This window comes from Rummeliibacillus sp. POC4, from assembly GCF_003576525.1.
Taxonomy (GTDB): domain Bacteria; phylum Bacillota; class Bacilli; order Bacillales_A; family Planococcaceae; genus Rummeliibacillus.
This window is the reverse complement of sequence record NZ_QWUA01000002.1, coordinates 1-93,326: the sequence shown is the minus strand read 5'-3', so window position 1 is coordinate 93,326 and position 93,326 is coordinate 1. Positions and strand designations below refer to the sequence as shown.

General features: G+C 36.1%; 83 protein-coding genes. 9 read left to right on the top strand and 74 right to left on the bottom strand.

Going from position 1 to position 93,326, the window contains the following annotated elements; all coding sequences use genetic code 11:
• Window positions 1-788: 788 nt before the first annotated feature.
• Window positions 789-1,958, bottom strand: coding sequence for a CDP-glycerol glycerophosphotransferase family protein (locus tag D1606_RS00930; RefSeq protein ID WP_119414146.1), 1,170 nt, complete (start codon window positions 1,956-1,958; stop codon window positions 789-791).
• Between the two features lie 421 nt (window positions 1,959-2,379).
• Between D1606_RS00930 and D1606_RS00925 the strand changes: the two genes are divergently transcribed.
• Window positions 2,380-5,976 (top strand): CDP-glycerol glycerophosphotransferase family protein, encoded by a 3,597-nt coding sequence (locus tag D1606_RS00925; protein WP_119414139.1) that lies wholly within the window; start codon window positions 2,380-2,382, stop codon window positions 5,974-5,976.
• 166 nt (window positions 5,977-6,142) lie between these two features.
• Here D1606_RS00925 and galE read toward each other — a convergent pair whose 3' ends face one another.
• Window positions 6,143-7,162, bottom strand: coding sequence for a UDP-glucose 4-epimerase GalE (gene galE / locus D1606_RS00920; protein ID WP_233547993.1), 1,020 nt, complete (start codon window positions 7,160-7,162; stop codon window positions 6,143-6,145).
• 106 nt (window positions 7,163-7,268) lie between these two features.
• Complete coding sequence (locus D1606_RS00915; protein WP_158582298.1) at window positions 7,269-9,401, bottom strand: bifunctional glycosyltransferase/CDP-glycerol:glycerophosphate glycerophosphotransferase; 2,133 nt, start codon at window positions 9,399-9,401, stop codon at window positions 7,269-7,271.
• 378 nt (window positions 9,402-9,779) lie between these two features.
• On the opposite strand from D1606_RS00915, the gene D1606_RS00910 reads away from it, so the two are divergent.
• Both D1606_RS00910 and tagD read left to right on the top strand, forming a co-directional pair.
• Window positions 9,780-10,940, top strand: coding sequence for a CDP-glycerol glycerophosphotransferase family protein (locus tag D1606_RS00910; protein WP_119414136.1), 1,161 nt, complete (start codon window positions 9,780-9,782; stop codon window positions 10,938-10,940).
• A 77-nt stretch (window positions 10,941-11,017) separates the two neighbouring features.
• On the top strand, window positions 11,018-11,407 hold the full coding sequence (gene tagD / locus D1606_RS00905; RefSeq protein WP_119414135.1) for a glycerol-3-phosphate cytidylyltransferase: 390 nt from the start codon (window positions 11,018-11,020) through the stop codon (window positions 11,405-11,407).
• A gap of 104 nt (window positions 11,408-11,511) precedes the next feature.
• On the opposite strand, the gene D1606_RS00900 is transcribed toward tagD, so the two are convergent.
• The 7 genes from D1606_RS00900 to D1606_RS00870 all read right to left on the bottom strand — a co-directional run bounded on the left by D1606_RS00900 (window position 11,512) and on the right by D1606_RS00870 (window position 19,885).
• Window positions 11,512-12,909: a polysaccharide pyruvyl transferase family protein gene (locus D1606_RS00900; protein WP_119414134.1), complete on the bottom strand. Its 1,398-nt coding sequence runs from the start codon at window positions 12,907-12,909 to the stop codon at window positions 11,512-11,514.
• Between the two features lie 15 nt (window positions 12,910-12,924).
• Window positions 12,925-14,193, bottom strand: a complete 1,269-nt coding sequence (locus D1606_RS00895; protein WP_233547992.1) for a CDP-glycerol glycerophosphotransferase family protein — start codon at window positions 14,191-14,193, stop codon at window positions 12,925-12,927.
• A 189-nt stretch (window positions 14,194-14,382) separates the two neighbouring features.
• Window positions 14,383-15,474 carry a glycosyltransferase family 2 protein gene (locus tag D1606_RS00890; RefSeq protein WP_119414133.1) on the bottom strand — a complete coding sequence of 364 codons (1,092 nt, stop codon included), beginning with the start codon at window positions 15,472-15,474 and terminating at the stop codon, window positions 14,383-14,385.
• Between the two features lie 161 nt (window positions 15,475-15,635).
• On the bottom strand, window positions 15,636-16,796 hold the full coding sequence (locus D1606_RS00885; RefSeq protein ID WP_119414132.1) for an aminotransferase class I/II-fold pyridoxal phosphate-dependent enzyme: 1,161 nt from the start codon (window positions 16,794-16,796) through the stop codon (window positions 15,636-15,638).
• A gap of 196 nt (window positions 16,797-16,992) precedes the next feature.
• Window positions 16,993-18,147 carry a CDP-glycerol glycerophosphotransferase family protein gene (locus D1606_RS00880; protein WP_119414131.1) on the bottom strand — a complete coding sequence of 385 codons (1,155 nt, stop codon included), beginning with the start codon at window positions 18,145-18,147 and terminating at the stop codon, window positions 16,993-16,995.
• A 2-nt stretch (window positions 18,148-18,149) separates the two neighbouring features.
• A complete protein-coding gene (locus D1606_RS00875) occupies window positions 18,150-19,175 on the bottom strand; it encodes a ribitol-5-phosphate dehydrogenase (protein ID WP_119414130.1) in 1,026 nt (341 codons plus the stop codon).
• On the bottom strand, window positions 19,172-19,885 hold the full coding sequence (locus D1606_RS00870; RefSeq protein WP_119414129.1) for an IspD/TarI family cytidylyltransferase: 714 nt from the start codon (window positions 19,883-19,885) through the stop codon (window positions 19,172-19,174). Before D1606_RS00870 ends, D1606_RS00875 begins: the two co-directional genes overlap by 4 nt.
• A gap of 556 nt (window positions 19,886-20,441) precedes the next feature.
• Here D1606_RS00870 and sda point away from each other — a divergent pair.
• Window positions 20,442-20,654, top strand: a complete 213-nt coding sequence (gene sda / locus D1606_RS19265; protein ID WP_119414128.1) for a sporulation histidine kinase inhibitor Sda — start codon at window positions 20,442-20,444, stop codon at window positions 20,652-20,654.
• Window positions 20,655-20,811: 157 nt separating this feature from the next.
• A complete protein-coding gene (locus D1606_RS00860) occupies window positions 20,812-21,492 on the top strand; it encodes a hypothetical protein (RefSeq protein WP_119414127.1) in 681 nt (226 codons plus the stop codon).
• Between the two features lie 34 nt (window positions 21,493-21,526).
• On the opposite strand, the gene D1606_RS00855 is transcribed toward D1606_RS00860, so the two are convergent.
• The 4 genes from D1606_RS00855 to D1606_RS00840 all read right to left on the bottom strand — a co-directional run bounded on the left by D1606_RS00855 (window position 21,527) and on the right by D1606_RS00840 (window position 29,521).
• Window positions 21,527-22,234 (bottom strand): YqjF family protein, encoded by a 708-nt coding sequence (locus D1606_RS00855; RefSeq protein ID WP_119414126.1) that lies wholly within the window; start codon window positions 22,232-22,234, stop codon window positions 21,527-21,529.
• A gap of 288 nt (window positions 22,235-22,522) precedes the next feature.
• A complete protein-coding gene (locus D1606_RS00850; protein WP_119414125.1) occupies window positions 22,523-23,278 on the bottom strand; it encodes a hypothetical protein in 756 nt (251 codons plus the stop codon).
• 205 nt (window positions 23,279-23,483) lie between these two features.
• Window positions 23,484-27,902 carry a S8 family peptidase gene (locus tag D1606_RS00845; RefSeq protein ID WP_199670628.1) on the bottom strand — a complete coding sequence of 1,473 codons (4,419 nt, stop codon included), beginning with the start codon at window positions 27,900-27,902 and terminating at the stop codon, window positions 23,484-23,486.
• 1,154 nt (window positions 27,903-29,056) lie between these two features.
• Window positions 29,057-29,521, bottom strand: a complete 465-nt coding sequence (locus D1606_RS00840; RefSeq protein WP_119414123.1) for an IDEAL domain-containing protein — start codon at window positions 29,519-29,521, stop codon at window positions 29,057-29,059.
• Between the two features lie 221 nt (window positions 29,522-29,742).
• Here D1606_RS00840 and D1606_RS00835 point away from each other — a divergent pair, with 221 nt between their 5' ends.
• Together D1606_RS00835 and D1606_RS00830 are read left to right on the top strand one after the other, a co-directional pair.
• Window positions 29,743-31,314 carry a hypothetical protein gene (locus D1606_RS00835; protein WP_119414122.1) on the top strand — a complete coding sequence of 524 codons (1,572 nt, stop codon included), beginning with the start codon at window positions 29,743-29,745 and terminating at the stop codon, window positions 31,312-31,314.
• Complete coding sequence (locus D1606_RS00830; protein WP_199670626.1) at window positions 31,311-34,085, top strand: DEAD/DEAH box helicase; 2,775 nt, start codon at window positions 31,311-31,313, stop codon at window positions 34,083-34,085. The genes D1606_RS00835 and D1606_RS00830 overlap by 4 nt, the downstream gene beginning before the upstream one ends.
• 432 nt (window positions 34,086-34,517) lie before the next feature.
• Here D1606_RS00830 and D1606_RS00825 read toward each other — a convergent pair whose 3' ends face one another.
• Complete coding sequence (locus D1606_RS00825; RefSeq protein ID WP_119414121.1) at window positions 34,518-34,970, bottom strand: single-stranded DNA-binding protein; 453 nt, start codon at window positions 34,968-34,970, stop codon at window positions 34,518-34,520.
• A 250-nt stretch (window positions 34,971-35,220) separates the two neighbouring features.
• Here D1606_RS00825 and D1606_RS00820 point away from each other — a divergent pair, with 250 nt between their 5' ends.
• Window positions 35,221-35,667 carry a YwpF family protein gene (locus D1606_RS00820; protein ID WP_119414120.1) on the top strand — a complete coding sequence of 149 codons (447 nt, stop codon included), beginning with the start codon at window positions 35,221-35,223 and terminating at the stop codon, window positions 35,665-35,667.
• A gap of 38 nt (window positions 35,668-35,705) precedes the next feature.
• Here the strand turns inward: D1606_RS00820 and D1606_RS00815 are convergent, their stop codons facing one another.
• The 42 genes from D1606_RS00815 to D1606_RS00615 all read right to left on the bottom strand — a co-directional run bounded on the left by D1606_RS00815 (window position 35,706) and on the right by D1606_RS00615 (window position 72,677).
• Window positions 35,706-36,017, bottom strand: coding sequence for a hypothetical protein (locus D1606_RS00815; protein WP_119414119.1), 312 nt, complete (start codon window positions 36,015-36,017; stop codon window positions 35,706-35,708).
• 209 nt (window positions 36,018-36,226) lie between these two features.
• The gene (gene fabZ, locus D1606_RS00810) at window positions 36,227-36,670 is read right to left on the bottom strand and encodes a 3-hydroxyacyl-ACP dehydratase FabZ (protein ID WP_119414118.1); all 444 of its coding nucleotides are present in this window, start codon (window positions 36,668-36,670) and stop codon (window positions 36,227-36,229) included.
• A gap of 20 nt (window positions 36,671-36,690) precedes the next feature.
• Complete coding sequence (locus tag D1606_RS00805; RefSeq protein WP_119414117.1) at window positions 36,691-36,987, bottom strand: DNA-directed RNA polymerase subunit beta; 297 nt, start codon at window positions 36,985-36,987, stop codon at window positions 36,691-36,693.
• A 27-nt stretch (window positions 36,988-37,014) separates the two neighbouring features.
• Window positions 37,015-37,854 (bottom strand): flagellar hook-basal body protein, encoded by an 840-nt coding sequence (locus D1606_RS00800; protein ID WP_119414116.1) that lies wholly within the window; start codon window positions 37,852-37,854, stop codon window positions 37,015-37,017.
• Window positions 37,855-37,926: 72 nt separating this feature from the next.
• Window positions 37,927-38,766 carry a flagellar hook-basal body protein gene (locus D1606_RS00795; RefSeq protein ID WP_119414115.1) on the bottom strand — a complete coding sequence of 280 codons (840 nt, stop codon included), beginning with the start codon at window positions 38,764-38,766 and terminating at the stop codon, window positions 37,927-37,929.
• Between the two features lie 50 nt (window positions 38,767-38,816).
• On the bottom strand, window positions 38,817-39,818 hold the full coding sequence (mreB, locus tag D1606_RS00790) for a rod shape-determining protein (RefSeq protein ID WP_119414114.1): 1,002 nt from the start codon (window positions 39,816-39,818) through the stop codon (window positions 38,817-38,819).
• 224 nt (window positions 39,819-40,042) lie between these two features.
• On the bottom strand, window positions 40,043-40,324 hold the full coding sequence (locus tag D1606_RS00785) for a sporulation transcriptional regulator SpoIIID (RefSeq protein WP_119414113.1): 282 nt from the start codon (window positions 40,322-40,324) through the stop codon (window positions 40,043-40,045).
• Window positions 40,325-40,407: 83 nt separating this feature from the next.
• A complete protein-coding gene (locus tag D1606_RS00780; RefSeq protein ID WP_119414112.1) occupies window positions 40,408-41,067 on the bottom strand; it encodes a M23 family metallopeptidase in 660 nt (219 codons plus the stop codon).
• Between the two features lie 10 nt (window positions 41,068-41,077).
• A complete protein-coding gene (gene spoIID / locus D1606_RS00775) occupies window positions 41,078-42,091 on the bottom strand; it encodes a stage II sporulation protein D (protein ID WP_119414111.1) in 1,014 nt (337 codons plus the stop codon).
• A gap of 118 nt (window positions 42,092-42,209) precedes the next feature.
• Window positions 42,210-43,508 (bottom strand): UDP-N-acetylglucosamine 1-carboxyvinyltransferase, encoded by a 1,299-nt coding sequence (gene murA / locus D1606_RS00770; RefSeq protein WP_119414110.1) that lies wholly within the window; start codon window positions 43,506-43,508, stop codon window positions 42,210-42,212.
• A 443-nt stretch (window positions 43,509-43,951) separates the two neighbouring features.
• On the bottom strand, window positions 43,952-44,197 hold the full coding sequence (locus tag D1606_RS00765) for a DUF1146 family protein (protein ID WP_119414109.1): 246 nt from the start codon (window positions 44,195-44,197) through the stop codon (window positions 43,952-43,954).
• 73 nt (window positions 44,198-44,270) lie between these two features.
• Window positions 44,271-44,675 (bottom strand): F0F1 ATP synthase subunit epsilon, encoded by a 405-nt coding sequence (locus D1606_RS00760; RefSeq protein ID WP_119414108.1) that lies wholly within the window; start codon window positions 44,673-44,675, stop codon window positions 44,271-44,273.
• A 24-nt stretch (window positions 44,676-44,699) separates the two neighbouring features.
• Entirely contained in the window at window positions 44,700-46,115 is a 1,416-nt protein-coding gene (atpD, locus tag D1606_RS00755; RefSeq protein ID WP_119414107.1) for a F0F1 ATP synthase subunit beta, read from the bottom strand.
• 50 nt (window positions 46,116-46,165) lie between these two features.
• On the bottom strand, window positions 46,166-47,026 hold the full coding sequence (gene atpG, locus D1606_RS00750; protein ID WP_119414106.1) for an ATP synthase F1 subunit gamma: 861 nt from the start codon (window positions 47,024-47,026) through the stop codon (window positions 46,166-46,168).
• 51 nt (window positions 47,027-47,077) lie between these two features.
• The gene (gene atpA, locus D1606_RS00745) at window positions 47,078-48,598 is read right to left on the bottom strand and encodes a F0F1 ATP synthase subunit alpha (RefSeq protein WP_119414105.1); all 1,521 of its coding nucleotides are present in this window, start codon (window positions 48,596-48,598) and stop codon (window positions 47,078-47,080) included.
• 28 nt (window positions 48,599-48,626) lie between these two features.
• Entirely contained in the window at window positions 48,627-49,163 is a 537-nt protein-coding gene (locus tag D1606_RS00740; protein WP_119414104.1) for a F0F1 ATP synthase subunit delta, read from the bottom strand.
• Window positions 49,160-49,684: a F0F1 ATP synthase subunit B gene (atpF, locus tag D1606_RS00735; protein ID WP_119414103.1), complete on the bottom strand. Its 525-nt coding sequence runs from the start codon at window positions 49,682-49,684 to the stop codon at window positions 49,160-49,162. Before atpF ends, D1606_RS00740 begins: the two co-directional genes overlap by 4 nt.
• A gap of 168 nt (window positions 49,685-49,852) precedes the next feature.
• Window positions 49,853-50,065, bottom strand: a complete 213-nt coding sequence (gene atpE / locus D1606_RS00730; protein WP_066791746.1) for a F0F1 ATP synthase subunit C — start codon at window positions 50,063-50,065, stop codon at window positions 49,853-49,855.
• Window positions 50,066-50,147: 82 nt separating this feature from the next.
• The gene (atpB, locus tag D1606_RS00725) at window positions 50,148-50,861 is read right to left on the bottom strand and encodes a F0F1 ATP synthase subunit A (protein ID WP_119414102.1); all 714 of its coding nucleotides are present in this window, start codon (window positions 50,859-50,861) and stop codon (window positions 50,148-50,150) included.
• Window positions 50,862-50,889: 28 nt separating this feature from the next.
• Entirely contained in the window at window positions 50,890-51,261 is a 372-nt protein-coding gene (locus tag D1606_RS00720) for an ATP synthase subunit I (protein WP_119414101.1), read from the bottom strand.
• A gap of 492 nt (window positions 51,262-51,753) precedes the next feature.
• On the bottom strand, window positions 51,754-52,878 hold the full coding sequence (gene wecB / locus D1606_RS00715; protein WP_119414100.1) for a non-hydrolyzing UDP-N-acetylglucosamine 2-epimerase: 1,125 nt from the start codon (window positions 52,876-52,878) through the stop codon (window positions 51,754-51,756).
• A gap of 24 nt (window positions 52,879-52,902) precedes the next feature.
• The gene (gene upp / locus D1606_RS00710; protein ID WP_119414099.1) at window positions 52,903-53,532 is read right to left on the bottom strand and encodes a uracil phosphoribosyltransferase; all 630 of its coding nucleotides are present in this window, start codon (window positions 53,530-53,532) and stop codon (window positions 52,903-52,905) included.
• Between the two features lie 75 nt (window positions 53,533-53,607).
• A complete protein-coding gene (locus tag D1606_RS00705) occupies window positions 53,608-55,770 on the bottom strand; it encodes an EAL domain-containing protein (RefSeq protein WP_119414098.1) in 2,163 nt (720 codons plus the stop codon).
• Window positions 55,771-55,867: 97 nt separating this feature from the next.
• Window positions 55,868-57,130, bottom strand: a complete 1,263-nt coding sequence (glyA, locus tag D1606_RS00700) for a serine hydroxymethyltransferase (RefSeq protein WP_119414097.1) — start codon at window positions 57,128-57,130, stop codon at window positions 55,868-55,870.
• A gap of 21 nt (window positions 57,131-57,151) precedes the next feature.
• Complete coding sequence (locus D1606_RS00695; RefSeq protein WP_119414096.1) at window positions 57,152-57,700, bottom strand: TIGR01440 family protein; 549 nt, start codon at window positions 57,698-57,700, stop codon at window positions 57,152-57,154.
• Window positions 57,701-57,721: 21 nt separating this feature from the next.
• Window positions 57,722-58,168 carry a ribose 5-phosphate isomerase B gene (gene rpiB / locus D1606_RS00690; RefSeq protein WP_119414095.1) on the bottom strand — a complete coding sequence of 149 codons (447 nt, stop codon included), beginning with the start codon at window positions 58,166-58,168 and terminating at the stop codon, window positions 57,722-57,724.
• A gap of 419 nt (window positions 58,169-58,587) precedes the next feature.
• Complete coding sequence (locus tag D1606_RS00685) at window positions 58,588-59,880, bottom strand: methyl-accepting chemotaxis protein (RefSeq protein WP_119414094.1); 1,293 nt, start codon at window positions 59,878-59,880, stop codon at window positions 58,588-58,590.
• Window positions 59,881-59,882: 2 nt separating this feature from the next.
• Entirely contained in the window at window positions 59,883-60,323 is a 441-nt protein-coding gene (locus D1606_RS00680) for a low molecular weight protein arginine phosphatase (protein WP_119414093.1), read from the bottom strand.
• 53 nt (window positions 60,324-60,376) lie between these two features.
• On the bottom strand, window positions 60,377-60,874 hold the full coding sequence (locus D1606_RS00675) for a manganese efflux pump (RefSeq protein WP_119414092.1): 498 nt from the start codon (window positions 60,872-60,874) through the stop codon (window positions 60,377-60,379).
• Window positions 60,875-61,104: 230 nt separating this feature from the next.
• Window positions 61,105-61,275, bottom strand: a complete 171-nt coding sequence (locus tag D1606_RS18650; protein ID WP_158582297.1) for a hypothetical protein — start codon at window positions 61,273-61,275, stop codon at window positions 61,105-61,107.
• A gap of 115 nt (window positions 61,276-61,390) precedes the next feature.
• A complete protein-coding gene (locus D1606_RS00670; RefSeq protein ID WP_119414091.1) occupies window positions 61,391-62,419 on the bottom strand; it encodes an L-threonylcarbamoyladenylate synthase in 1,029 nt (342 codons plus the stop codon).
• A 101-nt stretch (window positions 62,420-62,520) separates the two neighbouring features.
• Window positions 62,521-63,126 carry a stage II sporulation protein R gene (locus D1606_RS00665; RefSeq protein WP_158582296.1) on the bottom strand — a complete coding sequence of 202 codons (606 nt, stop codon included), beginning with the start codon at window positions 63,124-63,126 and terminating at the stop codon, window positions 62,521-62,523.
• Between the two features lie 44 nt (window positions 63,127-63,170).
• Window positions 63,171-64,037 carry a peptide chain release factor N(5)-glutamine methyltransferase gene (prmC, locus tag D1606_RS00660; protein WP_119414089.1) on the bottom strand — a complete coding sequence of 289 codons (867 nt, stop codon included), beginning with the start codon at window positions 64,035-64,037 and terminating at the stop codon, window positions 63,171-63,173.
• Complete coding sequence (gene prfA / locus D1606_RS00655; RefSeq protein WP_119414088.1) at window positions 64,021-65,100, bottom strand: peptide chain release factor 1; 1,080 nt, start codon at window positions 65,098-65,100, stop codon at window positions 64,021-64,023. Before prfA ends, prmC begins: the two co-directional genes overlap by 17 nt.
• Before the next feature lie 517 nt (window positions 65,101-65,617).
• Window positions 65,618-66,214 carry a thymidine kinase gene (locus D1606_RS00650; RefSeq protein ID WP_119414087.1) on the bottom strand — a complete coding sequence of 199 codons (597 nt, stop codon included), beginning with the start codon at window positions 66,212-66,214 and terminating at the stop codon, window positions 65,618-65,620.
• 195 nt (window positions 66,215-66,409) lie between these two features.
• Complete coding sequence (rpmE, locus tag D1606_RS00645; protein WP_119414086.1) at window positions 66,410-66,610, bottom strand: 50S ribosomal protein L31; 201 nt, start codon at window positions 66,608-66,610, stop codon at window positions 66,410-66,412.
• A 187-nt stretch (window positions 66,611-66,797) separates the two neighbouring features.
• Window positions 66,798-68,081, bottom strand: a complete 1,284-nt coding sequence (rho, locus tag D1606_RS00640; RefSeq protein ID WP_119414143.1) for a transcription termination factor Rho — start codon at window positions 68,079-68,081, stop codon at window positions 66,798-66,800.
• Window positions 68,082-68,213: 132 nt separating this feature from the next.
• Window positions 68,214-69,182 carry a class II fructose-bisphosphatase gene (gene glpX, locus D1606_RS00635; protein WP_119414085.1) on the bottom strand — a complete coding sequence of 323 codons (969 nt, stop codon included), beginning with the start codon at window positions 69,180-69,182 and terminating at the stop codon, window positions 68,214-68,216.
• 147 nt (window positions 69,183-69,329) lie between these two features.
• The gene (locus tag D1606_RS00630; RefSeq protein ID WP_119414084.1) at window positions 69,330-70,616 is read right to left on the bottom strand and encodes a UDP-N-acetylglucosamine 1-carboxyvinyltransferase; all 1,287 of its coding nucleotides are present in this window, start codon (window positions 70,614-70,616) and stop codon (window positions 69,330-69,332) included.
• Between the two features lie 15 nt (window positions 70,617-70,631).
• A complete protein-coding gene (gene fsa / locus D1606_RS00625) occupies window positions 70,632-71,279 on the bottom strand; it encodes a fructose-6-phosphate aldolase (RefSeq protein ID WP_119414083.1) in 648 nt (215 codons plus the stop codon).
• A gap of 89 nt (window positions 71,280-71,368) precedes the next feature.
• The gene (locus D1606_RS00620; protein ID WP_119414082.1) at window positions 71,369-72,223 is read right to left on the bottom strand and encodes a class II fructose-bisphosphate aldolase; all 855 of its coding nucleotides are present in this window, start codon (window positions 72,221-72,223) and stop codon (window positions 71,369-71,371) included.
• A gap of 94 nt (window positions 72,224-72,317) precedes the next feature.
• Window positions 72,318-72,677, bottom strand: a complete 360-nt coding sequence (locus D1606_RS00615; RefSeq protein WP_119414081.1) for a response regulator — start codon at window positions 72,675-72,677, stop codon at window positions 72,318-72,320.
• A gap of 139 nt (window positions 72,678-72,816) precedes the next feature.
• On the opposite strand from D1606_RS00615, the gene D1606_RS00610 reads away from it, so the two are divergent.
• On the top strand, window positions 72,817-73,335 hold the full coding sequence (locus D1606_RS00610; RefSeq protein WP_119414080.1) for a DUF2529 family protein: 519 nt from the start codon (window positions 72,817-72,819) through the stop codon (window positions 73,333-73,335).
• 158 nt (window positions 73,336-73,493) lie between these two features.
• Here D1606_RS00610 and D1606_RS00605 read toward each other — a convergent pair whose 3' ends face one another.
• From D1606_RS00605 to D1606_RS00525, 17 genes are all read right to left on the bottom strand, one after another.
• The gene (locus tag D1606_RS00605) at window positions 73,494-75,086 is read right to left on the bottom strand and encodes a CTP synthase (RefSeq protein WP_119414079.1); all 1,593 of its coding nucleotides are present in this window, start codon (window positions 75,084-75,086) and stop codon (window positions 73,494-73,496) included.
• Window positions 75,087-75,256: 170 nt separating this feature from the next.
• On the bottom strand, window positions 75,257-75,820 hold the full coding sequence (rpoE, locus tag D1606_RS00600) for a DNA-directed RNA polymerase subunit delta (RefSeq protein ID WP_119414078.1): 564 nt from the start codon (window positions 75,818-75,820) through the stop codon (window positions 75,257-75,259).
• An 806-nt stretch (window positions 75,821-76,626) separates the two neighbouring features.
• Window positions 76,627-79,878 carry a fused isobutyryl-CoA mutase/GTPase IcmF gene (gene icmF / locus D1606_RS00595; protein ID WP_119414077.1) on the bottom strand — a complete coding sequence of 1,084 codons (3,252 nt, stop codon included), beginning with the start codon at window positions 79,876-79,878 and terminating at the stop codon, window positions 76,627-76,629.
• A 141-nt stretch (window positions 79,879-80,019) separates the two neighbouring features.
• On the bottom strand, window positions 80,020-80,646 hold the full coding sequence (locus D1606_RS00590) for a TetR/AcrR family transcriptional regulator (RefSeq protein WP_119414076.1): 627 nt from the start codon (window positions 80,644-80,646) through the stop codon (window positions 80,020-80,022).
• Between the two features lie 2 nt (window positions 80,647-80,648).
• Complete coding sequence (locus D1606_RS00585; RefSeq protein WP_119414075.1) at window positions 80,649-81,785, bottom strand: acyl-CoA dehydrogenase; 1,137 nt, start codon at window positions 81,783-81,785, stop codon at window positions 80,649-80,651.
• A 78-nt stretch (window positions 81,786-81,863) separates the two neighbouring features.
• A complete protein-coding gene (locus tag D1606_RS00580; protein ID WP_119414074.1) occupies window positions 81,864-82,994 on the bottom strand; it encodes an acyl-CoA dehydrogenase in 1,131 nt (376 codons plus the stop codon).
• 133 nt (window positions 82,995-83,127) lie between these two features.
• Window positions 83,128-83,988, bottom strand: a complete 861-nt coding sequence (locus D1606_RS00575; protein WP_119414073.1) for a 3-hydroxybutyryl-CoA dehydrogenase — start codon at window positions 83,986-83,988, stop codon at window positions 83,128-83,130.
• On the bottom strand, window positions 83,985-85,193 hold the full coding sequence (locus D1606_RS00570; protein ID WP_119414072.1) for an acetyl-CoA C-acetyltransferase: 1,209 nt from the start codon (window positions 85,191-85,193) through the stop codon (window positions 83,985-83,987). The genes D1606_RS00575 and D1606_RS00570 overlap by 4 nt, the downstream gene beginning before the upstream one ends.
• A gap of 198 nt (window positions 85,194-85,391) precedes the next feature.
• A complete protein-coding gene (locus D1606_RS00565; RefSeq protein ID WP_119414071.1) occupies window positions 85,392-87,539 on the bottom strand; it encodes a (Fe-S)-binding protein in 2,148 nt (715 codons plus the stop codon).
• 308 nt (window positions 87,540-87,847) lie between these two features.
• Entirely contained in the window at window positions 87,848-88,411 is a 564-nt protein-coding gene (locus D1606_RS00560; protein WP_119414070.1) for a GNAT family N-acetyltransferase, read from the bottom strand.
• 674 nt (window positions 88,412-89,085) lie between these two features.
• Window positions 89,086-89,763, bottom strand: coding sequence for an alpha-ribazole-5-phosphate synthase (locus D1606_RS00555; protein WP_119414069.1), 678 nt, complete (start codon window positions 89,761-89,763; stop codon window positions 89,086-89,088).
• Window positions 89,764-89,816: 53 nt separating this feature from the next.
• Entirely contained in the window at window positions 89,817-90,410 is a 594-nt protein-coding gene (locus D1606_RS00550) for a cob(I)yrinic acid a,c-diamide adenosyltransferase (protein WP_119414068.1), read from the bottom strand.
• Window positions 90,411-90,504: 94 nt separating this feature from the next.
• A complete protein-coding gene (locus D1606_RS00545; protein ID WP_119414142.1) occupies window positions 90,505-90,903 on the bottom strand; it encodes a bifunctional adenosylcobinamide kinase/adenosylcobinamide-phosphate guanylyltransferase in 399 nt (132 codons plus the stop codon).
• Window positions 90,855-91,454, bottom strand: a complete 600-nt coding sequence (locus tag D1606_RS00540; RefSeq protein ID WP_119414067.1) for a histidine phosphatase family protein — start codon at window positions 91,452-91,454, stop codon at window positions 90,855-90,857. Before D1606_RS00540 ends, D1606_RS00545 begins: the two co-directional genes overlap by 49 nt.
• Window positions 91,427-92,200, bottom strand: coding sequence for an adenosylcobinamide-GDP ribazoletransferase (gene cobS, locus D1606_RS00535; protein WP_119414066.1), 774 nt, complete (start codon window positions 92,198-92,200; stop codon window positions 91,427-91,429). Before cobS ends, D1606_RS00540 begins: the two co-directional genes overlap by 28 nt.
• Before the next feature lie 14 nt (window positions 92,201-92,214).
• On the bottom strand, window positions 92,215-92,793 hold the full coding sequence (locus tag D1606_RS00530) for a bifunctional adenosylcobinamide kinase/adenosylcobinamide-phosphate guanylyltransferase (RefSeq protein WP_119414065.1): 579 nt from the start codon (window positions 92,791-92,793) through the stop codon (window positions 92,215-92,217).
• On the bottom strand, window positions 92,775-93,326 hold a 552-nt coding region (locus D1606_RS00525), incomplete at its 5' end, for an aminotransferase class I/II-fold pyridoxal phosphate-dependent enzyme (protein ID WP_119414064.1). The genes D1606_RS00525 and D1606_RS00530, both read right to left, overlap by 19 nt.

Genomic DNA, 93,326 nt, shown 5'->3' with positions numbered 1-93,326 from the left:
TTCAATTTCTTTTTGCGTGGATTGGGTTCGGGGTGCGTGGATTACTCTCCCTGTTGCGTGGATTAAACCCGGTTTTTCGTGGATTGGAGATGATGGCTTGCTTCTGATCACTCAAGGACATTGGGCGCGGTTGGGGTGCTTTGGTTAAGCATAATTTTTTGCCGCGGATGATGGGGTATTCGGGGAGTTTGCTCTGGAACTTAAATTGTACGGAACGTGGATTCAATTTCTTTTTGCGTGGATTGGAACCCGAGTTGTGTGGATTACTCTTCCTGTTGCGTGGATTGAATCCCGAGTTGCGTGGATTAAACCCGGTTTTTCGTGGATTGGAGATGAAGGCTTTTTTCTGATTACTCAAGGGCATTGGGCGCGGTTGGGGTGCTTTGGTGGGGCAAAGTTTTTTTCCCGGGGATGATGGGTGTATTTTTGGCTGGCTTTTGGGAGTTTTCTTGATCGGGGAGCTTTGCGTGGAACTTAAATTGTTCGAAGAGTGAATTAGGGAAGTTTGCTTTCGTGGGCCTTAAATTGTACACATCGTGGATTCAATTTCTTTTTGCGTGGATTGGAACCCGAGTTGTGTGGATTACTCTTCCTGTTGCGTGGATTGAATCCCGAGTTGCGTGGATTAAACCCGGTTTTCCGTGGATTGAAGATGAAGGCTTGTTTCTGATTACCCAAGGGCATTTATCGCGGTTGGGGTGCTTGGTTGGGCATAATTTTTTTGTCGCGGACAATGGGGTATTTGGATAAAAAAATCCCTACCGTTTTGCCGGTAGGGCGTTAAACTGTTATTTTTTGAATACTTGATTTACTACACGTTCTGTGGCTTTGCCGTCTTCCCATACGCAGAATTTTTCGTTGAAGCGGTCGAATTGTTCTTGTGAGTAGTGGCCATCTTTTAGGGCACGCCCGATTTCTTCGAATAGGTCTGCTTCGTTTTGAACGATTTTGCCTGGTGCATCTGCTTCGATGTCGATGTAGAAACCGCGTAGTCGATCTCGGTAGTCTTCTAAATCGTACATGTAGAAGATGATTGGGCGATTTAGGATCGCATAGTCAAAGAATACGGATGAGTAATCCGTGATTAATAGGTCACTGATAAGATATAAGTCTGCGATATCATAGTAATTTGAAACATCTTTGATGAAATCACCGTATTGGGTGAAATCGAAGTTTTCGGATACTAGATAGTGCATGCGAGCTAGTAATACAAAATCGTCTCCATATTGTTCTTTCAATTTTTGAATATCAAATTGGAATTTAAATTTATATTTTCCTCGTTCAAAGAATTGGTCATCACGCCATGTTGGTGCGTAAAGAACAATTTTCTTGTTATCTGGAATGTTCAATGATTTGCGGATTTCCGCAATTTTTGCTGGATCTTCATTTTGTAGTGCATCGTTACGTGGGTAACCCGAATCGATCATTGGTCCATTGAAATGGAATGCACGAGCAAGAATTTCATGTGTATATGGGTTTGGTGCTACAAGATAGCTCCAGTTTTTAGATTCTGCTTTAATATTCTTGCGGTAATTTTTTGTTTTTGTACCAGGCATATGAACTTCTTCGATATCTGTACCTAGTTTTTTAAGTGGTGTACCATGCCAAGTTTGAACATATGTGGTGTCTTTTGGACGTGTCATCCATTTTGGGTAACGTACATTGTTGACCCAGTATTGGGCACGTGGAAAAGTGAATAACCATTTTAAAGTGAAGCGCTTCATATAAGGAACACCCATTTCTTCGAATAATGGGATGCTATTTTTGTCGACACTCCAGATTAGTTTGTATTCAGGATTATGTTCTTTCATATATTCGTAAATTGCTCTTGGGTTGTCACTATAGCGTTTACCGTGAAAGCTTTCGAAAATTACCAGATTTTTAATTCGTGGTGTTTTACATCCGATAAAACGAAATGCCTTAGCAAAGTACTTCTTAAATGTTTTGTTATTGAACATCATTTTATTCACTCTTTCATGTGGTATTAAAAAGGTTGTATTAGAACGGCACTAAATCTTATCTCTAAGGTTCGTCATAAGATCTCTATAAGCTCGATTTTTTCAAATATCCGTCGGAGAAAGTCCAACTCTCTCAGCAAATTCTAATCAAACTTTTATAAAATGTGAATTGAATATTAATTTTATGTAAAAATTTAGCCTGCCCATTATCATATCACAGATAGAAACGTCCATCAATAATCAGAAGAAGGTATAACAACTCTCTACCTGGCATTTTCATGTGAATTTTTGAGCTCGTTATTTTTCTTATAATAAGCAAAAAAATTTTTACGCAAAAAAATCATTCATTTTGTTTTTTCTCCGTCAAAAAAATGATACGATACTAAGAGCTTAGTTTTAAAATTTAATGAGGTGACCTCTAGTGATTTTACAAGAACTTTCTGGGAATTTTAAAGAAGTTTTAGATGACCGTTCCCATAAAGAACAACATCGAAGAAATCAGTTATATGCAAAATATTATGATACATTACCTACCATCAATCACTCTATTTTATATGAAGCAAGAGAAGGACAAAGTATGACAGACTCTCCTTTGGCCATTTTTAAATATATCCTAGAACATGACACAGAAAAGACGTATCAGCATATATGGGCTATTCAGCCTTCTGAAGAATTAGAAAAGGCAATCGCCCCTTATCGTGAGAAATCCAACGTCACATTTGTGGATCGTACGAGCGATGACTATTTAAAATGGCTTGTACAAGCCCACTATTTGTTGAATAATTCTACATTTCAATCTTTTTTTGTGCCGCGTCCAGAACAAACCTATATTAATACATGGCATGGAACACCGTTAAAATATATGGGCTACGATATTCCAGGAAATCCATCTGGAAGTCAAAATGTTGTCCGTAACTTTTTAAGTGCAGATTATATTATCAGTCCGAATGCACATACGACAGATATTTTTTCTAATGCCTTCCGATTAGATGGAATCTACGAAGGGTCTATTTTAGAAATGGGCTATCCTCGTAATGATTTAACATTCCATTCAAAACGTGAAGATATTATTGAAAAATTACATCAACAAGGTCTTGCAGTTTCTTCTGATCAGAAGATTGTACTGTACTCTCCTACTTGGAAAGGAACAGATACAAATAATGCGAATGATCATATGAAGCAAATTATTAAAGAGATGGATGATTTAGCCCAACAAATAGGTCCTTCTTATCATGTGCTATTGAAGGTTCATCCATTCTTATATCATGTAGCAACAAATTATCCAGAAGCTAAAAGTCGACTCGTATCAGACCTAATGGATATGAATGAATTACTCAGTGTTGTGGATGTTTTAATCACCGATTATTCCAGTGTATTCTTTGACTATTTAGTTACAGACAAACCGATCTTGTTCTATTCTTGGGATAAAGATTTATATGCCCAAAATCGTGGCATGTATTTAGAGGAAAAAGAATTACCCGGTCCTATTTTGGAGCATATCGATGAAGTAGGAAATGCTATCCTCCATATTGAAGATGTGAAAAGCAAATATAAAGACGTTTATCAAGCTGCCAAAAAACGTTTTGTCCATTATGATGATGGCAAGGTTACAGAACGTTTGTATCACCTTGTTTTTTGCAAGGAAACATTGAATGATGTGAAAATTGTACGTTACGAAAATAAGAAGAAAAAGATTTTCATCTATCCTGGTGGTTTGATCAATAACGGGATTACCAATAGTTTTATCAACTTAACGAATAATATTGACTATGACAAATATGATGTCACTGCTTTTGTAGCTGCCTCAAGAAGAGAAGAAGTCCTTTATAACCAAAATCGTATTCATAAAAAAGTGCGCTTTCTTTTTAAGCCCGGCGTACCTGTCTATACGTTTAAAGAAGCCTTTCTTGACCGGTTAATACGTTCACATGGACTAACACCTAAGTTAAAGCCCCACTATCCAACAAAGGCTTATGAACGAGAAATACGTAGATTGACAGGTGGCGTACATTTTGACTATGCGATTGACTTTAGTGGCTATAGTTATTACTGGTCAAAACTGATATTGGCTGCAAATAGTACACGCAAGATTTGTTTCTTACACAGTGATATGCAAGCTGATCGTAATCGTAAAGTAAATGGTAAGAAACCTCACTATCAAAATTTACTCACCATGTTCTCGATCTATTATAAATTTGACAAGTTGCTGGCGGTATCAGAAGCGACAATGGAATTGAATCAGTCGAAGCTGACGAGATTTACAAATGATGAACAATTTGGATACTGTATCAATACAATTGACCCAGACCGCATTTTAAATCCACCTAAAACGGGCATGACACAAAACAAAGAAGAGACTCATATAACATTGATGGATGAAATCGATAAATGGCAAACTTCATCTGAAACGGTTTCAATTTACCGAACACTTGCTGAAATTAAGGAAGAGAGCCCTACTATGCAGCATAGTGTTCAAGCAGACGATGAAATTCATATTTTCGCTCAGTATCATTGGCAAGATGAAAATTATTGTAAAATCGCGATTAATGATATTTATGTTGGATGGTGTAAAGAATCCTTATTAGAAATAGAAATTGTGGATTCCTATGAAGATGAAACTATTCAGTATCAGGACTTGAAAATGTTTGGAAAGCTAACGAATGTTTCATCAAATTATTATGTATGGAATTTACCTTTTGGTGCACCAGGCGCTCACAAAAAATCAGACGTCACATCTTTCAAAGATTTGATGGTCTATATCTCTAAGGTGGTCAAAACACAACAAGACACTTATTATCTAATTTCTATCAATCGTCATGAACTGGGCTGGATTAATAGCAATTCCGTTACTTTAATCGATAAAATTGGATTTATTGAAAAGAGCAATCCTCTATTTCGTATAATTGCAAGTGCCTATTTGAAAATGCACTATTTCAATCATAAAGACATGATTGGTTATGTGAATCGTCTGGCAACTTTAGAGGAAAACGTAAAACAATATGGATATATTTTAGAAGATATTGATGGCTACAAACTATTCACAAAACCCCCAACAAATCCAGAAAGTGAAATCGTCAAACATAAAAAAGATTTACGTGGTAAGCTAATTTTTGTTCATAAAAAGCAAATAATTGAAGATCATGTCTACTACTATATTAAAAAAAATTCTTACATTGAAGGATGGATAGACAGTCGCTATATTCGATTGGTTCCACCTGACTACTCCGTTTTTATCGATGAAAAAGAGATTTCATATCCCGCCACTGTTGAAGGGGATTCAATTGAGGTATATAAAGAGCTTCCAACAACAGCGGAAGTTGCAGATTTTATATTACATGATGATCTCCACTTAAAACCTCTTCTTGTTAAAAAAGAAATGCGTACAGGACACGGCCGCTCTCTTTTACTATATGATGGAGACAAAAAAATTGGTTGGGTTGATAAAAAAGTTGTAACACCTTATAAATGTTGGAATGATATTCACAATAATGTCATTACGTTAGATGATGATTCCTTTAAATTTGTGACAATGGGGCGCTTATCCCCAGAAAAAGCCCAAGATAAGCTTATCAAAGCATTTGCACAAATCCATGAGGAATATCCAAATACAAAGCTGTATTTAGTGGGTGATGGGCAGCTAAGAAAATCACTGAATTCTTTAGTGAAAAAATTAAATTTAAAGGATTCTGTCTTCTTAACAGGTCAATTAGATAACCCCTTCTCCTTTATGAAGCAATGCGATGCATTCGTATTGTCTTCAATATATGAAGGACAGCCGATGGTACTTCTTGAAGCATTAACGTTGAAGATGAAAATCGTAGCAACAAATATTGTTGCAAATCGTGCCGCCTTAGCGAACGGCGACTATGGTTTACTAACAGAGGATACTTCTGTAGAAAGTATTTATGACGCTATGAAAAAAATCTATCTAGAGCCTGATTTAAGTTTCAAGGAATTCGATTATCTTTCATACAACCAACATGCAATTGAAAACTTCTATCGTGAAATTAATGACTAGTTGAAGAAGAAAGGGTTATTTTTATTCATTTGGCTATAGCTAGAAGAATGCCTGTCCGTGAAGTCGGCAAAAACCGATTTTACGAGCAGGCATTCTTATTTGTTCTTTTGCTGGTTTTATTGGATCTTTAGACGGTGATTCTGGGTGGTTTTCGTGGTTCTCTCTATTATTCAAACCCATTAGGATTATTCGATTGCCAACGCCATGCGTCTTCGCACATCTGCTCTATTCCATATTGTGCTTTCCAGTTTAGCTGTTGTTCGGCTTTTGTTGTGTCAGCATAGCAAACGGCACTATCTCCTGGACGACGATTTACGATTTGATAAGGGATTTTCTTACCTGATACTTTTTCAAATGCAGCGATTACTTCAAGAACACTATAGCCATTTCCTGTTCCCAAATTAAAAGTTTCTACGCCACTGTGATGTGATAAATACTCCAATGCTCTTACATGCCCTTTTGCTAAGTCAACTACATGAATATAATCTCGTACACCTGTACCATCCGGTGTATCATAATCATTGCCAAAGACAGAAAGCATCTCACGTTTTCCTACTGCAACCTGTGTAATATATGGCATTAAATTATTGGGAATGCCGGATGGATTTTCCCCAATACTTCCACTTTCATGGGCACCGATTGGATTAAAATATCGTAATAATGCGACACGTATTTCTGGATCAGTATGACCAACATCTTGTAACACTTGTTCTATCATCAACTTTGTTTGACCGTAAGGATTAATAGCACTCAATGGGAAGGTCTCTTTAATAGGAACCACTTTTGGAATGCCATAAACAGTAGCGGATGAACTGAACACTATTTTTTTCACGTGATGACGTTGCATAGCTGATAATAATTCAATAGACCCCTGTACATTATTTTGATAATACATTAATGGTTTTTCAACAGATTCTCCTACTGCCTTTAAGCCAGCAAAGTGGAGAACGCCATCAATTGAATAATCCATAAATAACTGATCTAATAAATTTCTATCTCGGATATCTCCTTTGACAAAAGGAAAATCTATTTTTGTAATCTCTTTTACTTTCTTAAGGGAAGCTTCACTGCTATTAGATAAATTATCAAGTGCAATAATGTTGTAGCCAGATTCTAATAACTCTATACATGTATGTGAGCCTATATAGCCAGCTGCTCCAGTTACTAAAATACTTTTATCATGCAAAGTAATCTTCCTCGTTTCTTTAATGAGCATTTAGCTTCAATTGAGCTATTTAATTTTTTATACACATGAACAATATACATTATATATGATTTCCGTACTCATTTGGTTATTTCTGAAATACTTCCTGCACGATTTTTTCTGTTGCGTGTCCCGTTTCCCAGCAACATATTTTTTCGTAGAATTCATCGTATTTTTCTTTGTAATCTTCTTCGATTTGGTCGATATGTTGAATGGCATTTATGATTTCGTCCGTTGTTTTTAATATAGGTCCAGGCATTTGGTTTTCATAATCTAGGTAGAAACCACGCAACTGATCTCGGTATTTTTCCAAATCATATGCGTAGTAAAGGATGGGTCTTCGTAAATTTGAATAGTCGAAGAATACAGATGAGTAATCGGTGATCAAAATATCTGAGATTAGATATAGGTCTGCGATATCATCGTGTTTTGACATATTATAGACGAATCCTTCATAGCCATCGATATTCAAATTATCAGCTATAAAATAATGCATACGTAAGATGATAATATAGTCGTCACCAAGCTTTTCACGTAGCTTCTGAAGATCGAATTTTAAGTCAAACTTGTATTTTCCAGCTTCGTAAAATTCATCATCTCGCCATGTTGGTGCATATAATACAACTTTCTTATCAAGTGGCATATTGAGTGATTTTTTTACTTTCGTAATATAGTCTTCATTGTTATTTTGATATAATGTATCATTTCTTGGATAGCCGTATTCAAGCATTTTCTTATCAAATTTAAAAGCAGATTTGAAAATTTCGGATGAATATGGGTTTGCTGCAATCAGATAATCCCATAGGCGCGATTGTTGGTAAAAATCCTTTTTGTATTTTGGGTTCGCTGAATAGACTTCATCCATATCAAAAACAAGTCGTTTTAATGGTGTTCCATGCCAGGTTTCTAGAAAGATGTTACCTTCTCGTTTTTTCAAATGGAGTGGTTGGCGCATATTGCTTACCCAATATTTTGCTGTTGCTAAGTGATAATAGTAGGCAAGACTCAGTCGTTTCACTTGTTTTGCTTCGCCTGGGAGCTTTCTGCCTGTTTCATTAAACACCCAAACAAATTTGTATTCTGGGTAGTGTTCGACCATATATTCATAAATGGCTTTTGGACTGTCTGCATACTGTTTTCCAAGGAAACTTCCAAAAACGATTTTCTTGTCGTCTAATGGCATTTTCATAAAGATGTCACGATAAATTTGACGATAGAACTTGTTAAGACTGGTCAAAGATTTCTTCGTATCTCTCACAAAATAATGGATACCTAGGATGCGTAAGTATTTCTTATATTGTACTTTTTGTAAAGCCCTAAGTTCCTCACGAATGACAACATTTTGTTTTTTTACTTGGTTTTCAGATACTAAATTCATGATTGTTGAAAGCGTGTCAAATGCAGGTTTCTTCTTGTCATCTTCTTTCATCAATAAGATGAACTTTGAACGATATAATCTGATTAATTGGATATCTAGATATTTGCTGACTTCTACGTTATTTTCATATTCCTTTTTTAGTCGACTGAAAATATCCGCAAAATCATGAAGTAATACATCGCGATCACGTTGGCCTAATGATGGATTGGTAATGGGGTCATTACGAAGTCGACGATAATAGTATGAATTCTTGCTCATTACGATTTTGTACTGCTTATAAATCGGCATTAAAAAAGATAATTCGGAATAGCTATCAACTTTTTCATCAAATTTTAAATGTAAGGACTTAATCACATGGAGTGGGAAAAGTACACTTGATACTGACATACGTTTATAAAATCTAAAATCCGGAAGAGGTTTTGTACTTAGAAATTCTTCTTCCTGCTCTTTTATCGAAGCTTCTATGCCTTCTTTTTTATCTATTTTCACAACATGACCTGTATAAATGGTATCAGGTTCATCCCCCTGTAAGAGGTATTCGATTGCTTTTTCGTGAAGCATATCATCGCTATCAACGAAGTATACATATTCTCCTGTTGCTTGTTGGATGGCTAGGTTGCGGCAGTAGCCAACGCCCATTCTTTTGCTGTTTGTCATACATTCAAATCGATGATCTTGAGTTACAAATTGGTCTATCAGTTTACCGGAATGGTCTGTTGATGCATCGTTAATAACAATAACTTGTAAATCTATATATGATTGAACTGCTATAGATTGCAAACATTCTTGTAAGAATTCTTCAGTGTTGTATACGGGTACTATTACACTTACTTTTTTGTTCATAAATATTGGATACCCCTCTTTACCTTGTTGTACTAATTTCATAAGATGTTTTATTATGAATCATCTTCACATTTTACATTCAAGTAAAATAACTGAAATCGAGAAGACTATTACTTTTAAAAGGTGTCGCATATTTTATTTCTGTACTTTTATCTGTCTTCACTTGCATTATACCATTCCAAAATTAAATTTTGCTGAGAAGACTTATTATATTTATAAAAATGTAGTATTCAAAAGGGATTGAATCATTTCCTTTAATTCCCTTTAATGTGGGATTCGACAAAATTCGACAATCGTTTTGTTTCTTTTTAGAAAATGAAATATGAACTATGATATAATTTGTACCTGTAGAAAAGAATTTCTAGATTGGGTGAATAAATGAGAAAAGAATGGTTGAAAACACTGTTTTTGTTTATAAATAGATGTATTTTCTTCATTTTTAATATGTTTCCATTGAAGAAGAAAATTGTTTTTCTATGTGATTTTGGTGATAATGCACGTTTTGTTGTTGATGAACTTGTGAAGCGAAATTTTAAAAATATTGTGGTTTTACGTACTAGTAAATGTAAAGAAAGTTTCATAAGATCGGATGTAGAATCTGTTTTATCCTTTAGGATATCTAGTGTACTTGACTATTTGCGTGGTCTTTATCATTTGGCAACTGCTAAGACTATTTTAATCGATAACTATTTTGCCCTACTAAGTGCCATGAGCTTTCGTCCGGATGTTGAATGTATTCAATTATGGCATGCAGCAGGTGCGGTGAAAAAATTTGGCATGAAAGATCCTAGTGTTTTATTCCGCTCGCCATTGGCTATTCGACGTTTTAAGCATGTTTATAGTCGGATGGACAAAGTGGTCGTCGGATCGGATGAGATGGTACCTATTTTCAAAGCGGCTTTTGAAATGCAAGATCATCAATTTTTGCGAACAGGTATTCCACGTACAGATTTCTTTTACGATCAATCAGCTATGGAAAAGGCCAAACAGGAATTACTCGCAAAATATCCTACGCTACATGATAAAAAGGTTATTTTATATGCTCCGACTTTTCGTGACCAACAACTGGAGGCACAAAGTATTCCTATAAAATTTGAGAATATAATAGAACAACTTGGCGAAAACTATATTATGATGATTAAATTACATCCAGCTGTCGCCCATAATTTGGGGAACTTTAAACACCCATTAATCGTCTCAGTAGAAAATGATGTACCTATCAATAAACTTTTATGTGTAACGGATTATGTTATTAGTGACTATTCTTCTATACCATTTGAGTTTTCTTTGTTGGGCAAGCCACAAATTTTCTATCCTTATGATATTGAAAAATATGAAATGGAACGTGGCTTTTGGACAGATTACAGTAAATTAGTCCCCGGACCAGTAGTATCAACAGATGATGAACTTGTATTCGTGTTGAAAAAAGATGAGTTTGATATGGAGCAAGTTAAGACATTTTCTGATACATGGAATATGTTCTCGGATGGCCATGCAAGTAGTAAATTAGTGGATTATTTGTTGAAAAATTTAAGATAAGAGCGAGTCTCAAGAGTTCTTTCATTTTTAAATAAATTGTAATATAATACGCAATAGTATATCTATGGAGGCACATTATGAAAAGAGTAATTACGTATGGTACGTTCGATTTGTTACATGTTGGACATGTAAATATTTTACGACGTGCCAAAGCACTTGGCGACTACCTAGTTGTAGCAATTTCAACTGATGAATTCAATGCATTAAAAGGCAAAAAAGCATATTACAGCTATGAAGATCGCAAAACTATTTTAGAAGCCATCAAATATGTAGATGAAGTTATTCCAGAAAATACATGGGAACAAAAAATCCAAGATGTGAAGGATCATAACATCGATACTTTCGTAATGGGACATGATTGGGAAGGAAAATTCGATTTCCTAAAAGACTATTGTGAAGTCATTTATCTTCCACGTACAGAAGGTATTTCAACTACAAAAATAAAAAAAGATTTAATGAAAAAATAAATTCTTTGAATAACAGTGAAGCTAATTGTGATGGGATGCAAAATTTTACTTCCCACCAATTAATGATAAAAGGGCTAACGGAAATTTCCGTTAGCCCTTTTTAATTATTTTTTTGATGCAAACATATTAGCAACTTTCAGCGCTGTACGAACTGATTTGCGGTTTAAAGTACCTTGTAAATACTTTATTTGCTTATCTTTTTCAGCTAATATGTTGTGGTATTGTTCTTTATCTTTACTATTCCCTTTTTTAGCTTTTGCTTGCTGCTCAAGGGTTGTAAGCGTTTCAAAACGTTTAATAGCTTCTTGGACATCGCAACTTGCAATTGATTGGATAGGTGGCTGTAAATTTACTTTGGCTATAGCATCGTCTAATGGGACACGTGCTGGATTATTACCGTTTTTATAAATATGATCAATCTTATTTGTATTTAGGAAATCTATATAGCGATCAAAATTAGCACCTTGGTATTTTGATACTTCATGGAAATCTAACTTTTCAATAACATCCCATATATTCGTATTGTCATCAATGTCTTTCGCCCATATATGTGTTAAGTGATGGTATTCTGTTAGTTCTCGCATACGACCATCTTTAGGTATTAGAAGACTTGGTGTTCCTGCAATAGTCGCTGCAATATTCCCATGTAATCGAGCTCCAAATGAAAAGTCCGCTTGTTTTAAGAAATCTAACCATGTTGGAACATTTAAGAAATAGCGAACACGATTATTGACATATACATCATCGGTAATTTTCCCTGGATAGTTGTTATGTTCGATTTTTGGAATGTTAGGGAACCCAATGTATGTCAATCTCATTTCCTTTAACCATTGTGGTATGAAGTAATGATCAGGAAATTCATCCATACTTCTCGTTATAAAATCTAGTACGTTTTTAGGTGATAGACGTGATGAATTGACAGTTACCATAGATTCTGGTGTGATCGTTGTATCTCGGATTGTTAGTTCCCGTCCAAATGAATACATAGATGGGCAACCAATAGCCATATGATCTTTACCTTCACGGAATCCTAATCTTGAAAGGTAATCTGCAGTTATCTGTCCACGTACACCAACCATTGTAGATTTCTCTAATACTGCTTTGATAAAATCACGAACAACATCGTCAAATTCAAATTTATCATCTGGTTTTGGTTCGAATGTTGTACGTAATCCAACCCCAATAATATATACAGGGATTTTCAGTTTTTTTATCAGCTTGGTGTATTTTTTCATTGAAGATATAAAGTCACTTCGAAAAGCGTCCGCTAATGGGATAATATATGCATCATAGTTTTCGTTGATATAATCAGCTCTATCAGGATTGATATGATAATTGTCTGCATCAAATGTAACATCATCATCAGTCATCAATGTTCTATATACACTATAAGCATAAACTAGGTTTCCTACGTTTCCGCCGATTGAGTTTCTTACAATCATTTCTGCAGGAGTAAATGTTTGTAACGGGGTAATTCCCGATCGTATTAAATACTTTTTCATTTTATGTAACACTCCTTATTGTCTCGTGCTAGATTTAGATGCCATACAAGAATCGATTAAGTCAGCAACACGCTCAGTAGATTTGCCATCTAAGTTTTCAAAGAATTTATCTGTAAATTTCTTATAATCCACTTGTTCAATATCTTTTAGTTCTATTACTTTATCAATCATATCATCACATGTACGGACAATTGGACCTGGTGTGAAATCTTGATATGGAATATAGAAATCCCGTGTTTCAATATATTCTTCCAAATCGAAGCAATAGAAAATCATTGGTTTGTTCAATAACGCATATTCAAAACATACAGACGAATAGTCAGTGATTAAGACATCTGTAATAAACAGTAGGTCATTGACGCTTGGATATTTTGTAAAGTCTTTAATCTTGTCTTGGTATTCGGCTGGTATATGCATTCTTTTCTTAACAAATGGATGGAGTTTAATCAGTAAGATGCTGTCATCATCTAATTTTTCATATACTCGATCTAAATTGAGCATCTCCATCGGAAAATGAGCACTTGATTGGCCGTTACCACGGAAAGTCGGTGCATATAAGAAAATTTTCTTCCCTTCGAACTCTGGGTGTTTAGCATATAATTGTTGTCTTTTTTCTTTTTTATAATTGTCGTCAAAGAAAATATCTGTACGTGGAACCCCAGTAGGAATAACCTTATCTTCGGAAACACCAAAACCTTCTGCATAAAAAGGCACTACTTTCGATGAACTTACAATAACCTTTGTATAGTTTTTATGGTTTTTAGAATTAGGATTTGGACCGCCAACCTTTCCTACACGACTATAACCGAAAGTTTTAAAAGCACCTACTGCATGCCAAATTTGTACTAAATCAGCATTTTTGCGGATTTTCAGAGGATAAACCATCGGATAGAAGTCATCTAACATAATAACTTTTGAAGTAGCCATATTGTAAGCCAATTTTATAATTTCTAAATATCTTTTACGTGTTTTTACACTTTCTTTTAATAGAAAATAATATTCGTAATTATGTCTTTTTTCTAACTCATTATAGACGAATCTAAAATTATCACTTAATGTTTTTCGACTATCTGATAGAATGGAAATTTTGTTGTGATTAATGGGTAGTATGCAAAAGCACTTGTATAGCATTTGGAAAATTTCTTTTTTAAATTTACGATCTAGTTTTTTTCGCAATTTCTTTTTCATTTTGACTAACTTTTTCAATGTTGTACCTCTTTTACCATGTATTATTATAAGTAAGCGACCTTGTGGATTCAAAAAGTCAACGTTATCTTCTAACACCAAGTTCAAATCCTGATCCTAATGCACATTGAACTCTTGTAAACTACTGATAGGTTTACTATTATGGGTCCGTATCCTCATATTGCAATGCGTATGCCTTTACATTATAAATTCTTTTTAGCTTTCCTTCCAGGAAATCCTCTCGAAATACCGACAAAATACTTGTTCTTTTCACAAAATATGTGAAATTCATAGTTTTTCATTGTCTTTCAAATTACTTTTTTGTTTCCTTTTTAACTTTTTAATCTCCTTTTTTAATAGGTGATTTTCCTTTTTCAGCTTTGTCATATCATTAGTCAACTCTCTTAGTTTTTCAGCAATTGATAATTTATACAAATCATTTTCTCGAATATACTTTACTCTTCCGCTAAATATATCTGTTACATATTGGTCGGCCTGTATAGGAACATGCTTATTTAAAAATGCTGCATACAAAGACAACAAGTGCTCTTTTTTATCTTCTGTTATTTTTTTATCTTTATAAAAGGAGCGAAATTGGCCGTGTCTGAACATTCTCGTTACAAATTTCCCTGTTAATCGATGTTTGTACTCTAAATCTCCAATGGAACCTTGGTAAATACTCTCAATTATTTTAGTCATTATCTCAAAATATAATGACCCATTTAGTTGAACATCCGATAAATGTCCATGATCATGTTTTGTGATGAAATAACAATCATAGTCTGCTAATACTGAAATGTGATTTGTATTACATAACATTGTTACAGAAAAAGCTTGATCTTCGGCAACTATAGCATCTTTTAAAAAGGTCAAATCTAGTTGCTTGATTTTTTCGAGCTTGTACATTTTAAGAACAGATAGAGCGTAGAAAAGGCTATTTTCAATAATTTCAGCTTTAGGTATATTTCCGTTTTCAAAAACAGCTTTCGGTACCTTTCTGCCATTCATCCCGACATACTTTCCAATGATAATATCTGCATTGTTATGTTTACCGTATTCATACATTCTCTCTAAGGTTTCTTCAGCCAAGTAATCATCCGCATCGACAAAAAATATATATTCGCCTTTTGCTAAAGCTAAAGCGTCATTTCGTGGCATACTTGCTCCCCCAGAATTTTCAGTTCGACTGACGATTTGTATGAATTCTGGATATTGCAATTGATAAGATGTAAGGATTGTTTTTGTATTATCTGTAGAACAATCATCCACTACGATAATTTCATAATCGGCATGGCAAAGCGATTGATGTACGACAGAATCTAAACACCGTTTTATATAATCTTCTGCATTATATGCTGGGATTGCTACAGTAACTTTCAAATTTTCATTCTCTCCTCTTTACATTGCCTAATTATAATCTAGGACATTTTTAACACTTCTTCACTTAAGTTGCAAGAATATCAAAAAATACATACTAAAAGCTCCGATTCAACTTGTTAACTTAAATCGGAGCTTTTAGAGAATGTACTAAGCATAATTTTTTATAGCGAATGAACGAATGCTTCTAGGCGGTCCATACCTTCTTTAAGTTCTTCGTCAGAGTATGCGTAGGTGATACGTAGGTAGCCTTCTCCGTATGGAGTGAAAACTGATCCTGGGATGACACCGACGCCGCCTTCTTTTCGTTGCATGAGGCGGATTGCGAATTGTTCAGATGTTAGTCCAAATTTCTTGATAGATGGGAAGATGTAGAATGCACCGTTTGGTTTTTTTACTTCAATACCCATTTTAACAAGGCGATCGTAGACATAATCGCGTCGTTTGATATAGCTTATGTTCATCTCTTGTGGCGTATCTTTGCAATTGGTTAGTGCTTCGATTGCTGCATATTGGCTTGGAAGCGCTGCGCAGATTGCATTGAATGAATGAATTTTCGCTACTTCAGCGATTAATCGAGCGTCTGCCATTAAAAAGCCTATGCGCCATCCTGTCATGGAGTGAGATTTAGAAAGACCATGGATAAGGAATAGGCGATCTTTTAGCTCGGCATAGGAACCGAATGAGCGATGTTCTCCGACAAATGTATTTTCGCTATAGATTTCATCTGAAATAATGTAAAGATCTTCATCCTTCAATACATTTGCAAGTGCATCCATTTGTTCATGGGAAATTGTTGCACCTGTTGGGTTAGATGGGAAGTTAAATAAAACGGCTTTTGTTTTTGGTGTGATTAGTTTTGCTAGGCGTTCGGCAGATGGTTGGAAGTCTGTATCTGTTGTGTCTAGGTAAACTACTTTTGCACCGCAATACGTAATGACTGGTTCATATCCAGAATATATTGGTGCTGGTAAAATGATTTCGTCCCCAGGTGCTAAGATTGTACGGAAAACAGAGTCAATAGCTTGTGTTGCACCGTTTGTAACAAGGATTTCATCTTCCGGTTTGTAGTGACAATTATATTTTTCGGCGAAGAAGGCGGCCACTGCTTTACGTAATTCGATTAATCCTGGATTTGCGGAGTAAGTTGTTAAGTTATTTTCAATCGCTCGTATTCCGGCTTGTTTTACTGATGCTGGTGTTGGGAAGTCGGGTTGGCCAATTGTTAAATTAATCGCATCTGGATAGTTAACTAATTGATTTGAAAATTTACGAATTCCAGGTAAACCTAGTTGATCCATTTTTGGATTCATTGATAAAGACATGTGAAAATCCTTCTTTCGTTATGTTTAAATTTAGTTATTGTATTTATTATACTCATAAATCTGAAAAATGAAATATTTTATTGCTTATTTTAGAAATAGATGCTATAAAACATAAGTTTAAAAGAAAAAGACAGAAAATTCAAAGAAATTTCATGTGCTCTTTGATTTTTCTGTCTATTAAACGATCATATTGACCTTATTCACATTTTAATAACTGCTCCACAATCTCTTTTGCAATTCCTTTTGTTTTAGAAAAGTTATAGCGTACCATTCTGCTCGTATCAAAATGTTCGCTAGCTTTTCTCTCATTAATCCATTCAATAAGTTGAGTTCTTTTTTGTAAAACGGGACCGTCTGATATAGTCTCTATTTCGTTGTAAAGGCCTCGACTTTTTTTGTATTCCTCTAAATCCGGAACATAATGTGCTAGTGGTTTTTGAAGAAGCCCAAATTCAAATATTGCAGAAGAATAATCTGTTATAAAAGCATCCGCTAATGGCATCCAATCATTTGCAGAGAATTGACTATTCATAATAATATTGCTTTGTTTTTGCAACCTTTCAAATTTGCTCTCCTCCATATATGGATGTCCTGCAAATATAATAAGTTTATCCTTTTCGATTTGTTTTGAAATAGCTAGTATTTCTTCGACCATATCCAAATCAGATTCTCTATAATTGTTTGCTGCGCGGTATGTAGGAGCAACCAGAATCTTCACCATTTGCTGCTGTTCTTTAGTCAATGACTTTAAAACTTTTTTATTTGTTTTTTTTACATATTTTTCATCTGCAAAAAAATCAATACGTGGAACGCCTATTGGATAAATACGTTCTTCTGACATGTGAAAAGCTTCTGCATAATAGGGAATCATGTTCTTAGAAGATACGAAAACATGCGTATAATGAGAATGAATCGGTATGATTTTCAAATAACTACTACTAGGTCCAAATTTGGTATCTACCGTACTATAGCCAAATTTTTTAAAAGCGCCTGCAGCATGCCATAATTGTACGATACTCGTACCTTTTCTCGGCTTTATTAAATATACAGGTAAATAATAATCATCTAGCAATATGTACTTTGCATTACTAATATACGCAATTTCTTTAAACTGTCTAAGATTCATCTTATTATTTGGTATGATGAATTGGAACTCTAATTGTGGCTGAGTTTTTTTTAACTCTTCATATACAGCCTTTATATTACCTTCAAGTTTTTTGTGACGATATAAAGGAATAACTACCTTGTTTTGTTGAATCGGACGGAATATGGTCGTAGCTTTATAACAACATTGAAAGATTACTTTATAAAACCATTGAATTTTATATTGTATCTTTTTAAGGATACTCATAACTAAATTCTCCAATTCATAACAGTTTTTCCCCATGAACTGGACAAATCAGATTCAAAAGCTTTTAGAGCGTCTTGAACAGAAGTGACATCTACTACTTGTCCAATTAATGTTGATAAGGAATCAACAATCTCTGGATGTTCTTTATATATACTCACTGTTCTTTGGAAATCAGCTAAACCACTACGACTACTTCCTATCAATGTAAGACCTTTTTCAAGAACCATACGCGTATTGATTTCTACTGGATATTCACTAACACCTAGTAAGGCAATAGATCCTTCCGGTTTAATCACATCTATAATTTGGTCAATAGCATATTGACTGCCTTTTCCACCCGCACATTCAAAAGCATGGTCAATTTCATATCCTTCTGGAATATCGTTGATAAATATAGCTTCATCGCAGAATGAGAAATGATTTAACTTATAATCTGTTTTACCGAAAATTGTTACTTTGCAATCAGGATACAATGTTTTTAAGAACAGGCTAGTTATAAATCCTAGATTTCCGTCTCCCCAAACACCAAACGAACCTCTACGTTTAATGGCTTTTTGTTCAAATCGGCTAATGGCATGTACTGCTACTGAAACAAGCTCTGTATAAGCAGCTACATGCATATCGATTTCTTCTGGTAGAATAACAAGACGATCTCTTCGGATAAAAATATAGTCTTGCATAAAGCCATCATAGCCACTTGATCTAAAATGACTCGTTCTTAAATAATTTTCAGCAATATATGGATCATCTTCAACTGGTTTGTTTGGTACCATCACTACTTTTGTACCGACAGGGATTTCATTTTGCGGATCATAAGCTACCTCTCCCACACCTTCGTGAATAAGAGCCATTGGTAGTTTTTTCTTCATCGCTTCTTCGCCACGAGTACCTGTATAATAACGCTGATCAGCAGCGCAAATTGATAGGTTTGTTGGACGGATAACGACTTTATCGGCTGATATAGAACTGTCCTTGTATGTGACTTCAATTTGTCTTGGTGATACTAGTCGATAAACTTGGTTAATCACTTATCCATACTTCCTTTCAAAATGGCATTTGAAACACTCAAATCATAAGGGGTTGTTACTTTAATGTTAAATGTTTCCCCACGAACTAATTTAACTTGATGCCCTTTTATCGCAAAAATTTTACAAGCATCTGTTAAAATTTCTTTTTCTTCATCAGTTAACGTATTGTAAAGTTCTTTTAACTTTGTAATTTTAAATGTTTGTGGTGTTTGCCCTTGATACATATGGCTTCTCACAGGAATAGATGAAATCATTTCACCATCTGTCGATTCAACGATTGTATCAATTGCACTAATAACTGTATCAACAGCATCGTGCAACAACCCTTCTTCAATATTTTGCTCAATGATTCGATGTGTTAAGAAAGGTCGAACAGCATCATGTGTAATAATAATGTCATTATCGTCAACTGGAGCAAAACTTTCTATATAGTGGATGATATTCATAATTGTCCCATTACGATCAGCTCCACCTTCAATAACCTTTACGGTAGGGATATTTACTCCGTATTTTTCGAGAATATCATTTGTATGTCTGATCCATTCTTTTGGTGTTGCAACGATGATCAAATCAATTCTCTTGTTCAATATAAATTTTTCAATAGTATGTACAATAATTGGTTTGTCGTTCAAATGTAAAAATTGTTTAGGCATTGGGACATTTCCCATACGCGTGCCCTTTCCTCCTGCTAATATACCAGCATAAATCATGTATCAGCACCCCTTATAAGTTAAATATCTATTAATTTATTATTTCAATTTTTAAAATTCGAATTTGGACTTTTCTTCATTCTATAGTCCTTTCGCCACATCGGGAATATTGTAGCACATTTCTACAGTATGTTCTACTTACATCGCCCTTTCAACAACGTTCAACGTATTGCTTATAACTTCATATCTACTACTCTCATTTTCCATTTTTATATAAGAATGAAGTATGAAGTTCAATCATGTTCAACTTTTAAAGTGTGGAATTTTATCGAAATAACCAATGTAAGCAAAAATCCCTTAAAAACTTTTCGACAAATTTCCCCAATTCAGTAAATTGTGGATAAGTTTATACACATTCCCCACATAGTTGTACGTACATTTCGTTATTTATCCACACAGTTTAATCACAACTTATCCACTTATAGTTGTGGATAATAGGCCAGTTGTTTATCAATGAACAATCTGATAAATTAAATGTACAACTTAGCAACTATCAATATATTCCTCTTTTATATAAATTAGAACATGAAATTTTCAATTGGAGGTGAATGAAAAAATGGATACACTATCGGACGAATTATTAATCGAGGCTTACAACGAAGCAAAGACATTTCAATTAAATTCGGATTTTATTCGTTTGTTAGAAGATGAAATTCTTAGAAGAATAGCTGTCAGGATGATAATAGATTGTAAAGCAGAAAATATTGATGTCACCAAAACTTCCCCAATAGATTCTAATGCATTCAATAGATATTTTAACCTTGCTTAGATTATTTTTAGGTGTGCTCAAAAAGTGAGCACTTACTTTCATTTAATATTGTTTATATAATTATTTAACAACCTCACATATATCTGCATAATCTAGTTTATGGGTCATAGTCCAAAGTACTTTGGCCAGATAAACAAACGTGGGAGGATATAATAAATTGAATCCTTATTCAAATGGTGTTATTTCGTATTCGCTAACACAAATGTATCAACCACCTTATTCTCAATACACTGCTCCTGTTCGATTCTTTCTAGTGCAACCTCCGTCAATATATGATTATCGCTGTAAAAGCAAGGCCGAAACAGATTATGTTAGTATGAATCGGCTTCTTTGGATGGAGCATGTAAACTGGACTCGTATGGTAATTACGAGTATCGTTTTTAACTTACCCGATGTACAATTTGTTGAAGAACGTCTTTTAAGAAATGCGACAGATTTAGGAAATTGTCTTCGTCCTTTCTACGGTGATCAAGTGGCGGATCATTACACAAAGCTTATCCATGATCATCTTACGATTGCAGCTGAACTTGTTACAGCGGCTGTTAAAGGTGATACAACTACCGCAAATGCCAAAGAGATAGAATGGTATAAGAATGCAGATGACATTTCCCTATTTTGGAGCAAGATTAATCCATATTTACAACAAGAAGATGTGAAGAAGATGTTCTATACTCATTTGGATTTAACGAAAAAAGAAGCCGTTACGATGATTCAGAAAAAATATAAAGATGATATTGAAACATTTGATCAGATTGTTATGGAAGTTTTAATGATGGCTGATATGCTTTCAAATGCTGTTGTGATGCAGTTCTATCAATATTTTCAGTGCCGGTATTAAGGTGTGAAACATTGTTAATGTGGCTACAATTTTATTATTTTTCTGTCTGGCTTTCTTTTATCGGCAAGTAAAGGAAAGCTTTTTTATATTTTGAATAATGGACAATCGGTTTGTTCTCTTGTACTTGGCCCATTAAATATGGCGCTATTGTATTTTCATGAACGACTCCATGTGCACGCTGTAATACCCATTGCGTATGGCCATTATATTGTCGGATCAGTGTCCCCGTTGTTTTTGTCCATAGATAATGCCGTTCTGTTAGCCAAAATTCTAGTGGTGTCCGCATGATTGGCTCAGATATTGGTTTAACAGTGGCTATTAATGTTTCTGGTGTATGACCATTTTCTTCCCTTCTATTTTGAAATGTTAAAGTACCTTTGTCTCTTTTCTCATACATTTTCGCAAACTGAAAAGGTAGTATGTCCCCTACACTCGCTAGCTTCGATACGATTGGATTATTTACGTTTATGTTAAAAAAATATACACCAGACTTTCCCTTATATTTCACATAAGTTCGTACGTTTAGCTCCAAAAAAGAGCTTGTCCCTGGAATAGGTGGTATAAATCTAAAACTCTTTTGTTTCATCTGAAAGTACACAACTCCAATCCAGGCCATTCCATCGAATGTATCAATCTCCAATTCTTGTGGCACATGTTCTCGCAAGTCCTTTGCCATTATCGGCCAATGAAGAAAATACACATCCTGCCATTCCTGTTCCATCACCCACGGTCCTTTACTCATATATGTATCCCTCTTTTCAGAAAGTCATAATCGTACATAGTTATTTGCGATATCAAGTGGATTCAGACAACAGATTTGATGATGGTTTATTTAGGTAGGGTTTCGAGGTCACGCGGTTTTGGGTGGTGGTCACGCGGTTTCGGTGGTCAGTCACGCGGTTTCGAGCTCTCCTCCCGCGTTTATAGAAATTGAATCCACGTTCTACACAATTTAAGTCCTGCATGAATAAAGCTCGATTCCGTTTTTCACAGTTCGAGCTTTTATCTTTTATGTGAACGGATATATAACTCATCCATCTGACGATAATTGTTTCTTGAGTATTTTTTGTTTTAGATCAATCATTTTTTCTTTGGATGGATAGAGGAATGTTGAGTTTAGAGCTTTGTCGATGGAAATTAGAGCATCATCAAGTTCTTTTGCCTTTAGTTGCGCATCCGCTAAATAATACCAGTAGTATGAGTAATTGTAGATTTGGACTAATTGTTTATAAAAAGAAACAACTTTTTTAAAATAATAGGGATAAACATCTTTGGCTAGTACGAACTCTTTGCCATCGTATCGATATACGTCAACCATATAGGCATCTCCTGTATCATGACTCCAAATTGCCAATTCGTATTGACCATCTTTTCCGTATCGTCCGGGCATATCTTCCACAAATAATTTACTATAAACCGTATTGTTCGGAAGCAAATTGGTGAATCCATAGCCCTTCCACTGTAAGATGATTAGTTCTGACCATATGCTTCCAATTTGCCAACCTACGATTAGTGATTTTACGCCATTGGGGGTTATTTGAACTGCCATTAGCTCAGTGATTGCATATCCTTTTCCTTTGATCTCCATAACGGGGTACCAATAGTCTATTGTTTTTTTTAATAAAAGAAGATAATTTTCTCCTCTAAATTGATAAGCAACGATTAGCTCTTTTAAGCGGTCTCCATCTATATCTGCCAACAAAATGGCCGGTCTGTTGTTTTGTAATTTTAGAATAGTGGCTGTCGGTGGTAAAATATTTTCCAACAACTGTTCGATTTCATCCATGTCTCCCCACCCTCTCATAGTAGTGTATGCTTACTTGGGAATGGGGAATAGTTGGGTAACATGCTGTACTTTTATATTTGGAGGTAAGTTAGCTTTTGAAACATTCCTTTTTTTCTCTTGCACGAATGGGGCTATGCCATAAAAAAAGATGCCATCTGAAAATACAGATGACATCTCCTATTATTTAAAAGGGGTAAGTTTTATGTTATTTCGATAGATTAATATACAGTTTACCAGCAGCTTTTTGACGTGTTTCGTTTTTGAAGCTGTCGACCGCTTTAACTTCGATCACTGCTCCGTCTGCTACAGTTCCATCTGGTACAGTCCAGTATCCTACATAATGACCATCTGATTCTTCAGTCAGTGGGAGTTCTGTAGCGTTTGATACAGTATCATTTACGTTTGTTAATGGCATGTGGATGAGGAATGTTGCTTTCACATCCGGCTCACTATCAAAGACGATTTTAACTGTTTTACCAGTTGTCAATGTAAGATCTTTTGCTGGTGTTAAGTTTTCAATTACTGGTGCAGTGTAATCTGCAGTTACAGTTACTTTTTTCGTTACTTTATTTTTTGCTTTGTCTTGTGCCACTACTTTGATCTCATTAGTACCTTCATCTAAAAGGATACGAAGAGAGTATTTACCGTTTGATACTTTGGCTTCTTTGCCGTTTACTTTAACCCAGTCAAGGTTAGCATCAGCAATTGTTCCTTCAACTGTTACAGTTTCACGATTTGTTTTTGAGCTATCTTGTGGACTGTCGATAGTCAAAGTAGGATTTTCTGTATCTAAAGTTACTTTAATCGCTTCAGATTCTCCAGTTACTTTACCAGCCAGTTTAGATACTGCTGATAACGTGTTCTCCCCTTCTACTAGTGTAGCTGGGATTGAGAATTTACCGTCAGAGCCAACAACTACTTTACCAGCTTCTTTGCCATTTTGTTTTAGGGTGATTTCTGTTGTTGGTGAAGCCTTCCCTTCAACTTGAACCGCAGATTCACTTGTTACCGACTCTGCTACTGGTGAAGTGATAACTGGTGCATTCACCTCATAGCTAACGCGTGCGCGAATCATATAGTTACCCTCTTCTGCTGGTGATTTAGACCATGTGCCAGAAACAGCTTGATAACTTCTTTCCGCATTTTTGCCATCTTCATCTGTTGCAAGGCCAGGAGCATTTGGATTTGCATTTGTTTGGCGATATACCATATAGAAGTCGCCGTTAACAATGATATTGTGCTCACTTAAGTCAACAACAGTCCATTCGCCATTACGTAGAGCAGTTGCATTAATTGGACCTGCAAGTTTTTTACCTGGAGTACCTTCAGCACCAGTTGCATCCCATACTTCTACTTCAAATACTGTGCCACCAGGGTTTGGCCATGTTGTATCCCAGAAACGGAATACGCCATCTGTTACAATCCCTTGCTTTTCGTTTTCTGGGAGTGACATTTTCACTGCCCATGCATTACCTGCTGCATTGAATGCACGTGCATTTTCAGCCGTTCCATCATCGTATCCAATTTCTCCACCAGGGTAAGTGTAGAATGGTTTTAATTGAATATCCTTCGATTTTGCTTCTTCACCGATTGAAACAGTAAACTCTTGGCTATTGTATCCACGAGCAACTACTTTTAATGTATAGTCCCCATGATAAGCTTTAATAGAGTAATTACCTTCAGCATCTGTTGTTACAGGTGCAATATTTGCATCTTCTTTAAGCAGAAGTGTTGCGCCTTCGATTCCTTCACCTGTTGACTCATCAGTAATCTTACCGCTTACTGTGTTTTGAGCGATTTCTTGTAATGTGAAGTTAGCCGTTGATGTTTCATCTGCTTCAACTGTTACAGATTGCTGTTTAGATGAGAATCCATAAGCTTCCGCTTTTGCTGTAAATGTTCCTGTACTATGTTTCAATGAATATGAACCTGTAGCAGGATCTGAATATACAGAACGATTAGATTCTAAAATGCTTACTTGTGCTCCTAATGGTAGAAGTGTTGGATTGACAACTTTTTCTTCAACAGGAACTGATTCTTTTTCAGGTTTTGTTGGTTTAATAGTTTTAGGATCAATCGCTTCTTTTTTAGAATTCTTGTCTTTTCCTTTACCACTTACAACAATCACACCTGTTTTCTTATCTTTACCTTTTGATACTTTACTAGCTTGAGAACTGTCTGTTAATGCTATGTCATCAATATACCAGCCTTCTTTTTGAACACTTGAATCTGAGAATCCATTAAAGCCAATATAAATACGTTGACCAGCATATGCAGATAGGTCTACTTCAGCATCTAGCCAACCATTCGACGCGCCAGAAACTCTCATTAGTTGTGTCCAGTCTTCATTGTTTGTTGAGACGAAAACTGTGCCATAATCATATTCCCTACCAGAAGTAGACTTTTCAAAATTAAACCATTGTTTAAATTGTAAAAATGCATTTCCTTCTGGAAGATCGATTGGTGGCATCACTAATGTTGCATTCATACTGTTCGCATAGTTTCCTGCTAAGTTAGTAGCATAAACTTTTTCGCCAGATGCAGCATTTCCTGGGCCAGAAGTTGGTTTACCCCATTCCCAGCTATTTTGGTTACCAAATGATGTCCATCCAACTGGTTGGGATTCTAAGTCTTCAGAATAACCTACTGTAATGCCTGGTTTGACTTTTACAGTGTACTCATCACTTACAACTTCATTGTTACCAAAGTCATTGACAACCCATTTATATTTGAAGTCACCAACTGGAACATTTTCGCCAGGGACTTTCACACTGAATTCGCCTGATTTATAGTCGCCAGATTTACGGAGTGCTTCGATATTTTTCCAATCACCGTTGGCATCTTTATATTTTAAAACAACAGATGCAACGCTAATATTATCCGACGCACTTGCAGTTAGCTCTAAATCCATACCCGCATAAGTTTCTTTTGGTGCAGTATGTTTTAGGACTGGTGCTTCATCATCTTCACCTTGCTTCGTTACTTGTCCATCTATAGTTCCTAGACCAGTAGCGATGGATGATACTGCTTGGTAAGCGTCAACTAATCCATATCCATAACCATGGTTTGGCGTTTGTGGATATTGTGAGTCTGTTAATGGTGTTGCTGTTTCGAGTAAGATATCTTCCATCTCATCAACAGTTAAATTTGCACTTACTTGACGAAGAAGTGCTGCTACACCAGAAACAGCTGGACCAGCCATAGATGTTCCATTCCATCCGCCTTCATACACGCTACCTGGTACAGATGAACGGATATTAACTCCTGGAGCAGAGATATCTGGTTTTATTTTGTCATACGGTGATGGCCCACGTAATGAGAAGCTTGCTACTTTGTTATTGATATCAATTGCGCCTGTTGCAAAACTTTCAGGATAGTTTGCTGGTGCGGCTACTGAACCAGCTCCACCTGGATTTGTGAGTGTTGTGTTTCCTGCAGAGAACTCTGGGAAAATTTCAGCTGCACGCCAATTTCGTACAACGTCACGGTACCATTCATCAAGTCCAGGACCGCCGCCCCATGAATTGTTTACTACGTCAGGTGCCATATCTACTCGTGCGTTACCGCTTGAGTCTGTTGGCGCCAAAATCCATTCTGCTGCTTCTAAAAGGTCTGTATCTGTTCCTCCATTAGAAGTAAATGCTTTAACGGAGATGAATTTTGCACCGGGTGCTACACCGATTTGGTTGGTGCCATTCGGTTCGCTACCGACCATTGTTCCTGTTACATGTGTTCCATGTCCAAGATCATCGTATGGTGTAGCTCGTCCAGCTGAGGTTGCATCAAACCAGTTAAAATCGTTTGATACTTGCCCAGTAGCCTTATTGTACCCACGATACTTTTCTTTCAATGCAGGGTGGTCCCATTGAACACCAGTATCAATACTTGCGACTACCGTACCGCTACCATCAATACCCATCTCCCAAGCTTCTGGAGCTTTTACACGTTCAACATTCCACTCAATACTTGAAGTTTTAGCTTTTTCTTCAACTGCATTTTTTGCTTTTGTTTCAGCAGTTTTTTTCGTTTTAGGTAGATCCTTCACTTTCAAAAATGATGGATCTTCTTCAGAACTTACCTTGGTCGTATAAAGTTGGCGTGTTTCATTTGGTAGTACTTTTTCTACTTCCTCAAAAGTTGCAACCTTCTCTGCTACCTCTTTTGTAGCCGTAACAGCCATACCATTTACGATATAGTAAGACTCAATGTCTTTTGCATTGCCCTTTTTAACTTCTTTCTCAAGATATTGCTTTACGGATTCTTGTGATTCAAGAGATGTCGCCTTTAAATCCGATACTACTGCAGAGCGTTGCACAAATTTCGTTTGTTGTGCTGATAGGTTGTCCTTCTCTGCACTTTTTCTAGCTTGTGTAGCTACTTTGTTGACAGATGATTTGTCTTTAAATTTAATCAAGAAAGTTAGTTTTTCATCATCTTTGAAATCCTCTAGTAAACTATTACTTACTTTGTTTTTTACAACAATTGAATTTTGATTGGACTCACTGAATGATGAGTGAATCTCATTTGTTTTCGCTCCTGCAATGTTGGGCGTTAGCATCGAAAATGCCATAAGTGCTGATGTAGCAAGACTCAATGCTTTAGCATAACGTCCTTTCCTTTCCATTCGCATTCCTCCCTCTATTTTTTGGGTGTTACTCGTTTTCTAGATGTAAGAAAATTTAAGATAACTTAATAAGTCCAAAGAAAAAGAAAACACCTTTCCCCCCTTTCCCAAATGGCATTTAGGTAAATAGATTCAAAGGTGTGGATACATTCTCTAGTTGTTAAAGTTACTATATATTAACAAAATCAAAAATTTTGTTAGTCTATGTCGAAAGTTTTTAGAATTTTCAAAATTAATTGTTTTCTACTAATCACATGGGGGACTTTAGTATTTAATTTAGAGGATTGAAAACCGAATCTAACTACTAAAAGTGCCTGTTATTACTGGTTTCATGGGGATTTTAAAAGTGATAAATATAATAACCTTATAATTCATAAAATAAAAAATGCATAATTACACCCAAAAAGGATAAAAGCATGTCATTTGGATATTTAAATTTTAATTACTAATCAGTAAAAAATAACTATAACAATTTCTAGCTATTAGACAATAAAGTTATTTTTCTTGATTTGGTATTTGTTATATATCAAGCTCTAATTGTATTTAGTTATTTATTTTCATATAAAAATTGAATATCTACTCTTTTTATCCGCATAGGTCCATTTATGTGTTATAAATTTTCTTATTTATAGGATGAATTTTCTATATATGTACTTTTGTATGTACTTGTGTCTATATGTCTCAATTTAAAATAAGTGCCAAACAGTTAAATTAGATTTAGTCATTTAGTTATGGGTTTGATTCGTAAAAAGTTTGGATTAGAGTACATAATCTTCCTTAGATTCATCTATTTACTGTCATTAATGTTTAGCCTTGCATATGTTTGGGTAAGGATGAAAAGAAATTGGGGGATGATGATGAGGAGGTTATGGAGACGCTTAGGGCTGGATTTTTTTGATGCGGTGATTTGGATTTATGGAGGAAGTATGGCGGTTTTGTTTCTCGTGCTATTTGTTTTTTTCTGGATTCGTTAGATTAGATTAATGCGTTTTCTCATTAATTTCTAAGTGAAAATTTTATATAAGAGGGATAATTTGTTGTGGAAGGTGCATATTATCTTTATTGTGCGATGGGATTATCGAATTATCTAGCTGCACGTCAAAAGCACCTAGTCATTTAGCAATGAATAGGTGCTTTTTAAGAGTGTTGCGTATTCAATTTCTTAAGTCCTCCATAGGTTTTAAATCTTTTGCAAGTGTGTAAAATAACTCTTCATCGCGTTGTTCTAAAGCTTCATCGATCAACCGTAAGCGATTGGAATCTTCCAGTTCTTTTATGAGTATATCCAATTCTGATGGTGCCTCTAAAAGCTGTTCACCACGTTTCAATTGCAGTTCATCTAAAATTAGTTCTAGGTGATCGTGAATATTTGAAACAAGTAATAATTGATACAAAGGTAGACGTATGAAACGGCTGCCCTTTTGGAATACGAAAACTTCAGATAGGTTTTCAATTTGTAATGATGATAGATTAATCACTATTTCCTTTCCTTCTACAGGGATGAAATGGAATAATTCCTCATCCTTAATAATAGAGAAGTATTGGTAAGCAAAGACCATTTTCAGGCGAGCACCATCTCGTTTCGTGTAGAAAGGTTCCATTCTTTTTACTTCTAACATAGGCCCCCTCCTTCGAAGGAATATTCTGATTATTAATATAGTATCATTAAACACTCTTAAATGACACTAAAATATTTGTCGTCTTTTCAGAACTTTTCTGCTGTTTTCAGCAAATTAAAACAACGTTACATGACTTTGTATTGAAAAACTTCCTTTTACATTTACGAATAGTATGAAAAAGATTTATAATGAAAGGAAAGTTTTTTTGCAGGAGCGATGATATGAATACGAATATTTCTGATATTGCCAAACGTTACGAGGATTTTATTCGTAATCAAATGGCTCAAATTAGTTTAGATCTTCATACAACAAATAGTGAAGATGACGAGTTAGTCAGACGTGCTGCTTTTTTAGCTCGTCATAACTATGTAAAGATTACTACTTATAGTGAAGAACGTAATGTCATTTCTTTTGTAGTTCAAGACGCAACACCGACGAACGTGACATTTCAAATAAATTCTGACAGTCTAACTTGTGATTGTCCAAAAGAACATTGGTGCCGTCATAAACTGGCGGCTTTGTTTGTTCTATATCAATATATTGATTCTTTATCAACATGGCTTGAAGGATTTCGGGCGAAAAAATCAGCTCAGATGAATTTGTTAAAAGATGAGCGATCTCCAGAAGCTTGGTTGCGTTTAGTTCAGAATGTTTATAAGAGCAATTTGTACAGTCAACCTGTTATGAATCCATATTTAGTTGAGAGTATTTTCGCTGATATGCAACGACAAATTTTCCAGCATACTCCGCTTGAGCGTGAATGGCAAAGCTTATATAAATTATTTACGCATATTGCTTTGTTATCTCACACATGGAAACATCTGCATCCGACAAACGAATCTTATAAAACATATTACAATAATTTTATAGAACATGAAGCAGAAAAAGTGAAGGATTTTATTCGCTTAACTTCTTCAAAACCTCGTCTTTTTGCGACAGACCCTTTCTATGATACATTGCAAAAAATAGTCAATTATTTTTTGTTACACCAAAAAGGCTACTTTGAACAAAGGTTATACATCTATACGTTTTTCTGGGAATCTATGTTTAATGAGAAATCCCGTCGAGAAACAGAACTAGCTTTGATCAAGAATGATCGACATATTGCTGATGATGTTAAAGTTGAAAGTATTGAATCGATGTTCTTAATCATGTTAAAAAAATACGATCAACTTGAACAAAAGCTTATCGATTTAAATGAAGCGGATATGCTTATATGGATGGATTTAGCAAGATTTGCAGACCGCAACGAAGATGACCAAGCGCTTTCCATGATTGTACGTGCAATGCTTCCTTATTTAAACTCATTCATCAATAGTTGGCTATCAACCCGATATCGCTCAGCATTTGTGAATGCTTTCAATAAATTATGTTCAAAAGTTCATCTTAATGACGAAGAAGCAGAAGTTTTATTTTCAGCTTCAGGTATGTACGGTATGCAACCTTATTCTCTGTTTTTAATAGAACGTGGTCGCTTTACTGAATGGACCGCACTTCATCATCGTTTTCCTTCTTCGCTTGCCTATTTGGAGCTGTGTGGATTAAAAACGGTATTAGAAGAAAAACCTGAGGTACTTCTGCCGCTTTATCATGCACTTGCTATGAATGAGTTAAATCAAAAATCACGTCAACATTATAAACAAGCTGTACGTGTTTGGAAGAAGATGAAGGCTGCTGCAAAGAAAAGTGGTAAAACGGAGTTTTGGAATGATTATGTCGATCAAACACGTCAACAATATAAACGTCTTCGTGCATTACAAGAAGAAATTGAGAAAGGAAACTTGAAGCTATGACTATGAATGCAACAGTACCGGATACTTTTTTAAAAACAATCTCTCTTAGTGTAGAAACTGAATCCGGACAATCCTTTTCTTTGCAAGCACACGATCAGAATGGTTCGCCATTACTTGCAACTGAATGGCTATCCTTTCTTTTCTTTCAATACGAACCTGCTTTTTATGGTCTTACAGCAAATCATACATCGTATACTATTAGCCTTTCACCACTTGAAATGGTGGAATTGTTTTCAGATGAAAATAAACATCCATTCATTTCGTACGTTGGCATTGATGAAAACTCAAATAATTGGTTAAACGCTTCTGCTAATGCTTCTAAATATTGGTATAGCAAAGATCTGTGGAAAAATATCTCTGTTGGAGAAGATGATTTTACAATCGATTTATCAATCGATGATCAGGTGAAAGAACTACTGCAAATGGCGATTATTCAAAAGCTATTAGGAGCAGGATTAACTATACATGATTTACCTTCTCTCCTTCCTTTCTTCCGCAATGGCGGTTGGCCGATTAAGCCGAAAAAAGTTGATGATGCAGTGTTTGTTGGCTTACGTTTACGGGAACCCGGAGAAAATCAAGAAGAGTGGTTCCTTGAGACCGTTATTCGAAATAAAAAAAGTGCTAACTATTGGGCTCCACCTATGCGAAAAAGAAGACTCCCAATTGAAAATGCATTACCCGAAAAATGGGTCCAACAAGCAGAAGGGATTAAGCAACTTCAACAACAAGTAATTGGGTTATTGCGTAGTCATGATTATATGAAAGACGTCAGTGCAGAATATTTTCTTTCTGTAAACTTGAAAGATCCTGAAGTACGAGAATTTTTGCGCATAGATTTTGCTCGTCTACAAGCTCTAGGCTTTGAGATTGTACTTCCCGGATGGCTCAAGGATCTCAAAGATTCTCGTATTAAAGTTCGTGCCAGTGCAAATACTGCCTCTAATTATAAGTCTGCTGCTGGTTTACAAGAGATTTTAACGTTTGATTGGAAGCTTTCGTTAAATGGTCAAGAGATTTCAGTTGAACAGTTCCAACAAATGGTGAATGATAATCGTGAGTTTATACGAGCTGGTACTGAATGGGTAAAAGTCGACGCTGCTTGGATGCAAGAAATTCAAAAATTGATGGATCGAGCAGAAAATGAAAATTGGACAGTTAAAGATTTATTATTCCAAGAGTTACCAGAGGAGCTTACTATTCCAGATGAAGAAGAGGAAGATGATGACCGAGATGATCCTTTCTTCCAATTTGAAATGCAACAATCTCTTCGTGACTATGTACAAACGTTGGTTGATAAGAAGGGTATGCCTGCTATTAAAGTTTCTGATCATTTACAAGCTTCTTTGCGTCCTTATCAACAAGAAGGATTTGAATGGTTAGTCTTTATGCGTGATCAAAACTTTGGAGCTTGCTTAGCTGATGATATGGGGCTTGGCAAAACCGTTCAGCTGATATCTTACTTACTTCATGTATATGATCATGAAAATGATGCTCCGCCTACACTTATCATTTGCCCTACATCTGTACTTGGAAACTGGCAAAAGGAATTAGAGCGTTTTGCTCCTTCTTTAAAGGTATATTTACATTATGGTTCAAACCGTTTAAAGGATGTCGCTTTTGATAAATTTATAGATAAAGAACGACCTCAAGTTGTCTTGTCTACGTACGGGACGATTACACAAGATGTCGATATGCTTGAAAATCATGATTGGACGAATATTACTCTTGATGAGGCCCAAAATATTAAAAATATGCATACGAAACAATCTAAGGCTATCAGAAGGCTTCATGGCCGACATAATATAGCTTTAACAGGAACACCTGTTGAGAACCGATTATCAGAGCTTTGGGCTATTTTCGACTTTATCTATAGAGGTTATTTAGGTAGTTTTTCTCGCTTCCAAGAAGAATATATTGCTCCAATTGAACGCGATGAATCAGAAAGCCATAAAGAACGATTACGAAAGAAAATTCAACCGTTCTTATTGCGTCGTACAAAACGAGATCCTGCTCTTATGTTGAATTTACCTGACAAACTTGAGCAAAGAGAGTATTGTCCACTAACTGAGGAACAGGCTGTTCTTTATGAAAGTTTTATACAAGAAACGATGCAAAAGTTGCAGACATTATCTGGGTTTGAACGAAAAGGTCTTATCTTGAAAATGCTTAGTAAGTTAAAACAGCTTTGTAATCACCCTGCCCTCTATTTAAAAGAACCATTCGAAGGGGCTAAAGAGATGCTTAGCCGTTCAGAGAAACTAGAGCGAATTGTCTCACTTGCATCTGATATCGCCAACAATCAAGAACAGTGTTTAATCTTCACACAATATATTGGAATGGGTCATCTACTACAACATTGTTTATCTGAGCTATATGATATTGATGTACCATTTTTGACAGGTAGTATGCCGAAACAGCAGCGTGATTATTTCGTGGAATCATTCCAAAAAGGAGAATTCCCTATATTCATCCTATCATTAAAAGCTGGAGGTACTGGTCTGAACTTAACTGCGGCAAACCATGTCCTTCATGCCGATCGTTGGTGGAATCCAGCTGTTGAAAACCAGGCAACTGACCGTGCATACCGTATTGGGCAAACGCAATTTGTCCATGTTCATAAATTTATTACGACAGGAACTATCGAAGAGAAAATTGATACTTTGCTGTCTGAAAAACAAGCACTATCAGAAGAACTAATTCAATCCAGTCAATGGATCACAGAATTAAAAGACGAAGAAATTATGGATTTGTTATCTTTTAACTTTTAGAAGGAAAGTAGTTGAATGGGAATCATATTCCTTATTCAACTACTTTTTTGTTTAAAGAGATTGTTTATAGCCACATTTAAAACACTCTTCTATCATCATTGATTAAGCGATTATGTACAGATAAAGTCATGCTATGATGACTTCATCCGCTTGTTACCCCATAGACAAAGTTTTAAAACGCCTTTTCATCTTGAATAGTATATCCCCAAATATACTATTCTCTTATATTACAACTACATATTTTCGTTATGTATGCTGTACATAACGAATTTTGTTATTTATACAGCAATTTTTGAATTGTTCCATAGGATGATCGATTGGTTAATTTATTTGGATCAATTCATCAAACCTATTGGCGCGGTCTTTCCAGTAGGATTTGCTGTACTAACTATGTTTCTGACAAACATTAGAATTTGATAGGATATGATTACTTTATCCTATTGGTAAACTTGCTTCTTCTTTTGGTAATACAAAACCTTCTGGAATTTCTTGAGATTGCCCAGATGTTGTTTGCAAAGTTGTCTGTTCTTTTTGTTCTGATGTTTTTTGAACACCTTTATCCTCACGTTCTTTTAATGCTAAAAAGCGTATCTCTTCAGCAACTACTTCAACGACAAAGACTCTTTTTCCATCATCACGCTCGTAGGACCTTGTTTGCAGTCGGCCTCCAACCCCAATTAGTGAGCCTTTACCGCAATACTTCACTACATTTGTAGCTAGTTTACCCCAAACAGAGCATGGGACGAAATCTGCATCAATCTCTCCATGAGCATTTTTGTAATTTCGATTGACTGCTATGATAAAACTGGTTTGCACCCTCCCTTCTGATAATTGTCGTAATTCCGGATCTTTTGTAATCCGTCCAACAAGGGCAACTTGGTTCAAGCTGTCACCTCCTTTCTTCTAACTTATCCATATCATAATGACATTGCGTATTTTGCGCAAAATGGCGAAATAATGATTTTGTACTTCTTTTTATGTACAAAATTGCGTTTTAAAAGCACACATTTTGTTGTAAATTGCGCCATTATTAGGTTTCTTAATTTACAAAAACTATGCAAAATACTATTTTAGCTAATTTTTTATATGTTATAATTATTAAAAAAATTGGTCGAAAGCTAGGTGAGTTCATTCAGTGAAGACATTTAAAATGTTGTCGTTGGAACTATTGAAAGATGAAAAATTACAATCCTACCCACTAACCGATGGAATCATTATTAATCAAGAGAGTAGTCATAAATCTTGGATTTTAGAGATGTATATAGATCGACAATATGCCACTGACTTTGCCCCTTATAAAGGGACAGATACTATTTTAAATGTACGTGCTGTAATTTCTTATCCAGATAATGAGCCTGCAACTTTTCGAGTAGTTGTTCAAGACATCATCGAAATGCCAGATCATAAGCATGTTTCGGTATTATTAAAGGGAACTTTAAATTCAGGTCGACGTCAATACGCCGAACAATTACTTTTAGAACTTGTTGAACAAGGATTAAAGGGAAATGAGCTTCTTGAAAAATTCAAATCCGATATGCGAACGAGACCGCGATTAAAGAGTTCGACTCAAACCAAAAAATAAAAACTTAGCATATCCTAGATTGGATATGCTAAGTTTTTTTATCTTTTGTTATTATCCATTACGCCGTTATTATCAGTAACATCATTGACACCACGTTTAACGTCATCTGTTACATCATTGACGCCATTTTCAATGTCATTGACACCTTCGTTGATACCTCGTTCAACAGGATGATTCACACTATCATTTACACCATCATTAGTGATGCCATCATCAGTAACACCTTCGTTAACACCTCTATTTGTATCTTCCATAGGTGTTTCTGTACGAGTATCCTCGACGGCTTTATTGTTACATCCTACCAATAAAAGTCCGGAAAAAAGTAAGATCGCAGCTGACTGCTTCCACATTTTTATTTCCTCCTTCCATCATATTTTTTAAATCACTACACGCTGTGTGCGATTCAAAAAATAGGATGCGCGAAAAAAATGAAACTATCCTGAAAATTGATAAATGATTTTAGTTATTATGGGCATCATTATAAGAACAAATTTCAACATTTAATCTTGCCAAATAAAAAACCGCTTCAAACTTAGTATGTTCGAAACGGTATCATTTATTAGTCTTCGTTTTGTTGAGCTGGTCCAATTGCAAAAAGAATATCTGCTTCGCTCACAAGCTCACCATCTACTGTTACTTTACCATGACCTTTTCCCATAACACCGCGAAGTTTTGTAAACTCAACTTCAATATGAAGTTGATCTCCTGGTGTTACTTGGCGTTTAAAGCGTGCGTTATCAACACCTGTTAGAAACGCTAAATGGCCTTGGAATTTTTCCGATTTTAGTAGTGCTACCCCACCAACTTGCGCCATTGCCTCAATAATTAGTACACCTGGCATTACTGGATATCCAGGGAAATGGCCAGTGAAAAATGGTTCGTTTATAGAAACGTTTTTAATACCTACAGCTCGTTTCCCCTCTTCGATTTCAATAATACGGTCCACTAAAAGAAAAGGATAACGATGCGGAAGTATTTTTTGAATTTGATCTACAGTTAGCATTTTCTTCCCCCTATTGCTTATTAGGATTGTTTGCCATTCATAATATCAAGCATATGTTGCCATGTTGCTGGGTTTAGTACGCTTAGCGGATTCCCATCACCAATGACACCATAACCAATCGCCGAACCAGCAAATGCTGCAATGACAAGTAATACAACTACAATGATGATTCGGAGACTGATTGAAAAAAGGCTTGATGAGATCCATTTTCCACCTATACGTTCATCAGCAAGTTCTTTATTTTGCTTTGCTTCTCTGCGAGTACGCGGTTGCGGTGTTGGTTTTTCAGTTCTCTGTTCAGTTGAATTATTTGTCATTACATAATCTCCTCTATAAACAATTACTTATCTTATTCCGTTAACTAGTCCCATCATTTGATCGGCCATCGTTATCGTTCGAGCGTTGAATTGATAAGAGCGTTGAGTATTAATAAGTTCTGTCATTTCTTTTGAAATATCTACGTTAGACATTTCAAGGCTACCATTTTGCATACCTATTTGTGTACGATTTGCACCTTGTAAGTTTTGCAAAACATCAGCTCTTGTAACACCCAATTGATTAAAATTATTAGGCAATCCAATATATGTATCAGATATATGTTCCATCAATTGAGGCTTTTTAATCTGTGTGATACCCATTTCAATTTTGACGCTTGTATTATTATTATACTGAACATTTAGCGTTCCGTCCTCCGAAACAGCAAAGTCTTTTGCCCCATCTTTCAACACGATGGCATTACCATTGGCATCTGTTACTGGATAGCCATCTGTATTGACTAGCATTACATTACCGTTTTTTATAGGCGAAAGATAAAAGTCGCCTTGTCTTGTATAAGCTGTTTTTGTGCCATTTTTACCATCTGGCATCAACACATTAAAATATTGGTTTTCTTTTGTAAATGCAAAGTCGAGTGCACGATTTGTTTGTTGAAGGCCACCTTGTTTTGTATTCAATTGTGCCTGAGCTAAACGAGCTCCCACACCTATACGAATACCGACTGGTGATTGTCGCTTTGTTTTGTCTTCTTCATCGTTTTTAAATTCTTGGTATAGCAATTCGCCAAATTTAGCTTCCTTTGCTTTGAAGCCATGTGTATTGCTATTTGCCATATTGTTACCGATTGTATCCAACTGTTGTTGTAGTTGTGACATTGTATTTGAAGCCGAAATCATTGTACGTATCATTTACGTAAACCTCCTAAGTAACCCAAAATACTAAATCTACGGTACTAGCTTGCTGTTTTAGCAGAGTAGATATTATACTTTGCCAATTTCGTTTGCAGCTTTATCCATACTTTTATCGTACGCTTGTAGTATTTTTTGGTTTGCTTCAAAGGCCCTATAAGCGGTCATCATATCGGTCATTGTACGAGCTGCATCAACGTTCGAACGTTCTGTGTAACCTTGTTTTACAGAAAAGCTAACATTATTTACGTTATAAGCGGATGGAAGTGGTTGTCCATCACTTGTGTAGTATAATCCAGTATCACGCTTTGCCAATGTATCTGGTTGTGCTGAATAAGATACGCCTAAGAGTGCTACCTGTTGCCCATTTTCCATAATTGAGCCGTCTTCTGTAATTTGGAAATCTTCACTTTGTAGTGTAATTTTCTTGCCTTGATCTGACAGTACATAATACCCTTGAGCATTCACTAAATTACCTGCAGCATCAATTGTGAAGTTGCCATTACGGGTGTACGCTTCTCCGCCTGTTGGATTTTGAAGACGGTAAAAAACAGCGCCAGGCTTTCCTGTTTCACCGTTCACTGGTAAGTTACCATTTACTAGTGCTACATCTGTTGGAATCTCTGTTTCAGTAATTTGTCCTTGTGAATAATCTGGTAATGTTTCTTGCATATAAACACCTGTTCCAAGTGCACCAATTTGTTTAGATGAACTACCTTCAAAGCCGTTTTCTACATTAGCAGTTCCACTTTTTGTAATACGCGATAATAACATATTGGGAAATGAGCGGATGGTAGATTGATCTGCTTTATAACCAGGTGTGTTTGCATTTGCGATATTGTTTGATAAAAGTTCAGTACGACGCTGTTGTGCAATCATTCCTGAAGCAACTGTATAAAATCCACGAAACATCGCTTTCATCCTTTCAATAAAATAAGATTTATATTCTTATTTTATTTCGGTTATTTTTTTCGACTCTTTGGTGTTTTATCAATATTTTCTAACAATACGCCTGTTCCAACAGCTACACAGTTCATAGGATTTTCTGCGATAAAGACCGGTACTTTTAGTTCATCTGTTAATAAATGATCTAAGCCATGAAGTAAAGCACCACCACCTGTAACCATTACACCGCGATCAATAATATCCGCTGATAATTCTGGTGGTGTCTTTTCAAGAACATTTTTTGCAGATTGCACGATAAGTGAAACAGATTCATGTAATGCTTTTTCAATTTCATGCGAATGAATTTCGATTATACGTGGTAATCCTGTAACGAGATCTCGTCCGCGAATTTCCATGCTTTCATCTCGTTCTTCAGGATAGACGGTACCAATTTGAATTTTGATATTCTCTGCAGTACGTTCGCCTATTAAGAGCTTGTACTCTTTTTTAATATATTGCAAAATATCATTATCAAGTAAGTCACCAGCGACTTTGATGGATTCAGATGTTACGATATCACCCATTGACAATACCGCTACGTCAGTAGTACCACCACCAATATCGATTACCATATTTCCGCTTGGTTGGAATATATCCATTCCTGCGCCAATCGCTGCTACTTTTGGCTCTTCTTCTAAGAAGACATTTCGTCCGCCTGACTTTTCAGCTGCTTCACGAATAGCTTTTTGCTCTACACTCGTGATATTAGTTGGGCAACATATTAATATACGTGGTTTTGACATAATACCAGAGATATTTAATTTATTGATAAAGTATCTTAACATGGATTCTGTTACGTCAAAATCGGCAATAACGCCATCTTTTAATGGGCGAATAGCGATTATGTTCCCAGGTGTTCTACCGACCATCTTACGTGCTTCTTCTCCAACAGCTAGTACTTTATTTGTATTTTTATCGATTGCAACAACAGATGGTTCGTTTAACACGATTCCTTTACCTTTTAAATGGATCAATACATTTGCTGTTCCTAAATCGATCCCAATATCTTTAGAAAACATGTTTTTTCCCCTTTCATTCCTTATCAATTCTTACTTAAAAAATTCGATATGTATCTAGAATATTTTAACATAGCATTGATTTAATTACATCTAATATTTCCTTAATATATAGGCATTTATATATATAAAATATGCCTTTTTACTTATTATTCCCATACATATAATATTTCAGTACTGTCGTTAGCAATCTTCTTTTAAAATAAAAGACAAAAAAGACACCCTCACTATTCTAAATGCGAGGGTGTCTTTTTTTCTGCATTACGAGAAAGCCATTTTTGGCGTGTTGCCTCTCCTCCGCGAATATGACGGATGGATTTGTGGTAAGCCAGTATTTCACTTACCTCTTTTGCTAACTCCTCGTTTACTTGTGACAATCTTTCTGTAAGATCCTTATGGATGGTACTCTTGGAGTAACCTGTTTTTTGCGCTAAGGCTCTCACAGTCTGTTGCGACTCTTTAAGCATTAAACCAAGTTTTAGACATCGATTGCGAATATGTTCGTGCACATTCTCTTCCTTTCCACAATGTACGAACGTTTCTTCACCTTATGTCTAAAACCTTATACTTAGAACCTAGTCGTCAGAATTATCTAAAAAGCAAGTAAGCTTTTTGGATTGATAAGTTTACCTTCTTGCATTACTTCAAAGTAAAGATGTGTTCCAGCAGTTGGATTGTATTCGTTGGAAATTGCTTTACCAAGTGTTTGTCCTTGTTCTACTTTATCCCCTTTTTTAACTTTGATATCACCAACAGAACTGTACTTTGTAGTCATACCATTAGAATGAGATATTGTAACTTCATTTCCAATAAACGAGTCGTCTTTTACTTCTTCTACTGTTCCGCTAAGTGCAGCAAGAACATCGAAGCCCTCACCGTTAACTGAGATGGCAATACCATCACTTGTTGTAAACGTTTGGTTAAATACAAGTAGGGCACCTTCTCTAGATTCTTCACTTGCCTCAACATCGTAGTAGTCCTGAATTACTTTTGCATCTTTTAAGAGTGCTTCTTTAAATGGATACTTCATAGATTCGGCTTTTGCGTTTGTCTCTACAGATGGAGTCTCTTCTTTTGAAACTGTTATTTTCTTAGTGCCTGTCTCATTTGAAGAGTTCGTTAATGCCGAATAACCCCAAACACCTGCGACTAGTAGAATCGAAAAGCTTGCGTAAATTACCGGCCAAAACCAGCGCTGTTTTGTAACATTTCCTTTTTTTGGAGTAGGTTTATTCTTATTTTCCTCTCTCATTTTCATCACCTCATTTGCTATTGTTGTCAATAGCTTGAGAGTTTAAACATAGAGAAGAAGATTTTTTTAGTTTTTCTATTTTTACGTGTTGATAGAAATGATGAAGGATCTCTTTTACACCTGCCCCCTTTTCTGCGAGTGCCTTGGCACCATATTGACTCATCCCTACTCCGTGGCCGTATCCGGTTGTTTTTACTTGAATCGTATTTTTGTCCGTATTCCATTTAATCGTGAAGTCTGTTGACGCTAATTGCAGTTTTTGGCGTACTTCTCTACCAGACCACTTATAGTCTCCAGATTTAATGGTTTCAACTCTTCCAGAACTATTATGAGAGATTTTCATATTTTGTATTTGTGATTTTGTCCATGTCTCATTGAAGGCTGCATTCCATTGTTGAAGTGTGAAATTATAAGTTGTGTGATATCTTGGTGATTCTTTTTCATTTGTAGGAACAGAGACCGATTGAAGATAAGGAATGGCGTGACCACTATAACTTTTTGCACTTTCTGTTTGTCCATTACTTGTTGAAAAGAACATAGCTGTAATTAGTTCATCTTCATAAACTAATACTTGTCCTTTTGTTTCTTTTACTGCTTTTCTTATTTTCTTTTCATTTTTCTTAAAAGTTTTTCCCCAGCCCTTTTTTCTTTGCTCTTTGTTGGCAAATGCTTGAGCTGATACATTTGGCTCTATCGCATTTTCACCAAAATTGGTACGTTTTAAAGCGAACGTTCGGGAGGCGATAGCTTGTGCCTTTAAGGCTTCAAGAGGGAAAGAAGCAGGCATTTCTGCAGCTAAAACCCCTACTAGGTACTCTTCAAGTGAATACGTTTCTTTTTTTCCTTGAATCTGAATTTGAATATTACATTCATCGTCCTTTACTGTATTTTCCTTCCCCTGAGTCTGTTTTCCTGCAGCTTCTGAGGATGGAATGGATTTGGTCTCCTTGTCCTTGTTTAAAAAAGTTGGCAATATGAATAAAACGGCGATAATAAGTAGAATATAGAGATGTATTTTTTTCATAATCTATGAATATGAGATTGCATTGCTTTTTATGATTTTTTTGAAAAGATTTTCTTTTTAAGCATATAAAAACCCACTACATGCATATGTATGTAGTGGGTCCCATATTAACGAAAAATCAGTTTGTTTGAAGTTCTTTTTCAAATACTTCTTCTGATGAAATTCGTTCAATTTCTGCACCTAGTGAAGCTAGCTTTTTGTGGAAATTAACATATCCACGATCTAAATGTCTTAGCTCTGAAACACGTGTAACGCCTTCTGCAACTAATCCAGCGAGAATTAATGCAGCAGCTGCACGTAAGTCGGTTGCCGCAACTTCGGCACCTTGTAACTTACATGGTCCATCAATAATAACAGAACGTCCGTCAATTTTCGCATTTGCATTCATACGACGGAATTCTTCAACATGCATAAATCGATTTTCAAAAACAGTTTCTGTAATGACGCTTGCACCTTGTGCTACTAGCATTAGTGCCATCATTTGTGATTGCATATCTGTAGGGAATCCAGGATGAGGCATAGTTTTAATATCTACTGCTTTCAAAGGATGAGTTGCACGGATACGTAAACCTTCAGCTTCTTCTTCAATTTCGACGCCCATTTCGCGCATTTTTGAAACAAGCGCAGTTAAATGCTCAGGAACTGCATTTTCGATTAATACATCGCCACCTGTAATCGCTGCAGCAATCATAAATGTTCCAGCTTCGATTCGATCAGGGATAATTGAGTGTGTTGTACCATGTAATTTTTCGACACCTTCAATACGAATCGTATCTGTTCCAGCACCAACTACTTTACCACCCATTTCATTGATAAAGTTTGCTAAATCCACTATTTCAGGTTCTTTTGCGGCATTTTCAATGATTGTTGTGCCTTCTGCTAATGCTGCACCAGTAAGAATATTCTCAGTAGCACCTACACTAGGAAAGTCGAGATAAATTTTAGCACCTTTTAAGCGGCCTTCTGTTGAAGCTTCTACATATCCATGTCCTGTAGAAATTTTCGCTCCCATTAACTCAAAGCCTTTCAAATGAATATCAATTGGTCGTGAACCAATTGCACATCCACCTGGCATTGCAACACGTGCATAACCATTACGTGCTAAAAGTGGTCCCATTACTAAAATAGATGCACGCATTTTACGTACATATTCAAATTGAGCTTCTGACGAAATCTGTCCAGATGCGTCGATTTCGACAATATTTTCAGCGCTTGAAAACGAAAGGTCCACATTTAAGCTTTTTAATACCTCATCGATTGTATAAACGTCTGCCAAGTTCGGTACATTATTTATAATATTTTTTCCTTCAGATGCTAATAATGATGCTGCAAGTATTGGTAGAACTGCATTTTTTGCTCCTTCTACTTTTACATTTCCGTGTAAAACCTTGCCGCCTTTTACAACAATTTTCTCCACAATATGTCCCTCCGAACTTATTCTAAATAAACTTTCTTATATTTCAGCTCATAAAATTCTTTTTTTAAGTTGTTCAATGTAAATAATTAGTAACAAAGCAACTTTCATAATACCTTTTTTTCATGTTGTTGACAAGAACCGATTACACTATTTTAGATTTCTACAAATAAATAACTATAGTAATACTATATTACGTTAAAAAACTAGAAGTGTGTTAATAAATTTCCATTTGCGCTTAAAGAAAAACAATACTTGAGAAATTTAAACATGTTTCAACAAAATATTTCCTGGGTAATTAGTTACTCTATATGCAAAAGGAATAATGTAAACACATAATGCGACCAAAAAACGCACATAACTTTATTGTAATATAAAATGGATTAATACTGAAATAATTTCTACAATAAGTTTGTGCCATTATTTCTTTTGCATACAGAATACATTTAATTAAATAAATATGGTAATTGTTTAGACCACGTTGAAATGGCAATAAAGAAATTCGACACAGTTGATCCGATAGCAATACTTACTAAAATTAACAGTAGCTGAATTTGAAAGACATGATTTTTCTTAAAAACTTTTTCATACATGATTGCTTGTAATGCATAAAATGTTATTGCAATAAAGAAAATATGCGAACAAATTCCAATTAACGCATTTTGTCCTAAAGAAGCTGTTATTGAATCCATAGAGTCCTCCCTTTTTTCTTTTAAAAAAGCGAGCAGAAATAAAATTCTGCTCGCTTTAAAATTCATCTATTACTTAGATGTTACCCTCTTTAACGTTGATACGATTCATCGCGCGTTTTAAAGATAATTCTGCACGTTTGAAATCAATGTTATCTTGCTTACTTTGAAGTCGTTGTTCTGCACGTTTAACAGCTTCTTTTGCGCGAGCAATGTCGATATCATCGGCAATTTCTGCAGAAGGAGTTAAAATTGTAACTTTATCGGGACGAATCTCAACAAAGCCACCGCTTACTGCTACAACTTCAGTGTTATTGTCTTTTTTAAGACGAACAGCACTAACTGCTAATGGAGCAACTGTTGGAATATGTCCAGGCAGAATTCCCATTTCACCAGTTACAGTTTTCACAATAACCATGCTAACTTCTGAATCGTATACTGGGCCGTCGGGAGTGACAATGTTGACTACAGTCGTCTTCATATTTTTTCCTCCAAGTCCCTAGTATTAAAGTTCTACGCCCATATCTTTTGCTTTAGCAACAACTTCTTCGATAGAACCTACAAGACGGAATGCATCTTCAGGTAATTTATCATACTTACCTTCAAGAATTTCTTTGAAGCCACGAACTGTATCTTTTACGTGTACGTAAGATCCTTTTTGACCTGTAAATTGTTCAGCTACGTGGAAGTTTTGAGATAAGAAGAATTGAATACGACGAGCACGTGCTACAGTCAATTTATCTTCATCAGATAATTCATCCATACCTAAGATAGCGATAATATCTTGTAATTCGTTGTAACGTTGTAATGTAGCTTGTACTTGACGAGCAACATCATAATGTTCTTTACCAACAATTTCAGGTGACAATGCACGAGAAGTTGAAGCCAATGGGTCAACGGCAGGGTAGATACCCATTTCAGAAAGTTTACGTTCAAGGTTTGTTGTAGCGTCTAAGTGAGCGAAAGTTGTAGCTGGAGCCGGGTCAGTATAGTCATCGGCTGGTACATATACCGCTTGGATAGATGTTACAGAACCTTTGTTTGTTGATGTGATACGTTCTTGTAAACGACCCATTTCAGTTGCAAGTGTTGGTTGGTAACCTACGGCAGAAGGCATACGACCTAATAATGCAGATACTTCAGAACCTGCTTGAGTGAAACGGAAAATGTTATCGATGAATAATAGAACGTCTTGTCCCATTTCATCACGGAAATATTCAGCCATTGTAAGACCAGTTAATGCTACACGCATACGAGCACCTGGTGGCTCATTCATTTGACCGAATACCATTGCTGTTTTTGAAATAACGCCTGAATCGCTCATTTCATAGAATAGGTCGTTCCCTTCACGAGTACGTTCACCTACACCAGAGAATACGGAAATACCACCGTGTCCTTGAGCGATGTTATTGATAAGTTCTTGGATTAATACGGTTTTACCTACACCAGCACCACCGAATAGTCCGACTTTACCACCTTTGATATATGGTGCTAATAAGTCAACTACTTTAATACCTGTTTCAAGTACTTCAACATTTGTTGAAAGTTCTTCGAAAGTAGGAGCTTCACGGTGAATTGGATCACGGCGAGCTTCTGCTGGAATTGGATCTGCTAAGTCGATTGTATCACCTAATACGTTGAATACACGACCTAATGTTACTTCACCAACTGGTACTGAGATTGCAGCACCTTTGTCAGTTACTACTGCGCCACGTTGTAAGCCATCTGTTGATGACATTGCGATGGTACGAACAGCGTTATCGCCTAAGTGAAGAGCTACTTCTAAAGTAAGTGTTACAGCGTCTTCGTTAGGACGTTTAATTTCTACAGTTAGCGCGTTATTGATTTCTGGTAATGTGTTGTTATCGAATTGTACGTCGACAACTGGACCCATTACTTGAAGAACGTGTCCTGTGTTCATACTTGTATTTCCCTCCTATCAAACTAATTACAGAAAGGTTAGGGAGTGGCCTATTCTAAGGCCGCAGCTCCACCAACGATTTCGGTAATTTCTTGTGTAATAGCCGCTTGACGTGCACGGTTATACAGAATTGTTAAGTCATTTATTAAGTCATGAGCGTTATCTGTAGCGCTCTTCATTGCTGTCATACGTGAAGCATGTTCACTCGCTTTACCGTCTAATAACGCACCATAAATCAAGCTTTCCGCATATTGTGGTAACAATACTTCTAGAATTGCTTCGCCAGATGGCTCAAATTCATAAGAAGCTGATGTTGTGCTTGTTGGAGTAATATCAGTAATTGGAAGTACTTTTTTCTCCGTTGGTTCGTTAGAAATTGCACTGATAAAGTGACTGTAGTACATATAAAGTTCATCATAAGTACCATCTGTGAACATACCAACAGCTTTACGAGCAATTTGTTTAATATCTGAAAATGAAGGTTGGTCAGGTAAACCAATTTCTTCATCAACTACGTTAAAACCTTGTTTTTTAAAGAAATCACGAACAACTCGACCAACCGCAAAAATAACGACGTCATCTTTTGATTGGTTACGACTTTCCATTCCATCAAGTGCTTTACGAATAACATTTGAGTTGTATGCACCTGCTAAACCACGATCTGAAGCGATCACAAGGTAAGCAGATTTTTTTACAGGACGAGAGACTAACATTGGATGTGCGCCATCTTGAGTTCCTGAAGCGATTGCTGCAACAACATCTTGAATCTTATTCATATATGGAACGTATGCTTTAGCATTTGCTTCAGCACGTGACATTTTTGAAGATGACACGAGTTGCATTGCGTTCGTAATTTTACTTGTACTAGTTGTAGATTTAATACGTTGTTTTACTTCGCGTAATGATGCCACTGGTATTTCACCACCTTACCGTTTTATTTTAAAATTCACATTTATGCAATCTTACTCAGCTGAAGGAGCGAAAGTTTTTTTGAATGCATTGATTGTTGAAGCCATATCTTCATCAGATGGAAGGCCTTTAGTAGTGCGAATTTGATTTAAAACGCCGGCGCCGTTTTCATCATTAACATCTAACCAAGCATATAATTCTTGTTCGAAACGAACGATGTCTTGAACTGGGATATCATCTAAGAATCCTTTAGTCAATGCATATAGAATTACAACTTGTTTTTCAACTTTAATAGGTTTGTTAAGATCTTGTTTAAGTACTTCTACTGTACGTTTACCACGTTCAAGTTTTGCTTTAGTAGCGGCATCAAGATCAGAACCAAATGCAGCAAATGATTCAAGTTCACGGAAAGCAGCTAAGTCAAGACGTAGTGTACCGGCAACTTTTTTCATTGCTTTGATTTGTGCAGCACCACCAACACGAGATACAGAAAGACCTGCGTTGATCGCTGGACGAACACCTGAGTTGAATAAGTCAGATTGTAAGAAGATTTGACCATCAGTGATTGAAATTACGTTTGTTGGAATGTAAGCACCGATATCGCCTGCTTGAGTTTCAACGAATGGAAGAGCAGTAATTGAACCGCCGCCGTAAGATTCGTTCAATTTAGCAGCACGTTCTAGTAAACGACTGTGTAGGTAGAATACATCACCAGGGTAAGCTTCACGACCTGGAGGACGACGTAATAATAATGACAGTTCACGATAAGCAGCTGCTTGTTTAGAAAGATCATCATATACGATTAATACGTCTTTACCTTGAAGCATTAATTCTTCACCCATTGATACACCAGCGTAAGGAGCTAAGTATAATAATGGAGCTGGAGAAGAAGCTGCTGCAGTAATAACGATTGTGTAGTCTAATGCACCGTTTTTACGTAAAGTTTCAACTAAGCTACGTACAGTTGATTCTTTTTGACCGATTGCAACATAGATACATGTTACGTTTTGGTCAGCTTGGTTTAAGATTGCATCGACTGCAACAGATGTTTTACCTGTTTGACGGTCACCAATGATTAATTCACGTTGACCACGACCAATTGGAACTAAAGCATCGATTGCTTTAATACCTGTTTGTAGTGGTGTATCAACTGATTTACGAGCCATTACACCGAAAGCAGGGCTTTCGATAGGACGAGTTTTTGTAGTATTGATTGGACCTTGTCCATCAACTGGTAAACCTAGTGGGTTTACAACACGACCAATTAGTTCTTCACCAACTGGTACTTCCATAATACGACCTGTACGACGAACTTCATCGCCTTCTTTGATGCCTTTAGCAGGGCCTAGGATAACGATACCAACGTTATTTTCTTCTAGGTTTTGTGCCATACCAAGAACACCAGTAGAGAATTCAAGTAATTCTCCAGCCATGACGTTGTCTAGGCCGTGAGCACGAGCGATACCGTCACCAACAGTGATGATTGTACCAACTTCGCTAACTTGCATTTCAGATTGGTAATTTTCCATCTGTTTTTTAATAAGTCCACTGATTTCTTCAGCTTTGATGCCCACGTTTGTCACCTCTCAAATGATTATTGGATTAACCGATCAATTCACGTTGTAAGCCAGCAAGTTTTGTTGCGACTGAGTTATCGTAAATTTGGTTTCCGATTTGAACTCGAATTCCACCAAGTAGTGTTGCATCGATTTCGTTTGTAATATGAAGCGCATTTTTTCCTACTTTTTGAGCAAATACAGTAGAAATGCGTTGTGTTTCATCTTCTGTTAGTGCACGTGTTGAGAAAACAATTGCATCTGCAACACCTTGAGCATTGTTAGCTTGAGTAACGAATGCATCAATTACATTAACTACTTCATGAATGCGTTTTTTATCAACTAAAAGTTTTAATGCATTCACAATGATTGGTTGTACAGAAGCGAACAATTCAGAAAGGTTTGCTTTCTTTTGTTCTGCATCGATTTTTGGAGAATCAAGTAACTTAAATAGTTCTTGGTTTTCTTCAAATGCGATTTTTACTTCACGTAAATCTTCTGTTACTTCATTTAGAAGATTATGTTCTTGTGCTAATTGAAACAAAGCTTTAGCATAGCGATTCGCTGCAGTCGATTGACTCATCGATTTTCCCCTGCCTTCGCAATCGTTTCTTCAATTAGAGAACGATTATCTTCTTCTGAGACTTCTTTATTAAGTACTTTAGATGCTGCAAGGACAGAAAGTGAAACCACTTCTTCGCGAACAGCGGCGATTGCTTTTTCTTTTTCAGTCTCGATGTCACGTTTTGCTGATTCTTGTAAACGCACTGCTTCATTACGAGCAGCTGAAACAATCTCTTCTTTTTGAAGATCTGCTTGTTTCTTAGCGTTTTCAACAATCGCTTGCGCTTCTACACGAGCTTCTTTAAGAAGGCTACGTTGTTCTTCTAATAATTGTTTAGTTTCTTGACGGCTTTTTTCAGCTGCGTCTAAGTCACCAGCAACTTGTTCTTCACGTTGTTGCATAATTCCCATCAATGGACCCCATGCGAATTTTTTCAAAAGAAGCATTAGGACGATGAAAACTATTAATGTAACCAGGATATCTCCCCAGTTCACGCCAACATGAGCTGCTTCACCTAGTGATAGATAGTCTAAAAACACGATTGTTTCACTCCCTTCAAGAGCTTAGAGTTCAAATCATTTATGATTGGAATCTTAGTAAGATGTAAATTCTAAAGGAATTTTGCCCTTCAATTATAGGCATAAGGAAAGGCGAAGTATTCCTTAGATGAAATTTTCTTCGCCATTTCATAAAACAATTAAAGACGATTATTTGTTCATTACGATAAATGCGATAACTACCGCGATGATTGGAAGGGCTTCGACTAATGCTACCCCGATGAACATAGTTGTTTGAAGAACGCCACGAGCTTCTGGTTGACGAGCGATACCTTCTACTGTTCTAGAAACGATTAAACCATTACCAATACCTGCACCAAGTGCACCTAAACCAACTGCGATTGCTGCTGCTAATAAACCCATTGTAAATTTTCCTCCTTGGAAATGTTATATTTTTTTGTGGTTGTCAGCTGTTTAGCTAATGCTACTGCTAAACAATTTATACTTAATGGTCTTCACTCACTTTGTGAGAGATATAAACCATTGTTAACATAACGAAAATAAATGCTTGGATTGAACCAATGAATATGGAGAATCCTTGCCATACTAATGTTGGAACTGCGGCTGCAAAAAAGCCCATAAAATGCCAGCTTGTTCCTAAACCTGCAAGTAATCCTAAAAGAATTTCACCTGCATAAATGTTACCGTAAAGTCGTAGACCTAATGTCAATGTATTCGCAAACTCTTCAATGATTTTCAGTGGGAATAAGAAAAGCATTGGTTTTGTAAACGTACCGATATAATGGTTCATACCACGTAGTTTAACACCATAGTAGTTTGATAATACTAGAATCATTACGGCTAGAGTCATTGTGATTGTCGGATCAGCTGTTGGTGATTTCCACCATAGTTCTCCATTTACTTGAACTGAGAAAGGAAGACCAAGCATGTTCGCAACAAAGATGAACATTATCAATGTGATTCCTAATACATGGAATCTACCACCTGTTTTCCAGTCCATATTGCTGTTGACGATATTCTTTACGAAGTCCATGATCCACTCCATAAAGTTTTGCATACCTGTTGGTTTTAACTTCAGATTTCTAGTAGAAATGAAAGCAATTAAGAAAACAATTACAGCTGTAACCAGTAATACTAAAATATTCGCTGGGTTAAATCCTAATCCCCATAACTCAAAATGCGGATTTTCATGTTGCACTTTGCATTCACCTCACTTTCAAATGTGCTTATTGGTTTTTTACATGAAATACGATCCTGTCTACTAAAAGCAGAACGTACGGAATCATTAGCCCAATGACCACACTCACTAAGTGAAAATACTTTGGCCAAGTAATCGCTACTGCGGCAGCTGCAACACCAGATGCAAAGCGTAAGCCCATCCCTAGAGACGGTGCTTTTTTCCCTTCACTTAATGCTCGGTCAAAGCGTTCCATTCTTCGGACGAGAATCCAAAAGTTATATTGACCAAAAAGCACACCTACTGCGAGACCAGCAAATACAGTTTTGAATGATGTAAATCCCCAGCCTAACGCAAAAAATGCAAGCAAAAAAAAGAAGGCTTTCTTCTGCATAGCAAAAATTTGATGCAATTCTAGCATTGGTCTTTAATCTCCTGAATCTTATTTTCTTCGAATGATGGAAGTATAGCTGACCACCGAATGGATGTCTGATAAGTAGTGTAAAACTACACTGGGGTGGAAGCCGTTTAAACTCACATTTGAGTTGAATCGGATCCAAATGGTGAGAGATAAGCTTTTATGATAAACCACCGCCTCATAAGGACATCTAATAGACGTACAAAAACCGCTAAAATTTTACAGAAAATAGTTTTAACTGTAAAATTAGTAGAAACTTGGTATCTAAAGAGTTTCCATTATGATTTTTGAGCATGAAACCCTTATCATTCTTACCCTTTGTAAGCATACAATAGTGAATATTTCATGTCAATTGGTTAGAGTGAAAAACTTCACAAGCAATATTACTTTGTCAAATTGTAGACAAATTTTGAACAAAATATTTCAATTTTGTATCTGTTTTTAGAATATTATAAAAACCCCACAAATTAAATGGAATAATTTGTGGGGATATTATTACAAACTATTTGTTGATAAAAATGAGAGTAATGATTCTACTATTCTTTCAGAAGCATGTCCATCGCCGTAAGGATTGGATGCATGCGCCATTCTTTCATATTCATGATGATTGGTTAACAATTCTTTTGCCAAATGATATATTGTATCCTCATTTGTTCCTGCTAATTTTAATGTACCTGCTTTAATACCTTCTGGTCTTTCCGTGGTATCTCTTAATACAAGTACTGGTTTACCGAGAGAAGGTGCCTCTTCTTGAACACCACCTGAATCTGTTAAAATCATAAAAGATCTTGAAGCAAAATTATGAAAATCAAATACTTCAAGTGGTTCAATCAAATGTACTTTTGGTTCATCCCCCAAAATTTCGTTAGCAATTTCTCGAACAACTGGATTTAAGTGCACGGGATATACAACTTGAACATCATTGAATTCTGTTAACAAACGTTTAATAGCCTTAAACATATGGCGCATAGGTTCACCTAAGTTTTCTCGACGATGAGCAGTTAATAGAATCATACGATCTTGTCCTAATTGTTTTAATACAGGATGATCATAATGATCGCTAACTGTCGTTTTCAGAGCATCAATAGCTGTATTCCCGGTTACTACAATACTATTTTCTTTTTTATTTTCAATCAGCAAATTTTGTTTTGCTTGTTCAGTAGGCGCAAAATGAATGTCTGCCATCGTTCCTGTAAGCTGACGGTTCATCTCTTCTGGAAACGGAGAATACTTGTTACCCGTTCTTAACCCAGCTTCTACATGTCCAATAGCAATTTGGTTATAAAATGCAGCTAAGCTCGCTACAAATGTTGTAGTTGTATCACCGTGAACAAGTACGATGTCTGGCTTCGCTTCTTTCATAACCTCATCAAGTCCTTCAAGACCTCTAGTAGTGACATCTAGAAGCGTTTGTCGATTCTTCATGATGTTCAAATCATAATCAGGTGTGATCTTAAATGTGTCTAGAACTTGGTCTAACATTTGTCGATGTTGAGCTGTTACGGTTACTATTGTTTGAATTTCGTCCGAATGCTTTTTCAGCTCTAATACGAGCGGAGCCATTTTAATCGCTTCTGGACGCGTACCGAATACTGTCATTACTTTCCACTTTTTAGACAACCGAAGCACCACCTATATTATTCATTATTTTGTTCCAAATAAACGGTCGCCGGCATCTCCTAGACCCGGTACGATATATCCGTGATCATTTAGTTGTTCATCCAATGCTGCAATAAAGATATCGATATCTGGATGTTCTTTTTGAATTGCTTTTACACCTTCTGGAGCTGCAATTAAGCACATGAATTTAATATTTTTTGCACCGCGTTTTTTTAGTGAGTTAATGGCTTCAATTGCTGAACCTCCTGTTGCTAACATTGGGTCAACAATAATATAATCACGTTCTTCTAAATCAGCTGGGAATTTTGCATAATATTCAACTGGTTTTAGTGTTTCTGGATCGCGATATAAACCAATATGAGCTACTTTAGCAGCTGGGATTAGTTTTAATACTCCATCGACCATACCTAATCCAGCACGTAGAATTGGCACAACTGCAATTTTCTTACCTGATAATACTTTTGTTTTTGTTGTTGTAATTGGTGTTTCAATTTCAATTTCTTCAGTTGGCATATCACGAGTAATTTCAAATGCCATAAGTGTTGCCACTTCATCAACTAATTCACGGAATTCTTTTGTTCCTGTGTGTTTATCACGAATATATGTTAGTTTGTGTTGAATTAATGGATGGTCAAAAACGAATACTTTACCCAAGAAGATCTCTCCCTATTTAATATTTATCTTGCTTATTATAACAGAAAAGATTCATTCTTATGTATTTTTTTGAAATTATCGTATTTCGTTCAAAATTTCATTTACTTGTCCTATAGATAAAGGTTTATAAAAGTAATAACCCTGACCTACATCACAGCCAATTTCTCCTAGCTTTTCAACTTGACTTTTATCTTCGATTCCCTCAACTACAGCTTTAACATTTAAATTGTCCGCTAGTTGTAACATGGTTCGAATAATGGCAAATGTTTTCGGATCATTCATATTGTCAATAAAACTTTTATCAATTTTAATCTCCGCAAAATCTAATTGAGTTAAGTAATTCAGAGAAGAAAAACCTTTTCCAAAGTCGTCCATAGATGTTGCAAATCCATAAGATTTTAAATGATTAATAATTGTACTCGCTTTTTTCAAATCGACTAACCCAATACTTTCTGTTATTTCTATTTTGATATATTTTGGATTCACACGATATATATCTAGTTTGTCGACGAGATTACATACAAAATCTTGTTCATAAAAATGCTGTGGAGATATATTAATAGACACTTGATACAATGGTAATCCTCTACTTTTCCGTTCACAGAGCCAATCTAACACATTATCTAAAATCATATTTTCAATATCAATTATTTTCCCAGTACTTTCAGCAAGTGGTATGAATTGATCTGGGTAAATCATCTTACCAGTTTTCGTTTGCCACCGAGCTAATGCTTCAAAACCAATGATTTCATTAGTTTGTAGAGATACTTTTGGTTGAAGATATGGTATGAATTGCTTTTCTTTTATGCCATGAATGATTAAATTGTACATTCTTCTTTCGTGTTTAATTCTATTATTATCTTCATCATCGAAAAATTGAATATTATTTCCAGGCTCAAGCTTTGCTTTTGAAAAAGCTTGATCTGCCCTTCTAATACTTTCATCTAGTTGCTGATAACTTTCAATTGGAGATAGCCCTACACTTAATGAGACAAAAACTTCAAAACCATCTATTATAAATGGCCTTTCTACAAGTTGTTCTAAGACATGTTTTTCATATTGCTTATAGTTAAAATCAACAAAAACAATCAATGCGTTTGTAGCGAATGAAGCTACTACTAAGTTTCTGTTTTCTTTATAACTACTCATCCTATCCGCAATTTGAGTCAATAAATCATAACCTGCTTTACGTTCATAAAGATTAACTATATCTTCATATTCTTTAGGAGATATTATGCAAACATAACCTTTCGAACATTCTGGAAATTTTTCTTGTACTTTCTTTTTAAAATATGCCAGGTTATATAATCCTGAGTTTGGATCTTTCGTAATTTGCTCAAGCATTATTTTTTGATAACTATCATATTTAACAATTGATCTAATCACTGTTGTTAATTGTTGAAAAAGTGCAAGATTAATACTCTCTAATGGCCATTTGTTAGAACATGCAACAATGAATACGCCTCTTACTTTATTTTCATCATCTTTTAATGCAAATAAAACCGCTTTATTGTATCGAGAACATATATCATGTGATGGTAAGTACATATTAGGTTCTAGTAATACATTTTTTATGATATATTGTGAATTCTTACTTAGTAGTTTTTTAAAATATTTATTATAAGGGATGATATCATCTTTGTTAAATGCGTTTATCGTTTTGTTCGTAAAACTTTCTGATAGAAATATTTTCGCACTATCATCTTCATTATAAATCATTACACTACAAGTAATATTATTGGACGTGTATTGTTCAATTTTTTTGAAGAATCCCTGTAATATTATTTCTGGGTTTTCTTCATCGTTATACTTTTCTAAAACCCAATTTTGAATATCTGAAATTAATTTATTTTTCTTTTGTTCTGTTCTATTATAAAAAGTTGCCATATATAGCTTTCGAGAAGTTCCACTAAATTGCAGTGGATGAAATAATACTTTGCAATGAACGATAGCATTATCTTTTGTGGTTATGAACATTTCCTTGCTTAACCGTTTTGTTTTTGAAATAGCTTTATGTAATTCTTCTTTTATCATTGAAAAAAAGGACAACCCTTTTACTTCTTGCTTTTCGTATTTGGTCATAGTTTCAAAGCTTCTACTTGAAAACAGTATAGGAAAATCATCATTTTCTGTATCAAATACTACAAAACCACCAAGAATTTTGCTATCTATCTTATCATCAAAATTTTGAAACCACTCGATTAAATCATTGGACAATTGAGGCAAATCGTTTTCCACTTAAATTATCCTCCCCTATAAACACACAAAACAATACTATTTTACTAAATAAAAAAAGCTACTTTTGGATTATACCAAAAGTAGCTTTTTTTTACACTTATTTCGTATAAATTGGGTATTTATCTGTTAGGACTTTAACACGTGTAATTGCATCTTGTTTAACTGCTTCGTCTTCTGGATTTTTTAAGACATTAGCAATAATAGAGGCAACTTCTTTCACATCTTCTTCTTTGAAACCGCGAGATGTAATAGCAGGTGTACCAATTCGAACACCAGATGTGATAAATGGACTTTCTGGATCGTAAGGAATTGTATTTTTGTTTGCAGTGATGTTCACATCATCTAGAAGTTTTTCTGCTACTTTACCTGTTAAGCCTAGAGAACGTACATCTAATAATAATAGGTGATTATCTGTACCATCTGATACAAGTTTAATACCTTCTGCTTGTAATGCTTCGCCAAATACTTTTGCGTTTTTCACAACTTGGTGGATATATTCTTTAAATTCAGGTTGAAGTGCTTCGCCAAATGCAACAGCTTTACCTGCGATAACATGCATTAATGGACCACCTTGAATACCTGGGAAGATGGATTTATCAATTTTCTTACCCCATTCTTCTTTGCAAAGAATTAGTCCACCACGTGGGCCACGTAAAGTTTTGTGAGTAGTAGATGTTACAAAGTCAGCATATGGTACAGGGTTTGGATGAACACCTGCAGCAACAAGACCTGCAATATGAGCCATGTCGACCATGAAAAATGCTCCTACTTCGTCAGCGATTTCACGGAACTTAGCAAAATCAATAATGCGTGGATATGCAGATGCACCTGCCACGATCAATTTTGGTTTATGTTGAAGTGCTTTTTGACGAACATCTTCATAGTCGATTACGTTTGTATCTTCTGTCACACCATATTCAACAAAGTTATATTGTTTACCTGAGAAATTGACAGGACTACCGTGTGTTAAGTGACCCCCATGAGATAAGTTCATACCTAAAACAGTATCGCCTGGTTCTAAAATAGTAAAGTATACGGCCATATTGGCTTGTGCACCTGAATGTGGTTGTACATTTGCATATTCAGCGCCAAAGATTTCTTTTAGGCGATCACGTGCAATATCTTCAACAACATCCACATGTTCACAACCGCCATAATAACGTTTACCAGGATAGCCCTCAGCATATTTGTTTGTTAATACAGAGCCTTGTGCTTCTAAAACTGCTTTAGAAACAATATTTTCAGAAGCGATTAACTCAATATTCGCTTGTTGACGAGCAAATTCTTTTTCAATTGCTTCAAATACTGCTTTGTCTTGTGACGCAATAGTTGACTGATCTAGTGCTGCTAGATTTTCCATTACACCTATTCCTCCTAATTTCTACTCTTTGTTGTATACTGATCTCTCGCCACCTATTAGTTTTGGACGAGTTTTTGCAACTGTCACGACTGCCTCTCCAATTTTTGAGATAGAAGTGCGGACAGGAATTGCCACTTTTTTTAAGTGCATACCAATTAATGTTTGACCAATATCAATTCCTGCATGAGCTTGAATTTCTTCAACTACTACAGGATCTTTAAATTGGCTATAAGCATACGTTGACATCGAACCACCAGCTTTTTGAACAGGGATAACAGAAACAGGTTCTAATCCATATTGTTCTGCTGCAGCTCTTTCTATAGTTAAGGCGCGATTTATATGTTCGCAACCTTGAAACGCTAAATAAAGTTGGTGTTTTTCAGCAAAAGACTTTAATGGTTTATACAGAGCTTCTGCTATTTCTAAACCACCAGCTGTACCAATCTTTTGACCTTTTACTTCTGATGTTGAGCATCCTATAACGAAAATTTGCCCATTACGGAAAGTCACTTGTTGTTCAAACTGAAATAGCAATGATTCGAGCTGTTCTTCAATTTGATGTAAGTTCATCGTTTAAGACCTCTAATCTAATTATTGTTCTTGTGCTTCTATTTCTGAAATTTTGTTGATGCGACGTTCATGACGACCACCTTCAAAGTCTGTTGATAACCACGTTTGAACGATTTCACGTGCAAGTCCTGGTCCAATGACTCTTGCTCCCATTGCCAACACATTTGAATCATTGTGGCAACGTGTTGCTTTAGCACTGAATACATCATGTACTAATGCACAACGAACACCTTTTACTTTGTTTGCAGTAATGGACATTCCAATACCAGTTCCACAGATTAAAATACCGCGATCAAACTGACCACTAGCTACTCCATTAGCAACTGGTAAGGCATAGTCTGGGTAATCTACTGAATCAGATGTTTTTGGACCAAAGTCTTCATAACTAATACCTAGTTCTTCTAGCAAAGCTATGATTTCTTTTCTTAAATTATTACCACCATGATCTGATGAAATTGCAATTTTCAATGGGTTCCCTCTTTTCAATTGTTCTTTTCATCATCAGTTTACCACTTCTATATGTATAATGACATATTTTCTACTCAATTGCGAGAGGTAATTTTTAAAAATACGAATAATATTATTTTTTATCATAATTTTATTATGATATTATAAGTAAATCACGAATATATTTTTAAATTTCAATATATTAATTCGTGATTTAACTCTAATTGATTAAGTTGTAGATCAAATCTATGTGATTATGGAGAGAATCCAACGCTAGTTTGAATGCGACTAGGAGAAGATTTCATAAAATTGCTGGGTGAAAAGATAAAAAAGAGCGGAAGAAAAAGGCAAATTGCCATCAAAATAAGACGACAATTTGCCTTGTATGATTAGGCTATTCCTATGTCCTAACTGGTTAGCTATAGAAGCTAGCTTCAATATTAGTTTTCAAATTTTTGAATCATTTGGTATAGCTCTTCAGATTGTTGTTTTAATATATGAGATAGTTGGTCGATTTGTTCAATGGATCTTACTTGATCATCTGTTGCTGTTTGTACTTCCATTGCTCCTGCAGAAGTTTGTTCAGCAATAGCTGCTACCTCTTGAGATTGATGGGCCGTTTTTTCAATGTTATGTAATTGTTTCCCTACAAATTCTGAAATTTCCACAATTGAATCTGCCATTTCTTTAACCATTGCAGACATTCCATCAACAGCAGATGTTGTTTCGGAAATACGTGCTACTTCACCTTCCGCAATATTAACTTGCTCAGTCATTTTCCCAACGACTGTTTGAACATCTAATTGAATTGTTTGGATTAATTCCGTAATACCTTTTACAGCTTCTGCACTTTCATCTGCAAGTTTACGTACTTCTTCTGCTACTACTGCAAATCCTTTACCTTGTTCTCCTGCTCTTGCCGCTTCGATAGAGGCATTTAGTGCAAGCAAGTTAGTTTGTTCAGCAATGTCACCAACTAACTGAATAATTTGTTCTACTTTTAACGCGTTTTTTTCAAGTTGGTGAATATCTTTAAGAGCTAATTGGTTACCAGATGTTATTTTTTCAATACCTTCTACTAATTGGTTAATAGCATTTGTTGTATAATTTAGCTCACTCATCATTTTTGTTGATTGGTTTGATGATGTGATGGCACGTTGATTGACCTCTTCTGCCAATATACGAACATCTTCTAGTGCTTCCGCTGTTTCTTGAATAGCAATTGCAGAGCTTGTAGCACCTTCTGAAATATTTGAAATCGTTTCAGCAATCGATTCCGTTTGTTTGGAAGCTTGTTCAGTCTCTTCAGACAAATTTAATACTGTTTTGTTCGTTGTTTGGAAATTTTGATTGATACTTGCGACTATTTTACGTAGACTTACAAGCATTGTTTGAAATGCTTCTGATAATGAACGAATTTCATCTGAGCTATTTGGCATTTCTACATCTTTGCTAAGTTTCCCATCTGCAGCTTCAATTGCTACATGTTCTAGTTTTTGCAAAGGTTTTACTAATAGTGAACTGAATAATCCAGCTAAAATGCCGGACCAAATGATTCCCAAAGAATATGTAATGATTTGAAATACCCCGTCTTTTACGTTTGGGAAAAATTGAGGTTGTAAATACTCGATAAAGAAGTAACTAACACTATAAGTTATAACTGCTAAGATAGTTACAAATAGGATAAGTTTCTTTTTTAGTCCAAAAGAATGTTGCACACTTTTTTTTGCCATGCTTACTCCTCCAATATTTTCTTTTCAAGTCCATCCATCAATGTACTAAGTTCTTGGAACGTCTTGCGATATGTCTCAATATCGCCACCAAACGGATCTAATACATCTAAGTCACTCGATTCAGTGACATATTCTTTTAATGTAAATGTCTTATCCGCTACTTGTGGAAACACTTGTAAAAGTGATTCTTTATGTCCAGAAGTCATGGTTAAGATTAAATTGGCCCATTGAAGGTCTTCCAATGTAATTGGTTGTGAAGTATGGTCGTAGGAAATTTGCTTCTCCTGTAACACAATTTCCGAGTTATGTGACATGGGGCTTCCAGGCATTGCATAGATTCCTGCTGACTTCACACTGATTTCTGGTAGTTTTTTTGATTTTAAAATAGCTGCTGCCATTGGGCTTCTACAAGTATTTCCTGTACATACAAAATAAATATTCATCTGATATCCTTACCTTTCATTATATAGTAAAACACTTAATTAGTAATCTATTTTTACAAATTAAATGAAAAAATACCCATCAAAAGTAACACTACTCCTGCTATTAATTGCATGTATATTCCTATTTTTGATGGGATTTTTTTATGTAAAACTAGCGCAATATATGAAAATAGAAAAGCAAATGCTCCCATACTACAAACGAGTAATGTTTCTTTTAATTGAAGCATACCAAAAGATACACTAACTGAAAAGGTATCTAAACTAGTAGTGATGGCTAATATGGTTACAGGAATTTGAGCAGCTTTATGATCTTTTACTGCTAGTAATAGTTGTACACCTATCATACTTAATAATATACCTGAAATATTTTGTGCAAGGTTTGATATATAAGCGGCAAGCCATTCACCAAAGAGAAAACCAATATAGGGGAAAATCATATGGAGAACACCTGTCCAAAGTGATAGCCAAAAGCGATATTTCACTTGGGGTATTAGTATATAAATCGTCAACACATCCATAGCTGTAATAATAGCAGCAATAATTTCTTTCACAAAGCTCCTCCATTCAATAGGAATCGTCTTTTATCCTATGAATGCTGAAACATTCATATGCTGAAATTTTAAAATGATGCTCGGGGTGGATTATATTTTTCTATTATTCGCGGGAGGATTTTAATTCTTTCCTTTTCTTTGGCGCGGACAATTAAGAGCATTTTTCTTTTGGAGGTTGTCGTTGCTTTTGGGATAGGGATTTTATTGGTAATTGGTAAATTGGTAATTGGTTATAATTTTGTTTGCTGATTAGCACAACTCGTGGGGTCTTTTGCACAACTCATGGTCCCTTTTGCACAACTCACAGCTTCTTTTGCACAACTCATGGCTCCTTTTGCACAACTCACAGCTTCTTTTGCACAACTCAGCTTCTTTTGCACAACTCGCAGACCCTTTTGCACAACTCACAGCTTCTTTTGCACAACTCGCTACTCTTTTTGCACAACTCAGGCAGTTAAAAAAAATAAAGCAGCTGTTTTCCAGCTGCTTGTTAAAAATTCCTTCTATAATATAGAGTTATTTTTGTTTATACCATTTACCGCCTGCGGATTTTTCGAGGCGATTCATAATGGCAGCTCCGACTCCTTGGGTAGTTGTAACTGTTGCAAGTACTACATCGGCTGTTGTTAAATCACATGCTCGTAATGCATGAAAAAGGTTGGCCGCCATATCTTCTTGTGTTTCTCCTAAAGTGAAAAACCAATCTGGCGTTAGTTGCTCAAAATCTTGTGGTGCTAATAGAGCAACTTTGTGTCCTTGTTGTTGCAGTTGCTGTATGGCAGACGCAACTTGGTTTTTGTCTTTTTCAATTAACAAAACCGGTGCATTTGGTGCATAATGCTTGTACTTCATACCTGGAGCACGAGGAGCACCTTGTTTTTGTTCAATATGAGTAGGTTGTTTTACTGGACCGATTACTTTTTCGAACATTTCCTTTGTAATTGCTCCTGGCCGTAAAATAACTGGTGTTTCTAATGTAAGATCAATAACAGTAGATTCTACGCCAACTCCAGTTGCTCCACCATCCAAAATCAATGGGATTTTGCCTGTTAAATCTTGTTCAACATGAATTCCTTCAGTAGGACTCGGTTTGCCACTGCGATTAGCGCTTGGAGCAGCTACCGGCTTTCCTAGTTTTTGCAATAGCTTTAAAGCAACTGGATGGTTTGGCATACGAATTCCTACTGTATCCAATCCAGCTGTTACGCTTTCTGCAAGCACATTGGGCTTAACTTTAAAAATCATCGTTAATGGGCCAGGCCAAAATGCATCCATACATTTTCTTGCCTTGTCTGAAATATCCTCTACATAGTTTTCAAGCTCATCGAAAGTACCAATATGTACGATTAATGGATTGTCCGATGGTCTTCCCTTTGCTGCATAGATTTTTTTAACTGCTGTGTTATTTGTTGCGATCGCACCAAGTCCATATACAGTTTCTGTCGGAAATGCAACTAATTCTCCAGCATTTAACAAATCCACAGCTTGTGAATAACTTTTTTCGGAATCCACATTATTATCCACAATTAGACGTTGTGTTTCCATGTTGTTACCTCCCGATATTAAAGAGTTTTTAGAAAGTTATGCACAATTTGTTGATAACGTTGGTTAGATTGTGGACAATTTACCAAATATTGTGGGTAACTCTAATCTTTGTCTGAAAATAGACTCTTAAACCATTCTATTATAAAAAATTTAGGTTTTTCTTCTTTCTTTTCTTCTACCTCATCACGGTAGCAAACTTTCGGAAATAATCCACACCACCAATTATCTCCCTTTCCTGCACCGATTGTCACAACAATTGCTTGATACTTATCTTGTGCATATATCTTATCTTGATAACGCTTTGGTGGAAATAATGCATCTTTTGTTGTGACTTTAATATTGTCTGTTTCTAATTTTGTAGCTAATTTATTTTTGATCTCAACTTCAATTGTTGATAGATTTACTTGTCCAGTAGAATTCAATACTGCTTTATCTAAGATTGGTTTGATTTCATTTACTAATTGGTGTTTATATTGTTGATCTGCAGATGAATTGCTATTGGCGATAATCCGAAATCTTGGTTGCTCTAGTTCAACGCTATATTGCTCCGTTAAATAGCTTTGAACGACCATAAGGATTAATTGTATAAGTAAAAGTGCAGTTATAAATTGCAAAAGTATTGTCACTTGAGATGGTTGTTTTGGTTGTTTAATCGTGTAATATGATAATTCTTGTGGTTGTTTGATATTATAGTAATCTTCTATCATTTGTATCCCCTCCATGAAACTATCATGGACAAATAGATTACTATTTATTCATCTATTTCACAAAAAACCATACGATTTTTTCCGTTGATATCTTTTATGATTTCAACATTGGCTTGTGGAAAGTTTTCTTTAAATAGTGCGGCAACTGCTGGGCCCCGCGCATACCCGATTTCCACACCTATAAAACTTGGTTTGGTCATTAGACTTGGAAGATTTTTTGCTAGTCTTTTATAAAGTGCTAGTCCATCATCTTCTGCAAAAAGTGCCGTATGTGGTTCATGCTCTAGTACAACTTCAGACATTTCAGCCGCTTCTTCATAGGCAATGTAAGGGGGATTAGATAAGACAACTTGCCATTTTTGTTGAGAGATTGGTACTGTTAAATCGCCCTCTTCAAAATGGATTTCTGCATTGAGCAGCTTCGCATTTTTTTTTGCTACTTTTAACGCATCGGATGAAATATCTGTTGCCGTTACTTGTAAAGTGGGGATTTCTTTTTTCATTGTAATGGCAATGGCACCACTACCTGTCCCTATATCCGCTAACTTAATGGTTGGTTGTGCACCAAAAAGTCGCTTTATCCTTTTGGTTGCTTCTAGAATGAGTTCTTCCGTTTCAGGTCTAGGAATGAGAACTGATTCGTTCACTTGAAAAGTACGGCCATAAAACTCTTCCTCACCAATGATATATTGGATAGGCATTCCCTGTGCATGAGATTCAACCATTTGCCAATAAGTTCGGCAATCCTCTTCTTCAATCTCATCATGCATACTTACTAATAATTCTGTGTACGATTTTTTTAATACATGTTGTAAAAGAAGTCTTGCAGCAATTTCCTCTCGACCTTTATCCCGTAAAAAAGAAGAAGCCCCATTCAGGGCCTCATATATAAAATTAAAGTGCTGTGTCATTTAGTGCATCCAATTTTTTGGCTTGTTCTTCTAAAATCAATGCATCGATAATTTCATCTAATTTACCTTCGATAATTTGGTCGAGTTTTTGAATTGTTAAGCCAATACGGTGATCTGTTACACGGTTTTGTGGGTAGTTGTAAGTACGGATACGTTCAGAACGGTCCCCTGTACCAACTGCAGATTTACGTTCTGCATCGATTTCACTTTGTGCATCTTGTTGTAATTTATCATAAACACGAGCACGAAGTACTTTCATTGCTTTTTCGCGGTTTTTAAGTTGTGAACGTTCATCTTGCATAGCTACTACGATACCTGTTGGGATATGTGTCATACGTACAGCAGATGCAGTTTTGTTGACGTGCTGACCACCAGCACCTGATGAATGATAGATATCTACTCGGATATCTTTGTCTTGAAGATCAAGTTCTACTTCTTCTGCTTCTGGCATTACAACAACTGTCGATGTTGATGTATGGACACGACCTTGAGATTCTGTTTCTGGTACACGTTGAACACGGTGTGCGCCACTTTCATATTTAAATTTAGAATACGCACCTTGACCGTTAATCATAAAGACGATTTCTTTATAACCACCAAGTTCTGTTGTGTTTGCATTCATTACTTCAATTTTCCAACCTTGTGTTTCAGCGTATTTACTGTACATACGGAATAGTGAGTTTGCGAATAATGCTGCTTCGTCCCCACCTGCAGCACCGCGAATTTCCATAATAACGTTTTTATTATCATTAGGGTCTTTAGGAATCAATAAAATTCGAAGACGTTCTTCAAAGTCACGAATTTGTTTTTCTAAATCGCTAACTTCTTCTTTGACCATTTCTTTCATGTCTGGGTCTAGTTTTTCTTCTAGCATTTCTTTTGCATCAGCTAGTTGTTCTTTTGCTGATTTATATTCACGATAAACTTCTACAGTTTCTTGAATATCAGATTGTTCCTTTGAGTATTTAGCTAATTTTTTTGAGTCAGATACGATATCTGGATCGCTTAGAAGTTCATTTAGCTTTTCATAACGATCTTCAACAGCTTGTAGGCGATCAAACATTATTTTTCACCGATACCTTTCTATTTACAATTTATTTATTTGTATTATATATGTGAATCAATTTCATAAATCTATTTTTTGTTTATAAATATGAATGGTTGAATATATACGATATCCATTTACAGATTTTCAGCTATAGACAACATTTTATAGAAACTATTTAATAGAAATTAGTATCAAATGAGTCACATTCCATTTGAAAAAACTTGAGTTATGAAATTAATTCAGTTGCTGACATAAGTTACTGATATATCATTTATATCTGTACAGCTACGGCGCTCTCTTTTGTTCGTTAGGGTTAGACGAGTCGCTCATTTTTGATGTTCCTTTAATAGTATAATGAAAAAAAGCCACTATCGCTACTCTTTTAGAACGGAGAAGATTGTTATTTTATGTTTTTTCAATCATTTAGGTGTATTTTACTTGTGTTTTGGCATTACTTTATTCATATATTAACCCCGAACTTTACTTCCATTCAAAAAAGGAGCAGCTATTGCCACTCCTCTTTTCTATTTTATTATTTCACCATATTTGTTTGGCCTGCTGGTACTAAATGGTGGTGACGGCAACGAGGTTCGTATGCTTCTGCAGCACCAACTAAAATTACGGGATCGTCTACTTTTGCAGGTTGTCCATTAATAAGTCTTTGCGTTCTACTTGCAGGTGAACCACATACACTACAAACAGCTTGTAGTTTTGTTACTTGCTCAGCAATTGCCATAAGTTTTGGCATCGGACCGAATGGAACACCTTTAAAATCCTGATCAAGTCCTGCTAAAATTACACGGTATCCGTGATTAGCTAATTCTTGAACAGTATCTATAATATCTTCACCAAAAAACTGTGCTTCATCAATCGCGATTAAATCAAAATCATCTGTAAGGTAATTCCACATTTCTTTTGATTGTTCGATTGGATGAGCAATTACTGTCGAGCCATTATGACTTACAACAGCTTCTTCACTATAGCGATTATCAATTTTAGGCTTAAAGACAGCAATTTTTTGTTTCGCAAATTGTGCTCTGCGCACTCGTCGAATCAATTCTTCAGATTTTCCTGAAAACATACTGCCACAAATTACTTCAATCCAGCCGTTTTGAGTCATTACGTACATTGACCAGACTCCTTTCAAAAACATATATTCAACATCATACCGAAAAAAAGCCAAAATACCTCTCTTTTTTTCGACAAAATAATGTGTTATAGGTAGAATCAATTTCTTTATACTACATGAAAATACTTTTTATCGCAAGAAAAATACCTGCCTTGCGGTAAAGTGCTAGGCAGGTATTTTAAATTTCTAAAGAAATTATTTAAGACCGTATTTTTTGTTGAAACGATCCACACGTCCATCAGCAGACGCGAATTTTTGACGGCCAGTATAGAATGGGTGACATTCGCTGCAAAATTCAACAGTGATGTTTTCTTTTACTGAACCTGTTTTAAATGAATTACCACAAGAGCAAGTTACTGTTGCTTCTTTGTATTCTGGGTGAATTCCTGGTTTCATGTTTGGTATCTCCTCTCGCCCTGAACCATCCGGAACAGAGTATTATAAGAACTGTTGCCTTACACGACCCAGATTAGTTTGTCGCATATGCAACGCATATGAAATGCATTGTCCATAGTATAACAAGAAATTTAAAAAGGTGCAACACAAAATTAGGCTGGAAAAATAGCATACATTCTATAATGTATTAGATTAAACCTTTACCATTTCTAGCAGCTTTCATATCAGAATTCAGTGTATCGAAGAATTCTGTATTTGTCTTTGTATTGCGTAATTTTTTCAAAAAGCGCTCTGCAAAGTCTGGTGAATCTGAAAATGTCTTGCGAATCGCCCATAACTTATCTAATTGAGCTTTTGGTATTAGTAACTCTTCTTTACGCGTTCCTGAACGTCTAATATCAATTGCTGGGAAGATACGACGTTCTGCAAGATTACGATCTAAGTGTAGTTCTAAGTTACCTGTACCTTTAAACTCTTCATAAATTACTTCATCCATACGTGATCCCGTATCGATAAGAGCTGTTGCTAGGATTGTTAAGCTTCCGCCCTCTTCTATATTACGTGCAGCTCCAAAGAATCGTTTTGGTCTATGAAAAGCTGCTGGATCAATCCCACCTGATAATGTACGACCACTTGGTGGAATTACTAGATTATATGCACGTGCAAGTCGTGTGATAGAATCCATTAAGATGATTACATCCCGTTTATGTTCTACAAGACGCATTGCTCGTTCTAAAACAAGTTCTGCCACTTTTACATGATTTTCTGGTAATTCATCAAAGGTTGAGCTTACAACATCTGCTTTAACAGAACGTTCTATATCAGTTACTTCTTCTGGACGTTCATCGATTAACAAGACAATTAGTTCTGATTCTGGATATTTTTCTGTAATTACATTGGCGATTTCTTTTAATAATAATGTTTTACCTGCTTTTGGAGGAGCAACTATTAATCCACGTTGTCCAAATCCAACTGGCGCAACTAAGTCCATGATACGAGTAGATAGTTTCGTAGGAGTTGTTTCTAGTTTGATTTGTCGATCTGGGTATAGTGGAGTGAGCGCTGGGAAATGTACACGTTCTTTTGCTGTTTCAGGATCTTCTCCATTAACAGCTTCAACATGTAAAAGTCCATAGTATCGTTCGTTTTCCTTAGGAGGACGAACTTTACCAGTTACTTTGTCGCCATTACGAAGACTAAATCGACGGATTTGCGATGCAGAAATATAGATATCTTCTGAACTTGGTGAATAGTTAATAGGACGTAAGAATCCGAAACCTTCTTGTTGAATAATTTCTAATACACCTTCCATGAAGAAATAGCCTTCACTTTCAGCACGTGATTTTAAAATAGCAAAAATCAATTCTTTTTTTGTCAACTTACCATAATATGAAATCTTGTATTCACGTGCAAGCGCATACAGGTCCTTTAATTTCATATCTTCTAGTTGAGAAATAGTTTTTGTCGTCATAGGCAATAACACCACTCTTATATAATATTGTTTTACAAATTTGAATTTTGGTATGTGAGTTTTACGAGTTTTGAATGGAATGAATTTTTAAGAAGAAGCCCGGCATGACACCGGGCAGTAAAAAATTGAAGTTTAGTCTTGCATATATAGTTTTGGTTTTTTAGTTAAACTATGTCTGCCTTCGATAAAACGAACAGTACCTGATTTTGCACGCATTACAACGGATTCAGTTGTGCAGAAGCTTCCTTTAAATTGAACTCCTTTTAACAACTCTCCATCTGTTACTCCAGTAGCTGCGAAGATGGCATCATCGCCTTTTACTAAATCATCCATTTTCAACACTTTGTTGACTTCAATCCCCATTTTATGGCAACGTTCAATTTCTTCATCATTTGAAGGAACTAATTTACCTTGGAACTCTCCGCCAAGACATTTTAAGGCAACTGCTGCGATTACACCCTCTGGTGCACCACCTGTACCAAATAGAATATCTACACCTGTTTCATCAAATGCTGTGTTGATAGCTGCCGCTACATCACCATCTGAGATAAATTTAATACGTGCACCAGCAGCACGAATTTGATCTACGATTGGTTGATGGCGTTCACGGTTTAATAATGTAGCTACGACATCCTCGATATTTTTATGTTTTGCTTCTGCTACTGCACGTAAGTTGTCAATAACAGGGGCTTCAATATCGATTTTACCTGCTGCTTCTGGACCAACTGCAATTTTTTCCATATACATATCAGGGGCATGGAGTAAGTTACCACGATCAGCAATAGCTAATACTGTTAAAGCATTACCGCTTCCAGCTGCTACGATGTTAGTACCTTCTAGTGGATCAACTGCGATGTCAACTTGTGGACCATTAGGGTCTGAGCCTAGTTTTTCACCGATGTAAAGCATAGGCGCTTCATCCATTTCGCCTTCACCAATTACAACAACTGCATCCATTGGAATTGAATCAAATACTTGGCGCATTGCTGTTGTAGCTGCGTCATCTGCTTCCATTTTCAACCCACGGCCCATCCATCTTGCTGAGGCGATTGCTGCCGCTTCTGTTACACGTACTACTTCCATTGATAAACTGCGTTTCATTTTTTACTGTTCCTCCCGTTTTCCAGCCTTTTTGACCGGAATCGTTTCAAACTAAATCTATTATAGCACACAGAATATTTTCTGCAGATTTTTTTCAGCTTCATCGCTTATTAACAATGTAATAAGAACTACTACAGGAAATCTACATTATCTATTGGTCACGCTGCTCTTGTTGTTCGGTTCGATTGATTCCCTACGTATATCAGCACCTATGGCTTGTAGTTTAGTGATAATATCACTATAACCACGCTCTATGTGATAAATATCGTGGATTTCAGTCTCACCTTTTGCTAGTAGCCCTGCTATAATTAGCGCAGCCCCTGCACGCAAATCTGTTGCAGTAACTGTTGCAGCTTCTAAGTTGCTAGGACCTGTGATAATGGCAGAACGTCCTTCTACTTTTGCGTTTGCATTCATTCTAATGATTTCATCAATGTGTTTAAATCTAGCAGAATAAATCGTATCCGTTACAATAGAAGAACCTGTTGCCTGTGTTAGAAGAACTGTAAATGGTTGTTGTAAATCTGTTGGGAATCCTGGATAAACAAGGGTTTTAATATCAACTGATTTTAAAGCATCTGTTTTTGGAATAAGAATCCGTTCTTCTTCTTCAATAACCTTTACGCCCATTTCCCGTAATTTGGCAGTCACTGCTTCCAAGTGTAATGGAATAACATTATCAATTATGACACCATCACCTACGGCAGCAGCCATAATCATATATGTTCCTGCTTCAATACGGTCAGGAATAATTGTATGGTTTGTACCATGTAATTCTTCAACGCCTTCGATACGAATCACATTCGTACCAGCACCTTTTATCTTGGCACCCATATTCGTTAAAAGAGTGGCAACATCAATAATCTCTGGCTCTTTTGCGGCATTTTCAATAACTGTTTTACCTTTAGCTAATACTGCTGCCAGCATAATATTAATCGTAGCGCCGACACTGCTAACATCTAAATAAATCTTCGCACCATGTAGCTCTTCAGCACGTAGATAAATGGCACCATGTTCATTAGTCACTTGAGCTCCTAATGCTTGGAAACCTTTAATATGTTGGTCAATTGGTCGAGGGCCTAAATGACATCCACCTGGTAAACCAATGACTGCTTTTTTAAAACGCCCCAACATTGCACCCATCAAATAATAAGAAGCTCGTAATTTTTTCACATTGCCATTAGGTAATGGCATATCAATCATTGAACGAGGATCGATTATCATATGGCCATCTTTAAATTCTACTTCGCCACCAATTTCCTCAAGCAATGCTTTTAATGTCCAAACGTCTAAGATTTCTGGTAATCCTTCAATCGTTACAGGAGAATTTGCCAAAATAGAAGCTGGAATTAAAGCTACTGCACTGTTTTTAGCACCACTTACTTTAATCGTTCCTTTTAGATGCTTTTCCCCTGTAATTTTATATACGTCCATGTGAATCTCCTTATATTATTTATCTTTGTTTGCCCAATCTTTCATAAATCCTTCGATACCTTTATCAGTTAAAGGATGTTTAAATAATTGTTTTAAAACTTTAAAAGGTGTTGTAGCAATATGCGCACCTGCTAAAGCAGCTTCTGTAATATGTTGTGGATGACGAATAGAAGCGGCAATGATTTGAGTTGAAATTTCGTGAATTGCAAAAATTTCAGCAATTTCACGTACTAGTTCTGTTCCATCTTGACCAATATCATCTAAGCGACCTAAGAATGGAGAAACATATGTTGCGCCAGCACGTGCAGCTAATAATGCTTGGTTTGCGCTGAAGATTAACGTTACATTTGTTTTGATACCCTCTTTTGAAAGAGTTGAACATGCAGTTAATCCATCTGGTGTCATTGGAAGTTTAACTGTGATATTAGGAGCGATTTTAGCTAATTCATGACCTTCTTTGATCATACCTTCAGCATCTAATGAGATAACTTCTCCACTTACTGAACCATCAACTAATTCTGCGATTTCTTTTAAACGATCATGAAATGAAATGTTTTTTTCTTTTGCAACTAAAGAAGGGTTGGTAGTTACACCAGAAATGATTCCCCATGCATGTGCTTCTTTTATTTCTTCAAAATTTGCTGTATCAATAAAAAATTTCAATTTATATTCCTCCTGAATGATGGAAAAAATGGAGAAGATTCGATTTTCTTACCGATGTCTTCTCCGATTCCCTTACTAAAAATATATGCTTAAGCTTTTTGTGAGCTACCAAATTCACGCATTTTGCCAATGACAGTTGCCTTGATTGCTTCACGTGCTGGTCCTAAGAATTTACGTGGATCGTAAACTTCTTTATCGTTGTCCAAAATTTCACGAATTACTTTTGTAGCAGCAATTTGGTTCTCAGTATTTACATTGATCTTCGCTGTTCCTAAAGAAATAGAACGTTGAATATCTTTTGTAGGAATACCCGTACCACCATGTAGCACTAATGGAAGTCCAGCTAAATTTGAGATTTCTTCCATTTCTTTAAAACCAAGATTTGGTTCGCCATGGTAAGGTCCGTGTACTGAACCAAGTGCTGGTGCTAAGCAATCAATTGAAGTTGCTTCAACCATCTTGCGGCATTCTTCAGGATCAGCGTACATGATACCACCGATTACGCCATCCTCATTGCCACCAACTGTTCCTAGTTCTGCTTCGACAGAAACACCATGTGCATGTGCATAATCTACTACTTTTGAAGTAATTTCAATATTTTCTTCAAATGGATGATGAGAAGCATCAATCATAACAGATGTAAAACCGGCATCTACCGCTTCTTTACATTTTTCAAAACTTGAACCATGATCTAAGTGAATTGCTACTGGAACTGTCGTTTTGTAGCTTTCCATAAGTCCTTTTACCATATTAACAACAGCAACAAAGCCACCCATGTATTTACCAGCGCCTTCAGATACGCCTAAAATTACAGGTGATTTTTCTTCCTCTGCTGCTTGTAGAATCGCTTGAGTCCATTCAAGGTTATTGATGTTGAATTGACCAACAGCATAACCGTTTTCTTTTGCAGTAATTAACATTTCTTTCATTGAAACCAAAGCCATCAGTAAATCCTCCTTTAGGATATAGCATGGTATAAAATTGAATAATAACACTATCATAATAACAAAAAGAATAAGCATTGACCACCGTCTATACTTATTCTTTCAATAATTTGTTAATCGTGTCCTTCACTTCAAAAATATCAAAAGGCTTCATAAAAAAATGCTGTGCTCCAAGTTCTTTTGCTTTGCTAATTAAACTAGCATCTCCATTACCTGTCATCATTACAACTGGTAATTGTTTATGTAAATTTTTAATATAGTTTAAAATTTCCAATCCATTCATGCCAGGAATTTTCATATCAAGTAAAACAGCGTCGACTGCTCCATTTTCTAGAATTTGAATTGCCTCTAATCCGTTAGAAGCTAGTAACGGCTCATGCCCTTCTCTTTTAAAAACTTCGTTAAGTAAAAGGCGTATTCCTTGTTGGTCATCTACGATTAATAATTTTTTCACAAAACCTCTACTCCTTATTTTATCATCCTTATATTGTATTCGTGCCCATCCCTATTTTTTCCTCTTAAGATATCTACTTTTTTTAGATTTTGCAATTGAAATCTACCCTCTTTATAATTAATGTCATGAGGTGAATAAAATGTTAAAAATGTTATCGACCCAAGTCGGCGGTTTATTATCTAAAATTGCTTCTGATAAAGAAGATGCAATCGAAGAAACCGCGCGCTTACTTGCACAAGCAGGTGCTTTTGAAGGTACTGTTTACTTTGCATGCTTTGACGAATTACAAGCTATTGAGATAAATGCTTTAAACGCAACTGAACCTTTTAGAAAATTACGTCCATGGACAAGTAGTGTCGAAATAAGTGATTTAGATCGCGTATGTATTTTCACACACAGTGCAAATCATCCTGATGCATTAGCGCTAGCTCACAGATTATATGATTCTTTTATCCCTTTTGCTGTTGTTGCAAATGAAAAAGAAGAAGATGCTGGCGAAATGGGTGACTTAGCATACACATATATTTCAATGGGCATTAAAAAAGGCTTGTTACCAAACGAATTAGGTGAACGAATTGTTATGCCACACACTTTGACAGCATTATTTATCTATGAAGCAATTAAAATAGCATATGATGAAATGCTAGGTGGTTTATAAAACTAAATTATTATGTACAAAACGCTCCTATTGATCACGATTAGTTTTTGCTTTCTAATTTGTCGTGATCAATTAAAGAGCGTTTTTTCTTTTAGAAAACTTTCATCCTAATAATAATGCCAGACTCTATTCAAGAATCTGGCAAGTATAAAAAATTATTATTTAACTGCTGCGCCGATGAAATCACGGAATAATGGTTGTGGACGGTTTGGACGAGATTTAAATTCTGGGTGGAATTGAGATGCCACGAAGAACTTATTGTTTGGTAATTCGATGATTTCAACTAAGCGTTCATCTGGTGAAGTACCTGAGAATACTAATCCTTCTGCTTCCATTGCTTCGCGATATTCGTTGTTAAATTCATAACGGTGACGATGACGTTCATATACTAATTCATCATTGTAAATTTGTGCTGCACGAGAACCATCTTTTAGTTTACATGGATATAAGCCAAGACGAAGTGTACCGCCTAGGTCTTCTACATCGATTTGTTCTGGAAGTAAATCGATAATTGGGTATTTTGTTTTTGGATTTAGTTCAGTAGAATGAGCACCTTTTAAGCCTAGTACATTACGTGCAAATTCAACTGTTGCAAGTTGCATACCTAAACAAATGCCTAAGAATGGTACGTCATTTTCACGAGCATATTGGATTGCCAAGATTTTACCTTCTACACCACGATCTCCAAATCCACCTGGTACAAGGATACCATCCGCATCGTTTAGTAATTCTTTGACATTTTCAGCTGTAACGTGTTCAGCGTTGATCGCATTAACTTCGATGTCAGTATCAAAAGCATAGCCTGCATGTTTAAGAGCTTCGACAACAGAAATGTAAGCATCTTGTAATTCAACATATTTACCAACAAGGGCGATTTTTGTTGATTTTTTAAGGTTTTTCACTTTATCTACAAGTTCTTTCCAATCTGTCATATCTGCTTCTGGTGCTTGGATGCCAAAGTGTTCAAGCACGATGTCATCTAAATCTTGAGATTGTAGATTTAGTGGGATTTCATATAAATGATCCGCATCTACACATTCGATTACTTCGTGAGGTTTTACGTCACAGAATAGTGCTAGTTTTTCTTTCATTTCTTGAGGAACCGGACGATCTGTACGTACAACAAGGATGTTTGGTTGAATACCAAGTGAACGTAGTTCTTTTACAGAGTGTTGAGTTGGTTTTGTTTTTAACTCACCAGCTGCTGCAATGTAAGGGATTAGTGTACAGTGAAGATATAAGACATTGTCATTTCCAAGATCACGTTTCATTTGGCGAATTGCTTCAAGGAATGGTAATGATTCGATATCACCGACAGTACCACCTACTTCAGTAATAACAATATCTGCATTTGTTTCGCGACCTGCGCGTTGAATACGGTCTTTAATTTCGTTAGTGATGTGTGGAATAACTTGAACTGTACCACCGTTATAATCACCACGACGTTCTTTTTTCAATACAGTTGAGTAAACTTTACCTGATGTTACAGTTGAATGTTTACCTAAATTGATATCGATAAAACGTTCATAGTGACCAAGGTCTAAGTCTGTTTCTGCACCATCATCTGTTACGAATACTTCACCGTGTTGATATGGGCTCATTGTTCCTGGGTCAATGTTGATATATGGGTCAAACTTTTGGATTGTTACTTCTAAACCACGATTTTTTAATAATCGTCCTAATGATGCTGCTGTAATACCTTTGCCTAGTGATGAGACTACGCCGCCAGTTACAAAAATATATTTAGTCACTGCAAATTCCTCCTTATAGGTAGTGTTCCTAAAACACTTGTAAAAAATACAAAAAACGCTCCTCCCGCAAGTAACTTGCAGGGGGAGCGTATTATTTATACGGTCAATCTCCTTTTTTAAGGAGCCCAAGTAAAAGGGTATATGATATAACCTAAATTGTCAAGAAGTTATTATTTTTCTTTATCTGCTAAATCATCATCGTCTTCAATTTCAAAGTCTTCGTCTTCAATCTCGATTTCTTCATCTTCGATTTCGATTTCTTCATCTAAATCATCGTCTTCAATTTCATCGATATCAGTAGTATCAAAGTCTTCTGTATCATCATCATCATCGTCATCATCGTCATCAACGAATTCATCGAAATCTTCATCAAATTCGATTTCTTCATCTTCATGAACATCATCGACAATTGCAGCTTTCGCTTTTTTCTTACGAACTTTGACTGTTGGAGCAGTTTCTTCTTCGACTTGTTCGATGGCATACCATTCACGGATACCCCAGCGATTTTCCCCTAATACAAGAAAGCGGCCATCAATATTGATATCTGTGTAGAATTGGATAGCTGCAGCTTTCATTTGTTCTGAAGTGCGAGCACCTAATTCAATAATAGCTTCCATAATTTCAGCAAACGCCATTGGTTGATGTTTTTCTTCTAAAATAGCATATGCTAGGTTAATTAATGATTCTTCTGTTAGTTGTTCTTGAGTTAAATCACGAAGGTTCAATTCGTGCACGTCCTTTCTCTACATAAACATAATATCCATTATAAACAATTATACTTAATTTTTGCTACAATCAATTCTTCTTTTTTTCAATTCTCAATCGAGAATAGCCATAGATAAACAAGTAAAGCGCAAGAAGAAGGAATGAGATAGCGCCTAATTGCTTATCGTATATATAATAGGTTAGTACTAAGCACAATATAATAATCATGAAATGCATCACGATTTTCACTGTACCGTCACTCCTTCAAATAGTCTAATCAGTAATTTTAATAAATGCGAAAAAGAAGGCCTAATCGATTGACTAGACACTCCATAGTTATAATACATATGTCATAAATTACTCTGTTGAATAAGCATACTCCTCTATTTCCTATTCGTAAAGTAGAAGTATTGGAAAACTAATTTGAAGTGACGTTTAGTACGTTTCGCTTTTTTAGCCTTCTATCTCCGCCGGCTTGCCCCTCGTGTCATTTCGGTCCCTCGGTCGAAAGTTGGAAAGACACTTTCGATTCGGGCTCTCCAGCGCTTGTCAGGGCTTTCGGGCGCGATCCGCTTTTAATCCTATCTAGCTACTCGCGCCAGCCCTTCGAGTCGCTTCGATCCCTCGGTCGAAAGTTGAAAAGATACTTTCGATTCGGGCTCTCCAGCGCTTGTCAGGGCTATCAGGCGCGATCCGCTTTTATTTCTATCCAGCTCCGCCGGCTTGCCCCTCGTGTCATTTCAGTCCCTCGGTCGAAAGCTGAAATGACGCTTTCGATTCGGGCCTTCCAATGCATTTCGGGGCAGTTCGAGCCGGCTCCGCTTTTATTTTAATATCACATATTTCTTCTGTATTGTCCACCTACTTCGTAGAGTGCGTTGGTTATTTGGCCTAGGCTTGCTACTTTTACGGTTTCCATTAGTTCTTTGAAGATGTTATCGCCTTTTTTGGCTGTTTCTTTTAGTTTTTCAAGTGCTATAGCTGTTTCTTCTTTATGTTGTTGTTGGAATTTACGTAAATTTTCAATTTGGGTGTTTTTTTGTTCTTTCGTTGCGCGCGCTATTTCCATACTATTAATGGTCTCTTGTGATGGCGGATTCGGATTTAAATACGTATTCACACCAACAATTGGTAGTTCCCCTGAATGTTTTAAAGATTCATAGTACATGGATTCTTCTTGAATTTTACCACGTTGATATTGTGTTTCCATGGCACCGAGAACGCCGCCTCTATCATTCATACGGTCAAATTCTGTAAGTACTGCTTCTTCTACGAGATCTGTTAGTTCTTCAATAATAAACGAACCTTGTAAGGGATTTTCATTTTTAGTCAATCCGTGTTCTTTTGTAATAATCATTTGAATAGCCATTGCTCTTCGAACAGATTCTTCGGTTGGCGTTGTAATAGCTTCATCATATGCGTTAGTATGCAGTGAATTACAATTATCATGTAAAGCCATCAAAGCTTGTAGTGTCGTGCGAATATCATTAAAGTCAATTTCTTGTGCATGCAGACTTCTTCCGGAAGTTTGGACATGATACTTTAACTTTTGGCTTCTCTCATTTGCATCATATAAATCGCGCATTGTCACAGCCCAAATTCGACGTGCAACACGACCAATAACGCTATATTCTGGATCAAGACCATTTGAAAAGAAGAACGAAAGATTTGGTGCGAAATCATCTATATTCATACCTCTACTCAAATAATACTCCACATATGTGAAACCATTTGCCAAGGTAAAAGCAAGTTGTGAAATTGGATTAGCTCCTGCCTCTGCAATATGATATCCAGAAATAGATACTGAATAGTAATTTCGCACTTTTTCATCAATAAAGAATTGTTGAATATCACCCATCATTCGAAGAGCAAATTCAGTTGAGAAAATACACGTATTTTGTCCTTGATCTTCTTTAAGAATATCAGCTTGTACAGTGCCTCGAACAATATTTAATGTTGTTGCTCTTGTTTCGATAAACTCTTCTACAGTTAAATTCCGTCCAAGTTCTTTTTCACGTCTTTTTACTTGTTGATCAATAGCTGTATTCATGAACATCGCCAAAATAATAGGAGCTGGTCCATTAATCGTCATAGAAACAGATGTAGATGGTGCACAAAGATCAAATCCTTCATAAAGTTTCTTCATATCATCTAAAGTACACACATTAACACCAGATTCACCAATTTTCCCATAAATATCAGGACGCTCATCAGGATCTTCACCATATAGTGTTACAGAATCGAATGCAGTTGATAAACGTTTTGCAACATCATCTTTTGATAAATAATGAAAACGACGATTTGTCTGTTCTGGTGTACCCTCCCCAGCAAATTGACGTTTCGGATCTTCTCCTTGTCTTTTAAACGGGAATACACCTGCGGTATATGGGAATGCTCCTGGTACATTTTCTGCATAAACCCAGCGAAGAATTTCACCATAGTCTACGAATTTTGGTAAAACAACTTTTGGGATTTTAAGGCCTGATAAACTAGTCGTTTTTAATAGTGTGCGAATTTCTTTATCACGAACTTTCGTAACAAGTTCATCACCTTGATAACTTTCTTTTAACGTATTCCAATTTTTCAATATTTGTTTTGATTCTAAAGAGAGTTGGTTTTCCACATCTTCGATTAGCAGTTGTAAGGACTGAACAAGGGCGTCTTCTGGTGCTTTCTCTTGAACTTGTTTTAATGTACCTTCTAGTTGGAAGAGCTTTCTAGCTATTTCTACTTGTTGTTCCGATTTTTTGTGATAACCTCTAACCGTGTCACTTATTTCTCTTAAATAGTACCTACGATCATTTGGGATTATTACATTTTGCTTTTGTGTTTTGACAAATTGTTCATAGGACGTTCTCCAAGTATAACCAAATTTCTTATTAATAGTATGAATTAATGCCGCAAATAAAGAATTTGTGCCTTTATCGTTAAATTGGCTAGCAATTGTGCCGTAAACCGGCATTTCATCTAAATTTTGCTCCCATAATTCATGACTTCGTTGATATTGTTTTTGTACTTGTCGAAGTGCATCTTCAGATCCTTTTCTCTCGAATTTATTGATGACAATTATATCTGCGAAGTCAATCATGTCTATTTTCTCTAGTTGTGTTGGCGCTCCAAACTCACTAGTCATCACATACATAGATAGGTCTGATATATTTGTTATTGCTGCATCTCCTTGTCCTATCCCGCTTGTTTCTACAACAATAAGGTCAAATCCAGCTACTTTTATAATATCTAGGACATCACCAATTGCTGCTGATAATTCGGTATGTGAGTTACGTGTCGCTAAACTTCTCATATATACACGATTGTTGAAAATTGCATTCATCCGAATTCTATCCCCTAATAAAGCGCCACCTGTCTTTTGTTTTGTTGGATCAATCGATACGATGGCAATCTTCTTATCTGGAAACTCATGTAAGAAACGACGGATGAGTTCATCTGTCAACGAACTCTTCCCTGCTCCACCTGTTCCTGTAATCCCTAGTACAGGTGTATTTTTGGATTGTTCTCTTGCATTTCGTAACAACTCTTCAACATCAGGATGTTGCCCCTCTTCAACCGCCGTAATAAGTTGTGCAAGAATTTCAGGACTTTCCGTTGAAACCCTATAAAGTTTTTCTAATAGATCACTCTGTACTGTCGAAAAGTCACTTTTTTCAATCATCTTATTGATCATGCCTTGTAGTCCTAGAGCTAGACCATCTTCCGGCGAAAATAGATTTTTTATACCATAATCATGAAGTTCTTTAATCTCCCTTGGTAATATAACGCCACCGCCACCGCCAAATATCCCGATATGAGGTGCCCCTTTTTCTTTTAAAAGATCATACATATATTTAAAATACTCCATATGCCCCCCTTGATAAGAAGATACAGCGATTCCTTGAGCATCCTCTTGTATAGCGGCATTTACTACTTCTTCCACAGAGCGATTATGCCCAAGATGTATTACTTCAACCCCACTCGATTGAAGAATACGTCTCATGATATTAACAGACGCATCATGGCCGTCAAAAAGGCTGGATGCTGTCACAAATCGAACATGATGTTGCGGCTTATATACTTCCAACTTCGTTGTCATTATAATGTCCCCCTTTGTACATGAACAATTTCTATAGATAGAAAATGCAAGGCGAGAAATCACAATCACTTCTGTTTGTGTTTTTCTGCCTTGCACTTCTGAAACGTATATAGTGAAGTGTATACCAACAAAAATATACGACTATCTTAAAATTCCGTTTAGTAAAATCTTCGTTTGCATTTGAATGTAGTCTTCTATTTTCAAGTTCTTCCGCCAAGCCCATCGGCGAAAAGCCCATGCTTGCCCTTGTAAGACTATTTGGTGTGCGAGAAGTTTAATCTCTGTTAATGGCATATGAAGTTCTCCCTTTTTCTCACAACCAATTAACAAATTTTTAAAATGGCCAACCATCTCAATTTCTTTCGATAAGACATACTCCAACGCATCTTTTGGCAAAGACTTTGATTCTTGATACATAACAAGCATTTCATCTTGCATGTCATCTACAAGATGATAATATTGATCAATCGCATAGATTAGTCCTTCCAGAGTTGCTTCTTGCTTCTCTATAGGCTCTAATCTTTTTCGGACTTCTAGATAGATATTATCGCAAACTAGATACAATATATCTTCTTTTGTACGAATATATTCATAGAGTGTGCCAATACTGAAACCCGCTTCTTTCGCAATTTCCCTCGTTGTGGTTCGATGAAACCCTTTTTCTTTAAAAAGACGAACTGCTGCAAGTATCATTTCTGTTCTTCTTTTTTCTATTAAACTTTCATCTTTTATGGAGGTTTGGATTAGTCTTTTTCTTTCTTTGACCATAATTATTTTAAAAGCATACGAGAGATTACGAGACGTTGTATTTCTTGTGTGCCCTCGTAAATTTGAGTGATTTTTGCATCACGCATAAAGCGTTCCACTGGGTATTCTTTTGTATAACCATAGCCTCCATATACTTGAACAGCTTCAGTCGTTACTTTCATCGCTGTATCACCAGCCATTAGTTTAGCCATTGCAGATTGTTTGCCATATGGCAGATTATTCGATTCTAGCCAAGCAGCTTGATAAGTTAGTAATCTTGAAGCTTCTGTAGCCGTCGCCATATCTGCTAATTTAAATGATATCCCTTGGTTTGCAGAAATTGGTTTACCAAATTGAACTCGTTCTTTCGAATAAGCTACAGCTGCATCTAGTGCTCCTTGAGCAATACCAACCGCTTGCGCTGCAATTCCATTTCGACCACCATCTAAAGTTTTCATGGCAATTTTGAAACCTTCTCCCTCTGCACCAAGTAAATTTTCTTTTGGTACACGACAGTTATCGAAAATGATTTCTGTTGTAGGTGATGAACGTATCCCCATTTTCTTTTCTTTTTTCCCTACTGAAAAGCCTTCAAAATCGGCTTCCACGATAAATGCCGATGTGCTGTTTTTAATTTCTGGATCTGTTACTGCAAATACTACATAAATATCTGCGATTCCACCATTAGTGATGAAAATTTTAGAGCCATTCAACACGTAATGATCGCCGTCTAATTTTGCTGTTGTTTTCATACCACCAGCGTCTGAACCTGAACCTGGCTCTGTTAAACCATAAGCACCAATTTTTTTACCTTCAGCCATCGGGCGTAAATATTTTTGTTTTTGTTCTTCTGTTCCAAATTTATAAACAGGCCAGCCTGCAAGAGATGTATGCGCTGATAGTGTTACTGCTGTAGAGCCACAAACGCGTGCTAATTCTTCAATTGCAATAACATAAGCTAAATAATCAGAACCAATCCCACCATATTCTTCAGGCCAAGGAATTCCTGTTAAGCCTAGTTCAGCCATTTGGTCAAAAATAGCACGATCGAATGTTTCGTTTTCATCACGTTCTGCTGCAGTTGGAGCAACTTCATTTATTGCAAAATCTCTAACCATTTTTCGAATCATTTCGTGTTCTTCTGATAGTGTAAAGTTCATTATTTATATCCCCTTTGTTTTAAATTTTTATATAAATAATATTTGTTAGTTACTATGAGCATAGTAAGTTACAAATCTTTATAAACTTCTTGAAATAACTATTCTTTGAATCTCACTCGTGCCTTCGTAAATTTCTGTTACTTTTGCATCTCGGAAATACCGTTCTACTGGATAATCTTCGGTATATCCATAGCCTCCGAATATTTGAATGGCTTCTGTAGTGACTTCAACTGCTGTTTTTGATGCAAAAAGTTTTGCCATAGAAGCTTCTTTTCGGCAAGATTCCCCCATAGCCTGTAAATTAGCTGCTCTATAAACTAGTAATCTCGCAGCTTCAATAGAGGTTGCCATATCCGCTAATTTAAATGAAATCCCTTGATTTGCAAGAATTGGCTTACCAAATTGGTTTCGTTCTGATGCATATTGAGTTGCTGCTTCTAAAGCAGCTTCTGCGATTCCTAAACTTTGTGCAGCTATCCCTATACGTCCTATATCTAAATTCGCCATTGCAATTTGGAATCCTTTTCCTTCTTCTCCAAGTAGGTTTTCTACTGGGACTTTCATCTGTTCAAATGTAAGTTGTACAGTTCTTGAACCATGTAATCCCATTTTTCTTTCATCTTTTCCTATGATAAGACCTGGTGTACCCTTTTCAACGATAAATGCTGATATTCCCCTTGGCCCTTTAGAAGGATTTGTTGTTGCAAAAACGATGTAGACATCTGCCTCACCACCATTTGTGATAAAAACTTTGGAACCGTTTAGTTCATAATAATCGCCTGATTTAACTGCCTTAGTTTTTAAGGAGCCAGCATCTGATCCTGATGAAGGTTCTGTTAAGCAAAAGGCTCCTAAATATTCTCCAGAAGCTAATTTGGGAACGAAGCGTTGTTTTTGTTGTTCATTTCCAAAATAGAGTATTGGATTGGTTCCGACCGATGTATGCACAGACAAAATCACCCCGATGACTGCACTTACTTTTGCTATTTCATTGATAGCGATAATATAGGATGTAAAATCCATTTCAGAACCGCCATATTTTGCTGGTGTTGTAATCCCCATAAGCCCTAGCTGTCCCATCTCCGCTAGGATATCACGTGGGAACCCCCCATCTTCCATATATTTCACTTGTGGTGCAATAACATTCTTTGCAAAATCCCGAACCATATCGCGCATCATCATTTGTTCTTCTGTGAACTGTAGATCCATGATGTTCTCCCCTTTATCATGCATGTAGGACAGTATAAGCAAAAGGCTATTTCTTTCTGAAATGGAGCTTTATTTTAAACGAGTGACAACACTATTTATCTATAAATCCCATCTTTCAGTAGAAATGATTTTACTAATTCTCTAATTCATAATCATAAAAGCCTCTACCTGTTTTCCTTCCTAGCCATCCTGCCTTTACGTATTTCCGTAATAATGGGCAAGGACGATATTTGCTATCTCCGAATCCTTCATATAGTGTTTCCATAATGTAAAGGCAAGTATCAAGTCCTATAAAATCTGCTAAAGTTAACGGACCCATCGGATGATTCATACCAAGTTTCATCACATCATCTATTGCTTCTTTTGATGCAACGCCTTCATACAATGTGTAGATGGCTTCATTGATCATTGGCATAAGAACGCGATTGGCAACAAAACCTGGAAAGTCATTTACTTCAACAGGGACCTTTTCAAATTTCTTCGTTAACTGCTCAATCTCTGTATATACTTCATCTGATGTAGCTAACCCTCGAATGATTTCTACAAGTTTCATCACTGGAACTGGATTCATAAAGTGCATGCCGATGACTTGTTCAGGACGTTTTGTTACGGCTGCAATTTCCGTAATGGGTAATGATGACGTATTGGATGCAAGAATCGTATGCGGAGGAGTAATTTCATCTAGTTGTTTAAAAATAGATTGCTTGACTTTCATATTTTCAACGGCTGCTTCTATAACAAGATCGACACCACTTGCATCTTCAAGAGATAAAGATTTGTCAATTCTTTTTAAAACCGCTTCTTTTTCAGTTTCTGTCATACGACCTTTTACAACATTCCGAGAAAGGTTTTGTGTGATTGTGCGAATCCCTTTTTCGAAAGATTCTTCACTAATATCATTTAGTTTTACCGCTAATCCCGCTTGAGCACAGACTTGAGCAATACCTGAACCCATTTGACCTGCACCAATTACCATAACTTGTTGAATAGTCATTTTTTTACCCCTCCTTGTATTGGAACTTCAATCATGATTGCATCGCCTTGACCGCCACCTGAACAAATTGCGGCAATTCCAATGCCACCACCTCGACGTTTTAACTCATAAGCTAACGTTAAAATAATTCTTGCCCCCGAAGCGCCAATCGGATGGCCTAATGCTACAGCTCCACCATTAACATTTACTTTTTCTAAGTCCAGTCCTGCGATTTGACTACTTGCAAGAGCAACGACCGCAAATGCTTCATTGATTTCAAACAAATCAATATCTTCTACCGTTTTACCTGTCTTTTCTAAAATTTTGTTGATGACGAGTCCTGGTGTTTGTGGGAAATCATTTGGCTCTACCCCTACTTCTGCATGACCGATAATATACGCGAGCGGTGATAGTTGATGTTCTTCTGCATATTGTTCGCTTGTAACAACAATTGCACATGCTCCATCATTAACACCTGGGGCATTTCCAGCAGTAATTGTCCCATCCTGACTGAATGCTGATTTCAATTTTGATAGTGCTTCAATTGATGTATCTTTTCGTGGAGCCTCATCTGTATTTACTATCACATCATCGCCTTTTCTTTGAGGGATTGTTACAGATGCAATTTCTTCACTAAATTTTCCTTCTTCAATTGCAGCAATTGCCTTTTGATGACTGCGAATCGCCCATTCATCCTGTGTTTTTCTTGAAACTAAGAATTTATCTGCAGTTTCATCACCATATGTGCCCATATGAACATGTTTGGCATGAAATGCACACGAAAGACCATCATAAACCATACCGTCGACTAGTGTTGCGTCTCCCATTCGCAAGCCAAATCGCCCTTTTGGTAATAGATAAGGGGCATTAGACATCGATTCCATCCCACCAGCTACAATGACTTGTTCCTCCCCAAGTCTAATAAGTTGATCTGCAAGAGTGACACTTCGTAACCCAGATGCACATACTTTGTTAATCGTTTCTGTTTTGACAGAGTAAGGAATACCCGCTTTTGTAGCCGCTTGTCTTGAAGGTATTTGCCCTTGTCCTGCCTGTAAAACTGTTCCCATGATGACTTCATCTACTTGCTCCGTTCCTATGTTAGAACGCTTTAATGCTTCTTTTATCGCCACACTACCTAGATCACTGGCAGATAAACTGCTAAGTTTTCCGCCTAGTTTTCCAAAGGCTGTTCGTGCTCCATCAATAATTACCGCCTTTTGCAAGTTGGACACCCCTTTAAATTGTCATTGGATACGCTTACATAGATTATTTATAGAAAGCGAGTGCTCAAATACTCATGGTGACTGAACGCTCGCTCAACAAAACTTTTGAAAAAAAGAGAGGGCACTTGCTCTCTCTTTTTCACTTGTAAATATTGTATAAAAGTATTAATTATTATGCAATACCCTATTTTTTTCTGTTTATTGTACCGTTTCTTCTTCCGCACCTTGTGAAACTTGTACTTCTCCACATACAGATTTCTCTAATAACTCTGCAATGTCATATGTTCCTATTTGTTCTTCTACTTCTTTCGCTTTTGTTCCATCTGATAACATTGTTAAGCAATAAGGGCATCCTGAAGATATGATTGTAGGATTTACTGCTAATGCTTGCTCTGTACGAGCTACATTAATACGGTTTCCTACATGTTCTTCCATCCACATTAACCCCCCGCCAGCTCCACAGCACATTGCAGTATCACGATTACGTTCCATCTCAACTAGTTTAACTCCTGGAATTGATTTTAAAATCTCACGAGGAGCATCGTAGACATCATTGTATCTTCCTAAGTAACAAGAATCATGGAATGTAATGGTCTCATTTACTTCATACTGAGGTTTTAAACGTCCTTGTTGAACTAGATCATACAATAATTCTGTATGGTGATATACTTCTCCACTCCATCCAAAGTCACTATACTCATTTTTGAAAATATTATATGCATGTGGATCAATCGTTACAATTTTTGTTACGCCAGCTTTTTCAAACTCTTTAATATTTGCCTCTGCAAGTTCTTGGAATAAAAACTCGTTTCCTAAACGGCGAGGCGTATCACCAGAGTTCTTTTCTTTATTGCCTAAAATCGCAAATTTCACACCTGCCTCGTTCAACAAATGTGCAAATGCTAGCGCAATTTTTTGTGAACGATTATCAAAAGATCCCATAGAGCCAACCCAGAAGAGGTATTCAATTTCCTCACCTGCTTTTGAAGCTTCTTTTACAGTTGGAATTCGCACATCTGGTCGTGCATCTCTCCAATTTTCCTTTTCTTTACGATTAATCCCCCAAGGATTTCCTTGACGTTCGATGTTTGTCATTGCACGTTGCGCATCTGGATTTACACGTCCTTCTGTCATTGTTAAATAACGACGAAGATCAATAATTTTCTCTACATGCTCATTCATCACAGGACATTGGTCTTCACAGTTACGACAAGTAGTACAAGCCCAAATCTCTTCTTCTGTAATAACATCTCCAATTAGTGAAGGACTATAAACATCTTCAATAATTGCCCCTTCTGCCCCTGCAGCAAGTGCTAATTTGTTTCCTTGTGTGTTTTTAAAGAACACTTTCGGTACCCAAGGCTGTTGATGTGTTTGTACAGCCCCAGTAAACGTTAAATGATCTCGAAGTTTTGTCATTAAATCCATTGGTGATAACATTTTGCCTGTTCCACTCGCAGGACACATATTCGTACAACGACCACACTCTACGCACGCATAGAGATCAATTAGTTGAAGTTGTGTGAAATCTTCAATCTTACCAACGCCAAAGGATGGTACTTCTTCGGATTCTTCATCTTCGCTTTCTAATGCTTCAAAATCGATTGGTGTCAGTTTTCCAACTGATGATAGACGATTAAAGTAAACGTTTACAGGGCCAGCGATTAAGTGTGCATGCTTAGATTGTGGAACATATACTAGGAACGTTAAAAGAATCAGTAGATGAATCCACCACATGATAAAGAATACTGTTATAGCAGCAACAGGCGGTAAGAAACCAAATGCTGTGCCAATTATAGATGCAACAGGTTCTGACCAAGTTGCTTCTTCATCATGCCAAATCATTCCCATACCATTGCCTACAAGTACAGAAACCATTAAACCTCCGATAAAGATAAGAACAAGCCCAGACTTCAAGCCACGTTTTAGGCGTACAAGTTTTTCAATATACCGTCGATAAAATGCCCATACTACAGCAACCAAAATTACTAATGTTACAATTTCCTGGAAGAATGTAAAGTAAGGATACAATGGTCCAAGCGGTAGATGTGACCCCGGTTTTAGACCTTTCCAGATAAAATCAATCGCGCCAAACTGAACTAATATAAATCCATAAAAGAACATTACATGGATGGCACCACTCTTTTTATCCTTCAATAACTTCTTTTGTCCAAAAACATACACCCAAATTTTCTGTAACCTTGCTTTGACATCATTATCAAACTCAACTTTTTTCCCCATCTTGATAAATTGATAACGTGTCTTCACTAAATACGTGAATAATCCTAATGCATAAGCTACTACAGCTAAAAATAAAATCCAATTAATAATTAATAGTACGTTCATTTCTTTCCCCCCTCTTAGCTGCTTCTTTCCCTTTGTTTTGATCATTGGTATTTTCTTAGAAAATACTTTTGTTGCTATCATTGTAAAATATGAATGAGCATTCAGTCAATCTGTTTTCTAATAAAAACATAATATTTTCTCTAAAAACATTAATATTTCTGTTTAGAAAAAATATTAAAAGTTGCTTTAAAATTCTATTAATTTAATATATTCAACTGATATATTATTATAACCATTTTAAATATATTTCTTGGTAAAATTTTTAAAATTGCTTTTGAGTTTAAAAATGTACATTCATACAAACACACTTAATGTTGAGTAACTGCATAAATACACGTATCAGTTACACGTTTTCCATCTGCTGATAAATCTTCATTCTTTAAAATACCTTCTAATGTAAAATGGAGTCTTTCAGGAATTGCACGACTTTTTATATTTTCACTTTCACAACGAATTTCAATACGTTTAAAACGTAAAGTATGTATCCCTAATTTAGTAATAGCATCAACAGCTTCTGTCATATAACCATTTCCAACATATTTGCTATTTGCCCAATATCCAATTTCACATTTAGGAATATCCCAATCGATAGACTGAAGGCTTGTTACCCCAACAAATTCTCCTGTTTCTTTAGTAAATATGAGAAAACGAAAACTCTCATTTTTTAAAAATTTATCATGAGCGCTTTCTAAATTAAGTTCTGTTTCTTCTTGCAAAGGAAGTGTTTGGACAAATGGTAACCACGGTTTCAATTCTTGAATGGATTCTCTGATTGCTAAATTCATTACTTTTCCGTCATTGCGTTGTGGAATTCTTAATAATAATCGATCTGTATAAATATGTGTTGGTACTTCTGATAAAATTTTTGTCATATATCACAACACCTTCCTACCTTTTCCTAATATTATTCTAGAGAGATTTAACAAATTCCTTTTTAATCGTGATTTTCCCTTTCTATTTCCTTTCTACTAAAACAGGTGTTAATTTATTTTTAATACACTCAATTTTAGCACCATAAATATTTAGGTATCTCCTTACAACTAAGTATAGCTGTCATCTAACTATCCATTTGACTTTTAGATTCACGATGTTTTAAGAAGGTGATGTACAAAAAGCATAAGATGTTTTGTTCTATATCCGAAATACTATAAATTTTATCCGGTACTAATCTGTTGATTTCCGTTACTGGCGGACGCTTTCCGCGGGCGAGCGGTGAGCCTCCTCACTTCGTTCCGGGGTCTCACCTGTCTCGCTTTCCCGCAGGAGTCGCCGCCATCCACTCCAATCAACATACAGATTCATAAATATAAATAAATGGGCCAAGAAAGATGGTGTCAATTTTATACTTTTTAAGAGAAAGCAAAGTAATTCAATAGTAGAAATAACTCCAGTAACATCAGGTGTTTAAAATGGAATTTTAACTACGAAAATTGATTTATACACAAAAACTGGGACGGAAAAATTTTAGCTAATAAAAAATCCGAACTATAATGTGGAATTTTAAATTTCACATTGTCCGGACTGTTGTTTTTTATTATACAAGTTATCAAATGATTTCTATTGGTTTTAGTAATTCTCCAAATAGATTTTGGGCTTGTTGAATTTTTTCTTTGTATATTCCAATTAGAACAACTGTTGAGGGGCCTGCAGATGCTTGTATATCCCATTCACATTTAAATGATCTATCTCCAAGTAAAACTCTGATTTCTTTTGCAATACCTTTTGACCCTACTGGCCAAATACGTTCAATCAATTTCTGTTGCATGGCTCTATAAATCATTGTTAGATTAGCTATCTTTTCTGGTTCTGCTACAACTTGATCTCCAACCAAAGGTTTACCATACGTAAACCATTGAAGATCTGTTGCAGAAGGGAGTTCTTTAACGAAATTTCCTATTATCGTTATTCCAATGCATGATTGTAATGTTTTTATATTGGTCTCTGTGCTCCCAGTAATTTTTGGGGTTTCTATTCCGATTTCATCAAATAACCTTTGTATGCCTGCTACATATCGATTCCAAGCTTCTTCTCCACTAAAATTATGTAAAATGATTGCTTCTGGTTCAGCGCCGGCTGCCCATTGTTCGAGTAATGTGACACGCCCAGAAAAATAACTTGTCATATCATCTGGGACGTTCACTACATCTTGTTCTTTTTGACCAATTGCACCTGAATTATCAGTTGTTACGATCAAACCCTTCGATAAGGATAGTGCATTTCTCATTATTCATGTGCCTCTCCTGTTAGTGTTAATATCTTTAATTTCATACTGCACACCTAGTCCTTTTCCTTTTTTCTACCGCCGTTTCTGAATACTTTTGCACTGCGAATATATTCAATATCTGATACATTTAAACGTGCATTTACAACACGAGCTGCAGCAAATAAATAATCCGATAAACGATTTAAATAACGTTGGACTACTGTTGGGACATCCCCTTCTTCTGCGTTTTTCAATAATGTGACTGTTTGGCGTTCTGCTCTTCTTGCAATGGTACGAGCAATATGCAATGTTGCAGCAGCGGGTGATCCTCCAGGTAAGATAAACTTCTCAAGTAAAGGTGGTTCATCCATTAATAGATCAATTCGTTTTTCCATTACTTCAATTGGCTCATCTGTCATTTTATAATGGCGGTCTTTCATGACATTTGCTAAATCGCCACCACAATCAAATAACTCATTTTGAATATTTTCTAAGTCTTGTAAGATGTCTTTGAATATTTCTTTATCTAATTCTGTCACAGCTTTACCTATAAATGAGTTAAGTTCGTCGATTGTGCCATAGGCTTCTACTCGGAAGTCGTCTTTGTCTACTCTGCCGCCAATAATACTTGTTTTCCCTTTGTCACCTGTACGTGTGTATAAATTCATCTTTCTTCCTTCTTTCCTTTTATATTTGGTTACACTTTATCTATAATTACTTTTCAATATAAATCTACTTTTCCCTTTTCTCATTAATAGGAATTTACTTTATCTCTTCAGCTATCCCATACCAAATTCTTGTGACGTGGTCACTTATAGCAAATAATTGTTGATATAATCTTCCAAGAGTGTCCCTTAATTGTCGGTCTTGTTGTTCGATTGGTACGATACCTCTTCCCATTTCTGTTGCAATGATAATCACCTGATGTTGCTTTTCTAATAACTGTAGCTGTTCAACAATTTTAATTGCTAGTGTTACTTCATCCTCCTCAAGAAATGGTTTAATCACTTCCTCAAGTTTGGATACTACTACCGTGTGGCTAGTTGGGGTTTTCGGAAGTTGCCCTACATACCATTCGACATCTTCAATCCCTCGTTCCTTTAACCAACGTCTTACATATTCATGCTTTCCGTTATAGGCACCACCGATAAAAGTGTGCATCGTTTCCCCTCCTTAAACGCTTCTGACGTATCCCATTGAAGCTTGAATAATTCATCATGTGATACATGCCAATCCCAAAAGTCACTAGGTTCAGGAGACAATCGAACAAGTAATGCCCGAATCGTACCACCATGTAAAATAAGAGGATACTCACGAAGGTTTTTTGGTAATCTTCTAAAAGCATCTATACAACGATTGGTCACTTCTATTAAAGTTTCACCAGCTGGAGGTGCTATATGATTAGGATTGTCAATCCACTTTCGATACAGAGGACATTCTTTTAAGTCATCATACGTTTTCCCTTCAAACTCGCCAAAGTTACTTTCTCTAAACCCAATATCTCCGTAATATGTAGCATTAGGAAAATAGCTTTTTGCCGTTTGCTCACAGCGCTTCAAATCACTTCCAAAAGCCACTTTACACTTCTTATTTACAACAGGTAAATTTTGATTTGGTAAAATGTCTTCATCTGTCCAGCCCAAATAACGATGCTCAATATTGCTTTTTGTTCTTGCATGACGCATTAAGTAAATAGTAATAGAGCAATCCATAATACTCCCTCCATACCTTCGATAAATGCACCTAGCAAATCGCCAGAGCTCCCACGGAAATTACGAATTGTCCACCATTTATAAAAGAATGCAGTAACAATTACTATTAGAAGTAAGATAATTAACTGCCATTGACCACTTAACCAGAACAAAAACGTAGTCCCAATAATCGTCGAAATGATTGTACTTATTAGCCAATATTTAAGATTCAGATGTTGTTTAAAGAAAAACCCTAACCCTTTTTCCTTTGAACTTTTGGTCTGAATAAAATACACAGACATCCCTAGACGAGAATAGAATGGTACGGCTATTAACCAGATCCAATTAAAATCTTGTTGTCCTACTAATTCTGAAAGGAAAAAGATTTTTGTTAACACTAAAAAAACTAAAGACATTGCACCAAAAGCACCTATACGTGGATCGTCCAATATCTCTATACGCTTATCTATATCACGATATGAAAAATAAGCGTCACCCATATCTACAAAGCCATCTAAGTGTAATCCCCCTGTCCAAATCACATAGCCAAACACAAGGAGAAAACCTGTAAGTATTGAGCTTAAATCGGTATATGTTTGGAGCAAGTAAAATATAGCTGTCATCACAGCACCCATAATCGCTCCAAGCCATGGTAAAAAGGAGAACATGGCAGTAATTGTTTTCTTTGTTAATGGTAATTCTTTATTAATCGGTACTACTGTAAAAAACTGAAATGCTAGTAGTATCCCATTTAAGACCGTTTTCATCGCAACATCCTCCTCTACTTCCATCTATGTGCATAGCCGTATTCCATCTCAATCGCGGTTGTTGCCTGCTGTACAAACCATTGATGAAGTTGTCCTAAATATTTTTGATATAACTTAACTTCAGTAAATTTAGATATAGGCTCATCTAATACTTCGTTAGAAACAATTACAAGAGGAATTTGCATTGCGCGTAATGTAAGAATGGTCTTTTTCATTTCAGCGATTCGTTCAGTAAGTTTTAAAGGCTGTTGCCAATTACAAATACCTGTTTCAAATCCTTCATAAAATTCGTTCGTCAGCCATGTTGTAACACAATCCCAAAGTACAACATCTCCTTTTTGGATCATTAAAAGAAGTTGCTGTAAATTTGTTGGTTGTTCCACTGTAACCCAATTTTGTTTTTGCTTTTTTCGATCTAGCTTATGTCGAGCTATCCGTTTTTTCATCTCATCATCAAATGCGACTCCAGTAGCTACGTAAATGAGTCTTTGTGCTTGATATGCTTTAGCTAATGATTGTAGTTGCTGCTCTGCAAAAGCACTTTTGCCACTTCTCACACCACCAGTGATGAAAATTAGTTCCGTTTCAGCCATAAAGTCATCTCCTTTTGCAATGACTTCATAGATTTTTCATCTTTCATCCCTACTCGAAACCATTCGCCATTCATTCCCTTAAAGTTTTCTGTATGTCGAAGTACCATACCTTTCTCTAACATCGCATGGAAAAATGCTTTGGATTGTTGCGGTTTGGGTAATTGAAAACAGATATAATTCGTAATACTTTTCGTTGTCTTGCACCCAGATTGATGCAAGAATGCCGTAAAAAGTTCCCTACATTTTTGTGCGTATTGAATAGACTGATTTCGAAATTCAGTTTCTTCTAAACAAGATGCACCAATCTCAGCGGCCAACCCATTAATATGCCAGTGTGAAGCTTTTCTTTGTAATGTTTGAATCATTTCGGGTGCTGCAATCATATATCCTAATCGAACACCAGCTATTGCATACATCTTCGTCATCGACCTGACAATCATAATATGTGGATGTTCATTTATATAAGGAATCATTGACGCTTCTTCGCCAATCCAATCGATAAAGGCTTCATCCAACACAATATGACAATTGGC

Bases quoted from the DNA above. Each gene is read 5' to 3' on its own strand.
- D1606_RS00930 (WP_119414146.1), bottom strand. From the start codon at position 1,958: ATGTTCAATAACAAAACATTTAAGAAGTACTTTGCTAAGGCATTTCGT.
- D1606_RS00915 (WP_158582298.1), bottom strand. From the start codon at position 9,401: ATGAACAAAAAAGTAAGTGTAATAGTACCCGTATACAACACTGAAGAA.
- D1606_RS00910 (WP_119414136.1), top strand. From the start codon at position 9,780: ATGAGAAAAGAATGGTTGAAAACACTGTTTTTGTTTATAAATAGATGT.
- tagD (WP_119414135.1), top strand. From the start codon at position 11,018: ATGAAAAGAGTAATTACGTATGGTACGTTCGATTTGTTACATGTTGGA.
- D1606_RS00900 (WP_119414134.1), bottom strand. From the start codon at position 12,909: ATGAAAAAGTATTTAATACGATCGGGAATTACCCCGTTACAAACATTT.
- D1606_RS00885 (WP_119414132.1), bottom strand. From the start codon at position 16,796: ATGTCTTTATCAATGAATCCAAAAATGGATCAACTAGGTTTACCTGGA.
- D1606_RS00880 (WP_119414131.1), bottom strand. From the start codon at position 18,147: ATGAGTATCCTTAAAAAGATACAATATAAAATTCAATGGTTTTATAAA.
- D1606_RS00870 (WP_119414129.1), bottom strand. From the start codon at position 19,885: ATGATTTATGCTGGTATATTAGCAGGAGGAAAGGGCACGCGTATGGGA.
- sda (WP_119414128.1), top strand. From the start codon at position 20,442: ATGGATACACTATCGGACGAATTATTAATCGAGGCTTACAACGAAGCA.
- D1606_RS00855 (WP_119414126.1), bottom strand. From the start codon at position 22,234: ATGAGTAAAGGACCGTGGGTGATGGAACAGGAATGGCAGGATGTGTAT.
- D1606_RS00850 (WP_119414125.1), bottom strand. From the start codon at position 23,278: ATGGATGAAATCGAACAGTTGTTGGAAAATATTTTACCACCGACAGCC.
- D1606_RS00845 (WP_199670628.1), bottom strand. From the start codon at position 27,902: ATGGAAAGGAAAGGACGTTATGCTAAAGCATTGAGTCTTGCTACATCA.
- D1606_RS00840 (WP_119414123.1), bottom strand. From the start codon at position 29,521: ATGTTAGAAGTAAAAAGAATGGAACCTTTCTACACGAAACGAGATGGT.
- D1606_RS00835 (WP_119414122.1), top strand. From the start codon at position 29,743: ATGAATACGAATATTTCTGATATTGCCAAACGTTACGAGGATTTTATT.
- D1606_RS00830 (WP_199670626.1), top strand. From the start codon at position 31,311: ATGACTATGAATGCAACAGTACCGGATACTTTTTTAAAAACAATCTCT.
- D1606_RS00815 (WP_119414119.1), bottom strand. From the start codon at position 36,017: ATGTGGAAGCAGTCAGCTGCGATCTTACTTTTTTCCGGACTTTTATTG.
- fabZ (WP_119414118.1), bottom strand. From the start codon at position 36,670: ATGCTAACTGTAGATCAAATTCAAAAAATACTTCCGCATCGTTATCCT.
- D1606_RS00805 (WP_119414117.1), bottom strand. From the start codon at position 36,987: ATGACAAATAATTCAACTGAACAGAGAACTGAAAAACCAACACCGCAA.
- D1606_RS00800 (WP_119414116.1), bottom strand. From the start codon at position 37,854: ATGATACGTACAATGATTTCGGCTTCAAATACAATGTCACAACTACAA.
- D1606_RS00795 (WP_119414115.1), bottom strand. From the start codon at position 38,766: ATGTTTCGTGGATTTTATACAGTTGCTTCAGGAATGATTGCACAACAG.
- mreB (WP_119414114.1), bottom strand. From the start codon at position 39,818: ATGTTTTCTAAAGATATTGGGATCGATTTAGGAACAGCAAATGTATTG.
- D1606_RS00780 (WP_119414112.1), bottom strand. From the start codon at position 41,067: ATGAGAGAGGAAAATAAGAATAAACCTACTCCAAAAAAAGGAAATGTT.
- spoIID (WP_119414111.1), bottom strand. From the start codon at position 42,091: ATGAAAAAAATACATCTCTATATTCTACTTATTATCGCCGTTTTATTC.
- D1606_RS00765 (WP_119414109.1), bottom strand. From the start codon at position 44,197: ATGGATTCAATAACAGCTTCTTTAGGACAAAATGCGTTAATTGGAATT.
- D1606_RS00760 (WP_119414108.1), bottom strand. From the start codon at position 44,675: ATGAAGACGACTGTAGTCAACATTGTCACTCCCGACGGCCCAGTATAC.
- atpD (WP_119414107.1), bottom strand. From the start codon at position 46,115: ATGAACACAGGACACGTTCTTCAAGTAATGGGTCCAGTTGTCGACGTA.
- D1606_RS00740 (WP_119414104.1), bottom strand. From the start codon at position 49,163: ATGAGTCAATCGACTGCAGCGAATCGCTATGCTAAAGCTTTGTTTCAA.
- atpE (WP_066791746.1), bottom strand. From the start codon at position 50,065: ATGGGTTTATTAGCAGCAGCAATCGCAGTTGGTTTAGGTGCACTTGGT.
- D1606_RS00720 (WP_119414101.1), bottom strand. From the start codon at position 51,261: ATGCTAGAATTGCATCAAATTTTTGCTATGCAGAAGAAAGCCTTCTTT.
- glyA (WP_119414097.1), bottom strand. From the start codon at position 57,130: ATGGAAAATCTAGCAGCACTAGATCAGTCAACTATTGCGTCACAAGAC.
- D1606_RS00695 (WP_119414096.1), bottom strand. From the start codon at position 57,700: ATGAACTTACATCAAATTGAAGAACAGCTCGAATCATTGCTATTTCAG.
- D1606_RS00685 (WP_119414094.1), bottom strand. From the start codon at position 59,880: ATGGCAAAAAAAAGTGTGCAACATTCTTTTGGACTAAAAAAGAAACTT.
- D1606_RS00680 (WP_119414093.1), bottom strand. From the start codon at position 60,323: ATGAATATTTATTTTGTATGTACAGGAAATACTTGTAGAAGCCCAATG.
- D1606_RS00670 (WP_119414091.1), bottom strand. From the start codon at position 62,419: ATGGAAACACAACGTCTAATTGTGGATAATAATGTGGATTCCGAAAAA.
- D1606_RS00665 (WP_158582296.1), bottom strand. From the start codon at position 63,126: ATGATAGAAGATTACTATAATATCAAACAACCACAAGAATTATCATAT.
- prmC (WP_119414089.1), bottom strand. From the start codon at position 64,037: ATGACACAGCACTTTAATTTTATATATGAGGCCCTGAATGGGGCTTCT.
- prfA (WP_119414088.1), bottom strand. From the start codon at position 65,100: ATGTTTGATCGCCTACAAGCTGTTGAAGATCGTTATGAAAAGCTAAAT.
- D1606_RS00650 (WP_119414087.1), bottom strand. From the start codon at position 66,214: ATGTACGTAATGACTCAAAACGGCTGGATTGAAGTAATTTGTGGCAGT.
- rpmE (WP_119414086.1), bottom strand. From the start codon at position 66,610: ATGAAACCAGGAATTCACCCAGAATACAAAGAAGCAACAGTAACTTGC.
- rho (WP_119414143.1), bottom strand. From the start codon at position 68,081: ATGACGACAAAAACTATTTCTCAACTAGAAGATATGAAATTAAAGGAC.
- glpX (WP_119414085.1), bottom strand. From the start codon at position 69,182: ATGAAACGCAGTTTATCAATGGAAGTAGTACGTGTAACAGAAGCGGCA.
- D1606_RS00630 (WP_119414084.1), bottom strand. From the start codon at position 70,616: ATGGACGTATATAAAATTACAGGGGAAAAGCATCTAAAAGGAACGATT.
- D1606_RS00620 (WP_119414082.1), bottom strand. From the start codon at position 72,223: ATGGCTTTGGTTTCAATGAAAGAAATGTTAATTACTGCAAAAGAAAAC.
- D1606_RS00610 (WP_119414080.1), top strand. From the start codon at position 72,817: ATGTTAAAAATGTTATCGACCCAAGTCGGCGGTTTATTATCTAAAATT.
- icmF (WP_119414077.1), bottom strand. From the start codon at position 79,878: ATGACAACGAAGTTGGAAGTATATAAGCCGCAACATCATGTTCGATTT.
- D1606_RS00590 (WP_119414076.1), bottom strand. From the start codon at position 80,646: ATGGTCAAAGAAAGAAAAAGACTAATCCAAACCTCCATAAAAGATGAA.
- D1606_RS00585 (WP_119414075.1), bottom strand. From the start codon at position 81,785: ATGAACTTTACACTATCAGAAGAACACGAAATGATTCGAAAAATGGTT.
- D1606_RS00580 (WP_119414074.1), bottom strand. From the start codon at position 82,994: ATGGATCTACAGTTCACAGAAGAACAAATGATGATGCGCGATATGGTT.
- D1606_RS00575 (WP_119414073.1), bottom strand. From the start codon at position 83,988: ATGACTATTCAACAAGTTATGGTAATTGGTGCAGGTCAAATGGGTTCA.
- D1606_RS00565 (WP_119414071.1), bottom strand. From the start codon at position 87,539: ATGAACGTACTATTAATTATTAATTGGATTTTATTTTTAGCTGTAGTA.
- D1606_RS00560 (WP_119414070.1), bottom strand. From the start codon at position 88,411: ATGACAAAAATTTTATCAGAAGTACCAACACATATTTATACAGATCGA.
- D1606_RS00555 (WP_119414069.1), bottom strand. From the start codon at position 89,763: ATGAGAAATGCACTATCCTTATCGAAGGGTTTGATCGTAACAACTGAT.
- D1606_RS00550 (WP_119414068.1), bottom strand. From the start codon at position 90,410: ATGAATTTATACACACGTACAGGTGACAAAGGGAAAACAAGTATTATT.
- D1606_RS00545 (WP_119414142.1), bottom strand. From the start codon at position 90,903: ATGCACACTTTTATCGGTGGTGCCTATAACGGAAAGCATGAATATGTA.
- D1606_RS00540 (WP_119414067.1), bottom strand. From the start codon at position 91,454: ATGGATTGCTCTATTACTATTTACTTAATGCGTCATGCAAGAACAAAA.
- cobS (WP_119414066.1), bottom strand. From the start codon at position 92,200: ATGAAAACGGTCTTAAATGGGATACTACTAGCATTTCAGTTTTTTACA.
- D1606_RS00530 (WP_119414065.1), bottom strand. From the start codon at position 92,793: ATGGCTGAAACGGAACTAATTTTCATCACTGGTGGTGTGAGAAGTGGC.